The following is a 107,217-nucleotide window of genomic DNA, read 5'->3' as shown; positions in this document are numbered from 1 at the left end:
GTTCTGCTGTTAGAACTCAATCTGTACGAGTGCCCACACAGATGATTGCTTCATATTTTTAAAGAACAGTGCGATGAATCAGCGCTTGGCTTCATCTCGCTAGGGGTGTGCATTCTAAGCATTCCCACTTTTTTGTCAACACTTAATTTTAAGAATTTTTAAATTTAAGTTTTACTCGACGCTGACTCGTTGTTGCTTTGCTTATTCAGCGTAGCGCTCCGTGTCAGTGGGGTCGCATTATAGGGCGATCCTTTTTTTGATCAAGTGTTTTTTTTGAAAAATTTAGAAAAAAGACCTGTTCGCACAAAAAACAATCGAAAGCGCCATAAATGTTAACTTTTCTCTAATTTCGTATTTAAAAACGACAAAAAAGCCACCTAAATTAGGTGGCTTTTTACTGCGTAAACTAGTTAGCGTAAAGTTAGACTCTATATTTAGCTACTGCATCTCTTAAGACTTTAGCTTGTTCTGCAACTTCTTCACTGCTTTGAGCGTTCGCACTTGCATGATCAGATGCAACTTGTGCAATATCACGAATACGTACTACGTTTTTATTTACTTCACTGGCGACTTGGCTTTGCTCGTCAATTGCAGTGGCTATATGCGTGCTCATATCCATAATGGTCTGAACATCTTCAGTGATCATACCTAACAACTCGCCCGCTTTCTCTGCTTGTGACACACTTTCTCCGCCTTGTTCGCGGCATTGCTGCATAATATTAACTACCTCACGAGTCCTTTGCTGTAAGGTAGAAATAATACTTTCTATTTCTTGAGTAGAATCTTGCGTACGCTGTGCAAGTGATCTTACTTCATCGGCAACAACCGCAAAACCTCGCCCTTGCTCACCGGCCCTTGCAGCTTCAATAGCCGCATTTAACGCTAGTAAATTTGTTTGCTCAGCAATACCTCGAATAACGTCAAGTACAGATCCAATTGTTTCACCATCTTTTTCTAGCTGAGAGACCACATCGGATGCACCGCTTAATGACTCCGACAATGCAATAATATGTTTAATCGTTGCGTCGACCTCTGAACGCCCCTGTTGAGCATTGCCATTTGTCGACTCGGCTTTTTGTGAAGCTGCTTCTGTATTATGGGCAATATCTTGGATGGTCGCTTGCATTTCAGTAGCCGCCGTTGCAACCATATCTGCTTCGTGAAGCTGTTCACTAACGCCAGCACTTGTTTGTGCAGTTGACTCAGTTAAATGCTCAGTAGCATCATTAATTGTATTCAAAGCACTATTTACTTCTGTAATTAAAATTTTGAAGTCATTAATCAAGCTATTAAAGTCTCCGGTCATGATAGTTATTTCATCATTACCACTTTGCTCAATTTGCAAAGCTAAATTATTTTCTCTGCGAATACGCTCTATTGTTAGATAAACACGCTCTACGGGACGAATTATTGAGTTACTTGTAGAGAGTACTAACGCCATTACAATAATTGCCGCGATAATAAAAACAGCAAATGCTACATACTGGACATTGTCAGAGCTCTTTGAAATTTCTTTCCTCGTAGCGTCCACAACTTTTGCTACTAGTTCTTCACTTTTCTCAACACTACTTTTCATTTCTCCCAATGCACCATTGTCAAGGTTTAAACCTAATCTAACTTGAGCTTCGACTAGCGCCGTAAACTTTGACTGGTATTCTTGGAGCAGACGTAGTAGATCACTTTCATAACTGGTAGGGAACCCCGCAGATTTAATCTGGGTGGAAAACTTCGTTACTAATTCTGAAAATTTACTTTGGTACTTAGTATCTAAGCGCAGCATAAAGTCTTTTTCGGCACGGCGTAATTGCAGCATCATAGCTAGCAATTCATAATTTTCACGCTCCTTTAAAAGCGTTTCCACTTCGTGAACCGCTGCCCGTAGTTCGCCATAAAGCGCATCTTTGGGGTGTAAACCAATTGATTTTTGTAGCTCAACTACATTTTGGAAGTCTGAATTATATTGGCTTGCCAAATCGGCAAATTCATTAAGTCTATTGCTGCTAATGTCAAACTCATCAAACGTCTTTCTTAACTGGGATAATGTGTTCTGAAGGCGGCTATATTCACTGTCGAATTGTTTTAACGAATCTTCTTGTTTATAAAATAAAAAGTTTTTCTCATGCTTACGCATAATAAGCTGATGAATATTCAGCTCTTTTGAATATTGAATCGCATTATTAAGCTGAAGCATGGTTTTTGCTTCATAAATGATTACAACCAACATAACAATCAACGCAATGCCAACAACTAGCGCGTTTAATTGTAAGCGCCGCTTTATAGTAAAATTTTCTAATAAAGCCATACTGTTACCCAAAAAAATAAACTTAGGGATAGTATAGCCGAGAACTATATGTGCTGCTGTAGTTAACGTTGCAAAATACTGAATTTACCTAAAAAAGGATCTAAGAATCCTCGTTACGCTGCCTTCAGCATTTTATAATTTACAGATTGCCATAGTTGGTGATGTAACTTTTCAATATCAGACCATTGCCCATTGACTAGCCATTGTATAAGCGGAGTGGGATCTGATGGAAAATCTACCGCTTCAACCATAGGTAATTCTAAAAATTCTTCCAATGCATTTGAACTAAGATAGTGCATAACTTTAGCACGCCCCATGCGCTCTAGTGTCACAGCGTTACTTAATTGTTCAAACTGACCACTCAGTGGCTTTAACAGTAATTTTTTACCAAACTTCATCGCTTCGCTAGAAAGCTCAAAGCCTGCATTAGCAACTATACCACTGGTATTTGCTAGGTCTTTTAAAAAGCCATCTCGACTTGGTGTTCGAAGGTGTATGTTAGCCAAAGACTGATTCTGTGCATTTGGGTGATAGCAATAGAATTCTTTATCAGGAAAGTCTTGTAGCAGCTCAATAACTCTATCCAGTTCTTCAAAAGGTAAATAAACTAACACTTTATTGGCCACCGACTGGCATAATTTGTCAGGCAATTGATAGGGTATAAAAGGTGGAATAATATTTTTCGCGAACGGCTGCCAATGTACACCCAAATGGATGTTGGCCGGTGCAAAATTTTTCAATAGTGTACGCTTCAAAAAACCCGCACCTTCTACCGGCACTTCAGAAAATAAAAAGGATGCTTGATGGCTCATCGCAATAACAGGCACTTTTGCTAATTTACCAGCCCAAGCTGTTATCGGCTCAAAATCATTAAAAATTAAATCGTAACTAGAGACATCAAGATGGCGTATATCTTGATACAACTGGCTCAATTTAAGTTTTTTTAGCGTGTCTAATTTGTTTACTTGTCCGCTTTGTGTTGAAAAGCTCAAACCATCTCGACTTTGGTAATCGCCAAATATATCCATATCAAAGTATTTGTCTTTTGGCCTTCCCGAAAACAAATAATCGACTTCAACACCTAGCTGTGCAAAACAAGCCGCCATGATCCGCGCCCTTGTTGTATGACCATTTCCTGTTCCTTGTACTCCATACAGTATTTTCATAGCATTCCTACTAACCCTATTGCTAAACTTGCACAGCCAACTCCCATAAGGGCTCCGACAACCACATCCAATGGATAATGCACACCAACGACAACTCTTGATAACGATACACCCGAAGCCCAAATCAAAAGAGGTACTGACAAAATAGGAAGGTGCTCTGCTAAACACGTAGCATATAGCCATGCTCCTGCACTATGACCTGAGGGCAAACTGAATTTATCACCTGGCGTTAGCAGCGCTTTTTGTGAAAAGCAATCACACGGTCGCACCCGCGCAATACGCTTTTTTAGATAAAAATAAATTGGCCGCTCCAAAGCAAATGCTAATACCGCCGTTATTGCAAACGTCTGACCTAACTGCTCTAAGAAAATAGCGCAACCAATCGCTAATAGTACATACAAGCCACCATTACCGCTTTTGGACAAACCTAACGCAACCATACGCCACCAATGCTTTGGGCTAGGGGTAAAAACCGCAAAATATAAAGCTGTGTCAAGCTGTGCTAGTTTGCCTTTCATGATACTCAACTTACTTACTGTAGATAAATTCAGCATAGAAGAGCTAAATAACAAAACCGTGACAATTTTAAGACACTAATATGTAAGTTACTGTTTGCCATTGCTAAGGTGATATATGGGAGTATACTGACCCTGACTTATGTTATTTTCAGAGGATAATAGTTATGGATTACAGCACTTCGGATTTATGTGACCACTTTGCTGATGTTGTTGACGTACTCGAACCTATGTTCATTAACTTCGGAGGCCAAGCGTCATTCAGTGGCCGCATTACTACCATTAAATGTTTTGAAAATAACGAGCTTATTCAAAGTGTACTTGAGCAAGATGGAACTGAACGCATTCTATTAATAGATGGGGGTGGCTCTACACGACGTGCGCTGATTGATATCGATCTTGCTGAACTTGCGATGGAAAACAATTGGCAAGGGATAATCGTTTATGGTGCGGTTCGTCACGTCGATGAATTGGAAGAATGCGACATAGGTATTCAGGCGATAGCTTCGATTCCTGTTGCCGCAGATAGTGAAGGCTCAGGCGAACAAGGTATTCCTGTTAATTTTGCCGGTGTGTCATTTTTTGAAGATGATTTTTTGTATGCAGATAGCACCGGTATCATCATTTCTGCTGAAGAGTTACTTTTGGAACAAGAAGAACAAGCGTAACCTTTATGAGAGATTACTTACACGTCTATGGTGAGGCTGATGTGAACAGCCTCACAACCAGCAGAGACAATGAACTTCGCTACTGGCAATCTCTTTCCTTTTTGGATCCTAACGCTGATCTTGATGCTGCACTTAAGGATGCTGCCGCATTTGGTATCAAGTATGTGTTAGTTGGTATTAATGAAGATTTTGGGCCAAGAGCTAATTGTGGTAAAGGAGGCGCGACCTTAGGTTGGCAGGCATTTTTACAGCGCTTTTTAAATTTACCCTCTAACGACCTTTTAACCCCTAATAATGTACTACTGCTAGGCGAGATAGACTGTGCTGACTTACAAGCGCAAAGTACAAACCTGGATAACACAAAACCTGAACAATTAAGTTCACTAAGACAGCTATGTGAGCAGCTTGATGAACGAATAGCAAATGTACTAAGTAAGGTTTTTGCCGCTGGTTTAGAGCCCATTGTAATAGGCGGTGGGCATAATAATTGTTATGGTATATTGAAAGCTTTATCAGAAACATTTAACGAAGCCTGTCATGCGATTAATTTTGACCCTCACGCCGATTTTAGGGCGCTAGAGGGGCGTCATAGCGGAAATGGCTTTCATTATGCTCATCAGCATGGCTATCTTAGCGACTATCATGTTGTGGGATTACATGAGCAAAAAAATAATCAAGCTATATTAAACGCGCTACGTGAAGCCAAATATAGTTACGTTAGTTACCAAGATATTTTAGTCAGCCGCACATTCTCTTTAACGCAAGCATGTGAAGTTGGACTACAACGATTCACCGACAACGCGCCTTTAGGTGTAGAAGTGGATGTTGATAGCATTAGCTACATGCCAGTTAGTGCTTTTACTAACTGTGGCTTTAGTGTCAGTGATGCAGAGCATTTTGTTTATCTGAGCGCACAGCAAGCAAATGCTCGGTATTTACACCTCTGTGAGGCCGCCCCTGGTAATCATCCTCAAGGAGTTATGCAAGGGATGCTTGAAGCTGGGCAAGTTCTTAGTGGTTTAGTTTGTAGCTACCTAAGAGCTAAGAAGCAAAAAGTTTAATCATTATCTTTAGCTTGCCATTGCTGTAGCCAGCCCATGACACCTTTACTGCTCATGGGCTGTGCTAAATAATGCCCCTGCACAGCATCGCATTCAAGTTGTTTTGCAAATTCTAACTGCGCGTTACTTTCAATTCCCTCACAAATCACTTGTAGACCTCTTTGTTGCTGCATCGCAACAAGACTTTTGAAGATAGCTTGGGCACCATCGGGTTGCGGTTGCGCTGTGAGCTGCGCAGATAACTTAATAAAATCGACTTGTAACTCAGATAATCGATTTAGCTGAATAGGCGTTTGTCCAAACCCATCAATGCCAATATGGACCCCAAGCTGTCTTAACTGTTCAATACGAGACAACGTTTGCTGCTCAACATCGATAAACAATTGAGCTGGAAATTCTAATAAGATTTCTCCAGCTTGTAAGTAGTGCTCCAATAAAATGTGATCCATAAAGCTAAGAAAGTCTTGCTGCAGCATTTCTTGACCAAATATATTGATGTTTAAAGGCACTTGTAGCTCTTCCATTTTTAAAGCCATCGCTAATTCAGCTGCTCGCTCAATCACAAACCGTGCAACTGGTAACGCAAGCCCAGCTAAGCGAATATCTTCGATAAAGCTTTCAGCATTGAGTAATCCCAATTTTGGGTGCTGCCAACGTAGTAAAAGTTCTAAGTATGCAATTTTACCGCTTTGCTGTGAAAACGCAGGCTGGAAAAATATCTCTAACTCTTCTTCTATTTTTATATTTGCCAGCTCTCTTAATCTCGCCTGCAGTTCAACTTGACTTATTTGCATCTGCTGTTGATAAGCACACATAGATTGCTTTGGTAATTTATCAAGCGCTAAATAACCACAAGCTATCAGGCTATCAAACTGGCCCAACTCTTCGTCACAATTGACGTAACTCGCTCTGGCTGAAATTTCTAATGTACAACTACCCACATGGAATGGCTTGGCAATGCACAATAAAACATCGTCAATTAACTGTTCATGGAGATATTCAAAACGCCCTAAACGACATACAAAAGCAAAATGTAGCCCACCTAGATGAGCTAACCGACTAACCGAGTTGCCATTGGGAATTGGAAATATGTCTCTATTATTCAATTGTTGCTGGATTCTATTTGCAGACTCAGCCAACAGAGTGTCTCCAAATTCTCTCCCTAGGTGAATATTAACTTGCTCAATGCCCTCTAAAAATACAACAACAAGTATGGCGGGTCCTGGGTCTAGTCTTCTTTGCTCTTCATAGGCTAACCTCAAGCTTGCCCGATTGGGAATGCCAAGCTCATTACCAAATGATTTATTCTTAGTTGAATCTGCTTGCGGCTTCATTTGTGATTCAAGCCACGTGGCATACAGCAATCCAAAATAAATAGGAAATAGTCCAAGTGCTGCAAAATTTACCGGCCATTGAAACAATAAATAACCACTTAAAAAAATGACGTAAATACAAATACTTCCGGCGACTAATTTACTCACCCACGAGACAGAGACAGAAAATGAAAAAGAATAAGCAAGATAAATAGCAAAAACGATGGCTAGCATAAACATCGCCATTGGGACGTTTGAAAGTAGCAATAGACACGCAATAGTGCACAGAGTCGCATGCAGACCTTTTAACAATACTTCTTTGGTAACGATGCATAGCATCATACCTGCAGTTGCAATTCCGCCTATTGCGAGGGGATCAAACAACGACACGGAATGTGCCGTTGAAGATAAAAAAGAGGTAAACCATGTAGATGACTGTGCTAGCACCTGCTTACCATTTTAAGGTCTGTTAATACTGAATAAGTTTACCCGAGATCCATAAATTTGACAGGTCGCTCACACCAAATTGGTAACTTAATTGTGCCGGGTGCTCTATATCCCAAAGTGCTATATCAGCTCGCAGACCTTCTTTGAGCATGCCTCTGTCGTTTAATCCGAGCGCTTTTGCGGCATGAATTGTCACCCCTTGCAGCGCCTCAAGTGGCGTCATTCTAAATAGCGTACAAGCCATATTAAGCATTAAGCGAAGTGAGCATAACGGCGCAGTTCCTGGGTTGAAATCACTGGCTATCGCCATAGGAACTTGGTGTTTACGTAGCAACTCAATCGGCGGTAACTGCGTTTCTCTCAAAAAGTAAAATGCGCCAGGTAAAACTACAGCAGTTGTACCAGCTTTTGCCATGGCGATAACACCTTGTTCATCTAGGTATTCGATATGATCTGCCGATAAACCCGAAAATTCAGCAACTAATTCACTGCCATGTTGATTAGAGAGCTGCTCCGCATGGCATTTAATTTTGAGTCCTAATTGCTTCGCTTTGGTGAATACTTTTTTTGTTTGCTCATAACTGAAACCAACATTTTCGCAAAAGACATCGACAGCGACCGCTAAATTTTGCTCAGCGACTAAAGGCAACATTTGTTCGCAAACCAAGTCAATGTAATCATCAGCGCTATCTTTATACTCCGGTGGTAGAGCATGGGCACCAAGAAACGTGCTTTGAATATCAACGGGATGATGCTCATTAAGCAGCTTATTGACTTCCAGTAGTTTTATTTCATTTTCGCAATCTAATCCGTAACCCGACTTGCTTTCAACCGTAGTAACTCCCTCTCGCAGCAAACTATTAAGACGCGTTTTACCTGCAACAAATAAGCTTTCCATATCTGCTTGGCGGGTAGCCCTTACCGTACTGGCAATTCCGCCTCCATTTTGCGCAATCTGCTGATAAGAAACACCATTCAAACGCTGCTCAAATTCTGTAGCACGATTTCCAGCAAACAAAATATGTGTGTGACAATCAATCAACCCTGGTGTAACTAGTTGCCCTTTACCGTCATGTAGAGGGGTTGCTAAAGCATCAAATTGTGGCATGTCACTTTGTGGGCCCACCCAAACAATTTTACCGTTTTTTATCATAATGGCTCCCTGCTCCACCAAACCATACGGATTAGGTATCTCAGGGTTCATGGTGGCGAGCTTAACATTGGTGATAACTAAATCTACTTCAAGCATAACGGCCTCATCAAATAATAAAATTGCTACGAGTGTAGCAAGCTTGCTTGTATATACAAGATAGGTATGCCATGTTTATTAATATTGATTGCTAGCAGAGTAACTAACATGACTGATGCCGCTCCTAAATTTGCACAAATTAAACAGCACATCATCAATAATATCCGTGCAGGAATTTGGCTCGAAGATCAACGTGTTCCTTCTGAAAATGAATTAGCCGATCATTTTAACGTTAGTCGCATGACAGCACGCCGTGCACTAAGCGAACTCACCGATGCGGGAGTCTTAACTCGCAGTCAAGGATTAGGCACTTTCGTTGCCAGCTTTAAATCACAATCATCGCTACTAGAGATAAAAAGTATTGCCGATGAAGTTCGGCAACGAAATAATCTGTATTCATGTACTATTTTATCTCTTGAATCTATTGCCGCTTTAGCGCCCATAGCCATTGCTCTGGGTGTTGAAATCGATAGTCAAGTGTACCGAAGTGTACTGCTACATAATGAAAATGATGTGCCGCTTCAAGTCGAGGAACGATTTGTTAATCCAGCACTTGCGCCTGACTACCTACAGCAGGACTTCGATACCTTGACCCCTCACGACTATTTATCCAAAGTCGCTCCATTAACTGAAGCTAGGCATACCGTAGAAGCCATCATGCCTAATTCCGAAGTGTGCGAATGGCTGGGCTTATTTAATGAAGAGCCATGCTTGCAGGTGATCCGTCGAACTTGGTCGTCAATGGGGATCGTTAGTTTCGCGAGATTAATATCCCCAGGCAGTAAGTACCGCCTAGGTGGCCATCTAACATTCAAACGCACTTACTAAGTCGAGATTGATGCTAGTTGTAACTAAAATATCTGCACCTTATATATCAAACTGATAGCTAAAACCCAATTGACTAATACGGCTACCATCGATAATTCGCTCAGTTCGCTCATCACTTGCGAACATGGGCATTTGGCTGCCCCACTTGTCACATTTTTCCTGATAGTAACTTAACCGTGTTGGGTGCTCTGGATGACATACATTGTAAATATCTTCAGCTTGCAGCCAATTGTCGAAAATACAGAAAATTGCATTAAGCACATCTTGCTGATGCACCATGTTCACAAGGCCTTGTGACGAGCTGGAAAGTTGTTTACCAGCAACAAAGCGGCCTGGCTCTCTGTTTGGGCCAACCAATCCAGCCAAACGAAGTATCTTCCCCCCGTCAGACAGCACCTGTTTTTCGCCACTCACAAGGATATTTTGCCTAGTGCTCACATCCTTACTAAGAACATCAAACTGTTCTGTATACCTGCCATTTTCATTTGGATAAACCCCAGTACTGGAGCACAATAAAAAGCCCTTACGGTTCAACTTTTTGCTAAGCGATAGCGCTTCATTGAGGAGTGATAAGTAGTTACTATCTTTTTGTCTCGCACGTGGAGGAATTGCGCATACCCACCATGCATCTTCTAAAGAGACATTGCTGTGTAATTTATCGTTTGTAAGGCAAAAAACCCGCTCGTATCCTTCTTCATGAGCTGGCCGCGTCCGAGTGCCTTCTACTTGCCAACCTTTTTCTTTCGCCATTAGGCACAAAGGTTTACCAAGCCAACCAGCTCCCAATACTACTAGTTTGTTCATTTTATTTATTACCTGTCACGCGACTACGACTTATGTACTGGCAAGAAAACTTCCGCACAGAGGCCCCCTTCACGTCTATTTTTGAGCCTAACTTTACCGCCATGGGTCGTCACTATGCGCTTGATGATCGCCAAGCCTAAGCCACTGCCTTCACTACCACGCGCTTGATCACCTTGTTTAAATGGTTCAAACACACTTTCTAACTCATTTTCAGGAATGCCGGGCCCTCGATCTTTGACTTTAATGACAACATTTTTATCCTTGGGCTCGTAGTGTGTGCTAACTTCAATTTCATCGTCTGAATAGCGTATGGCATTTTCTATCATATTGGTCAAAACACGCTTTAAAGCTACAGCATTCATCAATACACTAGGGTCCTCTACCGCCGTTGAAAGGCGAATAGTGCGTTTATGCTTTTTCTCTGCTTGAACCACATCTTCAACCAGCGCATTTAAGTGCTCTGGAGACATCTCTGCACTGTTATGATGTCGAAGGTATTCAATGAACTGGTCAATAATAGCGTTCATATCTTCTATATCATCAATAATACCTTCTTTTAAATAATCCTCTTCATCTGCCATCATTTCTGTTGCTAGACGTATACGAGTCAGAGGCGTACGCAGATCATGAGACACCCCCGCCATCAGCAGCCTACGATCGTTCTCTAGTTCAGCAATTCCTTTTGACATTTGATTAAAAGCACGTGTTACTTCTATGACTTCTGTAGAACCTCGCTCTACTAAACGAGTAGAAAAGTCCCCCACGCCAACGCGCCCAGCTGCCATTTGCAACGCTTTCAAAGGCCTGTTTAGGTGGCGAGCAAACCACCATCCACCCAATACGCTTAAAAAGCCAATACTTGAGAGATAAAACACGAGAAACTCTAATTTGGTTTCACTTAGTCCTGTCAAAGGAACTCTAACCCAATAGCCTGGTGCCTGTGGCGCTTCTACCCAATAGACAACTGGATCACCTTGGCTAATGCGCACACGTGCGGAACCATTCAGTTGTTCCGACATACTTTTCGACAACAGACTGTACTCTTTCGCTCGGTCTAGTCCATTGATATATGCCTGCCGCTGTGTCATCACCTCAATGCCTGTTATTTCGAAAAACTTTTCCGACAATTCAGCATTGACCTCCCCCCCGTTTTCCCAATCAATGAAAACAGTCTTAACTTGCTTAGCTAGCATCAAGTTAACTTGTTCGAAGGTTGGCTTGAATACATAAAGTGTGACGGTAATGTAGGAGACTATCTGATTTAACAGCAGCAGTGCCCCGACAAAAAACACCGTTTGCCCAAAGGCACTTCTTGGAAATAAACTCATAAAAGCTAGCTATTTTTGACCATCAGGTACAAACACATATCCCAAGCCCCACACTGTTTGGATATAGCGCGGGTTAGCGGCGTCTTCTTCGATCATTCGTCTTAAGCGCGATACCTGTACATCAATGCTTCGTTCTAGAGCACTGTAATCACGTCCGCGCGCTAAATTCATTAACTTATCTCGACTTAGCGGCTCTCGAGGATGACTCACTAACGCTTTTAGAACGGCAAACTCTCCGCTGGTCAAAGACAAAACTTCCTCACCTTTGTGCATTTCTCTGGTTGCTAAATTTAGCTTGAAAATACCAAATGCAACTTCGTTTTCTTCTGCAGACGGAGCTCCTGGCACTTCTTTTGCCCTTCTGCGTAAAATGGCTTTTATTCGAGCGAGCAGCTCGCGAGGATTAAATGGTTTTGGAATATAATCATCAGCCCCTAGCTCTAAGCCAATGATACGATCTACCTCATCGCCTTTAGCTGTAAGCATAACAATGGGAATTTCATTTTCTTTTTGTCGTAATCGGCGACAAATAGACAAGCCATCTTCGCCAGGTAACATCAGATCAAGCACCATTAAATGAAAGTTTTCACGCTCCAACAAGCGATCCATCTGTTCGCTATTTGCCGCCGTACGCACAATAAACCCTTGCTCAACGAGGTAACGTTCAAGTAGGCTGCGCAAACGCATATCATCATCTACAACCAGTACCTTAGTGGTTTCATTTCCCATACTATGTTCTTCTTGTTATAAAACACTTTAACCTAATATAATTGAAAAACAGCAAACTAGACACCATACCTTGTAAGAACTTTTGTTACTGAAAGTTACAAATTTATGGTAATTGAACAAATTGAGAACAAACCCGCGGCTGTTTATTAGCATAAGCTGTAGAGCATTCAATCAAATCGACTAAATACATAGATATGAAGACCAACCTGATCACCCCTGAAGGGTACAGACAACTGCAACAAGAACACGACCACCTGTGGCATGAAAAGCGCCCAGAGGTAACCAAAATTGTGTCTTGGGCTGCAAGCTTAGGTGACCGCTCAGAAAATGCAGATTATACATTTAATAAGCGATTGCTTCGTCAAATAGATCGCCGAGTACGATACTTACGCAAGCGTTTGCCAGAATTGAAAATAGTAGAATACTCAGAACAGCAAGCGGGCAAAGTATACTTCGGCGCTTGGGTCGAAATCGAAAATGAACAGGGGGAAGTTAAATACTTTCGTATTGTTGGACCCGATGAAATTTATGAGCGTAAGGACTACATCTCAATTGATGCCCCTATGGCTAGGGCATTGTTAGGCAAACAAGTAGATGATGAATTTACCGTTCGCACACCAGAAGGTATCAAAACCTGGTTTGTGAATAGCATTGAATACAGCAGCTGAGGTTCTTCTTCATAGCTGCTATGATATCATTCAAATTATTTTCGCTCACCATGTAAAAAGAGCGTATATGACTGAACTTTATAAGGATTTTGCATGAGCAACATCTCGGCTCGTTTAGCCCAAGAGCTAAACGCCAAAGAGCAACAAGTAATAGCTGCTACAGCTTTGCTTGATGAAGGTGCAACAGTGCCGTTTATCGCACGTTATCGTAAGGAAGTAACCGGAGGCCTTGACGACACACAGTTACGTCTTCTTGAACAACGTCTAGGTTATTTACGAGAATTAGAAGAGCGCCGTGCTTTTATTTTAAATACCATTTCCGAGCAAGGTAAGTTGTCGGATAACTTAGCAGCTGATATTAACAATGCGCAAAGCAAAACCGAACTTGAAGATCTTTATCTGCCTTACAAACCAAAACGCAGAACCAAAGGCCAAATTGCTATTGAAGCAGGTTTAGAACCTCTAGCAGATGCACTATTTAATGATCACGAACTAGACCCCGAGCGTTATGCAACTGAGTTTGTCAATGCTGACAAAGGTGTTGAAGATGAAAAGGCGGCTTTAGATGGCGCCAAATTTATTCTCATGGAGCGCTTTGCAGAAGATGCAAAACTACTGGCTAAATTCCGTCGCCACATTCAACAAAATGGCCAGCTTGAAGCGAAAGTGATTTCAGGTAAAGAAGATGCTGGTAGCAAGTATCGTGATTACTTTGAACACAGTGAAAAACTAGCAAAAGTGCCCTCTCATCGAGCACTTGCAATGCTTAGAGCACGTAATGAAGGCGTCCTACAGCTGGCAATTAACCCAGAACCTGATGTCGAAGACCCACAACAATTTTGCGCACAACTGATCGCCGATCACTATCAGTTAAACATCAGCACTGCAAATGCCAGTAAATGGCTTATGAGTGTTGTGCAATGGGCCTGGAAAGTAAAACTTGCTTTGCATTTAGAAAATGAATTTTTAGGTACTCTGCGTGAACGCGCTGAAACAGATGCAATCGATGTGTTTGCAAAAAACCTTAAAGACTTGTTAATGGCTGCGCCAGCTGGACCTCGCATAACCATGGGGATCGACCCTGGCCTACGTACAGGTTGTAAAGTGGCAGTGGTTGACTCTACAGGCAAGCTGTTAGCAACAAATACGATTTATCCCCATGCGCCACAAAATCATTGGGACAAATCACTGCGCACCTTAGAACAAGTATGTCGCCAATACAAAGTAGAGCTGGTTGCAATTGGTAATGGCACAGCTTCTAGGGAAACAGATAAACTTGTTGCCGAATTACTCAAAGCAGCAAGTGAGTTAAAGCTTAATAAAATAATGGTCAGTGAAGCTGGGGCATCGGTTTACTCTGCATCTGAGTTTGCGGCCAATGAATTCCCTGATTTGGATGTTTCATTACGAGGTGCAGTGTCTATCGCTCGCCGTTTGCAAGATCCACTGGCTGAGCTGGTAAAAATTGAGCCTAAATCTATCGGTGTAGGCCAATATCAACATGATGTATCACAAAGCCAGTTAGGCCAAAGCCTTACCTCTGTAGTAGAGGACTGTGTAAACTCAGTTGGTGTAGATGTAAATACTGCGTCAGTTCCTTTGCTTACCAGAGTGTCAGGGTTAAACAAAACACTGGCAACAAACATCGTTAAATACCGTGATGAGCATGGCTCTTTCACTAATCGTGTTCAATTAAAGAAAGTAGAGCGACTAGGTCCTAAAGCATTTGAACAAGCTGCAGGCTTCTTGAGAATCATCAACGGTAAAGACCCGCTTGATAGCTCTGCTGTTCACCCTGAGGCTTACCCTGTTGTAAAACAGATATGCGAAGTGAAACAAATTTCAGTGTCGAGCCTTATTGGTAACACTGAGTTACTTAACAAGCTTGTTGCTAATGATTTTACCAGTGAGAAATTTGGTCTACCTACAGTCACTGACATTATTAAAGAACTAGATAAACCAGGCCGAGATCCTCGCCCTGAATTTAAAACAGCCACATTTAAAGCTGGTGTAGAAACCATAAACGACCTTAAAGTAGGCATGATTTTAGAGGGGGTTGTTTCTAACGTGGCTAATTTTGGTGCATTTGTCGATGTTGGTGTGCATCAAGATGGTTTAGTGCACATTTCAGCAATCACAAATAAGTTTATTTCTGATCCTAGAGAAATCGTAAAAGCGGGCGACATAGTTAAAGTTAAAGTGATTGAAGTGGATGCCGCTCGAAAACGTATTAGCTTCACAATGCGTTTAGATGATGAGATACATAGCGCACCAAAATCGCAACAACCTACATCAAATGTTCAAAAGTCTTCATCTTCAAAGGCTACCAATAAACCCAAACCCAAAAGGGATACCGGTAATGCTGCGATGGGTAACGCTTTTGCTGAAGCATTTGCCAAGTTGAAAAAGTAATAAAAAAGCCGCATCAACCGATGCGGCTTTTTTATCGCTTTGCGCTTTTGTTCTATCTATTAAGGGGTACTTTAAACACTTAATGATAACGAAGATGACTTGTTTGGTACCGCAATATGTTGATAAAAATCACTGATCCTAAGTGCTCTAGCTTGAATTTGCGGATCCCTTTCGATTGGCAATGCAACTGCATATGGATCAGCTTCGTCTTTCAAGCGCGCTCTCTCTCCCTGTACAACTTGCTCTTCGTCATCCTCTGAGTCTCTTAAACGGCGTGTTTGATAAGTACCTATACTCGATTTATTTTGCTCTTCATCGCCGCTAATTTGTTGCTGCGCTAACTCAGCCTGAGCCGCAGCGAGTTTTTGCGTCGCATCAGCTGCTATTGCTCTATCAGCCCCTGAGGGCTCAGCGGGCGCTAGCGCAGCAGCTCTTACTGTTTGCATTTTGTCGATAGTTTCTCGGGGATCACCTGGGACCTCCGCAACATCGATCATAACCTCTCCCCCAACAGCATAATTATTGCCATCAGGTCCTCTTTGATACTCATAACTCGGTGAGCCTGCATATTGCCCACCAACTCGCGCATGCGCTTGTTCATGTAATCGAACTTCTTGATCTCGCGCTTTGAGCTCTTGAACTTCTTGCTGTTGTGCTTTTTCTTCATTTTCAGAGCGAGTATCTTGCTCTTCACCGTCATTTTGTTGACCTTGCTGACGGCCTTCCTGATCTTTTTCCTCTATCGTTTTATTTTTGCTCGATTGTGCTGTAGAGCTGTATAGAGGTGAATCATCAGGGGAGTTTGCTTTGGTCTTATCACCCTCGTTTGCACTTTTAAGCTCAGTGAAGCTAGCTGCAGACGAAGGTGGCTTGGGAATAATTTCGCGCACCTGATTGTCTCGCCTAGCCGTTTCGGTGTAGACGTTTGCGGTGTTCAGATTCATCGCCGGTGGTGGCGTTACAATGTTCATAACATACTAAAACATTAAACTTTTATATCTATTAAAGTTCCCAAAACTTCGTCAGCAGTTCGAATTGTTTGTGTATTTGCCTTGGCGTTAAATTCTTCAACTTTTAAGTTCACCAAAGACTCATCAAGTCTCGCGGGCTGGGATACTGGTGCCGTTGATGCTTCATTAGAACCTGCAGCCGAAAGTTGACGCTGCTGGGCTTGTTGCTCGTCAGTTTGATTTTGCACTGTAGCGCGATTAATCTCAGCACTCGCACGCTCAACACCTTGGCTAGCTCTATTGAACCCTTCTAAGCCAGTGTTTAACACGTCACCTATAGGCATATAGTTCTCCCGATACAAATACACATGGTTAATTATTGCGCAAAAATCAGTAAAAATAAAGTATGAACCATTAAAAAAACCACCATCCTAAAGAGTTAGATTTAAAGTATTGATTTTAGGTAGGATAAAAATGACTGCCGATGAGAAATAAAAGGCGCATGGGATGCTTTTGCGATTATTTCATAACTGAAGAGTGGATTTAAATCAGCTAGCCGAGCAGGAACTTGCCTTGGGACTAACGTATCTAAACGTCCAAAAATGCCGTATATCGGTAATGACAAACGACTAAATAAAGTGCGTAAGTCCTGACTTTTCAAAAGCTCCAGACCAACACTTAGGGCATTTTCATTTGCTGCAGGCTGGGCTTTTAATAACGCACGTAAAGTTTTTATATCCTCTTTTGCACGTTCACTTCCCATCGCTTGTATCGCTAAAAAACGCTCTATCGTTTTTGTTGTATTATTTTGTAACTGCTCACTAAAGTCATTGAGCACTTGCTCATTAATTCCTTCCCAGTCCAGTGCTTCTACAAAACAAGGCGAAGAAGCCACAAGTACAATTTTAGATACTTTTGTGGGATAAAGCTCTGCTAACTTCAAAGCAAATAGTCCTGCTAGGGACCAAGCAACTATCGTACTATTGTCACTAATTTGCTCACCAAGCAATTGTGTTGCAGATGCTAAAGTATACTCACCATTTGGCACATTCGCCCCTCCAAAACCGGGTAGATTCACGCTTTTGATTGGTCCTTTATAGCTTTCTTTTAGTTCCTCAATACAAAGCTGCCAAACTGCTTTATTCATTCCCCATCCATGTAAAAAAACTAACTCACCTTGCATTATTATTACTCTCAACCAAAATTGTGGTAATGATAACGCCTTAAAACACGAAAGTAACGAATGGACTTGTGATGCTACTAGATTGGATCTTTACGCCAAGGTGTGCGTGTTGCCAAAATACGATTAATCATAAACTTAGTTTATGTGAATGCTGCTTAGTCACCTTTCCTTTTTTTTGCCCCAAACAAAGTAACTTGTTACATCGGCCTGACGTCACCAGAGTCATATCATTAAAATACTGTGATGGGCTTTTTGCCTGTGGTTGGTATCAGGGTTGGCTGCAATATTGGCTAAGCCAATATAAGTTTCATAAACAAACCTATATAAAGCGAATCCTAATGCAACTGATCAACTATCAAATGCAGCGCTTTTGGCAGTATGGCGGGTTTAATCCCGATCTCTATTTGTTTATCCCATTGTCGCAAACTCGATATGTGACACGAGGATACAACCAGGTTTCACAAACTTGGTCACCTGTACTAAAAAAACACAGCAATGTCAGCGAGGCATTGTTCAGAGTAAGAGCCACTAAGGCGCAAAGCACTCTTTCTAGGGCTCAACGAAAACGTAATTTAAAAGACGCTTTTAGCTTGTCACACTGTATTCAAGGAAAAAACATCGCCATTATCGACGATGTTATTACTACGGGTAGTACGATGGATGCCGCAGCGCAAACCTGCTTAGACGCTGGCGCTGCTAAAGTTTGGGCATTTGCAACCAGCTTAACGCCCTTGCTCGGTAAGTAGTGCACCAAAAAACAAAGCGTTATTTAGTACTTTACTCGTACCATACCAATATCCCCTAAATACAGGGTTATCGGTCATTGCAATGACACTTCCTTGACCATAGCGATGTGCTACTAAGCTCGCGTTTTCAGCTATTTTTGCCACATTTTCTGGTGCGCTATAGCCCGCCATCAGCGGATTTTTAGTATAGGTTGCAACTGTTATAAATGGCTTCTGGGTAGGTTTTAATAACCAAGTACTATTTTTAAATACTGGTAATAGTGAGCGCTGTAAGCCAAAACTCAATGGATGTGACAAATCAACTTGCGTCGCAAATATAGCACCTGCTATACGTTGCTTTGCCGATAACTTGTCACGATCCTGGTATGTCAAATTCGAAGTATCAAATTGCTCAGCCATCTCTTGCCTAGAGACACTGCTGGCTTTTAATAGTTGCTTATCTAGCAACCACTTTGCACCTCGTTTATGTCCCCAAATTACACCGCCATGCTTAACCCAGCTTTTAATTTTCGCTGTAAGTGAATCATTAAAATGATCATAGCGACCATCAACCATTATAATGTGCGTGTAATTCTCAAGCGTTACACTCGACAGCCTGCTTTGCTTCACTAAAGTAGGTGCTATGGCGAGGTGTCTATCTAAGTGGTACCACACCTCACCTACCTCATATTGGCTAACCCCTTCACCTCCCACAAGTAATATTTTCGGTGCTTTAAGAGGCCTCATAAAGCGAGACCCTAAGTCAATTCCTTGTGTAGTTAAACCACTTTGAATTGCTGCTACATCAATATCAAAATAATTCTTCGCATCATTTAATACTTGTAGCCATTGCGATTTACTCTGTGCGCCTGCTGGAATAACAATGCTGCCAGAGTCAAATTGCAACGTACCGGTTGTAGTTGTTGCTGTAAACTCACTTAACGCAACGCGTGCTTTTATACCTTGAGACAGCAAAAAATTAAGCATCTTTGGGGCGTTAAATTGATGCCAAGTAAAGCCATATGCATATGCAGACTCTAAGTTTTCACGCAGCTTGTTTTGTGATGGGCTCCAAATTTGGTTTGCCAACTTAAGATTACGCGTACTCGTGAGCTTTTCAAAAGGCAAGTTAAAAGCATGCGCCAAAGTCCAGCCTGAAACATCATAAAATGTATTGTCTTTGAACGTTGTTTGTTCTGAGAAAAGCGCTTTCAATAAACGATATTGCGGCTGTTCTAAAGGGATAAATACATCCCCTACTGTATATTCTTTATAATTATCCTGAAGTGGATAAGCTTCAATATGATGCTGCTTTAACACCTCCAAAAACGCAGAAAACTTCTGATAATCTCCATCAGCAGAAACGATATACCCCTTAAAGCCTTCATCTTTTGCTAACTTTTTAGCAGTTTGATAAAACTGACGCTGATAATTAAGCAATGCTTGCTTATTCCTTAACACCCCGTCAAAAGTAGATAAGCTGGTTGTCAGCTGATTCTTTATCGTTTGCGAAAAATCAAGCACCCCATTGATGGTGTTTTGAACATGCCCTCGACTACTTGCCTGCTCAAATAGTATACCAACCGCACCGTTGATATCTGGATACGTAGAGCCCTTTCCGTAATAAAAGTCATCAAAGCTCTCTTGCGTAAAATAGAGTTGCTTTTGATCATCTAGTGCTTGTGCATGAAACTTCGCCAGTTCATTTGTTAATTCGACGTTTTTGTTAGGCGTTAAAGGGTGTGTGCGAGAAGGGATCCCTGGCTGAAAGAAGTAAGTGCTATTAGGCCCCATTTCATGAAAATCGGTTAACACATTAGGCTTCCACTTGTGAAACTGTGCAACTCTCGCCCTTGATTCTGGATGTTGTAGTAATAACCAATCTCTATTTAAATCAAAATAGTAATGATTAGTGCGCCCCGATGGCCAAGTCTCAACATGCTCTCTGTGCATAGGATCTGGTGATAAAACAACACCTCGGTTACTATTCGCCCACTGTGCAAATCTTGCTAAACCATCTGGGTTGAGTGAGGGATCTAACAAAATAACCGTATTAGCAAGCAGGTTGTCTATTTTTTCTCCTTGAGCGGCTGCTAAATAGTAGGCCACCAACATCGCAGCGTTACTTCCTGACGACTCATTTCCATGTACGCTATATCCCATCCACACGATGGCAGGCCCAGATTTTCGTTGCTCTTTTGAATCAAGTCTATCGATATGCTCGTTACGTATCGCATTGATATTTTCTAACTGCTTTTTATTACTAATTGTCAATAACAATAAAGGTCGCTTCTCATGACTATATCCAATTGTTTCGATTTGAATGCGATCACTTTGTTTGGCCAATACATGCAAGTACTGCACAAGTTGATCATGTCTCACATGCCACTCACCCACTTCATAACCTAGCACCTCACTGGGTTTGGTTATATTGGGGTCGAACTTGAGAGTGTCAGAAAAATAATAATCTAACGGTTGCGCAGCAACCGCAAGCAAACTCTGTAATCCAACCAAAACAGCAATAAAAATAAAGCGCATAGTAAAGGCAACCTCGTTATAAATGATGAAGACACGCTAGCAGGGCTAAACCACCGTGCCAAATTTTTACGTTCAACACTAGCGACAATACGATGAGGGGAGTATCATAGGCTTTATCCGAGTAATTTAGTCAAGTATAGTCAGAATTATGATCACAATATCAGAATCAGCCCAAACGCATTTTGCAAAACTACTGTCAGATCAAGCTGCTGGTACCAACATTCGCGTATTTGTTGTAAATCCAGGCACATCACAAGCCGAATGTGGCGTCTCTTATTGTCCTGCGGATGCTGTTGAAGACACAGATATTCGTTTACCGTTTAATGGCTTTGACGCCGTAGTCGACAGCGAGAGTGCACCATTTTTAGAAGAAGCAGAGATTGATTTTGTAACAGATAAAATGGGCACTCAACTAACACTAAAGGCGCCAAACGCAAAAGCTAAGAAGCTTAGTGAGAATGCATCATTACACGAACAAGTAGAGCATATGCTGACCACTGAGGTTAACCCTCAGTTGGCTAACCACGGTGGCCAAGTAAGCCTTGTTGAAATTACAGCTGACGGTATTGCTGTTGTTCAATTCGGTGGTGGTTGTAATGGTTGCTCAATGATTGATGTCACGCTAAAAGAAGGCATCGAGAAAGAAATGATCGCTAAGTTTGACGAGATCACTGGTGTTAAAGACATTACAGAACACCAATCAGGTGAACATTCATATTACTAAGCGATGCTAAAACAGCTTATTTATAGATTAGGTCAACAGCCTAAATTAAGCCTCAAACGATTTTTGATTGGTTTGGGGCTTTTCATCGCAGCAGTCAGTGCCATTGGCTATGGCTATTATCAGCACCCTATGGCACAACTGTTCGGGCTAGTCTTACTTGTACCAGCCGTGTTTTTTGCTCTATGGGGCTATATAGGGATCTTTGCCAACCGCTTCGCGCAAATCATTGTAACAATGTCCCCTGACGACAAAGCTGACGATAACGATAGAATAAACTAATACCCCTGAGTGCCATAAAACAGGTCATCGCAAACCATAACCCATGGTTTTGCCATGCTGTTGCCAGTAGCAAGGGTAAAAAGAACCCAAAAGTGGTTGATAACAACATACTATTACGCATTTCTTTAGCACGCGTTAATCCGACAAAAACCCCGTCAAATAAAAAGCACCCCATCGCGATAATCGGTAATGCGATAAGCCAAGGTAAATAACTTTGAGCATGTGAGATAACTTCAGGGATATCGGTCAGTAACGTAATAATTTCATTACCAAAAGCTGCAAAAATCAAAGTATATAATAAAGCAAATGCGCCTCCCCAAAATAGACTAAGGTTCACCCAAAGTTGCACTTTTCTTTTATCTTGCTGCCCCTTAGCATGACCCACTTTTGCTTCTGCAGCATAAGCAATCCCATCCAGAGCAAAACTAACAAGCATCAAAAAGTTAAGTAGTACAGCGTTGGCCGCCAAAGTAAGTTCACCCAGTCGTGCCCCATAAAAAGTCATAAAACTAAAGCACAACTGCAGTAACAATGAACGCAAAAAAATGTCTCGATTCAAGGTGAGTAATTTGGATATTTCAGTGCTCTTAGGCGCATGCCATACCCAAGTAATTTGATTGACTATAAACAGCCTCTTTACCATATACAAAGCAAACGCCAAAGCACAATAGTCAGCTATCAACGATGCCCAAGCCGCGCCTGTTACTCCCCACTCTAGTCCTACAACAAACCAAATATCTAATACAATGTTTATCAGGTTTGTGACCAAAACTAGGTAGAAAGGCCCTTTCCCGTAATGCATTCCTAACATAAAACCAAGTAAGACAAGGTTACACACCGCGGCTGGAGCACTATAAATTCGTACCGAGAAATATAAGTGAGCTTGTGCAACGACTTGCGCTTTAGCGCCAGACAAATACTCTATCGCGCTGAGTAAAATTGGTTGTATTAGTATAATTATGAGGGAAAAGCCAAGCGCTAAAACGAGGCTGCTTTGCAACAGAAAAGTCAGCTTCTTACTGTCCTTACTGCCAAAGGCCTGGGCGATTACACCCGTTGTACTCATCCTTAAAAAGCTCGCAAGCCAAAATAACACTGAAATACTGCTCGCACCAAGCGCAATACCTGCTAAATAGTGTGCCGAAGACATATGTCCAATAACCGCTGTATCAACCAACCCTAGTAGTGGCACTGAGATATTTGATAAGATCATGGGTCCAGCCAATAACAATAGACTCAGGTGGTAAGATTTATAATGGCTAAAAAACTGCTTCATTTATTCACTCTGTTCTTTTTATTAAAGGTAACATTTGCGGATGCAGCCGTGATACTACAATATCATCATGTCAGCGAAAAGTTGCCTCCTGTCACTTCGATTAGTTCACAGCAGTTTACTGAGCATATGAGTTATTTAAAGGAAGGCAACTTTAATGTCATGGCTCTGGACAAAATGCTACAAGCATTGCAAGCGGGTCAAACTCTGCCTCCTAAAAGCGTCGCCATCACTTTTGATGATGGCTATGACAACAACATAGAACAAGCTGCGCCGATACTAGAGATGTTTGGATTTCCTTACACTATATTTGTTAACCCGAAACTCATTGATGAGAAGCAGCATTATCTGATGAGCTGGGAACAGCTAAGACGCTTAGCTAATAAAGGCGCGCTCATCGCAAACCACAGTGCGAAACATGATTACCTGCATTTGCACTTGGACAATGAAACTAAGGAGCAGTGGCATAAAAGAGTCGCACAAGATATCACTTGGTCAGAAGGACGAATTGCCTCAGAAATCGGTCACAACACCAAATTGTTAGCCTATCCTTATGGCGAATTTAGTACTGAACTGCAACAACTTGTTCGTTCTTTAGGCTTCATCGGCATTGGTCAACATTCTGGTGCGGTAGGTAAACATACAGACTTTACACGTGTGCCCCGCTTTCCCGCTTCAGGAGTTTACGCCGCACTGTCTACACTGAGTGTAAAGCTTCACGCTCATCCATTTGCAATAAAAAAGCTCAGCTATCAGAACTCAGTGACTACAAACCACCAGCCAGAGCTAACAATTGATTTTGAAAGTGTCGATTTTTCTCAACATCAGTTTACTTGCTATGTTTCAGGGCAAGGTGTCGCGAATACTAAATGGCTTGCGCTAAACACAGTCAGCATAAGAGCAAAAGAACAGCTTCCTACAGGGCGCTCTCGCTATAACTGTACTGCACCGTTAAAAACTGGAAAAAGTAAACAGTTTTACTGGTTTTCACAACCTTGGGTAGTGACTACCCCTTAGCCCTCTTATTTTTTACATGCAGTTAATAAGGTATTGGTCACCTCTTGTAAAGGAGCCACATCGCACGCAGCTTGTAATTCTATCGCTGCACGTGGCATCCCCCAAACAACTGATGTTTTCTCATCCTGAGCAACCGTATAAGCTCCTGCTTGGCGCAACCGCAACATCCCTTTAGCACCATCACTACCCATACCGGTGAGCAAAGCAGCATACACAGCACGACCCAACGGCAACAGTGAGTCGAACAATACATCTACCGCAGGCTTATGCCTGTTTACAGGCTCGGAGTCTGCCAACTCACAAAACAACTTCGTGCCTTTTTTTACAACAATTAGATGTTTGTCACCTGGGGCAATAAATACATGCCCAGATAAAAGTTCATCCCCCGTCTGAGCTTCTTTTACCTTGACGACACAACACCGATCCATTCTTAGTGCAAATGACGCACTAAAAATAGGAGGTATATGCTGAGTAACCACAACTGGTGGAGCGTTACTGGGTAGTCTTATCAATACTTCCTTGATTGCTTCTGTCCCACCGGTTGATGCACCAATAGCTAAAACAGAGCCACTTTTAAACTCTATATTTTTTATTTTAGTGGGACTAGACTGACTCGTTAGGACTTTGTATGAGCGTATTCGTGCTTTAGCTGCAATTCGCACTTTTTCATGTACAGATTGCGTATATCCTTTTAGCTGACCTGTGACATCTGAGGTAGGCTTAGCGATGAAATCGACAGCCCCAATTTCTAGCGCTTCAATGGTTGCAGGGGAACCTTGTTGAGTTAAAGTTGATATCATTACCACAGGCATCGGTCGCAACCGCATTAAGTTACGTAAAAAGCTAATCCCATCCATTTTAGGCATCTCTATATCTAACGTAAGCACGTCAGGGTTTAAAGACTTTATCATTTCTCTTGCTTGGTATGGATCAGCTGCCGCCCCAACGACTTTAATATCAGGTGCTTGATTCAATATTTCAGTAAGCAGCCCCCTTATCAGTGGAGAATCATCAACGATTAATACTTTGATCATGCTCACCCCTAAAACAACTCAATATCAGTTTTAGCATCTTGAGCCTCAATATCGTGTAAATAACGCACTTCACGTTTCTCGATAGTATCATTATGCATTTCTCTAAGTTTTTTTACTTGCGCTTTACCTGTTTGTGGATGAAACATCACCTTTCTGGGCCAAGGTCCCCCCACATCATGAGAAACTAAATTCAAACCTTCTTCTTGCACGTACGCATTGGCAAATCGGATGTTTCCAACGCCAATATCCGTCATACTACGTATAATCTTGCCTCCACCGAATAGCTTAATTTTTAAGTTTGCTCGCGCAGCTCCATTTTTTATCACCTCATTTATTAGATATTCCATTGCCCAATTTCCATAACGGCAATTCAGATCATCGGCATGAACATCTTTGATGTCTTTTGCACCGGGTAGCATAAAATGGTTCATCCCTCCAATCCCCCGAACCTCATCATAAATACACGCCGCTATGCACGAGCCTAAAACAGTCGAAATATATTCGTCATTTTTAGACACGTAAAACTCACCAGGTAAAACTTTAGCTATCACCGCTGAGCGACCAGAATCCCAAAATCGCTTTACATGTTCAAATCCTGCGATGACAGGTGCCAACTCCCTATTCATAAGACACCTTTTGATACATTGTTTTTCCTAAGTTTTTAAATTCAGTGTGCTCTTTACCCATCGTCTCTGAGTGGCCAATAAATAAGTGACCGCCTGGAGCTAATATTCTGTGATACCCTAAAAACAGTTTATCTTTTGTGTCTTTATCAAAGTAAATAAGCACATTTCGACAGAATATTAGGTCAAACGGGCCTTTCATGGGCCAGTTTTCAAGCAAATTAAGGCGCTTAAATGAGATCATAGATTGAAGTGCGGGCTTTACTTTATACGACTCACCACTTGCACTTTTTAAAAACCATTTCTTTAACCCCTGCTGCTCTAAGCCGGTTATGTTGCGGGCACTGTATACACCCTCTTGGGCCTTAGCAAGTACACTTGAGTCTAAATCTGTGGCAAGAATTTTAACATCCCACCCTCTAGGAAAGCGGTCTTGAATCGTCATTGCTATACTATAGGGTTCTTCCCCTGTGGAGCACCCAGCTGACCAAATGCGTATCCTTTTCGAATGTGCATTTTTTTGTATCAGCTGACCTATAAGCACATTAGACAAATACTCAAAATGATGTTTTTCTCTAAAAAAAGACGTTAAGTTTGTGGTTATTGCATTGATAAAGCTGCTAAATTCACCCGCTGAATCATCATCAATAAGCTCTATATACTGCTTAAAAGACGTCAGTTGATTCGCTCTAATTCGGCGCGCAATACGAGAATAGACCATTTCTTTTTTGTGGGGCCCTAATACAATTCCGCAAGCCTGATAAACACGCTCTGATAGCTGTGTAAAATCATCGTCAGTAAACAGGAACTCTCTCATACCATTCCCTTAAAGTGTCTATTAAGGGGCGGCTAAAAGCCGCCAACTAAAAGGGTTAGAACTCTTCCCACTCTTCGGAACTATCAGAAAATTTGTTACCAATAGACGCGGGCTTTGACTCTAGTTTATTCATTTGTGTAGTTTTAGCTTTAGCTAATTCAGGACTAGAATAGGCACCATTTTTAGACATCTGAGGTGACAACATCGTTTGCTCACTACCTTCATCAACGATGAAGAAATGCAACAATTTACGCATGTCATTTGCTTGCTCAGCCATAGACTCTCCGGCAGCTGATGCTTGTTCCACAAGTGCAGCATTTTGTTGAGTCATTTCGTCCATTTGCGCAACCGCTTTGTTCACCTGTTCAATACCTGAGCTTTGCTCAACAGACGCTTCTGCTATGTCAGATATCATTTCTGTCACACGTTTTACTGATGCAACAATATCCTTTAACGTCGAACCAGATTCATTAACCAGTAATGTGCCATCTTCTACTTTGCCAACACTGTCTCTAATTAAATCCTTGATCTCTTTCGCTGCGCCAGCTGAACGTTGCGCAAGGTTTCTTACCTCTCCGGCAACAACCGCAAAACCACGACCTTGCTCTCCCGCTCTCGCAGCTTCTACCGCCGCATTTAGCGCTAATAAGTTAGTTTGAAAGGCAATCTCATCAATAACACCAATAATATCTGCAATCTTCTTACTCGATTCATTGATAGCAGACATACTTTCAACAGCACGGCTTACCACTTCTCCACCAAGAATTGCCTTATCACATGTTTCTTCCGCCAAGCCATTTGCTACTTTTGCATTATCGGCATTCTGTTTAACAGTACTGGTCATTTGCTCCATACTTGATGCGGTTTCTTCAAGTGACGAAGCTTGCTCTTCAGTTCGCTGACTCAAATCTGCATTGCCTTGGGAAATTTCTTCAGCACCGCTGGCAACTAACCCAGCAGATGCGCTGATCTTATTGATCACTTCGGTGAGCTTATCTGCAGTGCTATTGGCATCTCGTTTTAATTTATCAAACGCCCCTTCATATTCACCTGTAATACGCTGGGTTAAATTACCATTCGCTAAAGCATCAAGCATCTGAGCAGTATCGGATACCGCATCGTCAACCATACTGACTAATTCATTAAGTCCCTTCGCCAATCGCAAGTAGAATCCGTCCTTACCTTGTTCGCTCAAGCGAGCACTTAAATTACCACCACCAGCTGAGGCAATTAAATCATTCAGCTCTTTTTCAATGGCAACTTCATTTGTTCTATCATTCCACTCAACAACAGTGCCAATTCTCTCTCCCTCATCATTGAGTATCGGATTTGCGATTAGGCCGAAGGTACGACCACCAACGACAATTTCAGTGCTGTATGTATTTGTTAGCTTCGCTAATAAGCCTCTTTGGTGAGCTGGGTTTTTATGGAAGACATCTATATTTGAGCCAATTAAGGCGCTTGCATCAAACTGAGGCAAATCTTTGCGCAAGTCACTTTCAGCATTTCGCATCATCTGTTGCACGGCATCGTTCATATAAACAATATTATGCTCATGGTTTGCAATCATGGTATTGGTAGCAACATTATCAAGCGCACGCTTCACGCGTAAGTTTTCATAAGCGGCTTCTCGCTCTTTACGCTCCTGCTCCAAACGTTCTGTTTTATCATCCCATTCAACCACGGTGCCTAAGCGATTATCTTGATCATCGAACACCGGGGTTGCAATCAAGCCAAATGTGAACCCCGCTACTTTAATATCCGTTTTATAAGTATCTGTTAGTCCATCAAGCAATTTGCGTTGATGGCTTGGGTTAACATGGAAAACATCAATGCACTCACCGATCAGTTTCTTAGCATCAAAGTTAGGCAATGCTTGGCGAAGCTGCGCTTGATTTTCACTTAACATTTCGAGCACGGAGTGATTTGCATACACAATATTACAATCTTCATCAGCCAACATGACATTGGCCTGACACACATCAAGTGCGCTTGTTATTCTAGCGTTGTTTGCGGCCAGCGCAGCTTGCTCTTGTTCAAAAGCGAGTTTTTCAGTGACATCTTTCCATTCAACCAAAGTCGCTGTACGTTCATTATCAGAATTAAACACAGGTGTAGCTATCAGATCAAAAGTCAAACCGGCCACATTAATTTGCGTGGTATACACTCGATTTAGTGTTGCCAACAAGCCTCTTTGATGTGCAGGGTTTTGATGAAATTCGTCAATATTGGTACCTATCAAAGTATCAACATTAAAATTAGGAAGGCTTTCCCTCAAACGAGTTTCGTTGGTTTTGAGCATTTTTTTAACTGATTCGTTTAGATATGTAATATTTAAGTTAGAATCAGCCATCATGATGTTAGCCTGGCAGGTGTGAAGTGCATTCAGTAAGCTTTCAATATGATTTTTATCTTCCCCCTCATTCCTGTTCTCTTCTACATATGCCACTCGCGCTAACTCTGGTAACGCACTGAGGTCTAACCTAGAAATCATATCTTTGTCAGTCAAGCGAAGATAAGGGATAGCTGCATTCAGGCAGACAAGCTTACGAGTTAAACCGTCAAGAAATTGCTTTAGGTACAATATGGTACCAAGCGTAACAATGACGGGGAAACCGATCACTAAGCCATTCTCAGCACTTATCACTACCCCCGATAACTGGAAAGCACCGATTATGGCAGCCACCAGTACTACTGCAATAATTAATAACTTATTATTGATTTCACTTTGCATGCTCTCACCTTTTCCTTTAATTTCAACCTTGTGCAACTTGCTTCACACTCAGGTCAAGCACTTTTGCTAAGTTAAGCAAAACCACCATTTTTTCGCCCACATTGACTAACCCATGTACATACTGCCCATTATCAGAATCTTGAAAGTCTGGAACATCTTTCGCCTTTTCTTCTGAAATACTGTAAACATCTGAAACAGCATCAACGACTAGACCCATTACCTTTTGCTGTTCTCTGATTTGTACTGATACAACGATAACCACGGTTAATGGCCCGTAACTAATACTGGCAATACCAAATCGAAGTCTTAGATCAATAATAGGCACAATTGTCCCGCGCAAATTAATTGCGCCTTTAACAAAATCTGGAGCATTTGGTATGGCCGTAACATCCTCCCACCCACGGATCTCCTGTACAGCTAGAATATCTAGGCCATATTCTTCACCAGCCATCATGAAAGTAAGGTACTGATTTTCATCCTGCTGCTTCCCCAGACTCAACTGTTGATTTAGTCCTATGTGTTCGCTCATTAAGCCACCTCATTTCCTTGCTGCTCTACCAACAACTCTTGAGTGCCTGGGCGTTTTAACCCGCTTAATTTAATTAACCCAGAGATATCAACGATCAAAGAAACTCTTCCATCTCCAAGTATTGTGGCACCTGAGATACCATCTACTTTTTGATAGTTAGCTTCTAAACTTTTAATCACAACCTGTTGCTGAGCCAAAAGATCATCAACAAGAATACCCACTTTATGATTGTCACTTTCAACAACCACGAGTAAGGTCTTGTCCAATTCTTCAATTGCACCGTGGTGATTAAAAATGTCGTAAAGGCGCAGAATTGGGATATATTCGTCTCTGAGCCTCAATACATCTAAGTCTTTCCCTACCCGACTTACTTTCGTTATGTCTATTTGCAACGATTCAACGATAGAGATCAGTGGGATAATATAGGTGTGCTCAGCGACTTGAACTAATTGCCCATCTAGAATCGCCAAAGTAAGCGGCAATCGAATTGTGAAGGTAGAGCCAGCACCTTTGGCTGAAGCAACTTCAACCGAGCCGTTTAGTGCCTGAATATTTCGTCTTACCACATCCATACCAACGCCTCTACCTGATATGTCACTGACCTCATCAGCTGTGGAAAACCCAGGCATAAAAATAAGCTCGTTAATTTCATCAGCAGATAGCTCGTCATGCTCTTGAACTAGCCCATTGGCGATGGCTTTTCTGCGAATTTTCTCAGTATTTAATCCCTGACCATCGTCCATTATTTCAATAACGATGTTACCGCCTTGGTGGAATGCGTTGAGTGTCACTGTCCCCACTGGATCTTTTCCGGCCGCGATTCTTTCTTCTGGCGTCTCCAAACCATGATCAAGTGAGTTTCTCACTAGGTGTACCATGGGATCAGAAATTTTTTCCATCACCGTTTTGTCTAACTCAGTTTGCTCACCAAGCAATTTAAGCTCAACTTGTTTATTAAGTTTTTGAGAGATATCTCTTACTAAACGAGGGAAGCGGCTAAACACAAAGCTGATTGGCAACATACGAATGCGCATTACATTCTCTTGTAAATCTCTTGTATTGTGTGCCAATTGAGCAAGCCCTTCTTGCAAGGCTGTTATAGTCGATTCAGTGACCTCTTGCTCGCCGATTTGACTTAACATAGCTTGAGTTATCACCAACTCACCAACCATATTGATTAATGAGTCAACCTTGTCGATGCCCACGCGGATTGAGGTAGACGTTTCGGTGTTTTTTTGCGCCTCGGCCTTTTTATTGCTTTCTTTACTAGGCACGGCTGGATTAGACAAAGCAGTAGATGTTGGTGAATCATTACTTTGTTTATCAGGTGACTCTACTTCCCCTTGCTGTTCATTGTTTTGTTTTTCTATAGAGCTTGATGCGCCATCAAATATCCCTCCACAAACACCAATGATGATTTCAGCGTCATCTTCAACCCACTCAAAGATCTCTTCAATGACTTTTTGATCTTTATGCGTCGTAAGAAAAAACCGCCAGCTTAAAAAGCATTCATCTGGATGCAGTTGCTCAATATCAGGCAAAGCATCATGAAAGGCTTGCGTCTCAAGGTCTCCCAGCTCTCCCAGCTCACCTATCATGTACAAGGGCTCATTGCCGGTTTTAAATAAGTGAGGCTTAGGTTTAAAATCAATTTGATATGTGCTTTCGGCCAAGTCTGTTGCGCTTTCACTTTCAGTAGTGGTCGCTGGCGCTTCAGCTATGCCCAATATTTCTTCAAACTTTTCACGTAGTTCATTGGCTTCAGCTAGATCTGGTTCTTGTTCAGCCTGTAATGCCCGTAATAATGTTCTCAAGCAATCCACTGACTTTAAGAGTAAGTTGACATGCTCAGTGGTCAAATTACGCTGTCCATCGCGAACTTGGTCAAGCAAGGTTTCAAGCACATGTGTGAAATCTGATACAGACGTAAAACCGAATGTGCCACTACCACCTTTAATCGAATGTGCAGCCCTAAATATGGTATTGATCGTTTCGCTATCCACTTTCCCTGGCTCTAAGTTAAGTAACTCAGATTCCATCGCATCAAGGCCTTCAAAGCTCTCTTCGAAAAATACCTCAAAAAACTGGCTAAGATCTATGCTCATAACCCAGCTCCTCAGATTAGCGAATTACTTTTTTCAACACCGCTAATAACTGCTCGGGATTAAAAGGCTTTACAATCCAACCTGTTGCACCTGCTGCCTTACCTTCAGTCTTTTTATCCAAACCTGATTCGGTGGTAAGCATCAGCAACGGTGTAAATTTATAGTTAGGTAAGTTACGTAGCTCTCTGATTAGCGTTATACCATCCATGACGGGCATATTCACATCGGAGATAACAGCGTCAAAGCCCTGTTGCTTTGCAATGCTAAGCGCTTCACTGCCGTCACGCGCTTCTGTCACATCAAAACCCGCTTTTTTGAGTGTAAAACCCACCATTTGTCTCATCGATGCAGAATCGTCCACAGCTAAAATCTTCTTCATACCAACCCCTTAGTTTCTACCATTGAGAGCTAAAAACTCCGTTAAACCAAGCTCTTCAACAGAATTTGAGAACGCTTGGCTGTGACCATGCCAGAGAATTTTATGGCTAACTGTGAGTAGATGTTTTTGTAATGCACAAAGTAACTGAATAGATGCAGTATCTACTCGGGTTACTTCAGATATATCAACACATACATCCTGCTCAACGGCTAACTCATGCAATACCTGCTGATGTAATTCCTCAACTTGGTTTATCGCTAACTCTGAAGGGAGCTTTAACATATATGGGCACAGTTTCTATTTATTAACTCATAAATTTAGCTTAGACGCAGATAGCAAAAAAGCCACAAAACTTGTTTGAAGAAAGACAAATTAATGAAGGTGTTAGGTATTATTAGAGGGTACCAGCATACCAACTCAAGTTAGTTGGCATACTGAGATACGATAATTTTAAAGTCTCGAACAATAGAATCGGCGTCAACTAAAGGGACTTCACTAGGCGAAAACTTAGCTTTGAATATTGCATTCAAGTTTCCTTTAGGGTCTATCAACGCAACAGACGCACTATGATCTACATAGTATTCGGGCTCATCTGAATTATTAATTGCGTAAATCAAACCCATATTTCTAACCAGAGGGAATAGCTGCGTATGCTCATTACTCAATCCTTTAAATTGGCTGTTAAAGTAATTGATATAAGCTTCACGTTTTTGTGCATTATCACGATTAGGGTCAACAGATATAAACCAAACATTCACGGGATAATCTGATTGTAATTGCTCATATACATTGCTCAATTTTGCCAACGTCATAGGACATATATCTGGACAACTGGTATAGCCTAAAAAAACAAAGGTCCACTTACCTAACAATGCTTGATTGGTCACGACATGTTGCTTTTGATCGTACAATTCAAAATTATTTAATTGTTTTGGAGCCTTATAGTGTAGTGTGTGCTCTGATAATTCTTGCTGCTTTGAACAAGACGCTAACGTTATCAGAGCTACGATCCACCAGATCCTCATCATAACCACCATTGATCGATAAATAGAGCAATGAATAATAACAATAAATAACTGATAGAAAAACGGAAAAGCGCCATAGCTTGCTGTTCGCATTGACTCCAATACAAACCAATGCTCTTGCCTATAAACAACACATTTAAGACACAGGCACACAATAAATATATCCACCCAGACATACCGATAAGATATGGCAATAAACACACAATCGCCAACAGGATGCTATAAGCAATAATACACAGCTTGGTAAATGAAACACCATGAGTCACAGGCAGCATAGGAATATTGGCTCTTTGATAATCATTTCTACGTGCAATAGCCAAAGCCCAAAAATGTGGTGGTGTCCATGTAAATATAATCATAACTAACAACCAAGGAGGAGCACTTAAGGCGCCTGTTTCACTCACCCAACCTAGCAATGGAGGCATCGCACCAGCAAGTCCACCTATCACAATATTTTGAGGCGTAGCGCGTTTTAAAAACAAAGTGTAAATCACTGCATAGCCAACCAACGCACCTAACGTCAGCAAAGTACACAAAATGTTACTCCATATGATCAACATTGCGCAGCCAATGATGGCTAATGTAAATGCAAACAACAATGCATTGGCGATGCTAAGTTGAGCACTGGCAATCGGTCTATGTCTTGTTCTTGCCATCTTTTTATCTATTTCTCTATCCACTATGTGATTGACAGCGGCTGCAGACGCCGACAGCAAACCAATCCCTAATAGGCTCATAACTTGTGCTAACCAACCTCTTTGCATATCTGGCGCCAAAGCAATACCAATCCATGCCGTCAGTACCAACATCAAAACGACTTTTATCTTGCAAATAGCTAAGCAATTTAGCAAAAACTGCTTGGTGCTTAGCTGCCACCTGTGAGAAACATGTAATATCGTCATATTGCAACTCCCTGTCTATTGGTTAATAAAAAGCATAATCTAACCATGGTAAGTAATAGCATAGCTGCCATTATGTTATGGAAAAGGGTTAGAAGTAGTGGAAACTGGAAGTGAACGATTAGAGCACCTAGTAATAACTGAGTAACCAATACCAAACAAACTAACTTTATTGCCCCGCGAATTTGCTCACTTTGCTCTTTGTTGTATAGCTTCCAGCTCACCCAAAAAATCGTAAGCGCAGTGACTAAAGCCCAAATTCGATGTAAAAAGTGAATAGACAGTCGAGTTTCAAAGGGTAATACGCCAAACTCATAATTACTTTGCCCAATAGGCAAATGGAATACACTCTCTATAGAAAATAACTCGATATTGCTGCAGATAGGTAACCCTGAACAGTGTGGCGCAGCATAGTTAGCAGCAACCCAACCACCCAAGGCTATTTGTATTACTAACACCCCAAGCGCAAAAGTCGCCATAAAAAAGGAACCATTATGCATAGCAAAATTTGCAGGAGTAGATCTGGCCTTAGTACGTAAATACAGTAATACCAACAATGAAAGAATTGTAAATCCGCCAAGTAGATGCCCCATTACCACAAAAGGCTGTAGATTCAATGTCACCGTCCACATACCAAGCATCCCCTGTAGCAACACTAGAGCGAGCAATATCACTGAGTGCTTAAATGGCAAGCTTTGCGTGTCGCTTTGTTTATTAAAGCGATGCTTTGAGGCAATAATACAGAGGATAACAATCAACAAGCCTAAAAAGGAGGCAAAATAGCGATGGATCATTTCTATCCAAGCTTTTGCTGGTTCAACTTGAGCATCAGGAAAATTTTGCTCAACTACCGACAGCTCATGGGTTTCATTAGGCACCGTCAAAAAACCATAGCACCCAGGCCAATCAGGACAACCAAGACCCGCGTTACTCAGACGAGTGTATGCACCTAACGACACTACGACTAAGGCTAATAGACAACTTGCTAAAATCAGCGATTTATATGCTTTTTTCATCTTCACTCCTTAGCTACTACGCGCATATTTCAATAGTTTTTTTAAATCACTCAAAAGACCCTTTTGCTCTGCACGGTTTTTCTCCTGCTCTGCGAAGTATTGATACTGCAATACCACCAAACCTGTATGATCAATCAGATATAAGCTAGCTGGAGGTAACTGTGCTTCTAAGTTATAGCTTTGATAATTTGCCAAAAGAGCTTTATTAGGTGCTCTATTAAGCACTGCCAGCGCAACATCCTTTTGATGCTTCCCAAGTGCAACGTACAAATTCTGTAAGGCTTGTAGCTGATTTTTACAGGGGGTTTCGCAACTATTGGGAGCATTGATTGCAATAGTCCAAAGAGGAGCACCTGTTGGTTGCCAGCTTGGGATACGCAGCTCAGATTTCAAAAATTGCCCATGATTTGTTGTATGCTCAGGCAACCAATCAAGCTTTATAGCTGTATACGCCAAAATGAGAGGAACCAAACAGCACACAATAAATATTCCTAAAGGTCGTTGTATCATGATTGTTTTCCTTTTTTTATCGCTACATACGCGATTACAGCCGCTGCAAATGCGATAAGTAACCACTGCAGTGCATAGGCTTTATGCTTATCCGCAGACATCACCACATGTTGATAATGAGGCTTTGCGAGTATTGGCTTTTCACCTTGCTGATAGGCCACTAATGGATAAATAGTCTCTTGTGAGGACTGGCTCAGAAACGCTAAATCTATATATTGTAATAATTGGGGCTGTTCTGAGTTCATGTTAGGTTGGGTTGCGAGGGTAAAGCCGACTAAATCTTGAGATTTAATAAGCACATCTAAGGACACTTGATGGGTCGGTAGTTTCACAATGGGAGTCTGCCGACCTTGTTTAGCAGCGATAAAACCTAGGTTAACCAACACTTGTTTGTCGGTGTCAGAGCTGAGCCTAAGCAAAGCTAATACATCAAAACCTATTTGACCATCAAGCACCTGATTATCTAAAAACCATACAAAAGGCTCGATAAATTGTCCTGTAATCGTAGTAGATAAGCCATTATTGCTCTGTGGTGGTAGTGTCAGAATTTGTTTTGAGTTTAATCCCAGTTGTTGCTGTTGTTGGTAAATAAGCTGTTGTTTATCAAGTGCTCTTTGCCATTGCCAAAGCGCGAGTATCAAGCAAACTAGAACCACCAGCGAAACTAACACTAAGGTAATAACTGAACTAGACTTGAGCTTAACTCTTTGTTGCATAAGGACTCACTATGCTGATTAAATTTATTATTGTTCTGTTACTGCTGTTTATTATTTTTAATTTATTTAGGGCGCTATTTTTAATGCTTAAAAACCCAAGTGATGGTAGGCCCATGTCTCATTACCTAGGTCGTCGGGTTATTTTCTCCGCAGTGGTTTTAATTATTATCATCGTTGCCGCAAAATTGGGTGCGATTAGCTTAAACCGCACCCCGAGCCTTACAGCACATACACAAAAACAAACAAACACAACCAAACAACATCTACAAAGTGCCAGTACCAAGCTGCAGCTTGAAAAGCAAAGTGTTGTTTAGAGTTCAAGTGACCTTTGAAAATACGCAGTAATACAATAAGTAGTAATATCGTTCCTAAGGTGACATGCATGCCATGAAACCCTGTGAGCATAAAGAAGGTATTACCGTAAATACCCGCTTGCAGTGTTAAGTCTAGATCTTTATAGGCATGCATGTACTCAACCACTTGCAGTGCTAAGAACACACTTCCCAACAGCACCGTAGCGCCTAAAAATAGCTTTATTTTTGCTCGCTGATCTTGTTCCATAGCAACATGCGCAAAATGAATAGTCACCGAAGAACTTAACAATATAAGCGTATTTATAAGTGGCAACCCCTGCCACCCCATAGCTTGCGTTGTTTCTCCTGCTGGTGTTGACAACAGCGGCCAAACAGCCTCAAAGGTTGGCCACAGCACCTCATTTGTCATCGCATTATTACCCGCGCCCCCCAACCAGGGTACCGATAGTATTCGAGCGTAAAATAAAGCACCAAAGAACGCACAAAAGAACATCACCTCAGAAAAGATGAACCAGCTCATACCCTGTCTAAATGAGCGATCCATTTGCGCCGAATATAAGCCTGTTTGAGATTCATGAATTACATTTTTAATCCAGCCAAAAAGCATATAAAACAAAATTGCAAAACCGGTATAAAGTACATATTGGCCATATCCAGCTTCGCTTGATAGCTGCATCACGGTAAGGCCTGCACCCATTGCTATCAAAAACATTGCCACGGCTCCTACGATGGGCCAATGACTTTGCTCGGGTACATAATAGTGTTCATATTTTTCCATAACTTCCTCCTAACCTGCCTTTTGCTTAGCCAATACCGTGTTGTTTGCTGTAGCTTCACTAATATCAAATACGGTATACGACAGGGTAAGCTCTTTAATTTCTTCGGGTAATTCAGTATCCACATAAAATACTAAAGTGAATTCAACTTCTTGATTAGCTGAAAATGACTGTTGATCAAAGCAAAAGCAGGCCATCTTATGTAAATATTTAGCCGCTTTGCCTGGGCTCACTGACGGCACAGCCTGCATAACTCTTGATTGAGCGCTGAGATTTTTAGCACTAAACTTTACCTCAGCCATTTCACCCGGCTGCACATTAACGCTGTACTGACGCGACTTCACCTCAAACGGCGCATTACGCTGACTGTGTGTTGTAAAGCTAACATCCACCGTCCTAGACGCCTCCACTTTTTCGCTTTTTGCAGCAACATCAAGTGAAGGCTTACCATTTAACCCTGTTACATCACAAAACACGTCATAAAGCGGCACCAGTGCAAAGGCAAAAGCAAACATGCCTACAACAATAAGGAGCAACTTTTTTAATAGACCTGAATGCGACATTACTTCACCTCAGGAGGTGTTGAGAAGGTATGATAAGGTGCAGGTGATGGTATATCCCATTCTAAACCTTCAGCGCCATCCCATACTTTACTCGGTGCTTGCTCGCCACCTTTGATGCATTTGTACACCACAGCAACAAATAGCAACTGTGACAAGCCAAAAGCAAAACCACCAATACTTATCAATGCGTTAAAGTCGGCAAACTGCAGTGCATAATCAGGGATCCTTCTTGGCATGCCTGCAAGACCTACAAAGTGCATAGGGAAAAACAACACATTGACACTGATTAACGATAACCAAAAATGCCATTTCGCCAATGCTTCGTTATACATATGCCCTGTCCACTTTGGTAACCAGTAATATGCAGCAGCCATGATAGAGAAAATAGCACCAGTCACGAGTACATAGTGAAAGTGCGCAACTACAAAGTAGGTATCATGATATTGAAAATCAGCTGGAGTAATGGCGAGCATCAACCCAGAAAACCCACCTAAGGTAAACAATACGATAAATGCAATTGCAAATAGCATTGGCACTTCAAAACTGATCGAGCCTCGCCACATTGTCGCAACCCAGTTAAATACTTTGACTCCTGTAGGGACCGATATCAGCATCGTTGCGTACATAAAGAATAACTCTCCAGCAAGCGGCATACCTGTCGTAAACATATGGTGTGCCCAAACGATGAATGACAATAACGCAATAGACGATGTGGCATATACCATTGACGCATAGCCAAATAATTTCTTACGAGAGAAGGTTGGAATGATAGTAGAAATGATACCAAATGCAGGTAAGATCATAATGTAAACTTCGGGGTGTCCAAAAAACCAAAAGATGTGCTGAAACATCACTGGATCCCCACCACCTGCAGCATCAAAAAAGCTGGTGCCAAAGTATTTATCAGTTAACACCATAGTCACCGCACCAGCAAGTACGGGCATTACAGCTATTAATAAGAATGCCGTGATTAACCAAGTCCAGACAAACAAGGGTAATTTCATCCAGGTCATGCCCGGTGCCCGCAAATTCACGATAGTAACGATGACATTGATTGCCCCCATAATGGAGCTGATGCCCATGATGTGAACCGCAAAAACAAACAGCGCGGTGTTGTCATTGCTGTACGTAGTGGACAATGGTGCATAGAAAGTCCAGCCAAAAGCGGGGCCGCCACCTTCCATAAACAACGAGAGCAATAAAATTGCAAAGGCAAATGGAAGTATCCAAAAGCTCCAGTTATTCATTCTTGGCAAAGCCATATCAGGCGCACCGATCATCATAGGTACCATCCAGTTTGCCAGCCCTGTAAATGCAGGCATAACCGCACCAAAAACCATGATTAGGCCATGGACTGTGGTCATTTGATTGAAAAAATGCGGGTCGACTAACTGTAACCCTGGTTGAAAGAGTTCCGCACGAATGACCATGGCCATCGCACCACCAATCAAAAACATGGTCAAAGAAAAGATTAAATACAAAGAACCTATATCTTTGTGGTTGGTTGTATATAACCAACGCTTGAATCCTTTAGCCGCATGATGCTCATGATGATTTTGTTCTGTTTGTGCTACAGTGCTCATTTGCCAGCCTCCTTATTTGCATCAATACGTGCTTGTACTTCGCTTGGTTGTACTATCTGGTCTAAGTCATTTCCCCAACTATTGCGCTTAAAGGTAACAACACCTGCAATCTCTTTTATAGATAACTGTTTGGCAAAGGCTTGCATTGCTGTGCCAGGCTTACCATGCAAAATAATATCAATATGATCTTTCACATCGCCAAGGACTATGGGACTGCCCTTAAGCGCTGGGAATACGCCAGGTAATCCCATTCCTGTGGGTTGATGGCAAGCCGCACAATAGGCCATATATACTTTTTCACCGGTCTTCATTAGCTCATCTTTGCTGAGCGTTTGGTCCAACAACGCTGCACTTGCGGCAGCAGCATCTAACTTATCTTGCTTAGCAGCACTGAGCCATTGTTCAAAGGCTTCTGGCGAACGAGCCTCCACCACCACAGGCATAAACCCATGATCTTTACCACACAACTCAGCACACTGACCTCGATAGACCCCTTCTTCGTTTACCCGAGTCCAAGCCTCGTTAATAAAGCCTGGATTTGCGTCTTTTTTAACTGCAAAATCAGGCACCCACCATGAGTGGATAACGTCGTCTGATGTCATTAAAAAACGCACTTTACGGTCTGTGGGGATCACTAAAGGCTTGTCTACTTCTAATAGATAGTTTTCAGATTTCTCTTCTAAGTCATCAATTTGTGATTTTGGTGTTGATAGCACCGAGTAAAAATCAACATCATGGCCCATATATTCATAATGCCACTTCCATTGCGAGCCTGTGATTTTTATGGTTAAGTCAGCCTTACTCACATCTTCCATGGCAATAAGGGTCTTAGTAGCCGGAACCGCCATCGCAACCAAAATTAAAAAAGGAATCGCTGTCCAGAGAATTTCAACCTTTGTACTTTCATGAAACTGGGCAGGCTTAACTCCCTTTGACTTGCGGTGATGGATCATCGCCCAAAACATGACAGCAAAAACAACCACCCCAATTGCACAGCAAATTAAGAATATGGTCATATGAAGCTGGTACACGTTTTGACTTATATCTGTGACACCTTCACGCATATTAAATGCACTGTTGCCATAGGTTACTAAAGGAGTAGTAAGCAAAAATACACTTACCATCGATAGGTATTTGTTCATTTGACGTCTCCTGCGTTATCCATTTGCTACCTGAGCCAAACGATGAATAACCATTATTATTATTTGGATGACTGTCTAAACATGTGAAACTGCTCACAAGTCAACTACACGACACTAAACAATTAGTCAATAAATGAGCAGATGGCAAGTTTTGGCTATTTTTGGAATAAAACTTTGGAAGTGATTGATTGCAAGAGAAACTAACTCAACGTTTATTACATCAATAAGTACACTATCGGCCGTAAGAAGGCAGTCTAACGCCTACTTTTGAGTTATTTAGGGGCTTTCCCAGTTGTAGAAGTAAGTTTATAGACTCATCCTATACTGTAATAGGGCTAGGAAAAAACAAAATGCAACAAAAAACAAACAAAGCCAAGCGACATTTAAACTATAATGGGGCTAATTAACGTCATTCACTTCACTTAATAAAAACAATAAAATTCAAATATTTAAAAACAAATACAAATTAAAGCTTTTAATTTCGTAAAGATATAAGAACAAAATCGCAAAATTCAGCCCCTCCCAAATAACATTTTATTTACAAACAATCTATCCTTACACTTCCTATTGGTCAAAAAGGATACAACATGAACACGATAACAACTTCATTAATAGTAAGTACATTAGTGCTATCGAGTAATGCGCTCGCGCAAGGACAACATAGCCATGTGAGTGACTTTAGCTTTGATGAGCATACTCTCAGCACTCTACCACTGCACTCAATACAAATAGTGAATGAGCAAGCATTCTTATTTAGCGATAACCTTCAGAATTTTGATCTGGAGAACTTTTTACTAAGCTACGCACCGCACTTGGTTGAAAAAAAAGAAGTGATTCTGCACTGGGCAGGTTACAGCAGCATCAACCCAAAGCTACTTCTTGCGATGATGGAGTCGCAAAGCCAAATTTTAAGCTCACCAGATAAGCAAAACTTGTTTATGCCTTTTGCGAGTCTTTCAACAAAAATTGGTTTTGATAACCAAGTCAAAGATATCTCGCTGTCTCTTAGCAAACGTTACTATGCTTACCAAAAATATCGCGAAGAAAATGAGTCAAGTAATCAACTCACAAGTAATGCAAGTACTGTTGCACTTCTTAGCCTATTCCAAAAGCAAAGTGCAGGGTTAAACGAGTTACTTGAACAATACGAGCGGTTGTTCGCTAACGAGAGCCTGAAGCTTACCGCAGATACCCAAGTTAAGCCGCAAAGCATTCAACCTCAAGCAAACTTTACTATGCAGCTTCCCTGGCCTTCAGGTTATGCTTGGTATAGTGGTGGCGCTCATTCAAATACCGGCTCTGGATATCCTTACTCGTCTTTAGATTTCAACAATGGCTCTGGTGGTTGGGGAAGCAACACGCCTTGGGTACAAGCATCGCATGGTGGCACCGTTACACGATATTCATCATGTAGTATTCGTGTCACTCATCCTAGCGGCTATGCAACTCAGTATTATCATATGGATAATCTACAGTATCGAAGTGGCGATGTGATCTCATCGGGGGCTTGGTTGGGTCGATATGCCAACAACAAAAATCAGGCTTTATGTCAAGGTGGCAGCTCTAGTGGACCACATGTTCACTTTTCATTGCTAAGTAATGGGCGCTTCATTTCTTTGCATAACTGGTATATCAGTGGCTATAGAGTTGACGTTGGCAACTGGAATTACGATGACAACTGTTGGAATTTCTATTTTGAGAAAAATGGCAATGTGACCTGTGCTTGGCAGCGCCTTTATAAGTAAACCTCACGCAACATCAAGGTAACCTCAAAAATTCGGCACACTTGTTACATGTTTCACAAGTGTGCTGTACCTATCAGAACGTGCTTAACCTGAGCCACATGCGCCTCAAGTGCAAGCATTTCTATTGGCTTGGATTGTTTGTTACCATCTTTTGGTCCTTGCTTCGCAGTAAGGGAAGATATGAACACAGGTTGCACCAACAGCTCTTTGAGGTGATAGCAGATCGGCTCGTTAAATTGTGGTAATGCGCTTTGTATAGATTCGTTAGAAAGTCGCATTTGTGAAGCACTTGTTTTGAACTGTTCAGATACAGGGAATAGTTTCGAAAAGTAGTCAGTGCACTTTGACTGCTGCTCAGAAAATAGTGCCAAAATGGTTTGTGCGGTCGCATATAATTCATTGCTATACAACAATATTACTTCTTTGCTCCGCCCACTATTAATAGCCAGTTGTACCTTGCTCAGCTGCTCATCATACGTCTGTATAAGCGACATTAAGGTAACTTGCGGAGCCGTTTTTATACTCTGCGTTTGTTCGGTGCAGGACAACACAAAGACACAGGCAAGTACCATGACCCATTTAAGATTCATTCAGGCATCCTTTTATGAAAGAGAACTCATAAAAAAAGCCGCAAAACGCGGCCTTTTTTATCACGGTTAAGCGCTAAGGCATAGCGTCAAGATCCGCGCCTTCTTTTTCAACTTCAACTGGGATCAAATCTTCTTTGCTGACACCCATCGCTACTGCAACAGAGCTGGCAACATAAACTGAAGAGTATGTACCAATAAAAACACCAAACAACAATGCAGTGGCAAAGCCATGAATGGTTTGGCCACCCCATACAAAGAGTGCAATCAATACCAAAATTGTGGTAATTGATGTTACTAATGTACGATTAAGCGTTTGTGTTAAAGAGATATTAATGATTTCTAGTGTGTCATCAATACGCACTTTTCTGAAGTTTTCACGGATCCTGTCAGATACAACAATAGTATCATTTAACGAGTAACCAATAACCGCCAATATGGCTGCCAAAATGGTTAAATCGAACTCAAGATCCAACAAAGAAAATAGCCCCATCGTTAAAATAACATCATGGAACAAAGCAACAACGGCACCAACGGCAAAACGCCATTCAAAGCGAAAGGCAACATACATCAAGATACAGATCAAAGCGGTTAGCATCGCCAAACCACCTTGTTCTTTCAAGTCTTCACCTACACTTGGGCCAACAAACTCAATACGGCGCATTTCTACGCTGCTATCGGCTTGCTTTAAAGCAGCAATAAGCTGGTTACCTATTACTTCAGCCTTTACGTCATCACCACGTGGTGCCAAGCGCACCAATACTTCTTGGCTGGTACCAAATAGTTGTACAGATGCATCTGCAAAACCATTGTCAGCGAGTACTTGACGGATCTTTTTTAGATCTGCCGGCTGAGAAAAGCCCACTTCAACCGCCGTACCACCTGTAAAATCCAAGCCAAAATTCAATCCGCGAATTGCCATTGAGGCAATCGATGCAACTATCAGCAAAGCAGAGAAAGCCATGGTGAGCTTTCTTGCCGACATAAAGCGGATAGTGCCTTTTAAGTTTAATAACTGCATACCCGTCTCCTAGATAGAAAGCTTATCAACACGTCTACCACCAATACAAAAATTGATCACCGCGCGGGTGCCAACGATGGCTGTAAACATTGAAGTGATAATACCAATTGCCAGCGTTACTGCGAATCCAGCAATTGGACCAGTACCGACTGAGAACAAAATAATTGCAGCGATTAACGTAGTGATATTGGCATCGAAAATAGTGCTAAATGCGCTGTCATAACCATGATGAACTGCCTGCTGTGGGCTGCGCCCATCAAGAAGCTCTTCGCGGATACGCTCAAAAATAAGTACGTTAGCATCCACCGCCATACCAACGGTCAATACAATACCAGCGATACCCGGCAAGGTTAATGTTGCCCCTGGGATCATTGACATCACCCCGACAATTAACACTAAGTTTGCAGCCAAAGCGATGTTCGCCACTAGGCCAAAACCTTTATAGTAAGCAAGCATAAAGGCCAGAACAAACGCAAAACCAAGTGCAACGGCTGTCATACCTGCATCAATGTTTTCTTGACCAAGGCTTGGACCAACGGTACGCTCTTCAACGATTTGAATTGGCGCAACCAATGCACCGGCACGTAGCAACAAGCTCAAGTTATGTGCTTCAGCAGGGTTATCAATACCTGTAATTCTAAATGAATTATTTAGACGAGCTTGGATTGTCGCTACGTTGATAACTTCTTCCACTTTGATAGGCGGCAGAGCTTTACCATTAGCGTCTTTTTTACCTGACGGCTTGTACTCAATAAATACCGTAGCCATGCGCTTACCGATAGCACGTTTAGTGAATGCATTCATTTTTGCACCCCCTTTGCTATCAAGGCTGATACTTACTTGTGGACGTTGGTATTCGTCCATTCCAGACTGAGCACCTGTAATATGACTTCCTTCAAGGATCACGCGCTTTTTCATTACCACAGGATAACCATCTTTATGGTTGATCACTTCAGTGCCTGGCGGTATGCGACCTTGCGCCGCGGCTCTAACATCAGCGTTCTCATCTACTTCACGGAATTCTAATGTTGCAGTAGCCCCTAAGATTTCTTTCGCTCTGGCCGTATCCTGTACACCCGGAAGTTGTACGATGATACGCTCAGCCCCTTGCCGTTGCACATTGGGCTCAGCAACACCTAACTGGTTAATACGGTTACGAATAATAGTTTCATTTTGCTTGATGGCGTAGTCACGAATTTCTTTAAACTTTTGATCGCTTAAACTGGCGTAAAACGCCACGTCATTACTACTGTCATCAATAAAGTTATACAGTGGATAACGGCTTTGTAAAAAACGCTCGGCTGCATCTTTATCGCTAGCATCGCGCATTGTCACCTGCAGTCTTTCACTGCCAGCTACACGGCGTACCGAACGATAGCGCAGCTTTTCTCCACGTAGGTCACTTTTAAAGTCCTGTTCCATGGTCTCTAGCGCATTATCAAGCGCAGTGACCATATCAACTTCCATCGTGAAGTGAACACCGCCACTCAAGTCCAAACCAAGTTTCATTGGGTTGCCGCCTAAATTCTTTAACCATTCAGGCTGCGCAGGACTCATATTAATTGCAGAAATGTAGTCTTCGCTTAAGCTCGCACGCAATAAATCTTGTGCTTTAAGTTGCTCTTCAACATTTTTAAAACGAACAAGTACTTGACCATTTTCAAGTGCTGAAGACTTTACTGTGATGTTGTTCTTTGCAAGTGTATTATTTACTTGGTCTAGTACGCTCAAGTCAGCACTGGCACCTTTGGTGCCAGAAACTTGTATGGCCGGATCTCGGCCATACAAGTTCGGAGTCGCATATAAAATGCCCACTGCCAACACAGCAAGTACCAGCAAGTATTTCCACATTGGATACTTATTTAACACTGGATTATCCCTTTGTTGTTGTTATTTTTCTTAAAGTGACTTCATTGTACCTTTAGGAAGAACTGCCGATACAGCTGATTTTTGTACTGTTACCTCTGCTTGATCATTAAGCGCAATAACAACAAAATCTTTATCATCTGCTACCTTCGTTATTTTACCTACTAGGCCACCTTGCGTAAGCACCTCATCACCTTTAGCAAGTGCGCTCATCAAGCTTTTGTGTTCTTTCACGCGCTTTGCTTGAGGACGGTAAATTAAGAAATAAAATACCAAACCAAAAATGGCCAACATGATCAACATTTCCATGCCACCACCAGCAGGAGCCGCACCAGCTGTACTGGCGTGTGCACTAGACATAAATAAACTCATAACACTTCCTCTTAAAATTTTATATTTAATCTTATTCAGTTTCAGCTAACGGCGGTACTGGTTGACCGCGGCGTGCATAAAAGTCTTCTACAAAGGCATCTAACTTGCCTTCGCTAATCGCATTTCGTAACCCTTCCATAACACGCTGATAGTAGCGAAGATTATGAATAGTGTTAAGACGCGCACCTAAAATCTCGTTACACTTATCTAAATGGTGTAAGTATGCACGCGAGTAATTCTCACATGTATGGCAATCACATTCAGGGTCTAATGGGCCAGTATCCGTTTTATGTACGGCATTACGGATTTTTACTATGCCTCCGGTGATAAACAAGTGACCATTTCGTGCATTTCGCGTTGGCATAACGCAATCAAACATGTCGATACCACGGCGAACCGCTTCAACTAAATCTTCAGGTTTGCCCACACCCATTAAGTAGCGCGGTTTGTCTTCTGGCATTTTATAAGCACAGTGATCCAAAATGCGGATCATATCTTCTTTGGGTTCACCCACAGATAAGCCGCCTAGCGCATAACCATCAAAACCGATTTCTTCTAACCCTTTTTGTGACTCTGCACGCAGCTCAGGATACATACCACCTTGGATAATGCCAAATAAAGCAGCAGGGTTATCACCGTGCCCTTCTTTTGAGCGCTTAGCCCAACGCAAAGATAGCTCCATTGAATCCTTCGCTTCTTTTTCAGTCGCAGGATAAGGCGTACACTCATCAAAAATCATTACAATATCAGAGCCAAGATCGCACTGTACTTGCATTGCTTTTTCAGGTGATAACATGATTTTTTCACCATTGACTGGTGACTTAAACAACACACCTTCTTCGGTAATTTTACGCATTGCCCCTAAACTGAATACTTGGAAACCACCTGAATCTGTCAGTATTGGTTTGTCCCAGTTCATGAAATCATGCAGATCGCCATGCTGTTTAATAATTTCTGTGCCGGGGCGCAGCATTAAATGGAATGTGTTACCTAGGCAGATCTGAGCACCTGTGCCTTTTAACTCGTCTGGCGTCATGCCTTTAACCGTGCCATATGTACCCACAGGCATAAAGGCCGGAGTTTCAACAACGCCTCTATCAAAAATCAAGCGGCCACGACGCGCTTTACCATCGGTGCAGTCTAATTCAAATTTCATTATTACCTCAAAGTCGGAAAAACAGTCCAACGTTAGTAGCTGCTAACAACAAGTATGTTAACAAACAGGTGAAAAAACCGCTCAATTCTACCTTGTTTAACGAAGCAATTCTAATTATTGGGCCGAAATTTCTGTTTTAAAGACATAGGGGAGTAAAACAAAGTAAACAAATAAAAAACCCAGCAATTGCTGGGCTTAAACATTATTGATTGGTTTGTTTTGTTAAAAACATCGCATCACCGTAACTAAAGAAGCGATATTTTTGTGCTATCGCGGTGCGATAAGCGTTCATAATATGTGTTTGTCCGCAGAATGCACTCACTAGCATAATCAAAGTCGATTCAGGTAAATGGAAGTTAGTCACCATGGCATCCACCACATTAAACTCATAGCCTGGATAGATAAAAATGTCGGTGTCGCCAGTAAATGCCTGCAACTGTCCACCATGCACTTTTGCTGCCGACTCCAGTGAGCGCACCGACGTCGTACCAACGGCAATAACTCGACCGCCTTTTGCTTTGGCCGCAGTAATAGCTGCAACAACGTGCTCAGGCACTTCTATATATTCAGAATGCATTACATGCTCATCGACAGATTCAACACGCACAGGTTGAAAGGTGCCAGCCCCAACATGTAACGTGATAAAAGCCATGTCTACACCTTTATCTTTGATCCGCTGAAGCAATTGCTCATCGAAGTGTAAACCTGCTGTTGGCGCTGCAACTGCACCAGGCTTTTCATTATAAACCGTTTGATAGCGCTGTTTATCTTCTTCTTCGTCAGGTCTATCGATGTATGGCGGTAGAGGCATGTGACCGATTTCTTCTAAAATCTCAAACACCCCTTGTTGCGCAGTGAACTGCAATTCGAATAGTTCACCATGGCGGCCAAGCATAATAGCTTCTGCTTTTCCTTCAAGAATTAAAGTTGCTCCTTCTTTTGGAGATTTGCTGGAGCGTACATGTGCCAACACCCGATGCTCATCTAATACACGCTCAACTAATACTTCAACCTTACCACCCGTTGATTTTTGCCCGAACATACGCGCAGGGATCACCTTGGTGTTATTAAAAATCATGATGTCATTAGGCTGCAAAAAATCTAAAATATCGGTAAAAACTTTATGGGAAATTTCGCCACTGTTACCATCAAGAGCGAGTAGACGACTACTTGAACGCTCTTTTTTGGGATGACGAGCAATTAATTCATCAGGAAGTTCAAAACTAAAATCAGCTACGCGCATGACAACATCTCATGTAAGGAAATTGGCGCCAAGTCTAGTGATCCTAGTGGGGTAAATCAAGTGCTTGTAACCTTGCGAAAATAGCATTAACCTAGCACCGTTGCAGTTATGCGTAAGTGTTCAGCTAACGGGCAACCATTTAAGCTCTATGCTATGTAACAATTGATAAATAAAATCAGATATTTAGAGCTATTTTTATTATTGAGGTGTCGCTTGTTGTTTGTTATCAAATTAGAGTTAGGGCGTTAAACGTGGCCAGACAATTAAACTTATTGATTGTAAACTCTAGTCAGCAAGAGCGAAACACAATAAAAAATACCCTTCAAAATCTGGATGTTTTTGCCTTTATAGAGTGTGAAGATAGTCAGATAGCTCTGCAGGTATTAAAAAAACAAGCTGTAGATGTTGTCATAACCGGCCTCGATGTTGGTAAAATAGATGGTTGGCGCTTTTCACGCATGGTGCGCTCAGGCTTACTAAAAACGCCAAAAAATACACCTATAGTACTCATTCCACCTATTTATTGTGAGCGTATCGCCGAAACAACGGCCAGAAGCTATAGCATTGATGCTGTGCTGCCATTTGAGCGTCATCGTCAGCTGCCTCATACATTAGCCAATGTGTTATCAACCCATTTAGAAAAAAGTAGCCGCCTCAACCTTTTGCTACTTGAACCTAATCAACAGCGAGCTGATGAGATTTGCCAACATTTATCGCTGAGTTTTGCGTGTACACACGTTAATACTACTAATGATGCTTTATCTCTTTTTAGACAAAACAGCTATGCCATTATTTTACTCGATGCAACGGCTACCCGAGCCAACGCAGCTAAAGAGCTGGTCGACAGTATTTTAAAGCACAATCCAAATCAAGCCATTGTGACCATTATTGATAGCAGAGACGCTGACTATGCCGAACAGCTACTGTTATTAGGCGTGACCGATTTTGTCCGAGAGCCTTACGATATCTCCATATTAAGCAAAGTATGCGATCATGCGGCGCGCCGAGAAGATTTTATGGTGAGCTACGCCGAGTTTGAAGAAAAGGTATCGCAACTGAGTCGCAGCGAGCAAAATTACAAAGATTTATTTTCGGCGCACCAACGCATTTTATTACACCTAAATACTGTTGTTATGGAGCTAGATCAGCAAGGCTTGATCCGCTTTATCAACCCAGCTTGGGAGGCGCTTTCTGGCTTTGGTATAAAGTCGAGTTTAGGCCAGCATTTGTGTCAATTTGTTTCGCAAGAGTATCAACAAGAGTTGCAAAATGTGCTTAGTCTAATCATTAGCGAACAGCAACAACAAGCGAAGATAGAGCTACAGCTTACTAACCAAAAAAATTGTCAGATATGGATAGAATGCCGCTTTCAATTAATTCGAAACAGCACCAGCAAAACGACAGTCACTGCCACACTAGACAATATCCATGAGCGAAAGCAAGCAGAGCTGCAATTACGCCATTTAGCCTTGCACGATACATTAACTGGTTTGCATAACAGATACTACTTTGATCAGCAATTACAAAATATATGTTCATCAGTCAAAGGGCGACATGATATTGAGCATGCGTTGTTATATATCGACTTAGACCATTTTAAGATTATCAATGACAGCAAAGGGCATCAGCAAGGTGACATTGTCTTAAAAGAAGTATCGCAGTTGTTTGGAGAGAATATCAGTGAAGAACATTTGATTTTCCGGATTGGCGGGGATGAATTTGCCATCATACTGAGCGACACCAATTTACTGGATGCACATATTGCTGCAGAAAGTATTTGTATGGCAATCGAAAAACATAAGTTCCATTCCGAGGAAAATAGTTACTCAATTAGCTGCTCCATTGGTTTGACGCAAATTACTTTAGAAAACCATGATGCCAACGAGTGCTTAAAGCAAGCTGATATTGCACTTTATGTGGCAAAAAGCTTAGGTCGAAATTTAGTGCACTGCTATAACAAAGAAGATGCTAATAATACTCTACAATCTGGCCTAGAGTGGGGTCACAGCGTACGTGAAGCACTTCAGAATAATCTAATAGAGCTTCACTATCAGCCTATTTGGGATATGAAGAATAACAACATTGCATACTTTGAGGCGCTGCTAAGGCTAGTTGTCAAAGACGAACTGATACATCCAAATCAATTTATACCCGCTCTGGAGTTACTCAATGATACATTTTTGATGGATCAGTGTGTTATAAGGCATGCTATCGCTGCTGTTGCAGAACATGATGAGCTAAATCAAATAGCGATAAACCTGTCTGCACAATCGTTTTTAGACGAAAGACTACTGCCACATATCCAAGCTTGCTTGGTTGAATATCAGGTAGCTGCAGAACATATTATTTTTGAAATTACAGAATCTGCCAGTATCAATAATCTCAGTGCTACTCAAGCGATGATTGCGAAGCTAAATCAGCTCGGCTGTCATTTTTCGATTGATGACTTTGGCACCGGATTCAGCACATTTAGTTATTTAAAGCAGCTGCCTGCCCAGCATGTGAAAATTGACGGCTCATTTGTACGCGACATGCTCAATGACCCTATAGATCTAGCACTTGTCAAAGCTGTACACGATATTAGTCATTCTTTAGATAAGCGCTCTGTTGCTGAATATGTTGAAAATATAGAAATATTTAAAGCACTGAAAGAAATCGGTGTTGATTACGCACAAGGCTTCTTTATCGCGCGTCCGATGCCTATTAAAGATCTAAAAAAAGCAATTCCAACTATTTTATCTAGCAAAACAATCCGATAACAAATTTATACAAAAGTCGACTTTTTCTTCCTGTAAATTCATCTATAATTACTCTAAACGAGGTTGTCCAGCTAAGTTGTTGATTTTTACATTTTCACTGGACATTCAATGGATTGAGTTACATCACCTTATGGACGTCTAGGAGTTTAATTATGAATCAACTAATGACTTTTATATTTGTGATCAATGCCTTAATCGCTGTGCAATGCTATCGCAGTGCAAAAAACAAAGGTTACCCTTGTAAGCTATTTACTGCTTTGGGGCTGATCCCTTATTTTAATTTGGTGGTGTGGGTGTACTTGTTGTTCCTTCCAGACCTAACCACAGCCAATAAATTTGAGCCCTCTTAATGGGCTCCTTGGTCCCTATTTTTGTATTTTTGGCGGCTCACATTGCTGCTTTACAAATTCCCCCACCTTTTCACTAAACAAGCGAAAATCGCGGATCCTGCCTGTTGTTTTACGCCACAATAGGCCTATTTCCCTATATGCGTCACCTAAAGTATCATTGGCGACCATCGGCTTGCCTTGCAAGATCCCCGCATTGAGTGCCATTTGCGGCAAAAAGGTGACACCATTTTGATACTCAACCATACTTAATAAAGTATGCAAGTTAGCTGCCTCAAAAGGGTTAATGCAGTCATTTCGGTTAAGGTGGCAGGCACTCAAAGCATGACCCGTCATACAATGCTCTCGCTCTAGTAAAAAAACACTCTTATCAGGTAAAAGGTTAAAGTCGCTTACTTCATCTGCGACATGATAATCTTGATGATGAACCAAAGAGAAATGATCTTTCGCTAAGACTTGTGTATGAAAACGCTCAGTATGGTACGGTAACGCCAACATGGCCATATCTATATGCCCATGTTCCAGTTTATCTAACAGTTTGTCACTGGTGTCTTCAACCAATATCAACTGTAACTGAGTAAACTCCTGCAAGCAAAACTGATAGAGTGGCGCTGCAATAAAACTGGCTACCGTTGGTATCAGTCCCAATGTCAATTTGCCTGATAAAGGATGCTTATAGCTTTTTGTAAGCTCTTTGACGCTCATCGCGTCATCGATAATTTTTTTTGCTCTTACGACGACTTCCTCGCCGATATCGGTAAACATCAGACTACGATTTTCACGTTCTATTAATTGGCAGCCCAAGGTCTCCTCTAGTGTTTGTATTGCACTGCTGAGTGTTGATTGACCAATGAAGCAGGCTTCGGCTGCTCTGCCAAAATGCTGATGCTGATGAACTGCGATTAAGTATTGAAGTTGCTTGATACTGGGCAGGTTATTCACTGTACTCTAATTATAAAAATAGATGATAAGCAACAGTATAACCTTGATAGTTTGGCAGGAAAACCTTATTGAACAGCGCCAAAAATAAAAAGACCCCAGTACTTACATACTGAGATCTTTTCAAGCTAAAAGTCTGTCTCTCTAAGTTAAACGCCGAACGCCGTTCTTAGAATGTAGAATATAACAATAGCAAGAGCTGCGCCGACTGGCAATGTAATCACCCAAGAAACTACAATGTTTCGAATTACACCCATATTTAATGCAGCAATACCACGTGCCATACCCACCCCTAATACAGCACCGACCAGTGTCTGTGTTGTTGAGATTGGTAAACCCGTGCCTGATGCGATAACAACCGTTGATGCTGCTGCAAGCTCGGCAGCAAAACCGCGACTTGGTGTTAAGTGGGTGATACCTTCACCGATGGTTTTGATTACTTTCTTACCTAAAATAGCAAGACCTGCAACAATACCTAACCCACCAAGAGGTAAAATCCACCAAGCAAGCGTGGCCTTTTTAGCTATCATACCGTCATTTTCAACAATGTTCACTACTGCCGCTAAAGGACCTATGGCATTAGCAACATCGTTGGAGCCATGAGCAAATGCCATACAACACGCAGTTAAAACCATTAATACAGCAAATACTTTTTCAACGTTATTAAATTGCATTTGCTTATCGGCTTTAGGGTCCATCTTAAGGCGCTCAATGGCTATTTTGCCAATCACACCAACGATGACCGCAATACCAATTGCTAATGCATAACCTTCAAAAGTCCCTAGGTTTATACCAATGTGCTTCAACCCTTTTTTGATAGTTACAAGCGCCATAACAAAACCAGCTAAAGCCATATAAACAGGTACATAACGCTTAGCATTTTGTAACGGTGCTGAGGTATCAAAAATCAGCTTCTGGGCACTCATAAAGATTAGGTAAGCGATAAAGCCCGAAATCGCGGGAGTTACTATCCAACTGCCTACAATCCCAGCAACCTTGCCCCATTGAATGGCTTCGCTGCCTACTGCTACTAACGCAAATCCAATAATTGCACCGATAATTGAGTGCGTTGTTGAAACCGGCCAACCCAGCAACGATGCGAGCAATAACCAAGCACCAGCTGCGAACAACGCGGAAATCATACCCAATACCATTAATTCTGGAATGTCCATAAATGGCGTTGCATCGATAATACCTTTACGAATTGTCGACGTTACCTCACCACCTGCAAGATAAGCACCTGCAAATTCAAAGATCATAGCAATTAAAATTGCTTGTTTAATGGTTAGCGCTTTTGAGCCAACCGACGTGCCCATCGCATTAGCAACGTCATTTGCGCCAATACCATAAGCCATAAAAAAACCAACTGCCGCTGCAATAAGCACCAGCATTGTGCCGTAGGATGCAATGATATCCATTGTAAAACCTTACTTTAAACTTCTTAATTTTTTAAATTAACGTGCGAGCATAAGCTCTAGTCGAGAGCCTACACGCTCTGCGATATCTGCAAGTTCACCAACCCATTCGATGATTTTGTATAGAAACATCACATCAACCGGGTTTAGTTCAGCTTCAACAGCACGTAATTCTTGGCGGATTTTGATTTGCATGTCATCCGTATCTTGCTCGATCGCATCCAATTCGACCAACATGTTCTCTACCAAAGTTACTTCGCGACCACGAAAGCCAGTTTCTAACAGCTCATCAAGTTCATTGATTGCTTTAGAAGCTTGCTTTGTTGCGTCAACGCAGCGTTTTAGATAGACCAAGAAGTCCTCTTGAATAGATTCTGGGATCGCCATTTCACGGCCTACAACGCGACCAGCGATATCCTTAGCTTTATTAGCGATTTTATCTTGATGAGTAATTAGTTCTAGTAGATCGGTTCGTTCTACTGGCATGAATAAGCCACGAGGCAATTGTAAACGAACTTCTCGTTTCAATTTATCTGCATCGCGCTCTAAATTTCGGATCTGAACACGTAGCGCTTCGGCTTCGGTCCATTCTCCTTTGAAGACGTGATTAAAAAACGGAATTAAGGCCTTACTGGCTTTGTGAACGATTTTAATGTGTTCTTCTACAGGCTTAATAGGAGATTTTGCAAAAACTCCTAAAAACGCATTAGTCGGCATAACTGACCCTTAAATCATATTTATATGCTAAGCGGGGGTAATTTTACAGCATTGAACAGCTTTGTGAACGCTTTTTATCAATAAGATAAATTAAGTTGACCTTAACCTCTTTAGTCAAGGTCAACTTATCTGACATAAGCTATAAAGACTTTTCTATATCTTCTTGAGATGTATGACGAATATCTTTGCCATTAACAAAATAAATCACATATTCTGCAATATTCTGACAACGGTCTCCAATCCGCTCTAGAGAACGAACAGACCAGATCAAGTCCATAATTTTTGGAATTGAACGTGGGTCTTCCATCATGTAAGTCATAATTTGACGTGTTAACGCTTCGTACTCTCTATCCACTTTAGCGTCTTCTTTATGCACTTCAAAAGCACGTTGGGCGTCCATTCGCGCAAATGCGTCTAGCACGTCATGTAACATTTTAGATACTTGCCGACCCATGTTTTCAATGTTTACGAGCAAATCTTGTTGATCTTTGGTGAACGAATCTAGAGCGACACGTGCAATTCGCTCGGCTTCATCACCAATACGTTCTAAGTCAGCAATTGTTTTAGCTATTGCAACAACCAAGCGCAGATCACTCGCGGCAGGCTGTCGTTTGGCAATAATGCGTGTACACTCTTCGTCAATGTTAACTTCCATGGCGTTAACCTGGTAATCATTTTCACTCACTTTACGTGCTTTTTCTGCATCACCTTCATTAACAGCATCTAATGCCAAATTAAGCTGTTGCTCAACGAGTCCCCCCATGCTCAACACATGGTTGCGAACATTCTCAAGTTCTTCATTGAAGCGACCTGAAATGTGTTTATTTAAATTATGTTCCATATTAAATCCCCTTCAATCAGCCACTTAACCGTAACGACCGGTTATATAGTCTTCTGTTTTCTTTTTTGATGGGGTAGTAAATAGCGTGTTAGTATCCGCATATTCGATAAGTTCACCCATGTACATGAACGCGGTCTGATCTGAAACACGAGCAGCCTGCTGCATATTGTGTGTCACAATAACAACTGTGTACTTATTCTTTAAATCGTTAATAAGCTCTTCAATAACTAATGTAGAGATTGGATCAAGTGCCGAGGTTGGCTCATCCAATAGCAATACTTCAGGTTCAATCGCAATGGAACGAGCAATAACCAAACGTTGCTGCTGACCACCTGAGAGACCAAATGCACTGTCATGAAGTCTATCTTTTACTTCATCCCATAACGCTGCACCACGTAACGACTTTTCAACTACCTCATCCAACTTACGTTTATCTTTTATCCCTTGTAAGCGTAAACCATAAACCACATTTTCGTATATCGATTTTGGAAAAGGATTTGGGCGCTGAAACACCATACCGACACTACGGCGCAATGCAGCAACATCAACACGCTTATCATAAATATTCTGACCGTGCAGAATGATCTCACCCTCTATGCGGCAAGTATCAACCAAGTCGTTCATACGATTGATACAGCGTAACAAGGTCGATTTACCACACCCTGATGGGCCGATAAATGCTGTTACCTGCCCTTTAGGGATTAACATATTTACGTTGCTCAGAGCCTGTTTATCCGCATAGTAAAGATCTAGGTCTTTGATCTGCAGAGACGTTTGCTCTGGAGTCAAGTTTGCAAGATCTAGCTTTTTTTGGCCGTTGGCCTGATTAACTTCTGGAGCTATTGTAATCATTACTTTCTACCTACTTAAAATCTTTACTATTAATGTTCTAGTGATCTGAATTTTTCACGTAAATGGTTACGAATACCAATGGCTGTAATATTTAACGCGATGATCACGGTCACTAACAAGAATGCGGTTGCATATACCAAAGGCCTTGCAGCTTCTACATTCGGGCTTTGAAAACCGACATCGTATATGTGGAAGCCTAAGTGCATAAATTTGCGGTCGAGGTGGATATAAGGAAAGTTTCCATCGAGTGGCAGCGTTGGTGCCATTTTTACTACACCTACTAACATCAGTGGAGCAACCTCACCCGCCGCACGTGCTACAGCTAAAATAAGTCCTGTCATGATGGCTGGACTTGCCATTGGCACAATAATTCTCCATAGCGTTTCAGCTTGTGTTGCACCTAATGCAAGCGAGCCATGTCGTACTGAGCTAGGAATACGAGATAAACCTTCTTCAGTCGAAACGATAACAACCGGTAGAGTCAAAATGGCCAGCGTCAACGCAGACCAGATAACACCAGGGGTTCCAAAAACGGGGCTAGGCGCAGCTTCACGATAGAATAATTCATCAATTGAGCCGCCTAACATATAAACAAAGAAACCTAAACCAAATACACCATACACAATTGAAGGAACACCTGCTAAGTTGATTACCGCGATACGGATCATTTTTGTTACTGCATTCTTCGCAGCGTACTCATGTAAGTAAATTGCTGCAACAACGCCAAAAGGCGTCACTATCACAGCCATCAGCATAACCATGAAAACAGTACCAAATATCGCAGGAAATACCCCACCTTCGGTATTAGCTTCACGAGGGTCATCACTGATGAACTTACCAATTTGTGTAAAATAATGACCGACTTTAGCAAAATATCCCATATCATTAGGGAACCAAACGTCCAACACTTGGTAGATTGGCAACGTAACTAACTCACCACGCATGTCACGGACCACAACTTGGTCACGTTTAGCTTTTTTACGTAACTCAAATAAGCGCTTTTCAAGGACCTTATAATCTTCACGTAACTGCACACGCTTTGACTGCAACTCAGCAACTCGCTCGTCAGTTAACGCATTATCCAGTACATAGCCTTTTTCTTGCAGACGTAAACGCTCAAGCTCATAGTTAATATGACCTATATCACCATTTTGTAAATCTAAGGCTTCTTCGTTTAAGTCAACCGCACGCTCAACTAATTCATATAGGCGCTCAGTTGCATTGTGAGTAACAACATTACCATCTTCAATAACCTGCTCTACATAACCATAGAAGTTGCCATTTTTACTTCGTTCAAAAACAGCTAAGCTTGCAGGTGTTGATTGCTTTTTGATATCCGTTGAAAGTACCCAGCGAAAATCAAGTTCCACATACTCACGGTTACCAGTTTTTACCAATAATCGCTCAATAAACTCTTCATCATATGCCGATAAATCAAATCCTGCAGCCTCTAAACGAGATTTAGGCACTTGCTCTCTGTCATAGATTTCACCAATCACAATCTGCTCATTTACCGAGCCTTGAAGGTGCAGTTCCACAACTTGTGAAGGCCAGAAAAAAGATAATCCTTTCCAAGCTATCATCGCTAATAGACCTAGTACCGAGATTAAACTAATACTAACGGCACCACCTGTCATCCAGATCCAAGGAGACCCTGACTTAAACCACTGTCTTACCATGTCATGAACTCCAATAATTACATTGAACTGTATTTTTCACGTAGCTGCTGACGAACAAATTCAGCCACCGTGTTAAATACAAAGGTGAAAATAAATAACACAAATGCAGCCAAGAAGAGGATTCGATAATGAGAACTACCTACTTCAGACTCTGGCATTTCTACCGCGATGTTAGCGGCTAATGTGCGCATACCCTGGAAAATACTCCAATCCATAATTGGCGTATTACCCGTTGCCATCAGTACGATCATTGTTTCACCTACTGCTCGGCCCAAGCCCATCATTACCGCAGAGAAAATACCCGGGCTTGCTGTTAGCAACACAACTCTTACCAATGTTTGCCATTGCGTTGCCCCCAAAGCCAAAGACCCATTGGATAGGTGTTTTGGCACACTGAATACGGCATCTTCAGCGATAGAGAAGATCGTTGGGATTACCGCAAACCCCATTGCAATACCAACGACCAGTGAGTTACGTTGGTCAAATGTCAGACCCAGTTCATTGGTGAGATATTGACGAACATTGCCTCCGAACATCCACTCTTCCACACCACCACTTATCGTAAAAGATAACCAGCCAACAAAAAGTACAACCGGAATAAGCAACATCGAATGCCAACCATCTGGCACTTTGTGGCGGATATTCTCAGGTAGTTTGGTCCAGAAAAACGCAGTTGCTATCACGGCCAAAGGCAATAGTACTAGCAAGGCGACAATTGCAGGTAAATGCGTTTCAATCAATGGGGCTAACCAAAGACCCGCTAAGAACCCTAGAATAACGGTTGGCAAAGCTTCCATTATTTCTACTGTTGGCTTGACCACACGGCGTAACTCACTCGACATAAAGTAAGCGGTATATACAGCAGCAGACAATGCGATTGGTACAGCAAATAGCATCGCATACATGGCCGCTTTAATTGTGCCGAATGAAATTGGTACGAGTGAAAACTTAGATTCAAAATCATCTGAAGCTGACGTAGACTGCCAAGTGTATGCGGGCTCAGGATAACCTTCATACCAAACCTCTTGCCATAACGCAGACCAAGTCACTTCAGGGTGTTCATTATGAACATCAAATACTGAGAGTTTGTTATCTGCCACTACCAATACAGCATTTGATCGAGGTGAAACAGCAAACGACTCAATTGCGCCTTCACTTACTTTACCTTGCCACAAATGGGCTTGGCTGGTGGTGTAGTAAATTCCCAAATCACCGCTACTATTAGTGGTAAAAAAAGTGCGTCGGTAATATTCGCTATAAATATCTACATTGCTGTTTTTAGGCGTTTCGAATGATCTGATCTTTTGAAAGTGACGGCCAGAGTCTGAGTTTACTTCAAACCATTGAGATACTTCGCCATTATCGTTCGCCAACATCAGTGAGTTAGCACCCGCTAATAGCGTAGTCCCCACTAAATTAGCATTCTCTTCATTAGCGGCAAGTATTTGTAGTTGCTCAACTTCACTAGGATAACGGGTATCAAAAATATAAATTTGGTTCGCTGAACGAACAAAAGTGCGAGTCGTATCAGGACTCATTAGCAGCTCATCTATACGACCATCTATCTCTAACTCAGTACGTTCAACAACCCACTCAACTTCACCGCTAAACATATTCTCTTCAGCTACAAACGATGCAAAAATAACGCGCTTATCTGCTGTAAGTGCTACGACCGCGGTTTTATCTTCGTAGTGACTAAACGCAAATCGTTTAATCGCCTTACCCTGCTCATCAACAAGCAGCTGTTTGCCATCAAGGGGATAGCTTAAACGAGGAGAAATTACGCGCTCGTTACCAGGAAAGGTGACTAGGAAAGAGGGTTTGACTAAGGTTACTTGTCCATTATCTAGACCGTAAGCATATTGACCTAAAAATGGTGCACTTTTCGCAACACTGGTTACTTGTCCATCTAGGTTGACTGACAGACGTTCAATCAATCCACCTGCTTGCTTTCCTTTTACTTGGTAAAAGTCCACATGCCCTGTGCGACTCAGAAGGTAAGCTATCTCAGTTTGTTCTTCAACACCAACGCCAACATATTGCTGTGCATTACTCAATGTAACATCAACGCGTTTTTCAACTTTGGCTGATTCGAATATAGGCTGAACAACATAGAGCAGGTAGAAGAAGATCAACAACAATGCGATCAACACCATAACCCCACCAGCAGATATACCAAACTGTGCAAACCGGTCTTTGAATAGACGGCTTCTATCCGTTTTAAAAGACGGTTGCTGCGGATTTGAAGACATCAAAACACCCTTTCATTCTAAAGTTGGCGGGCATTATATTTCATCAAGATGACAGTTATGTTACAACGCAATCCATAAAGTATTATTATATTGAGTCCAATTTATGACACTGTTATTACCTTTTTTTATTTGGTACAAATTGTTTTCATTTCTTTACAAACTAACACTCGATTCTATTGGACATCAAAATTTGGTGAACTAATCTTAGAGCGCGGTATCTACCTTTGTAGGCTATGTATAAGGATTATACCCTCATTTGCTTAAACCGTTTTTTTCCACCGCTATGTTTTTTTATAGCAAAAATAATTAAGAGACACGCATTATGAAGCAGTTAGTTTTAACAATAATAGGAAAGGACCGACCAGGTCTGGTAGAAGAAATATCTTCAGCGGTACTCGCACATCATGGAAACTGGCTTACCAGTAATCTTAGCCATCTGGCTGGACAGTTTGCCGGAATAATCCAAGTAGAAGTTGCCGAAGAGCATTTACAACAACTTCAAGATGGACTTTGCGCACTCCCAGGTCTAGATGTAAGAATGGAAACGGGAGATATGCTAGCTGAGGAGCATACGCCAGAAACCATTAACCTCGTTATCACGGGTAACGATAGACCTGGAATAGTGCAAGAACTTGCAAGTGTGATACGTCATAAGGGCGCCAATATCACTCATCTAAACTCTCGCCAACAAAGTGCGCCTAATTGGGGGGTGCCTATTTTCAGTGCGTTTGCGACTGTTACGCTACCAATTGGTATGAATAAAGATAATGTAATTGATGCATTAGAATCTATTACCAGCGATCTAATTGTTGATATTGAAACAGAATAATCCCCACTCAACAACAGGCCGATATTCAACCTCCTTGCCACGAATACACACGTATGACAAGTTGTCACTTTACAAGACACTTGTCATACCTACGTCACAAACTGGACCTATATTTGACGCAGCGTATTTCTCGTGGACATCAAAATGCAAGCACTGCCTTCTCAGCCAAAAACGGTTAGCTATTTTGCCAAAGAACTAAGCTGGCTGTCTTTTAACGAACGTGTACTTCAAGAAGCTAAGGACGATAGCAATCCAATTATTGAACGTATCCGATTTTTAGGCATATTCTCCAATAACTTAGATGAGTTCTTCCAAGTCAGGGTTGCCGATGTTAAACGTCGTATCTTGTTAAATAACTTGCCAAATACTAATTTTGATGAAGATGAGGCACTGCTGAGTCAAATCAATCAAAAAGTCCTCCAGCTTGGTAAAAAGTTCAATTATATTTATCAGCAAATTTTGACAGACTTAACGAAATACAATATTCATATCAGTCAACCACAAACTCTGTCTGAGTTTCACCAATCATGGTTAAAGCATTACTTTGAAGACCAAGTATTGCCTAATATGGCACCTATGTTACTGAGTGAAAATAAAGACTACTCAGATAATATGAATGACACCATGACCTATTTCTTTGTACACATGAATGGTGAAAAGCAACACTATGCCTTACTAGAAATTCCAACGGATAGACTTGCTCGATTTGTACAATTGCCTCCTGAACGCTCTCGTCGCCAAAAACACATTGTCATGCTCGATGATATCGTGCAGTTTTTCTTGGCAGATGTATTTAAGAGCTTTTTTAACTTTGACAATATCGAAGGCTATTCCATTAAATTAACGAGAGATGCACAGTACAACCTCGATGATGAGATTGAGGAAGGCTTGCTAGATAAGATGTCTAAAGGTTTAAAGCAACGTCTGTACGCTGAGCCTGTAAGGCTAGTCTATGATGAATCAATGCCCGAAGAGATGCTGAAGGTTATGAAGAAGCGTTTGGGTGTAACCGATCAAGATGCATTGATCCCCGGTGGTCGCTATCGCAACTTTAGAGATTTCATCGCTTTTCCAAACGTTGGCCGACGCCACCTAGAGAATAAACCCCTGCCTCCTTTACAAAGCCAAGCGTTCAAAAAGGATGCCTGCGTATTCAATGCCATCTCTGAGCAGGATATTTTACTTTATTATCCTTATCATACATTTAACCATATGCTCGAATACGTTCGCCAAGCGGCGTTTGATCCCAATGTAACACAAATCAAAGTTAACATTTATCGTGTAGCACGCCATTCACGACTGATCGCGTCATTAATCAGTGCAGCAAAAAATGGCAAACACGTCACCGTAATGGTGGAGCTTAAAGCGAGATTTGATGAACAAAATAACATTGAATGGGCAAAACGGTTAAGCGAGTCAGGTATTAAAGTGATGGTGGGGATCCCAGCTTTAAAAGTGCACAGCAAACTGTGTGTCATTCATCGTAAAGAAAAAGGCAAAATAGTAAAGTATGCCCATATAGGCACTGGTAATTTTCACGAAAAAACCGCGAAAATTTATACCGATTTTAGCCTATTTACTCGTCACTGTGATATTTGTGAAGAATGTGACAATGTATTCCGCTTTATTGAAAGTAGCTATCGGCCATTTCATTTTGAACACCTCTTGATTTCACCTGTAAATGCAAGAGACCGCATATTGGATCTAATCGACCAGGAAGTAAAACATGCAGAGCAAGGGAAGAATGCAAAAATAACCATAAAAATAAACAATTTAGTAGACAAGCAATTGGTAGACAAGCTCTATTTTGCTGCCCGCTACGGGGTTAAAGTTCGCATCATTGTTCGTGGCATGTGTGCACTCGTTGCTGGCTTACCTCGCTTCAGTGAAAATATTAAAGTGATCAGTATTGTAGACCGCTTTTTGGAACACCCTCGTGTAATGGTATTCGAGAACAACGGCGAGCCATTAGTGTATATTTCATCTGCCGATTGGATGACGCGAAATTTAGACCACAGGGTTGAAGTTGGTGTCCCCATCTATAACGAAGAGCTAAAACAACTCATTATCGACATTTTAGAACTACAGTTTCGCGACCGAACAAAAGCAAGAATAATAGACGCAGAGCAAAAGAACAGTTATGTAAGACGTGGTAATCGAAAGAAAATTCGCTCTCAAATTGCCATTTATGATCACTTAAAGAAATGGGAAAACAGCAAGAGTAGCCTATGACAGAATATCCTTCCATTGCCGCCGTAGATTTAGGCTCAAACAGCTTTCACTTACTCGTCGCTCGTGAAATTGACGGTAGCTTTCAAGTACTACATAAAGAAAAGCAGCAAGTAGACTTAGCTGCAGGGCTGAATTCAGACATGATTCTATCCAACGAGGCGATGGACAGAGCACTTGCAGTTTTGAAGCAATTTTCTACAACATTGCAGAACTTCCCTCACAGTAATGTGCAGGTTGTTGCAACCTACACATTGCGAAACTGTAAAAACATAAAGCAATTTCTGACCAGAGCAAGGCAATGTTTTGGATTTAAAATCAATGTGATTTCAGGACAAGAGGAAGCGAGACTAATCTACCAAGGCGTTGCCAATTACGAACACAGTGAAGGAAATAGACTCGTCGTTGACATTGGTGGAGGAAGTACCGAACTGATCATAGGAGAACATTTCACACATAAACAGTTAGCCAGCAGAAATATGGGCTGTGTAAATATCACAAAACAGTTTTTTGCTAACGGAAAACTTTCTGAAAGGCGTTTTGCAAGGGCACAAATAAAAGCAGAGCAGTTATTAGAGCCGATTACCGTCAGTTATAAAAGGCTCGGTTGGCAAAGCTGTTATGGCACTTCAGGCACTATCAAAGCGCTGGTAAGCATAGCCCAAATTCACTTCAACACATCAGAACTTACATACCCTATTTTACTAAAAATAAAGGCCCTCATTTTAGAGTTTGAAGATTTCCATAAACTCACTGTGGAAGGGTTGCCCGATGAACGCAAAGGCACCATTTCTGGTGGTCTCGCGGTGCTTCTCGCTGTGTTTGAACAATTAGGTATCAAACGATTACAATATAGCGATCATGCACTGAGAGATGGTTTGCTGCATGAAACATCGACTAATCGAGAGTTTGATATTCGTACTCGCACCATTTTGACTCTCAGTGAACACTATAATGTTGATAGGCAACACAGCGAGCAAATTTGTCGTACTCTAGCGCTTTTTTATCAACAACTTGCAACGAGTTGGTCCTTACAAGAAGCAGATCTACAAATGCTAAGTTGGGCTGCTAAATTACATGAGGTTGGGTTAGTTATTAATTCGTCTGGATTACATAAGCATAGTGCTTACATAGTTCGTAATAGCCAGCTGCCAGGTTTTACCCAAGAGCAGCAACAGTTTTTGAGTAACCTAATTCGTTTTTACCGCAAAAAAATTAAATTAGCCGAATTGCAGCTAGGCAGTTCAATCGAATTAAGTCACTTCTTAAAGTTGCTCAGCCTGTTCAGACTTGCAGTAATACTTAATGCCAAAAGACAAGATAGCCTCTGCCCCGAGGTTAAACTAACGAGTTATGCAGATTCATTATTGCTTGAATTCGAACCACGTTGGCTAGCTGAACATACACTCATGGCGGCCGATCTTGAGCAAGAACAAAACTACCTTAAAAAACTAAATATTTCTCTAATATTTCTCTAATATTTAGCTAGTTTTTACCACTGAGAATACATCGTCGGCGTATTCTCTACTTTCCATCGCGAAGTTATAAAGCACCTGTGTTTTTGTTGCTGGACGAATGGCTTTTAGAATCATTTGTGCCGCCTGCCAATCATTCTTCTCCACTTGCAATGTAAGTTGCAGCGCACCGCCTAACAACCCCTTATAACTTAACAAAGCACTGCTTAAGGTACTATCAAGTGAAAACTCAGCAACGATGACAGATAACTCCACTTCAAGTACTGCATCTAACACCGACATCAAACCAATTAAGTAACCCTGTTCAGCCATTTCATCGCCTCCAGGGGCCAAAAATAGCTCCATAAACTTGGCTCTCATAAGACCCATTTTTGTTAATTCAGCAGGTTTGTCTACTCCCAACTCACTTAAAGCTAATACTCGTACAAACTGACGTATTGCATCTTCACCAAGATATACAACGGCTTGAGATATAGATTTCATCTCAATTTTATTTTCACCCGCTTTTGCGTTGGCAAGTTTCAGCACACGAGCCGTTAAACTGAGATCTTTTGCCACTCTTTGCTGTACTTCTTTAAAGCAAATATCTTTTTTAGCAGTGCAACGTAACAGATCAAAAACAATAAACTTAGATGGTTCAACATTTCCATGGTTAAGCATTTCAGGGCGCGCAAAATAAAAACCTTGAAAGTAATCTGCTCCGGCATTTTTTACATATGTATAATGTTCTTGAGTTTCGATCCGTTCTACAATAATGCTGACATCGGGATGACTGCGCTTAAGCTTTTTGATCATCATCGTGGTTTTTATGATGGGCTCTTCTATCTCTAGCTTAATGTAATCCATGTGCTCTATGAGAGGTCCCCACTTAGCATCACCATCATAGTCATCCAGCGCAAAATGATAACCTCGCTTTTTAAGTGTCACGACCGACTGAACCAACTTGGGAATATTTTTCGAGCGCTCGACAATTTCCACGACTAAGTTGTGGGGTTTTAGTAGGTTTGGGAGTTCTTGTAATAAGGATTCATCTGATAAGTTAATAAACGCACGATGTCCCGCAGTTAACCTTTCAACACCAACGAATATTAAAGAGTTAAAAAACATTCTGCCAGTTGCTTGGCCGTCAGAGACCCCCATTGGGAAAGCATTGTTGTTAGAGTCTCTATACAACAATTCATACGCATACAGGTTTTGCTCTTTATCAAGGATAGCCTGACGAGCTATATATTGTACTGCCGTGTTTTTCACTTTAGCAACAGTGCCACTCATTAACATCCAGATCCTTTTTAGCAAATCAATAGTCGATGTCTTATTTGAGAATACGTGAACCACGCAGGTCGAGCAAATAAAACTTTATCTTTGTTGTGTAATTAAACTTGTCTATGTCACTGCCACTTACAATTGCCTAATTTGAAAGTGATAGGCTAGTATAACCTTATGAGAACTTTATTAATCATAGTCGCTATTTGTATTTGTGGCGCATTAAAAGCCAACCCACAACTCACTTACAGTGTAAGCGGTTCAGGTAACTATTACCCCTATTATACCCATGATCCAAAACATCCAGGTATTTTACCTGAAATTGTCAGCACTATATTAACTAAAGCCAGCATCACAGGAGAAAACCTATTATTACCAGCCAAGCGCACAGTCCTATATCTTGAGCAAGGCAAAATAGACTTTGATTTGATAAGCCCAAGCTGGCTAAATGAGCAACAGCGTAAAGACACTCGATTTGTTTATTCCGACGCTATTTTATCTGTGGATGAATACCTCGTTTCAACGCATCAATTTGACAAGCCCATCACACTTAACAGTAAAGAAGTAGGCACCGTGCGCGGTTACTATTATCATGATGATTCCGACTTCAAGCGTATTGATTTTAATTCTGAAAAGGAGCTACTACAGGCTCTACATCGCGGCAGAATCGAACTGGCTATTATAGGGGATTTACCTGCTATTTACTGGTCTCAAAAACTCGGTGTACCGATTTTTTTTAATACTTTGCACTCGCAAGGTAATATGCATATGCGTATGCAAGCTAAGCATCGAGCACTACTCACTCGTATTAATAAAGCTATCAACGAATTGCATCAGCAAGGTCAGTTTCAAAAAATCATTCAACACTATGTGCAAAGTATTCCCATTACTGGCGCACAGCCTAACTGAGCAGTATAATGCTGGTTTTGACGACGGAAGTAAGTTATGAGTATCGAGGCTACCCTCCAAACACGCAGCGCTGGAAAATGTGAGTTATGTACAAGTTCTGACGCATTATCTGTATATGAAGTTCCCCCTGTCGCAGAAGCCCATTCCGATAAATGTGTTTACTTATGCCAAAATTGTAAATCACAAGTAGAAGGAAGTAGTGATTTAGAAACAAATCACTGGCACTGTTTAAATGACAGTATGTGGAGCCAAGTGCCTGCTGTGCAAGTAGTTGCCTACCGTATGTTGAAGCGTTTAGCGCCAGATAACGGCTGGGCACAAGATGCACTTGATATGCTTTATCTAGAAGAGGAGACTCGCAGCTGGGCCGAACAAGCTTTAGCTCAAGTAGAAGAAGTGGTTCATTTAGACAGTAACGGGGCGCGCTTAAACGCAGGCGACACGGTTGTGTTAATCAAAGATTTAGACGTAAAAGGCAGCTCACTTGTCGCGAAACGTGGCACTGCTGTTCGAAATATTGGACTGACGTCAAATCCAGAACACATTGAGGGCCGTGTTGAAGGTCAACGTATTGTTATACTGACCAAATTTGTTAAAAAATAAATACTCTACAAATTTATTAAAAAATAAATACTCTAAATATACCGTAGAAGCCCCTTTTCTGGGGCTTGTATTATTGTCCGACTCTGGGACTTAGTCCTATTCAGCAACTAGCTGTTCGCTTCTATAAAAGCCCGAATCCTGCGCTAATATTTCCACCAGTTCTGGCAATACTTCATCCATGGTTTTTTTCAAAGTCCAAGGTGGATTGATAACTATCATACCCGATGCCGTCATACCATGTTGTTCTGTGTCTTGCTCTGTCGCAAGCTCAAACAACTGGATATTTCTCATACCGGCGCTTTTTAATGATTGCTCCATGGCGTCAATGCGCTGGCGAGACACGACCGGATACCAAATCATGTATGTCCCAGAAGAAAAACGTTTATACGCTTTGCTGATCATCACTACCGCTTGCTCATAGTCAGTTTTTATTTCATATGGGGGATCCATCAAAACACACGCTCGTCTCGATGCTGGTGGCACCAAACCTAGTAGACCTTTAAAACCATCCTCACCTCTAACCCGCAGCGATTTTTTACCCTGCATATTTTGCTCGAGAAGCTGTAAATCTTTAGGGTGCAATTCAAAAAACCAACCTTTGTCTTGGCGGCGCAAATAGTGCTCTGCAATTTTTGGCGAGCCAGGATAAAAGGCTAACGACTCAGTATTAAAGGATTTTATCAAATCAATATAGTCTAGCAGCGCCTCGTTATTGCCCTGATAGTGCCAAAATTTGGCAATTCCTTCTAAATACTCTTGTGTCTTTTGCGCATCTGCACTACTTAACTCAAATAGTCCAGCACCTGAGTGAGTATCAATGTAGTCAAATCCAGAGTCTTTACGTGTCATATATCCGAGTACGTTTGACAGTACTAGGTGCTTGAGGACGTCAGCTGGGTTACCTGCGTGAAACGAGTGTCGATAGCTAAGCATAATCTTGCCTATTTAATAAAACGGCACCATTTAGCTGAACCGTTTCTTAATAAAATTGTGTGTTAGCGCTATTATCGCTCAAAGTCACATAAAAATCAGTATAAAGCCGTGTATTTACTAGCATCCTAAGTCACTTTGTTTTACATTTGCATGACAAAACACTGTGATAAGAGCGCATTTATGAATAACGATACACTTCCCCAACTCGAACAGCTAATCAATCAACTAATCGCCCAAAATGAGCGATTAAATAATGAGCTTTCTGAGCTTAAAGAACTAAACTCAAAATTAGTCGATGAAAATGAAACTTTGCAACTTGAAGTGCTTGAAAGTGAAGAGAAGCAAAAAGACACTAGCAACACATTAGCAGGCTTATTAGAAAAGCTACAAAGTGCGACTCAGGCTAGCTAATGACTGAAAAAAGCAACCAAGTTGAGGTCTCCTTGTTAGGTAAGACACATCAATTTGCCTGTACCGAGGGGCAAGAGCAAGTGCTCCTCGACGCTGTTGCTTTGCTAAATCAAAGAGTTGAAGATATGAAGCAAAGGTCAACAGTGAGAAATGAACAAAATGCATTACTCCTTGCAGCATTGCATTTATGTCATGATTTACAAGCGCTTCAACAATCCAAAGAATCCCAACAAAATCAGCAACAAGCCCTCATTAAAAAGCTAAAAGACCATCTGGGGGAGTAATTAGTTACTTCCCAAAAAATGCATTATCGGTTAAATTATCACCTCTTTTGTTGTAACTCATGGGCGATTATGCGTTTTATCTTTGCTGCCATTATCAGCCTGCTATGTAGTGTAACCTATGCTAATCAATGGCATAGTATTGATGCTAGCACTTGGCTAGTATCACCATCAAAATCGGCACGCTATATTCAGGAAAATCAAGCGATTATTGTAGGCAAACACTGTGCTGCAATTATCAATGCTCATGGTGATTTTGTGGCACTTGAAAACATGATCAATACCGCTAAGCAAAAGTTACAAATCCCCGTTTGTTATCTTGTAAGCACCTCTGCAGATACCCAGCAAGTGATTGGGATGGCTATGTTACAAAGGGCCTTTCCAAGTGCAAAATGGTATGTAGGGCAAGCTGTTTTCGATAACTTTTCATTATATCAGCAAGCTTTAGAAGACAAACTTGCGCTACATCGAAAAAGCCTGACATTAAGTACCAAACGACTATCTCAAGTCGACGACAAACAACAAATTCAAAAGCATATTGATATCGCCAAACAACGACTCGATGATTGGCAAAACTTGGGCCTTAGCACCCCCCAAATATTACCTAAACAAACACAAACGGCTCTAGAACTAGGCGCCCAGAGTGTTATTTTAAGTGCTGTAGAAGCATTTAGTTCGGCAGATATATTCGTGTTTAACCCCGCCAATGGCGCACTCATCGGTGGTAACAGTGTAGACCCGTTACCTGAGGTTAGGCACGAACATATATCGCATTGGCTCGAACACCTAAACACCTTAAAAACAGATAGTAAAGTAAGTTGGTTGTTACCCGCTCATGGCAAGCCATATAAGAAACAAGCACTTGAGCTACCGATTACATTTTTTGAAGCGTTAAATAAAGGCCTATCAACTAAGGAAGTAAAACAGCGCTTATCCAGTAAGTACGGCGAATATGATGCGCAAACAAAACGACGACTTATACACTATTACCAGCTTGCTCAGCGTCGAATAGCAACCAAAGCACAGGACACTGATGATGTTGTGCTGTAATCTAAGCCCGCTGTTTAAGCAATTAACAATCTATTGCTGTATTGGCACTTTCACATTGACTCTGAGCGCTTGTCAGTCAACTCAGAGTGAAATTACAGATAAACAAGATGTGGTTGCCATTAGCGATTCGTTAGCTCTGTCCATACCTCAAAAGGCGCTACAAGAAAGCAAACCTAGCCCAGTCAAGAAAGCGGCGATTAGACCAGATATTAAGAAAGATAAAAAGCCAGTGATAACCGATCTTTGGCAGCGTATCAGTACGCAACTGAGCTTTGCTATTGAGCCTAACGAGCGGCTAGAAAAGCGTATCAACTGGTATTTATCTCAACCTTATTACCTTGTTTCAGTCTCAAAGCGGGCTAAACCCTATCTATACCATATAGTACGAGAGGTCGAGCGTAGACGCCTGCCTATGGAACTTGCTTTATTGCCCTTCGTAGAGAGTGACTTTAGACCCAAAGTAACGTCTTCACAGCAAGCTGTTGGTGCTTGGCAATTAGTTAATTCAACCGCATATCACTTCGGCATTACAACAGATCAATGGTACGATGGGCGCAAAGATGTGCTAGCGTCAACGGACGCTGCTCTAGATTATTTGAGCTACCTGTACAAGCGTTTTAATGGTAATTGGCTGCATGCATTAGCCGCATATAATAGCGGTGAGGGGCGAGTAAAAAGTGCAATCAAAAGAAATAGGCGCCGAGGTAAAAGCACCCACTTTTGGCATCTCTCTTTACCAAAAGAAACCGCTGATTATGTACCTAAATTAATTGCGTTAAGCTATTTATTGCAAACTGAACACCCAAAGTTTAAACGCCCTAAACTGCCAAATTACGCACTAACAAGCCCTCTGGACATTGGTCAACAATTCGATTTTTCGATTTTAGCATCACTAACAGGGATTGAAAAAGCTCAGTTACACCAACTAAACCCAGGCTATCTGCGCCATCAAAGCTCTCCCAACGGACCACATACTGTTTTATTACCTATGACAGAGAAAGCTTTGTATAAAAGTGACTTTTACCATCGTTACTTTAGCCAAACTTATGTTGTACAAAAAAACGACACATTATATCGACTGGCCAAGCGATTCAATACGACTGTTAAGGCCGTTAAGTTATTAAATAACAAAGGCAATGATATGATTCGAGTCGGTGAAGTATTAAAGGTAAGTCAAGCCCAAGCATTTGATAGCTTGCTTGTGGATTATGAGATCAGTCCATATGTAGCACAGGTTCAACTTCCCAAACCGCTAACAATGGAGTTTCATCACACAATCAGTGAAGGAGACTCGTTATGGAAAATTAGCAAGCATTATAAAGTGTCGGTAAAAGATCTATTGGTATGGAATAAACTTAAGAGCAACCAAGTATTAAAGCCAGGAAAAGTGCTTGTTCTACACCTACCAAAAGGCAATGAAACGCCAAAACAACCAACAAAGAATGTATTCCTGTCAGATTTAGAACAGCTAGTCAAACCAGAAACTCGCTCTAATCGCTAGCTCTAAGCGCTTTGCTCACGTAAAATGGCGCCAAAATAGATAGAAAATGAGATAGCTATGCAAATCGCAAAAGATACCGCCGTTGAATTTCACTACACGTTAAGTGAAGGCGCAGAACAAATCGAAACAAGCACCACTGGTGAGCCTCTTACCTATTTACATGGCAATGATAGCATGCTGCCAGGTCTAGAAAACGCACTTGAGGGCAAAACTGCAGGCGACAAATTCAGTGTGACTTTAGACCCTGAAGATGCCTATGGAGAATACAAAGAGGGCTTAGTCCAACGTATCCCGATTAAACATTTACAAGGTCTTGGCGACAATAAAGTGTGGAAACCTGGCATGTCGGCAATTGTTGAATCAAATCAAGGTCGCCATCAAGTGAGCATCGTAAAAGTAGGTCGCTTCAACGCTGATTGCGATCTTAACCACCCATTTGCAGGCAAAACGCTAACATTTGATGTTGAAGTTGTATCTGTTCGCGAAGCAACAGCTGAAGAACTTGCACATGGTCACGTGCACAGTGACGGTGGCTGTGGCCACTAAGGAATAAGTCAAATGAATAAAGTTGCCATTGTGACTGGTGGCAGCTTTGGCATTGGCTTGGCCATTGTTCAAAAGCTGCTGTCACAAAACTTCGAGGTTTTCAATTTAGATATAAACCCATCCACGGTAGGTCGGTATATTGAATGCGATGTCAGCAAAGTGACTGAAGTACAAACCGCTATAGAGCAAGTTATCGCTCAAACCGGCCGAGTTGATGTATTGGTATCTAACGCAGGAAAACACCTCAGTGCCAATATCGAAAATACTGATGAACAAACGCTAGACAACTTATTTGCATTGAATGTTAAAGGCGCGTATGCCGCCACAAAAGCGGTGCTACCTATTATGAAAAGCCAGCATAATGGGGCAATTGTCTTTATATCTTCTGATCAAGCTATTATAGGTAAAACAAACTCTTTCGCTTATAACATGACAAAGTCTGCTTTAGCGTCAATGGCACGCACCACAGCACTAGATTACGCCCCATTCAACATCCGTGCTAACGCCGTATGCCCAGGAACAATTGAGACTCCATTATTCCATAGCGCAATCGATAACTACTGCGCAAAAAGTGGCGCCAACAAGGCGGATATTGTCGCTGATGAAGCTCAATTACAACCTCTTGGTCGCCTTGGGCAAGCCGAGGAAGTGGCTGCGCTTGTAGCATTCTTGGTCAGTGACGATGCCAGTTTCATTACTGGTAGCTTGCAAAGCATTGACGGGGGTTATACCGCTCAATGATGCCTATTATTGACCCTCATTTACACTTCTTTGATTTGTCGCAGGGTCAATACCGCTGGCTTACTGGTCCAACACCACCTGCTTGGCCTAACCTAGATAAAATCATCCGTGACCATGGTCCTGAAGACTTGCAACTTGATGACGCGTTTTTTCTTGCCGGCTGTGTCCATATCGAAGCTGGTTTTGATAATAATAGTCCTGATGCAGAATTAAACTGGCTGGCAAAGCGAGTTACAACTCTTCCTTACCAAGCTATCGCTTATCTAGATATCACTCAAGCACCAGCCTTATTTTCTCAAAAGATAAAAATGCTTCAAAACCAGCCTAGATTTATAGGGATCCGCGATATTACTGAAGGCACTGACGTCGATAAGCTAAGTTATCCAAATACACAGCATAACCTTGCTCACTTAGCTCGAAATCAGCTTATTTTTGAAGCGCAATTTGAGTTAAAGCATGAAGGTGCCGCTGAACAGTTTTCACTGCTATGCCAAAAGCTAGATACGCTGCAAGTCGTTATCAATCATAGTGGTTTTATAGAGCACAATGGTCAATGGCAGAAAGGGTTAGAACATATGGCTAAGTGTAAAAATGTCGCCATCAAGTATTCTGGTCAAGAGCATGTTGCCAAACCACTTGGTAAAAAAGAGCAACTTACTCACCTGTTGGATGCATTCACTGACGAACGGGTGATGTTTGCATCTAATTATCCGGTTTGTATGATGAGAGCCGATTATGCAACGCTCTGGCGGCAATATTACCAGCTAGTAGATGATCCTCAACAGTGGACAAAACTCAGTTACGCTAATGCAAAACGCATTTATCAATTTTAAGAGCGGATCTGAACCAAGTCGTATGCCGCAAGGCTTGGCACTATTGTTTGCAAGCGTGTCTCAGTTTTGTCGAGTGTGTTAAGGCATTCGCAGTATTCTTCTGCCTTTTCTTCTAACTGCAGCGCCTTTTTCTGCAACGATTTATCAATTTCTTTAGAGATAATATCCATACGCTGCCCCATATCTGTGATTCGATCTTCTATGTTGCCTTCTCTTGATTTAAAAGCATCACCTAAAGATACTAAGATAGCCCCTAGTGAACCATGTACCGCAGAGTGGATTTTTTTACTGATTTCTTTTGTGAAGAAGTCATCAATTTTAGAAAGTGACTGAGGTGCAATAAAGAAAAAGTCATCACCACGCTTAAACTTATCCATCAGTGCGCGTTCAACATACTGCAGTTGGGTCTTTAGCACCTCAGGCTCTTTATCAGACATGCCTTCAACCACTTGTTCGATGGCACTTAAACCTAAGTTAACCCCGTCAGTCGCTAAACTCACTAGCTCAGGAACTGTGTCTCGAATACCCATTGCATAGTCGCGTAATACGATTGTATCTTGTTCAGATAATTCAACCCAATAACCTCTGATCAACAGTTGGTTATCGTTGTTAATTTGCACGCGTGTTTGGCCATTATCAACAATACGAATTTCACTATCGGTAATGATCAGCCCATGGCTGAGCTCTACATCGCACTTATTTTTTGCCAATGTAGAGAAAGAGCTCAACAATATGAATGTGGATAAGCAGGCTAGGCGAAACAAAGTAATACGACTCCTCGTAAGAAAACGAAACCAAGAGTAGCAAACTTTTATCTAATGCCAAAGTTATTTGGCATACCTAACTAAGCGTAAAAAAATGTCTGAAGTTTTAGCTTTTAAATTATTTTTGCCATCAGCAAATTGGTAAGCCCAAGCATGATCAATTTGAGAGACCGCAGTTGTGCTTGTCCAATAATTATCATTTTGCGTTGAGACAAACACTGCTAGATTAATTGCAGGTTCCACACAGCTGTGCTCGAGAATACTCGCAAGCTCTTTAATATTCGGCACATGCCAATCGCTAAACCCTGCATAATCGCTATTCTTCGCTGCGATAAGAGCTTGCTGCCAGTTAAGTTGTAAAGCAGTACTAGTGCAAGTACCACTAACAACATCATAATTTTGTCCAAAATCACATACCTGCCACATTAGACCCGTTTCATTATCCAAAGCTGTGCCATTGGAGTTGATGGTATAGCGATCGGTTGGTGTTGTGCTGGGGGCCGATGGCAACTGCACACAAGTTTGTTCAGCAAAAGCCGAAAAGGAGGAAAAGACAATGCTAAAAAATGCTAAGTAAATGCTTTTATTCACGGTGTTCTCACTAGTCGCACATAAGCAGTATTTGATTTTGGATAAGCAAGATCATTGCCTGTTTGCATATCTAAAATAAAGGCTTGAGATAAGCTACGGCCATCTAAACTCGTTTGAGTAGTCCAGTAGTACAAATGCCCTAATTGAGATAGTGCAGGGACATTGGGAAAAAGCTCGGGGTCGAGTAAATGTTGCCCATCTGCTCTGCCAAAATCAATCAGGCTGAGTAATTCGATATAGGTGGGTAACCGCCAATTACTGCCACCACAAAAGTTACTACTGTTAACCGTATCAATATACGTTTGAATACCGCAGTCGATATTGCTAGGGCATGTTGAATTAGCCGCGCCAATCACTCCGCCTGAAGGCGAGCCACCACTATCAAGATACCATGTGTAGTGGTTCTTACCATCTCTGGCATTGGTATTAGGCACCGTACCAGTACCAGCTAACTTTACTTCCCAGATAAGGCCATTGATATTATCTCTTATACAGCTAAAGTTAGCTGCGGTATCAGGCAACTCGTCAGCAAATTCATTTAATTTAGTGTAATCAAATGACGCTCTCCCTTGCCCCGCTTTATCTAATAGATCAGCAACACTGTCTCTGCCTATATCAGCGTCTTGACGAGGATACTCACTATTGTCACAGCTAATTTTTGTACTATCGTCATAACAATCTCGAAGACCGGTATCTTGAATTAACCCTAATGCTTTTGGCTGTAATGAAATACTCGTCGTGTCTGAATCAATATAGCCATTTGGGTCGGTCACAGTGACACGAAAAGAAATCGACGTCGCCACATCAACATCAGGGGCAACAAACTGCGCAATACATTGGTTGGGGTTAGTGATTTCAACGGCTGTTTCAGTTCCTGATAGCTCTATTTGTTCCCAAACACAGCTAAAGCTCCCAGATGCCGTTTTACTATCCGAAGCATTCAGCGTAACTGAATCAAATTCTGTGACGGTTTGCTCCTGACCTGCATCAGCAATGACTGGTTTTTCAGCTTTAAGTAAAGTAATAGTAAACTCAGTACTTGCGCTACCACCTTCATCATCAGTCACAGTGACAAGAAACTTCGCTACATCGTTACTTACTAATAACGGGTGAATAAAGCGCAATTTTTGCTCTGTTTTTGTATCCACAGTAAGTACTGGACCCGAAAGTTGCTGCCAAGTGTAACCCACCACCTGGCCATTTTCATCAGGATCTACCGAGTCAGCTGCACTAAACTCCATAACATCTAGGTACTTAGCTTGTCCATCTTCTGGCAATGTCTGGGTAATTACAGGGATAGGAAGTTGATTTTGAGAGGTGAACGAAACTTGTATTGTATCTGAAGATGACTGACCATCTGGGGCTATATAATCAGCTCGAAACTGAGCAACAGTGTCAGATTTTACATCAGGGGCCGTCACAGAAACTTCAGCGCCTTCTTGCGGAAACCCTTCGATATTAGGACCACTGACCAACTGCCAACTTACGGTGCCACCAGGAGGAGAAACCTGCGCTGTAAGTGTAAACTCAGCCTTTTCCAAAACAGTAAAATCATCACCCGCATTAATGCTGGCGTTTTCTGTGTTCGAGCCTGGATCTGAGCTCCCGCCTCCACATCCAGTAAGCAGTAAGCTTACTAGTAAAGGAATAACCTTAGTGACGTGCATTAAATCTCCTTTGCCAGGCATTACAAGTAGCTGTCTTGGTGTATTCTCACGAACAGTTTAGTACCGATTTTTGAGTAATCTACTTTATACTCACGCCCATCTAAAGCCTGAATAAACAACAAGCGTTTTACTTCACCAAATACATCTACACTCGAAATATGTACTACTTCAAGATATCGCTCTTTTGCTTCCCTTCGATTTCTAGGTAACTCTTCTTTGAATGGCACAAGGCCCATAGGAGTTACTTTTATCTTAGGGTGTGCCTCGCCATTCACAATAACTAAATCGAGCTTTTTCTCTTTATGTATAATGGTGTTGCGGCCACTCTTAATAAAGGCTCTTTCTGTGCTCATGGATTGTTCCTGTTACTTCTTTCGTTATGGTTGTTTGCTCTCCAGCAACAACGCAACCACCTCATCTGGATTTAACTTCCAGCGATTTAATAATGTCGAAAAATGCCATATATCCCTATCTAAAACGGTTGCAGGTAAAAGTAAATCATAGCCCGTCAACGTTTTAAGATTATGCATTCTATTTGCAAACATCGCTATCAAACCTGTGTACTGGGCACCGGATGGTGAGCGATAATCATTCGGCTCAACTAACCATTCTGATGGGCAGTTGCCGTTTTTGCAATGTATTTTAACAGCTTGTAAAAAAATATACCGCTGTTCTATCAACAATTTTCCTGCCAGCCTTGGACTCAAACCGTTTAGAAATACGTCAATATCTTTAAGTTTAATACCAACCGCATTTAACTCAAGAATTTCAAGCCCCTGTGATACCGAAGGTACCCCCGCACTGCGAAAATTATCATGTTGAACGTACCACATTCCAAACCGATGTATATAGCATATTTCTTTACTATCAATAGCTAAGCTGTAATAAGGCTGCTGACTTTTCAAAAAACCTAACAATATTGCCAATAAGGCTGCAGCGCTCAATAATATTTCAACTATGCTAATGGGAGTGCTTCTTAACGCAACAAATAGCATGATCACACTCAAACTAATGGCACCAACTAACATAAACTCTACACTATGTCGATTTGCCAATGCGCGTATTTTTGCTCGTTTATTTATCATAGAAACCAAAATAAAAAATAAACATCAACAATGCCCACAGAACCGTATATCTTATTGTTATACATGCACTACACCGTGCTCGTTTAGGCTCAACTTTTTTCACTGATGGGTTAGATTGTTTTGAAACTGTCAATTTTTCGGCCAACTCACAAAATTTTGAGATACCTAACTATATGTATATGAGCCGTATTTTGTACACTACTAGTATCTTTTTTGGCGGTATATTTTTATGTTCACACAACAATCTGGCAAAGCACTATTTCCATTTATCATTTTCCTGCTCATTGCCATCACCGGTTATCTTTACTTACCCAGTAGTCAGGGGCAAATGAATCGAGGTGCTAACACAGCCACAACCGTTAGTGCTCAAGTCGCAACAATACAAGACAAAACACTATCCATTTCTGCGGTTGGTAGTGCCCGAGCGAACCAAGCAATCCATATATCAAGCGCTCAAAGCGATTATATTACAAAGATTTACTTTAATGATGGCGATACCGTAAAGCAAGGCGAACGATTAGTTCAGTTACAAAATCAGCAAGAGCGCTTAGCTGTCAAAGAGCTTAAAATTAATCTCAAAGAACAGCAAAGACAACTGAAACGACTGGAAGATTTAGCAAAAAGTCAGTCTGCAGCTCGTTCTCAGCTCGAAACTCAACGCTCTATTGTTGAAGCATTGCAGGCAAACTTACAGCTGGAGCAAACAAGACTCAATGAATTGTTAATTAGTGCCCCTTTTTCAGGTGTATTAGGTAAGCGGTTAGTGTCTGTCGGCAGCTTTGTGAGTTCAAACACGCCAATCACAACATTAGATGACATCAGTATTATCAAAGTCGATTTTCAAGTACCTGAAAAACACTTGGGTGTACTTAAGCTGGGTATGGAAGTCATTGGCAAAAGTGATGCGTATTCACAGCAGTCTTTTACAGGCAAAGTGACTCATATTGATCCCCGTATAGACAGTGATACGCGCACTATTCAGGTAACCGCGAGCTTTGCCAATGCAAATGCAATGCTAAGACCAGGTATGTTGATGCATATTGAGCTGCAGTTAAAATCATTGCATGCAATTATGTTGCCCGAGAAAAGCGTGATCCCCCGTCAAGATAATCACTATGTATTTGTTATTGATAAAGAAAACAAAGCACAGCAAGTTCAAGTTGATGTTCTAGCACGATTTAATGGTTGGGTTGCAATTTCCTCTGGTGTTGAGCAGGGGCAACGAGTGATCACTGAGGGGGTAATAAAAATCCGTTCTGGCAGCACTGTTATGGTAAAAGGTTAGGAGTCGCCCGTGAGGATCACTGATACCGCCGTAAAACGGCCCGTTTTTGCCATTGTTATCAATCTGCTATTACTAACATTTGGTATTGTGGCATTTAGTATGTTGCCACTTCGCGAGTACCCCGATATTGAAACTCCTATCGTCAGTGTAAGTACCAACTATACCGGTGCGTCTAGCGAAGTTGTTGAAGCTAAAATCACTCAAGTACTCGAAAATAGAATATCGGGCATTGAAGGGATAAAAAGTATCAACTCATCAAGCCGCAATGGTCGCTCAAATATCACCATAGAGTTTAACATCGACAGAGACATCGATGCGGCCGCCAATGATGTTCGAGAACGTGTATCCAGAGCATTGGATAGCCTACCTGAGCAAGTACGTCCTCCAGAAGTATCTAAATCCAATTCTGATGAAAGCCCTATCGCTTGGTTTGTACTTAATAGTGAAACAATGAATACTTTACAGCTTTCTGACTATGCTCAGCGATTTATTGTTGACCGTATCGCGGTGGTAGATGGCGTTTCCAATGTGCGAATTGGCGGTGAGCGTCAATATGCAATGAAAATTTGGCTAGATAGAAGAGCTATGGCGGCTCGTGGAGTGACTAGCAGCGACATAGAGCAAGTATTAAGACGCGAAAATGTGGAACTTCCGGCAGGGGAGATAGAATCAATTGATAGAGATTTCGCCGTTCGTATTACGCGTAGCTACAAAACACAAAATGACTTTGCCAACTTGATCATCAAACGCGGTGAGCAAGGTTATTTGGTCAGGCTCAAAGAAGTCGCAGATGTAAGCCTAGAAGCCGTCGATGATGAAAGCACCTTTCGGGGTAATGGCAAGAATATGATTGGTCTAGGCATTGTTAAACAAGCTAAAGCTAATACGCTAGACGTTGTTGATAACGCAAAAAAAGAACTGGAAAAAATCAAACGAAACCTGCCCTCTGGCACCACCATAGAAGACAGCTATGATTCATCTGTATTTATCCGTGAATCGATTACAGAGGTCTACAGAACGCTGGCGATTGCAATGGCCCTCGTGGTCGCTGTGATATTCTTATTTTTAGGTAATATCAGAGCAACACTTATTCCCGCGCTGACGGTACCTGTAGCCCTTATTGCTACATTTATGTTTTTGCTTGCAATGGGCTATTCAATAAACTTACTCACCTTACTCGCGTTAGTACTCGCCATTGGTCTTGTTGTTGATGACACAATCGTCATGCTAGAAAATATTCACCGCCGTATAGAGCTGGGTGAACCACCTCTGCTTGCAGCATACAGGGGTGCGCGACAAGTCGGTTTTGCGATCGTGGCAACAACATTGGTATTAATTGCTGTATTTGTTCCTCTTGTATTTATGGATGGCAGAATAGGAGCGCTTTTTACCGAGTTCGCCATGGCGGTTAGTGCAGCTGTATTATTTTCAAGTGTTACAGCACTGACTCTCTCTCCTGCTCTATGTTCAAAAGTACTTAAGCCCAGTGAAAAAGAAAACCACTTTACACAGTGGATGGAAAAGCATCTAACTCGCTTAGAGCAAGGGTATCGAAAAGTACTGCAAGATAACCTTGCCCGTCGTTACAGCTTAATCATCACGCTCGTACTTGCTGGCGTTGCAAGCTATGCTTTATTTCAGCAAATACCTTCTGAGCTCACACCAAAAGAAGATCGAGGTACCTTCTTTATCATGATGAATGGCCCTGAAGGAGCGAGTTATGAAAATAACTTAGCCAATATGGAACAAATAGAACAACGTTTACTACCATACGTCGACAAGGGAGAGTTGAGTAGAGTATTAGTGCGTGTGCCTGGCTGGGGTGGTCAAGGCGGGGTTGCCATTGTTGGCATGCCTGATTGGGATGAACGCAAACGCTCTTCATGGGAAGTTATGGCCGAAATAAGCGCCACCATGCACGAAGTGACCGATGTTCGAGCGTTTGCGATTATGCGTCGCGGCATTGGCGGTGGCGGCCAATCTCGACCTGTAGAATTTGTGCTTCAAGGCAATGATTATAATGAGTTGGTACAATGGCGAGACAAAATTATTGCCCGTGCGCAACAAAACCCAGGGTTAGTAAGAATTGATCATGATTACAAAGAAACTTTCCCGCAATTTTTGATCAGTATAGACAAAACCAAGGCAGCCGATCTAGGTGTCTCTATCAGTGATATCGGGCGCACTTTAGAGACCATGTTGGGCCAACGCCGTGTTACTACCTTTATTGACCGTGGGGAAGAGTATGATGTTATTTTAAAAGGCATTAAATCTGATTTTAGTGCTCCTAATGATATTCATAACATCTTTGTTAAATCTCGTACCGATGAACTCGTACCATTAGATAGTTTGATAAGCATACGTGAAGAAGCAACAGCGGCGCGCCTTAATCGCTACAACCGTATGCGTGCCATAACTATTACTGCCAACTTAGCCGACAACTACACCCTCGCTGAGGCGTTAGCATTTTTAAATGAGATGGCGGCACAAACAAATGATGTCGATGGCGCAATTGATTACAAAGGTGAATCACAGCTGTATTACGAAGGTGCGTCTGCGATGACTTACGTATTCGTACTAGCGCTCACCGTTACCTTCTTGGTACTAGCCGCACAATTCGAAAGCTTTGTGCACCCCATGGTGATCATGTTAACCGTACCACTGGGGTTAGTTGGTGCTTTATATGGACTTTATTTAACGGGTAACAGCCTGAATATATACAGCCAGATTGGGATTGTAATGCTCATTGGTTTGAGCGCAAAAAATGGTATTTTAATCGTTGAATTTGCCAACCAACTTCGCGATCAAGGTGTGCCATTCGAACAAGCCATATTGGATGCGTCGGTGCAAAGACTACGCCCAATCATTATGACTTCATTGACCACGGTGATGAGTGCCATTCCATTAGTTTTGGCAACAGGCCCTGGAGCAGAAAGCCGCATGGTAATAGGTGTAGTGGTATTTGCAGGAGTCAGTGTTGCCACCATATTAACGCTATTTATCATCCCCTGTGCATATAACCTGCTGGCTAAGCATACTCAGTCTCCTGAGTTTATTAGTCAGAAATTGGCTGCGCAAGCAAAGGAACACAAGGACTTAAAACATGACTAATGTACAAAAAGCGACTTTTGGTGGCGGGTGTTTTTGGTGTATTGATGCCGCATTCAGACAAGTAAACGGTGTAATTGAGGTACGATCTGGGTATTGCGGTGGGCACACAGAGCAACCAACTTATCAACAAATTTGCCAAGGTGATACAGGTCATGCGGAAGTGGTCGAGATCCAATTCGATCCACAAATTATTAGCTATGCGCAATTACTCAAGATGTTTTTTGCGCTGCATGATCCAACACAATTGAATCGCCAAGGTAATGATGTTGGTACACAGTACCGAAGCGTGATTTTTTATCATGATGAGCTACAACATAGACAGGCGAATGATGAGGTCGCCTTACAACAAAGTTACCACAGCGACAAGATTGTTACCGAGGTTGCCGCAGTAACAACCTTTTATAGTGCTGAGTCTTATCATCAAGATTACTACTCTAATAACCCAAACCAGGGCTATTGTAGTATCTTAATAGCCCCCAAATTGGAGAAGTTCAAACAGCTATTTAGTGAACTATTAAACTAGGGCTTGATTACCATTCCTAGTATGTTGCCCCACATGGAGGTGGGGCAAGGTGGCTTTGCAGGAGCACAAAATCTTTATCGCCTGACTGACATAGAGTAACTATGCTGCACAGGCTCTGCCTTGCCAAAACACCCGAATGACTGCTGTAAAAACACACAGCAAAGATCAACACGCCCTAATAATAAAAGCCAGTTGTAAGCAACTGGCTTTTATTTAGCAACAACGCTGATTAAAATTGCACCGTCACCCCCATATAGGCTTGCCTATCATGGGGTATATATCCCAACGTGTCACCATTTTCTGCGATGCCAGTAGCTGCAACTATGTACTCTTTGTCGGTCAGGTTTTCCAACCTAGCGTTAAGTTTTATATTGTCAAACAGTGCATAATTTGCCGCGAAGTTAAATACCGTATAAGCACTTAGTGAGCGTTCAGAGGCATTAAACTGGCTGTCATATAAAGTTATACTTGGTCTCGATGAACGATATTGCATGGTTACATTAACATCCAATTGACCCCACGATTTTGACAGGCTGTAATTAAACGCAGTATCAGGTCTACGCACTAACTTTTTGCCTGTACTGTTATCTTTAGCATCCAACAACGTTAAATTGACTCGGTGCTCAACGCCCCAAATAGATGCAAGAGCCGACAGTTCCACACCTTTCATACTCGCTTTGTCAACGTTACTGGCAACATACTTACCTGTTTCGTTAGGCAAGCTGACAATCATTTTATCGATTTTATTGTTAAATACCGCAACATCATATTGTACCCACTGTGTTTCTAGCGATACGCCTATTTCACTATTGGTCGCTTCTTCAGGCTTAATGTTTGGGTTAGGTAAATACCAAGGGCTGTTCTTTACATAGGCATGAGTTAAGGTAGGTGCTCTAAAAGCAGTACCATGATTGACTCTGAATGTAACCGTATCGTTGGGTTTAAATCCAAATCCAGCGGTATAAGTATTCGCTCGACCATGAAAATCATAGTCATCAGAACGTGCAACTATATTTGCCAGCCATGGACCTTGCTCATAAAATCCCCCAACAAACACCGCTTTATTGGTACGTTCTGAGTGAGAAAATTCGGCCGATGCTTGTGATAAATCTTCATTTAAGTGATTGATGCCTGCGCTCAACTGTAGCGTGTCTGACCAACTATATAATGCGCGATATTCAAACTCTGTCCGTTCGGTACTATAAACATCGTGATTAGGCGTGCCAATTTGAGTGTTTTGTTCTTGCGAGGTGCTCACACTGGCATAATGCTCAACTGCATCATATCGCTTGTCCCAGCCAAATTTAGCGGTGTAGTTTTCAAACTCATAGGCATCATTACCCCAAGAGCTGTCATACTCACTATCTCCTTCACTATATTGGGCTAACACAGATAGCTTACCTAGCAGGTCATTGTCATAAGCTAGATTAACGCCGAAGTTTTTATTCGTATAACCATCACTATCATGGTTTTTACCATGCGGCATATCAGAGGTTTTTGCCGTTACATCATAGCCATCTGTCTCTTCATAGCCGAGGTTAAAGTTTAGCGATAATGTGTCTGATGAGAAATGCCCAGCTTGCTGATAAGCCACATAATTATGACTCCCAGAAGTGAGACTAATTTGCTGCTGCTGCGCTTGGCGGGTAATGATATTGATAACACCGGCTAGTGCATCTGAACCATAAATGGCCGCTCGCGCGCCTTTTACAACTTCAATACGTTCAATGCTATTTAAAGGGATATTAGTAAACGACACACTCCCAGAGTTTGCATCACTAATGCGTACACCATCGACTAATACCAGTACATGCTTGGTTGCGGCACCGCGCAAAAATACGCTGGTTTGTTGGCCTAAGCCACCATTTTTCACAACATCAACACCTGCAACAGTATTAAGCAGTGAAGGTAAATCAAGAATATTACTTTGTTCTATTTGCGCGCGTTCAATGATATTAACGGTCGCCAGCGTATTGTTGATGGCTTGCTCAAACTTATTAGCAGTAACAGTTATTGTTTCGATCTGTTGTTCTGTTGCTTGTGCACAAGCACCCGAAGATACAGCAGCTAAAATAGCCACTGTCAAAATAGATTTGTTTTGCATGATATCCCCAAACTTGCGCCCACCGCACAAGTAATACAAGTAAGTTGAATTTAAGGCCGGTCTCCGGACTTAGCCCTTTGCAGGCCTCACCGTTGCGGGGGCAGTGTTGGATTACAATCATTCCTTTAACTTTCACCAACTTCCCGATTATCTTAGCAATTTACCTGATAGTTTCACTATCACGACGATGTGATACATCGCCAAGCCAAGCACCTTAAATAGAGGCGCTATTGTGCGAACTTTAGAAAGGATTGTCAATGGACGTCTAGAAATCTAAAGCAAGCTAATTCCCGCTTGCTTTAGTCAATTTGAAACGCTAGTCCCAATCAAACGGTTGCTTGGTAACTATTAGTCACGGAAGTTTTTAAATTGAAAAGGCTGGCCAAGTTCTGCACCACGGATAAGCTGCATAACTTCTTGCAAATCATCACGCTTTTTACCTGTAACACGTACTTCTTCACCTTGAATAGCTGCTTGAACTTTGACTTTTGAGTCTTTGATCAATTTAACTAATTTCTTCGCCATTTCTTTTTCGATGCCTTGCTTTAAGCTGACCTTGCGCGAAACGTACTTACCTGTACGTTCGATGTCTTTGAGCTCAAGGCTCGCCACATCAAGGCCTCGCTTTGATGCTTTATTAGCAAGGATATCAAATAATTGCATTACTTGTGGATCAGCCTCAGCTTTAAGCGTGATCACGTCATTGGTAAGTTCTATTGAAGCATCAACACCACGAAAGTCGTATCTTGTTTCTAGCTCTCGCTTAGCATTATCCACTGCATTTTTTGCTTCTGTCATTTCGATTTCAGACACAATGTCAAAAGAAGGCATGTTATTCTCCTAAAATATGAATAGCTCAATTATATCAACCTAAATAAGAATGTGGGTAAAAAAGTGATATTCACCCACCAGCCAGTTTTAGATGGTATACTGAGCGCAAAATCGGTGGCTATTAATATGTAGGAAGTTTTGTGACCAGGCGGGTTTATCAAGTTTTACTTTTAATTACTTTGGCTGTGTGTACCTATTTATTTGCTAGGGAGTTTAAGCACTCAGGTATTCAATTTGAACATGCAGATAAAGTCGTACATTTTGCTATCTTTTTTGTCCTAGCGTTTATTATGCACCATGCTTTTAAATGGCCCATGATAGCGCAGCTTATCATATTAGCAGGCTATGGAATTGGTGTTGAGGTTATGCAAGATTCCTTACCTTATCGGCAGGCTTCTCTTGGTGATTTTGTCGCTGACTTTTTTGGCGCACTAAGCTACTATCTTGGTTATTTGGCCTTACGCTTCTGGCAAGAAAAAAGGCATGTCTAAAGTACATATTCTCGGAGCAGGAGCAATCGGTTTAACGTTTGCGCACGCGCTCAGTAAACAGCATGACATTACAATTCTCTCGCGTAATCAAAAATGCCGTGAGTGGCTTTATACTGAACAACAGACCTCTGTAATTAAGGCTAAAACGCTTTCAATAGCGCAAGCACACTCAACGAACGAAAAAATAGATAACTGCTTTGTGTGTGTAAAATCGTACCAACTAACACAAGCGTTGACGGATGTGCTCCCCTTGTTGTCCGACACTGCCAACCTGATTATTAGCCATAATGGCATGCAAGATCTGACAAAGTTGACTAAGCAACTGAAAGTTCACCAAGCTCTTTATTTTGTTAGTACTGCAAAAGGCGCATTAAAGCTCAGCGACCATCATGCCAAAGCATCGGGCTTAGGAGACACCTTTTTAGGTGCTTGTAACCTATCTGCCAAAGCTAAGATTGAGCAGGTATACCAAGCGTTCTTTGCCACTTTGCTACCACCGAGCTTTATACATAACGATATAAACCAGCTACGCTGGCAAAAACTGGCCGTTAATATCGCAATTAACCCTTTAAGTGCCATGCATCAAGTGCCCAACGGCCAACTTAGGCAGCCTCGTTATGCCAGTACAATTCTATCATTACTTAATGAGGCTTGCGCGGTTGCTAAATGTGAAGATATCGACCTACCACTGTCGAATGCGCTGCAAAGTGCGTATCAAGTTATGACCCGAACCCAAAACAATTTTTCATCAATGGCACAAGACGTTAAACTCGGCCGCAAAACGGAGATTGACGCAATTTGTGGCTATATCGTTGAGCTTGGTAAAAAGCACCACATTGCAACACCTGCAAATATGGCAATGCTTCAAACTATCCGCGACAAGCATTAAAAAAGCCGAGCAAGCTCGGCTTTTTTAACTGGCTAAGTTTATTCTGGCTTATACACTTTTACGTTCATAAAGCCATTTTCGTGTAAGATCAGCGCCTGCAGTTGGCTCATCACGCCTTTAGAGCAATACAAGTAGTACTCTTTATCTTGTGGCAAATCAGCAAATTTTGTAGCAAGGCGGAAAAATGGCAGGTGCACCACTTCAACACCTTCAATTTCAAGTGGGCTAGCATCTTCTTCATCGGGAGAACGAATATCTAATACGACCCCATTTTCTGGTAGCTCACTGGCGGTCTCAGCTTCTTTAACTTCTTCTTTTGCTTCGGCTTCAATATCACGAATATCTTTCACAACCGCGTTATTGACCACAGTATCAAGTACATCAAAATCAAACTTTTGCTCTTCGGCTAAAATCGTCTCTAGTTTCGCTTTTACTGTTGGCTTATTAGAGATAACACCGCAATACTCCGGCATTGCCTCAGCCATTTCAATGGTGCCAATTTCTCGCGCGATTTTTATGATGTCAGCTTTGTCATATTGAATGAGTGGACGAACAATCAAAGTTTCGGTTACACGATCAATTACGTTGAGATTTGCTAGAGTTTGGCTCGACACCTGACCAATACTTTCGCCAGTCACTAATGCTGGTATATTAAATCGCTCAGCTACCTGGCTACCGGCGCGCATCATCATACGTTTAAGTACAACACCCATCTGGCCGTTTTCGACATTTTCTAAAATCTCAGCAACGACCGGCTCAAAATCAACGGTGATAAATTTAACTCGGTGTGTTGAGCTATATCTTTTCCATAAATAGTGGCTTACCTGTTTAACCCCAATTTCATGCGCTGCACCGCCTAGATTAAAGAACAAAAAGTGCGTACGGGCACCTTTGCGGATCATTTGATATGTTGCAACCCCAGAATCAAATCCGCCAGAAATAAGCGATAACACGTCTTCTTGACTAGGAAGAGGAAAACCGCCAATACCGTAGTGTGTATGGGTCACAATGTAAGCAAGATCATCTTTTATCTCAATTTTAACGGTCACATCTGGTTTGCTGAGTTTAACTTTAGCACCTGATACATGTTGATTTAAGCCCCCACCGACGTAACGCTCCACATCACTGGAGGTGAAGTCATGCTTACCATTACGCTTTACGCGCACGCAAAACGTTTTATTCTCAATCGTGTGACCCGCGAGTTCGAGTGTTCGCTGGTAGATATCGTCAAGCGTCTCAAAAGTTGTTTCCTGTACTTCAATAAACTGCACAATTCCAGGCACACGCTTTAAATTATCAACAAGTGCATCACGCGTTTTGCTATCTGTGCTGTCACTAATGACGGCGATATTATCCCAGTTATTTTTTACTTTGATATGTTCGTCAACGCGACTCAGCAGGATCTTGATATTCTTCTCTAACAGTTTAGTGAAGCGTTTTCGAACTGATTTGCTTTTTATAGCAATTTCAGGGTGCAGTTTGACGATAAATTTAAACATAGAAATAACTCTTTTGCAGGGCGAATGCGCGCCGGGATATCGGGCGCGCGATTATAGCAAATTTCTATGCGTCTAGGAAATAAACAAACCAATTAAAGCGATTTGTTACGCTATGCTAGGTAACGACTCATCAGCAAGACGCTGATATTGCGATTGAAGACTTTGAATTTTATCTTCACTCAAATCGGTGCAATATGGCTTAAACAGCATAAGTACTTTAACAATACCGTTGTAGATATCTTGTTGCTCCAGTACTCCAGTCATTCTGCGCGCTTTGACATATGGTGTCCAAAAGCTCACTGTCATCTTCAGCATATGTGCAAGTTCTTTTGCATCATCATCTGTAATATCAATGACCTTACTCTTTCTTAAGCCTATAACGACTGAAAGAACTTGTTCTAACAAGTCAGTTTGAAACTCAATATATTGCTTTTTAAGCACACCATCTCTTGCCAAAATATCGGTAAGATTGTCGTAGAAGAAATGATAACGCCACATTAAATCAAATAGAGAATCCAGATACTTAGTTAGCTGCTCAAGTGGCTCGAACTCTGTATCTAAAGGCTTAAAGTGGGTGCTCAAGTGTTCTCGATATAATGAGAATATATTGCGAATAATGTCTTCTTTATTTTTAAAATGGTAGTACAAATTGCCAGGGCTAATGCCCAAATTTGAGGCAATATGATTCGTAGTAATCGCTCTTTCACCATGTAGGTTAAAAAGGGCGATACTGGTACGAATTATTTTTTCCTTGGTATTCATATCCTGATCTCTTTGACACGCGATTAATTATAGGATGTGTTTCACTAACTGGGTCAGTATAGTCAATTAGCTACTCTGAAAATAGCACTAAAGGGTATATGATATAAGTGTACATAGTGCAAAGCAGACCAGTGAAATATACTCAAAACATTGCTACCATAAGGCAAATTTTTTTGTCGATACAATGTTATGAAAGTTACAGCTCTATACCCAGGTACCTTCGATCCGCTCACTAATGGTCATGCAGATTTGATTAAACGTGCTGCAAAAATGTTTGATGTTGTGTTGTTGGCAATTGCACATAACCCAAATAAACAACCTTGCTTTTCACTAGAAGAACGGGTGTCACTTGCTGAACAGATACTCGCAGAGTATAAAAACGTTAAAGTAATTGGTTTTTCTGGGCTTTTGGTAGACTTAGCCAAACAACAAAAGGCGAACGTACTGATCCGAGGGATCCGTGCTGTCTCAGACTTTGACTATGAGTTTCAACTTGCAAACATGAACCGTCGCCTACACCCTGATTTAGAAAGCGTTTTTCTCACGCCCTCTGAGCGCAACTCTTTCATTTCTTCAACTTTAGTAAAAGAGGTTGCACTACACAAAGGTGATGTGAGCGAATTTGTTCACCCTCTGGTAGCCCAAGCTTTAAAGGAAAAATTACACGGATGAAGTTAACTTATTTAAGTGCCATACTTGCACTCACTTTAAGCCAGTGTGCAGTTGCCAGCCCATGGATAAATAGTGATGATAATGAGCTAAAACACTCAATTGATTTGCTTGTTAGTCATGGGCTAATTAGTCGTCCAGTCAATCAATACCCTCTATTGTGGCAAGGTATAGTGCAAGACCTAACTCAGATTGATGATGAAAATGTCCCCCAAAGCGCTGAATTTGCGCTTGCTCATGTTAGACATGCCCTGCAACAAGCAAAGCGCCAACGATATTCTAGTGTCAAAGCACACTTTGATGATGCCTCTAAATTACAAGATGGCATAGGTCAACGCCAAGCTTCTCGATCGGGTATATCGAGTTATGGGATGATCACCAACAACTATGTTAGTGCAAAAGTGCAAGTTAACTACACGGATAAAGCGCTAGATGGTAAACAAATAAACCATTATGGCAGCCACCTTGCCATTCTTTATGGCAACTGGGCTGTGAGTGCTGAAAGGCTCAATTATTGGTGGGGCCCAGCCAACGAAAACGCACTGATGCTGTCAAATAATGCCGCCCCGATGAAAGCGTTGCGACTAAGCCGTACCAACAGTGACTACACTGGGCCATCGCTTTTTTCGTTTGTCGGGCCTTGGCAAGTTACCGCCATTACTGCAAAACAAAAACCAAGCTTGTTAGATAATCGCAGTGGTGACTTTTGGGGATTAAGGCTCTCTAGCTCCCCCTTAAGCGGGTTAGAGATCGCATTTAGTACCACTTCAAGTGATTTTGTACTAGAGCAACCGCTGTTGGACACAAAGCCAGCTGTAAGGCAACGCTTAACGAGTCTTGATGTGAAGTTTTCTGGCTCGCTATTTAATCAAGCCTGGGCGGCATATGCAGAAGTTGCAGGTAATAATGACACAGGAATCCTGCCAAGTGAAAATATGCTCACTATGGGTATTGAGCACTACACGGGTAATGCGCAATATCGCCTAAAAAGCTATTTGGAATATAGTGATAGTACGACAGACTGTCGGGCGAAACAGGCAAGTTTTCAGTGTAATTTTGATGTTGCCTCAGGCGGCTCTGAATATACCCAGCGCCAACAATGGCTTGGCGCAGCCATTGGTCCGCAAGCAAAAAGTGTCACCCTAGCTTCTGATTATCATGCACTAGCTGGATTTGGTGGCTTTGCCAAATTAAAGTTTATCGATTTTGAGAACCTAAAAGTGGAGCGTACGTTACTAGAGCTAGGCTATCAGCAAGGCCTATTTAGTGGACTGCTTAAAACGGGTATCTCTGTTTGGCAAGATAAACAAGAGCATGAAGATAACGACACACACAGTGCTGTTAAACTGAGTTGGGAGTACCAGTTTTAACTGTATCGTAAAAGATAACAAAAAGGCGCTATTGCGCGCCTTCTTCTCGTTTTAATTCTTTGCGTTCATTTAGGCGTATAACTATTTTTACCCACAGGGCTCTTAGGTTTAAGAAGTCTTTATTGGTACACAGCCCAATCATGATACCTAAATAAATGAATTTTCCGACAATCGCATAAACGTGCCATAACCACCAAACCTCTGCTCGACCTAGCCATGCGAGATCAATGTACATTACTGAAGAGCATATACAGTTTATGGCTGAAAAAACTAAAATATATATATAGGCATTAGAGGCTTGCAGCTTCAAAAACCGATGCAGAGCCCACAGTAACAGTATGAGCTGCATATCGTAAATTACGATCAACAAATATGTATTAATTGTGTTACCGAAGAAGTCCCAATTAAAAGAGTAAGCACTAAAGCTGTATGAAACCAGCGTAAGAAATAAAGTAAGTAATAGTGATGTCGGGACTTTCTTTTTAAAGAAATGGCTCACTAAGTAAAAAACAAGTGTAGCTGCCATGATAGCTGGTGTTGCCGAGTCCACAGCTTTAGGAATAACGACAAACATTAATTCAGAGTAGGTCATGTGAGTAATCCGTTAGGGGTATTTCGCCGTTCAAGTTTGTAGCTTTTCCATTAAATCAGCATAGAGCTGGACGACATTAACTAAGGACAAGTAGATTAGAGTTAGCATCATCAACAAGTCAATAACGTCACGAATTATGCGTCAATCTACATGACTTTAAAGAATTCATTTGTAGTTTTGTACGCTTAATTGCAAGCCCTAATTTTAGGTAGTCTTGATTCATACAAAGTCCAATAACCATTAGAATATCAAGTAGCTTTGCGACTACGCTATAGAAGTACCAGAACCACCATACCTCCCTTTGACCAAACAGATATCTATGTATAGTACCAAGTTAAGAGTTGATTGAAGCGCTGTAAACCCAATCAAATAAAGAAAAGCGACACTATAGTCAAGTTTCAAAACTTTATGCAAAACCCATAACAAAAGAATCAATTCTGCGTCATATATGATTGCAAGTAGTTGCGGGTTTACTACTAATGAGAAGATTCGCCAATCATTTGTGAAATATAGAAATGCATAAGATAGCAAGGTAAGACCGAGAGTCATGATACTCGATACATTCCCATTTTTTTAGTCCATGAAGTTAAACATCGATGGAAAAATGTAATTATCATCAGAACAATGTAGGTATTTTGAATTAATTTAGGCGATTCCACAAACAAGAACTTATCGAAAGACGTTACATTCTCACCAACAATAATTTCGTTTTTTAAAACAAACTCTAACTTCAATCTCGTAGAGCAACCTGTTTTCTAAACCCTTTTTTTATCTTGTTAGATAACTTCAAAAATAACAGAAAATCTCTATTAAGGATCAGCGCTGCAACCATCATTAAGTCAAATACATTGATCAATATGCTATAGGTTGTCCAAAACCACCAATGCTGCCTATTCACTAATAAGCTAATATCCATATGCATCAATAGAAATAAGACACTATTTATTGATAAACCAAGAAAAACATAAATACTGGCTGTTGAAAACCGCAGTTTCAGCACTTTGTGCGGTAACCATATAAGTAATATTGTTACCAAATCAAAAGCTAGCCATATTAAATACTGAAAGCTAGTGTCTAGAATTATGTCAAAGAAATGGTTACTCAAAAAATAAGAAGCAGCCATAACACAAGATGAAAATACAAGAGAACTATTTTGACTTAACTTAAGTAAAAAGAAACTTAAATTAAAAATGAATGCAAGGATAAAGCCTAACACAACAATCGTTTCAAAATGCAGGCTCAGTTCACCAAACAAAATAGTCCCCTTTCAATTCTAAATATTAAAAACTAGTACTTTTAGGAGGGTTAGGAGGGTAATAGCCACCACCACGAGCACCACCAACTTGAGCTAATAACTCTTTATTTGATAGCACTTTAGCAGAAAGTTCAAGGCTTTGACTAGCCCCTAGATTTGCTGTTTGTTGTTTTTTTGTCGCTTTAATCGCTTTTAGTAGTTTCATATTAACCTCATTTAGTAAATTAAAATAATGAAAAGTTATTAACTTTACAGTTACAAATTTGAGACATTTAAAAGCAAAAGGTGGGCCACATTTTTTTGACGCAAAGAAAGCTGAGGTGAATAAACAAAAAAGTAAGTTAGTCTTCAAAATAAAAAGAGCGCTTGGGATCAGCCAAGCGCCTTTTGTCGTCTTCAGGGAGTTCAGGCCACAAATTTACACGGGATCACCGTACTCCTTGCCGCCTTTAGAATAAATTCCATTGCCACTTCATCACAGTTTTCTTTTCGCAGACACAAGTCGCAATCTTTCATCACCTTTTCGGGTAAAGTATCTTTTGTACAATAACTAAACCCTTGCTTAGTGAAGAATCCAGGTACTCGAGTTAACACAATAATGCGATTTAGCGCCAACTTGCGCGCTTTTGATAGCAAATGAGTAACTAATTGCATACCTTGGCCTTTAACAGGCGTTTGTGGGTCAACGCCTAAAGAGCGGATCTCAGCAAGCCCCGTATCGTAAATATACAGCGATGCGCATCCCGTTACTTTGCCATCGACAACGGTTACGGCAAACTCATTAATCGAGTGGATCATGTCACTTTTAGCACGCGGCAAATTTTCGCCGACTTTAGCCCAATGCTGGATCAATTCAGCAATCGCATCAACATCATCAAGTGTCGCGTCTCTGACTAAGATCTGTTGTTTTTTTTTCGCCACACGGACCGCATTTTCAACTTGCGTGACAGATGTACCACCAAGTGCTTGGCGCGCTGCAATACCAGCATCGAGCTCTAACACTGGGTATACACCTTCATCAATCACATCGCAGACACTTTTAAAGGTGTCTAAGCTCAACTCTTCGAGGCTTTTCCCTTGCGCAATGGCTATCTGTACAAGTTGGCCAACAATATGGTGTCCTTCTCTAAACGGGATCCCTTTGGCTACTAAATAATCGGCAAGTTCTGTCGCATTGGCATGGCCACCTTTTGCCGCTTCGCGGGTTTTTTCACCATTGACTTTAAGGCCTTCGATACACGCTTGTGCCATATGGATACACGCAAGCCATGTTGGCATCGCATCAAACAAGCCTTCTTTGTCTTCTTGCATATCTTTATTGTAAGCAAGAGGCAATGCTTTAAGCGTCATCATCATGGCACTAAATGCGCCAAACACTCGCCCTGTTTTTCCTCGGATCAATTCCAACGCATCTGGGTTTTTCTTCTGTGGCATCAACGAAGAACCCGAGGTAACGTTATCAGCAAGCTCAATAAACCCTGCCTCACCTGAGTTGTAAAAAATTAAGTCTTCTGCAAAGCGAGACAAGTGAATCATTGAAATACTGGCACAACTGAGTAGCTCTACCACAAAGTCTCTATCAGAAACGGCATCTAAACTATTGCGACATGCATGGCTAAAACCTAAATTGGTTGCTAGCGTTTCTCTATCAATGGGGTATGCAGTACCAGCCAGCGCGCCACTGCCAAGCGGGCACACATTCAAACGCATTAACGCATCTTGCAGGCGCGATTCATCGCGCTCTAGCATTTCGACATACGCCATACACCAGTGACTAAACAGCACGGGCTGCGCACGCTGCAAATGCGTATAACCTGGTAATATTGTGCCAAGCTCACGCTCTGCAAGTTGTACAAACGCCGACTTTAACGAACCTAAAGCCGCCAGCAGCTGCTCAGCACTTTGGCGACTCCAAAGCCGAAAATCTGTAGCAACTTGGTCATTACGACTACGCCCAGTGTGTAGCTTTTTAGCCAAGTCACCTACTTGCTCAATGAGCTTAGCTTCAACATAAGAGTGAATATCCTCATACCCAGCACAGGCGACCGCACTCAAATCTTGCTGAACTTGCTCTAACAATTGATTGAGCGCTGCCACTAACTCTTGATGCTCTTGCTCGTTAAGCACGTTCACTTGTGCCAACGCGCCAGCCCACGCAATAGAACCCACAATGTCCTGCTCTGCCAATTGGTAATCAAATGGCAAAGAGTCATTAAACTGCTTGAATGCCGCATCCGGACCCGATGAAAAACGCCCGCCCCATAACGCCATAATATTTCTCCTAACGCTCTGAATTACGACTTTTTATTCAAAGCCGCAATCCGACTAGAAAGCGAAAATAAACGAATAAATCCTTCGGCATGTGATTGATCATAAACATCATCTTCGCCGAACGTTGCAAAGTCTTCACTGTATAAACTATTGATCGACTGCTTTTGTACCGCACTAACTTGGCCCTTGTAGAGTTTTAACACCACCTCTCCCGTTGCCACCTCAGATAGCGCTTGCGCACCTGCCAAAATTGAATCTTTTAAAGGCGTAAACCAACGACCGTCATACACTAAGTGGGCAAATTCACCGCCTAGGGTTTCTTTCCACTTACGACTCGATTTATCTAATACCAATTCATCAATTGCCTGCAGCGCAGCCATGATCACGGTTCCTCCCGGTGTTTCATAGCAGCCACGAGATTTCATACCAACCAGACGGTTCTCTACGATATCTACGCGCCCTACACCGTGCGCCGCAGCAATGTTATTAAGCTGTACTAAGCATTGATATGGGCTATAGCGCTCACCATTTACCGCGACCACTTCACCTTGTTCGACTATAACACTCACAAACTCAGGTTTATCTGGCGCTTGCTCTGGCGATACAGTCATCGTCCAAACTTGCTCACTCGGTTGATTCCAAGGGTTTTCAAGCTCTCCCCCTTCATGGGAAATATGCCAAGCATTCGCATCACGGCTATAAATCTTTGTCGCCGACGCTGAACAAGGGATATTACGCTCAGCTAAATAATCTAAAAGCGATTCACGACTCGATAAACTCCACTCACGCCACGGTGCGATCACCTTAAGATCTGGAGCAAGCGCAGCAAAACAAGACTCAAAACGCACCTGATCATTCCCCTTGCCCGTACAACCGTGAGAAAGCGCATCAGCGCCGACTTTACGTGCAATTTCAACTTGTGCTTTGGCAATGATAGGACGGGCCATTGAAGTCCCAAGTAAATAGGTGCCTTCATAAATTGCGCCGGTTTTCAAAGTCGGATAAATGTAATCACTGACCATCTGCTCTTTAAGATCGACGATGTGACACTCTGATGCACCAGATGCAATGGCTTTTTCTTCCACGCCAGCGAGTTCCTCTTCGCCCTGTCCCACATCAGCTACAAACGCAACAACTTCACAGTCATAGTTTTCTTTTAACCAAGGAACAATTGCTGATGTATCCAAGCCACCAGAATAGGCCAATACTACTTTTTTAATTTCGCTCATTTTGCTTTACATCCTTACACATAATTTGGATTTAACAGTGACACCAGCAAAGCATTCTGGGCATGCATGCGGTTTTGTGCTTGTTGAATTATTTTGGAATTATTACCATCCATCACCTCTGAGGTGATCTCATACTCACGGTGAGCTGGCTGGCAGTGCAGTACTGTACTTGCGCCTGTCTGCTGTACCAGCGCTGCATTAATTTGATATGGCATAAAGGTCTGCTTTACTTGCTCTAGACAAGCATCGTTCCCCATAGACACCCATGTATCTGCATAGAGCGCATTGGCACCTACTGCAGCTTCTACACGGTCACTTATTAGTACTGACGCACCATTCGCCGCCGCTATCTGCTCTGCTTGTTTCACTATTTGCGCATCAGGTGAATGTCCTTTTGGGCAAACAGCAACAAAATCAGTCCCCAATGTGGCTGCTAATAGCATCAGTGAATGAGTCACATTGTTGCCTTCACCTAAATAGGCCAATTTCAATTGGCTCACATCACCATGCACTTCTTGCAGTGTTAAAAAGTCAGCCAATGCTTGGCAAGGGTGATATAAATCGCAGAGGCTATTGACCACAGGGATAGAGGCATGCTCAGCCAGTGTATTCAAAGTGCTGTGGTGATTAACCCGAGCAACAAGGCCGTCGGCCCATGCCGAGATATTAAGCGCAAAGTCTTTTACTGACTCACGATCACCCATTGCCCCATTTTGCTGATCAAGGTAAACAGCATGGCCTCCGAGCTTATTAATGCCAATGTCAAAAGATAAGCGAGTACGTAAGCTAGGCTTTTCATACAATGTCACTATCGACTTACCAGTCAGCGCATTTGAATACTCTTGTGGCTGATTTTTAATGTTTTGTGCAAGCTTAAGTAGCTTTAATATCTTTGCTTGGTCTAACTCAAGACCGGTTAAAAAGTGCTGTAACATATTCTTTCCTATGGTGTGATCTGTGTACCAACATGTGCGCCATTGAGTAACGCAACAAGATTCTCAGGCTTTTGCCAACTAGAGATATACACACCACGTCGTAAGTGTTGGGCTGCGCGAAGGCTGGTCTTTACTTTGACCTCCATTCCGCCCACTATCACTCCTGTATCAATAAGTTGCTCAATTTGCGCTTGATTGAGCTGATGAAGAGGCTGTTTATTGCCATCTAACACCGCTTCAACATCCGTCATAAAAATAAGTTCAGCATTGAGCAGACTTGCAATGGCTGCCGCTGCCTCATCTGCGTTAACATTGAATAACTGGCCATCATCTCCAAGGCCTACTGAACTGACTAAGGGAATACGACCCAATGCCAACATAGCAGGCAGTAAACCCGAACTTCCTTCAACACACTCGCCAACTTGACCGAGTGCTTTTAGTTTTTGTGTTGCAAGCAAGCCTGCTTCATATAAGCAACAGCCTATCGGCTGTAACCCAGCAGTGATTGCCTGCGCCATCAACTGTTTATTGGCACATCCAGCTAACGCACCAACAATATATGGCATCTGTTCTTTGGGACTTATCCGCAAGCCTTGATGTTTTGCCGTAGCAAACCCAGCATCATTCAACCAACGATCAACCAGCGCTCCGCCGCCATGCACCACCACAAATTGCTGTGCTTTATCTTGCTCACTCACCTGAGCCAGATGCTTAAATAATGCATGTGCTGCGTCTTCAGTATCTAGTACCGCACCACCTACTTTTATCACCCAAGTTTGCATTACCACGCTCCCTTTAAACCTAATTCTGGCTGTAACTGGCTAGATAAATTCATGCACTGTAGTGCTTGACCCGCCGCGCCTTTTAGAAGGTTATCAATCGCAACCACCACAATAAGCTGGCTGCCTTGTTGTTGCCAACCAATATCTACATAAGGCAACCCTGCTACGCCTTTGATAGAAGGCAGCTGTGCGCCTTTTAATCTGATCAACGGTTCATCTGCTAACACTTGATATGCAGCTTCTATCTGATTGCTGGTCACCTGAGGTTTTAACGACACATAAATAGTCTCTAAAATACCGCGTGCGAAATTGCCCAAATGTGGAGTAAATAGCACCTCATGATCAAGGTACTGTTTTATCTCTGGTGTATGACGATGATTAAACAAGCCGTAGGGTGCCAAAGAGACTTCACAAAAGTGAGTATTGATACTGGCTTTTCTACCCGCACCGGTAACGCCTGAAACAGCATTGATAATGATTTTTTCGTCTGCGATTAAACCCGCCTGTTTAAGCGGTTTCAGAGCATTAAGGGCTGCAGTTGGATAGCACCCAGCAACGGCAATCAATTGTGCAGCAGCTATCGCTTGTGCATTCCACTCAGCAAGCCCATATTCTGCTTGCTTTAGCCATTGTTCATAAGGGTGACTAAAGCCGTAATACTGCTCATAATCTTGGCTGGTGGCTAAACGATATCCACCAGATAAGTCAAAAACCTTTTTTCCCATTTCAAGAAACTTTGGGGCAAGTTCCACACTCACTTTGTGGTCGGTACACAAGCACACGTAATCCGCTTGAGCTTGAATGTCAGCAAAAGCACTTGCTGACAAGGGGAGTAACGGCGTGTCGAGCAAATTTCCATGCTCTGGATATAACTGACTCAATAATGTGTTCTTATCCAAGCTTTGCTCTGACACGTAACAACCTGACAGGGAGAAGTTAGGGTGTTTGGCTATTAAACTGGCAAGTTCTGCACCGCTATATCCGCTGGCGCCAACAACTGCGATGTTCTTTGTTACATTCATCATTTTTTATGGTGCTCTCTAATTTGTATTGCGTTTTCTAGTCAAAATGAAATTAAATGGTGAATGAGTATCGTCGCATGCCAGCCTCTAAATATATTTATGCTAAAAAAGTGAATTGATATTCATACTAAACACCTTTAAATTGTTATGCAAACACTTTGGATAAATATTTTGGATTTTTTATGAGCAACCCCACCTTTTTAGCTATGTACCAACAATTAATCGCTAACCCTTCGGTCAGTGCTTTGGACGATTCTTTAAACATGAGTAACCGCCCCGTCATTGATTTACTTGCAAGCTGGTGCGAAAACTTAGGCTTTAACGTAGAGATCACCGAACTTGAAAATGCGCCAGGAAAATTCAACTTACTGGCTAAGCGCGGTCAAGGCCATGGTGGTTTAATGTTGGCAGGACATACTGATACTGTGCCCTTTGATGACAGTCGATGGAACTTCAACCCCTTCAAGTTAGAGCAGCATGATAATCGCTTATATGGGCTTGGTTCGATTGATATGAAAGGCTTTTTTGCTTTTGCTTTAGATGCGATCAAAGCTCTCGATGAACAAGGTGCTGTACAGACACAGCCACTACTCATTCTGGCCACCGCTGACGAAGAAACCACCATGGCAGGTGCGCAACAGGTGGCAAAACACAGTAATTTAAAACCTGCGCGCTGTATTATCGGAGAACCCACAGATATGACGCCGGTTTATACCCATAAAGGGCATATGAGCAGCGCCATTAGAGTGATTGGACGCTCCGGTCATAGCTCTGATCCTGAGCGTGGCCTTAACGCCATCGAAATCATGCACAAGGTAATTGCAAAACTATTACACCTAAAAGAAGAGTTAAAGAATAAATATTCACTTAGCGATTTTGCAATTCCTTATCCTACATTAAACTTGGGGCATATCCATGGCGGCGACAATGCCAATCGTATTTGCGGCTGCTGTGAGCTCCATATTGATTTGCGCCCACTACCAGGGTTGAGCATAAAAGAGTTGCAAGCTTTGTTATTAGATGCAGTGGCACCGCTTAACGCTCAATACCCAAATAGTGTCTGTGTGATTGACTTGCACGACCCTATTCCAGCATTTAGTGGCAAAACGGATAGCGCCTTAGTTAAACTGGCCGAGCAGATATCTCAAAGCAAAGCCGTTGCTGTAAATTATTGTACTGAAGCGCCATTTATACAGCAGCTTGGCTGCGAAACCATCGTGATGGGACCTGGCAGCATAGAGCAAGCACATCAACCTGATGAATACTTAGCGATAGAGAAGATTGCCCCTGCGCAACAACAAATTCGCCAGTTAATAAATGAGCTGTGTTTTAGTTAGTGCTTTAAGTAAGCATCTATGCTGATGTAAACTAGAAAAAAACCAAATAGCCGGATGCAAATGACAGGAAAGAAGTGGACCCTAAAAAGTATTGCTGCACATCTTGGTGTATCCAATGCAACTGTATCAAATGCTTTTAATCGACCTGATCAGTTATCAAAACAAAAAAGGGAAGAGATCTTATCTGCATGTCATGAACTTGGCTACTTTGGACCGAATAAAGCTGCCCGTTCTCTTAGAAAGGGCACCTTCAATATTGTCGCGCTGGTCTTACCCGATAGTGTTGAATATATGGTGTCTGATCCTGTGGCAAGTAGCTTTATGCGCGGTGTTGCAAACGTGCTTGAACCCCAGGGCATTAATTTACTACTATTTTCGGGCAATGCTGACAATGTCAGCAACGTTGTTGACTTTGTTGATGGTTTTATTTGTTATGGCAGACCAAGAAATACTAAACTCATTGCCCATCTTGCTGTACTCAATAAAGAAGTAGTTGCTGTAGACTTTGAACTTAATGGGCAAGCCAGTGTGAACATTAACAATCACCAAGCTGCATACGAAGTTGCAAATCAAGCGCTCAGGGCTTTTACCGACGCCTCAAAAGAAGCCAACGTTGCCATTTTAGGTTTGCGACTGTTAGACACTGAACTCATTTGCCGCGTGTATGATCATCACCTGCCAAAACTCAATACCTCTATTGCACACCAACGTTTAGCAGGGTTTAGACAAGCACTACAAGAATCCAATGTCTCAATGTCTGACGATAGAACTTGGAATATCCCCGAGAGTAGTGAACGTTGGGCCCGCATCGCCGCAAAAGAAGCATTAAACGTGCAACCACGTCCAAATGTATTGTTATGCATGAGCGACTTAATTGCACTCGCCGCAGCAAGAGAAGCACAAGAACAGGGGCTCAAAGTGCCTCAAGAATTGAAAATTGTTGGCTTTGACGGTATTGATGAAGCCCAGCTATTTAACCCAGCGATCACCACTATACATCAAAATAGTGAGGCTAAAGGGCAACATGCAGCTGAGTTATTTATCAATAAACAAAAACAACAAGTGATCTTGCCGTTTGAGTTGCGAATGGGCCAATCTACTTAGCCCATTTGATAGTTCGCTTAATTAAGCAAATCTACTAAGTTAATTACTGTATTTTGCTTGGCATTACTAAAACTAAGCTGTGCTGTTCCTGCCATCAAGTCTACTTTTAGACTGGCAAGCTCATGTTGATTCTGCCACTCCATACTCAGTGTACTGTTACTGCCATGAACCAAAAAGTCTCCATTGAACGCATCACTGTCATTGCGTAGTTTAATAAGCTTGCGCAACCCTTTCACAACGGGTTTATCTAAATGCTTTTCAACTTGCTCTAACGATAAATAACTGCGATTAATATCTCTGCCTACCTGAGTTTTTTCCAGTAATGCCACGTCATTGTGTAACGCCAGCAAACCACCGTAATACACTTGCGGTACACCCGGTGCAAAAAACTGTATCGCACGCGCGGTTAGATATGCCAAATCGTCTTTCCCCAGCGCATCGTAGTAAGTGCAATTTACCTGATAAAGGTCAACATTGCTCGCTGCAGCCCCTGTGGCTTTCAAGCTTTCACCTTGACTATTTATATGAATTTGTTGCACCAAATCATCAATTTCGTTCGCATTTAACAGCCCTGCTTTATCCCCCTCAGGCCCCGCATCAACAATGCCGATACCATCATGTGTATCCAGTACGGTTAAACAGTTACGAGGGGCGATTGTTAACCAATACAGCAAAGCATCCACATTTTTACTAAACAAGGTATGCAATATGAGTGGTGGCAGTGCAAAGTCGTAAACTCTATCGACTTTTTTTGCTACGGCAATTTGCGTTTTGTAATGACTGTGGATCTCTGCGATGGTTTCCATACCTAAATTATGGGCTTGTTCAGCTAACTGCTTTATAAATGCAAAGGTCTCGTCTGTCATAAAACAGCTCGTTCCCGCACGCTTAATAGCAAACCCAGCAGCATCAAGACGAATGATCTTTACGCCATTTGTAGCAAATAAGTTAAGCACTTTATCGAGATACCGTTTACCTGAGTCAGTCTCAACATTTATATCGATTTGATTGTCGGTAAAAGTAGTCCAAAAGTTGACGAGCTCCCCGCTCGCCAACTTTTTGGGTGAAAAACAGCTCGTCGGTCTAGGTCTAAAAATGGCATTAGCTTGAGCTTGAGTAATACCACTTGGGAACACATCTGTTTCTTTTAAAAACATCGACCAATAGGGTGATTGATGACCCTGTTCCAACACATCTTGAAATTCATGAGACTGAGCGGAAACGTGATTAACGATTAAATCAGCCATCACTTCATAATGCTGACCAATCTCGGATAGTGCTTGCCAAGTGCCTAGGCGACTATCAACTTGGGCATGATCTATGGGATCAAACCCTGCGTCACTGCCATCTATCGGGTAATAAAACGGCAAAATATGCACGCCAGAAAACAAGCCTGCAAACGATTCATCAAGAAGTTGCTTTAACTGTGTAAGGCCATTGCCAGTCAGACGATCTGCATAGGTGATCAATTGCACTTGGTTTTTCATAATTCCGCTCTATATTCTAAAGTTGATTCTTAATCGATTAAGATATATCTTTATTCAACCCCTAACTATATTCAAGCATTATTTACAATAAAATTGGCTGATACCCCAGATATACACACTAGACTTATTACAGATCAGCCAGTTAACCGTTGAGGCAAGTACTATGACAACCAGCAACTTAACAACGCTTCGCTGGCTCACGTATATGATGTTCTTTATGTTTGCAATGACATCGGACGCAGTGGGCGTGATCATTCCTGAATTGATCGAACAGTATAATTTAAGTATGACTCAGGCCAGTGCATTTCATTATGCTCCCATGATTTGGATAGCAATCAGTGGGTTGTGCCTCGGCTTTCTGGCCGATAAAATTGGCCATAAAGCAACCATCTTAATTGGCTTTACACTATTTGCCTTAGCATGCTTTGCTTTTGCTATTAGCAATAACTTCATTATATTTGTGGTGTTGTTAAGCGTCATAGGCGTTGCGATTGGTTTATTCAAAACTGCAGCGCTGGCGTTACTTGGTGATCTGAGCCCAACCAACCACGCACATACCAAAACCATGAATACAGTAGAGGGCTTTTTTGCCATCGGCGCTATTGTAGGCCCCGCTCTTGTGAGCTACCTGATAACGGCAGGTGTTAGCTGGGTATATCTTTATGTTTTAGCCGGTGTATTATGTGTAATGCTTAGTTTAGCAACGCTTAAAGTACGCTTTGTTACCAAACCAAAACCGCTATCTCAGCAGGCACCCAGTTTTAAACATACCTTACTGATGTTCAAAGATTTACATGCACTGGGCTTTTCTGCGGCAATTGCCTTGTATGTTGCAACCGAAGTCGCCATTTATGTGTGGATGCCTACCTTACTAAAGACCTATCAAGGAGATTGGACCTTGCTGGCTACCTATGCGTTAACTATTTTCTTTATCTTAAGGGCATTAGGACGTTTTATGGCCACTTGGTTATTAAATGTATTTAGCTGGCAAGTGGTTATGCTTGTACTAAGCACTGCGATTTTTTTCTGTTATTTAGCCACTTACATTTTTGGCGTAAACGCCGCGGTAGTTAGCTTACCACTAAGCGGGCTGTTTATGTCGATGATCTACCCTACCCTTAACTCCAAAGGTATATCTTGTTTTGCTAAACATCAGCATGGTTCCGTAGCGGGTGTTATCTTATTTTTTACCGCTTTGTCAGCTGCACTTGCACCGCTACTTATGGGGGTAGTTAGTGACTATTTTGGTCATATCCGCTATGGCTTTGCTCTTGCCACTGCCTTTGCCGCCTTGCTGATGTTAGCCATGTTTTATAACTGGTGGCGCAACCCCGCACAAATTCGCCTAGCAGCGACCTAGGTTTGTCACAAAAGTGTTCAACGACGCACCAAGATTGAACACTTTTTTATAATAAAAAACAGCCAGTTAAAAAACAATGCACAATTATCGCGCAAATTATCATTGCAAAACACTTTATTTTTGCTAACTTACTTAATCGATTAAGTATGTAACTTCAGTTGAGTGTTCCATACTGCAAATTGACAACAACGAGGCACATTATGAGAAGAACAACTCCAACTTGGTTTGCGCTAAGTGCAATTACACTTGCTATAGGATCGAACGCATGGGCACAAGAGCCAATACACAATAACGCTAAGCAAAAAAATGAACTTGAAAAAATCATCGTTACTGGCGTGCCACAAAAACGCACCGTAATGGCTTCTAGTGTCTCGGTTAGCAGCATTTCTGCTGAACAAATTAATGTTTCAACTCCCAGAACCACCGCTGAAGCATTTAGAATTTTGCCCGGAGTTCGTTCTGAATCAACGGGTGGTGAGGGCAATGCCAATATCGCAGTTAGAGGTTTACCCGTGGCCTCTGGTGGCGCAAAGTTTTTGCAATTGCAAGAAGATGGCTTACCAATTTTACAATTTGGCGATATCGCTTTTGGTAATGCTGATATTTTTATGCGCCTCGATAACACGGTACAAACTGTTGAGTCTATTCGTGGCGGCTCAGCCTCGACTGCAACAAGCAATGCACCGGGTGGCATTATCAACTTTATCTCGAAAACGGGTGAGAGTGAGTCTGGCAGTATCGCCACCACGTTCGGTTTAGATTACGACGAGTTTAGAACTGACTTTGAGTTCGGCAGTTACCTGTCTGATTCTGTGCGCTTTCATATCGGTGGATTTGTGCGCCAAGGTGAAGGCGTTAGAGACACAGGCTACACGGGTAACAAAGGCGGTCAAATCAAAGCAAACCTTACAAAAGAATTTGATAGCGGCTATGTACGCCTCTATTTTAAACACCTAGATGACAAAAGCACAGGCTACTTACCCATGCCTATGCGTGCCAACGGCGACTCCTTAAGTGGATTTGATGCGCTCAATGAGACCCCTCACTCTGCTTATTTTGTCAAAACACAAGGTTTAGGCGCGAACAATGAAAATCGCCAAGGCGATATGCGCGATGGTATGCATCCACAAGTTAACAGTGTTGGGGTAGAGGCAAGCTTTGATTTAGACAACAATTGGAAGATAGAAAATCGCTTACGTATTTCTAGTGTCAAAGGCACCTTTAACGCGCCATTTCCTGCTGAAGTAGGTGATGCGCAAAGTATCGCAACAAGTATTGCCGGTGACAATGCTAGCTTAAAATATGCCAATGGCCCACAAGCGGGTATGGCTGTAAGCGATCAAAATATCATGCGCATTCATACTTTTGATGTGCAAATGCAGGATTTTGGTTCGCTCGTCAATGATATTAAACTAACGAAAACTCTGATGGATGACACGGCCATCACTTTAGGCTTTTACGCATCAGAGCAAAGCATTGCCATGTCTTGGTTGTGGAACTCTTATCTGATGGAGCTAAAGGGTGACAATGCAGCCCTGATAGATGTATTCGCCGCCGATGGTACACCGTACTCAGACAATGGTCTTTATGCGTACGGCACACCCGCTTGGGGCAACTGCTGCCAACGCAATTACGATACCGATTATTCAACTAGAGCGCCGTATATTGCGGTTTCTAGCCAGCTTGGTGATATTACCCTTGATGCCAGTGTGCGCTATGATAAAGGGGAAGCAACAGGCACTTACGCAGGAGCCGTGGTATCTGAGCGAGACATTAACGGTGATGGCGCTATTTCCAAACCAGAAGAACAAGTCGCGGGCATTAATTTAGCTAACCCGAGTGTGGTTAACTACGATTGGCATT

The 107,217-nt window shown here is 41.9% G+C and carries 99 protein-coding genes and 1 riboswitch (1 of these 100 cut by a window edge); of the genes, 36 read left to right on the top strand and 63 right to left on the bottom strand.

Going from position 1 to position 107,217, the window contains the following annotated elements; all coding sequences use genetic code 11:
* Positions 1-421 precede the first annotated feature (421 nt).
* From HG263_RS19945 to HG263_RS19935, 3 genes are all read right to left on the bottom strand, one after another.
* Complete coding sequence (locus tag HG263_RS19945; RefSeq protein ID WP_171627834.1) at positions 422-2,302, bottom strand: methyl-accepting chemotaxis protein; 1,881 nt, start codon at positions 2,300-2,302, stop codon at positions 422-424.
* Between the two features lie 113 nt (positions 2,303-2,415).
* Positions 2,416-3,468 carry an MJ1255/VC2487 family glycosyltransferase gene (locus tag HG263_RS19940; RefSeq protein ID WP_171627833.1) on the bottom strand — a complete coding sequence of 351 codons (1,053 nt, stop codon included), beginning with the start codon at positions 3,466-3,468 and terminating at the stop codon, positions 2,416-2,418.
* Positions 3,465-3,986 carry a phosphatase PAP2 family protein gene (locus tag HG263_RS19935; RefSeq protein ID WP_216628513.1) on the bottom strand — a complete coding sequence of 174 codons (522 nt, stop codon included), beginning with the start codon at positions 3,984-3,986 and terminating at the stop codon, positions 3,465-3,467. The genes HG263_RS19940 and HG263_RS19935 overlap by 4 nt, the downstream gene beginning before the upstream one ends.
* A 164-nt stretch (positions 3,987-4,150) precedes the next feature.
* Here HG263_RS19935 and rraA point away from each other — a divergent pair, with 164 nt between their 5' ends.
* Both rraA and HG263_RS19925 read left to right on the top strand, forming a co-directional pair.
* Entirely contained in the window at positions 4,151-4,651 is a 501-nt protein-coding gene (gene rraA / locus HG263_RS19930; RefSeq protein ID WP_171627832.1) for a ribonuclease E activity regulator RraA, read from the top strand.
* A gap of 5 nt (positions 4,652-4,656) precedes the next feature.
* Positions 4,657-5,712 carry a formimidoylglutamase gene (locus HG263_RS19925; protein WP_171627831.1) on the top strand — a complete coding sequence of 352 codons (1,056 nt, stop codon included), beginning with the start codon at positions 4,657-4,659 and terminating at the stop codon, positions 5,710-5,712.
* On the opposite strand, the gene HG263_RS22730 is transcribed toward HG263_RS19925, so the two are convergent.
* Together HG263_RS22730 and hutI are read right to left on the bottom strand one after the other, a co-directional pair.
* Positions 5,709-7,472, bottom strand: coding sequence for an EAL domain-containing protein (locus HG263_RS22730; protein ID WP_171627830.1), 1,764 nt, complete (start codon positions 7,470-7,472; stop codon positions 5,709-5,711). The two genes, HG263_RS19925 and HG263_RS22730, sit on opposite strands and share 4 nt — an antisense overlap.
* Before the next feature lie 22 nt (positions 7,473-7,494).
* Entirely contained in the window at positions 7,495-8,721 is a 1,227-nt protein-coding gene (gene hutI, locus HG263_RS19915) for an imidazolonepropionase (protein ID WP_171627829.1), read from the bottom strand.
* Between the two features lie 108 nt (positions 8,722-8,829).
* On the opposite strand from hutI, the gene hutC reads away from it, so the two are divergent.
* Positions 8,830-9,549 carry a histidine utilization transcriptional repressor HutC gene (gene hutC, locus HG263_RS19910; protein ID WP_171627828.1) on the top strand — a complete coding sequence of 240 codons (720 nt, stop codon included), beginning with the start codon at positions 8,830-8,832 and terminating at the stop codon, positions 9,547-9,549.
* A 39-nt stretch (positions 9,550-9,588) separates the two neighbouring features.
* Here the strand turns inward: hutC and HG263_RS19905 are convergent, their stop codons facing one another.
* The 3 genes from HG263_RS19905 to ompR are packed head-to-tail and all read right to left on the bottom strand — an operon-like array spanning position 9,589 to position 12,410.
* Entirely contained in the window at positions 9,589-10,353 is a 765-nt protein-coding gene (locus HG263_RS19905) for a Rossmann-fold NAD(P)-binding domain-containing protein (RefSeq protein ID WP_171627827.1), read from the bottom strand.
* Positions 10,354-10,376: 23 nt separating this feature from the next.
* Entirely contained in the window at positions 10,377-11,681 is a 1,305-nt protein-coding gene (gene envZ, locus HG263_RS19900) for a two-component system sensor histidine kinase EnvZ (RefSeq protein ID WP_171627826.1), read from the bottom strand.
* 9 nt (positions 11,682-11,690) lie between these two features.
* The gene (ompR, locus tag HG263_RS19895) at positions 11,691-12,410 is read right to left on the bottom strand and encodes an osmolarity response regulator transcription factor OmpR (RefSeq protein WP_171627825.1); all 720 of its coding nucleotides are present in this window, start codon (positions 12,408-12,410) and stop codon (positions 11,691-11,693) included.
* A 194-nt stretch (positions 12,411-12,604) separates the two neighbouring features.
* Between ompR and greB the strand changes: the two genes are divergently transcribed.
* The gene (gene greB, locus HG263_RS19890; RefSeq protein ID WP_171627824.1) at positions 12,605-13,078 is read left to right on the top strand and encodes a transcription elongation factor GreB; all 474 of its coding nucleotides are present in this window, start codon (positions 12,605-12,607) and stop codon (positions 13,076-13,078) included.
* Positions 13,079-13,171: 93 nt separating this feature from the next.
* On the top strand, positions 13,172-15,490 hold the full coding sequence (locus HG263_RS19885) for a Tex family protein (RefSeq protein WP_171627823.1): 2,319 nt from the start codon (positions 13,172-13,174) through the stop codon (positions 15,488-15,490).
* 71 nt (positions 15,491-15,561) lie between these two features.
* Here HG263_RS19885 and HG263_RS19880 read toward each other — a convergent pair whose 3' ends face one another.
* The 3 genes from HG263_RS19880 to bioH form a co-directional block, all read right to left on the bottom strand.
* Positions 15,562-16,461, bottom strand: coding sequence for a putative metalloprotease CJM1_0395 family protein (locus tag HG263_RS19880; protein WP_171627822.1), 900 nt, complete (start codon positions 16,459-16,461; stop codon positions 15,562-15,564).
* A 14-nt stretch (positions 16,462-16,475) separates the two neighbouring features.
* Positions 16,476-16,784, bottom strand: a complete 309-nt coding sequence (locus HG263_RS19875; RefSeq protein ID WP_171627821.1) for a hypothetical protein — start codon at positions 16,782-16,784, stop codon at positions 16,476-16,478.
* A 101-nt stretch (positions 16,785-16,885) separates the two neighbouring features.
* Entirely contained in the window at positions 16,886-17,623 is a 738-nt protein-coding gene (gene bioH, locus HG263_RS19870; protein ID WP_171627820.1) for a pimeloyl-ACP methyl ester esterase BioH, read from the bottom strand.
* A gap of 338 nt (positions 17,624-17,961) precedes the next feature.
* Here bioH and HG263_RS19865 point away from each other — a divergent pair, with 338 nt between their 5' ends.
* Complete coding sequence (locus tag HG263_RS19865) at positions 17,962-18,369, top strand: ComF family protein (RefSeq protein ID WP_171627819.1); 408 nt, start codon at positions 17,962-17,964, stop codon at positions 18,367-18,369.
* On the opposite strand, the gene HG263_RS19860 is transcribed toward HG263_RS19865, so the two are convergent.
* The gene (locus tag HG263_RS19860; RefSeq protein WP_171627818.1) at positions 18,346-20,886 is read right to left on the bottom strand and encodes a M14 metallopeptidase family protein; all 2,541 of its coding nucleotides are present in this window, start codon (positions 20,884-20,886) and stop codon (positions 18,346-18,348) included. The two genes, HG263_RS19865 and HG263_RS19860, sit on opposite strands and share 24 nt — an antisense overlap.
* Positions 20,887-21,034: 148 nt before the next feature.
* Here HG263_RS19860 and nfuA point away from each other — a divergent pair, with 148 nt between their 5' ends.
* Both nfuA and HG263_RS22485 read left to right on the top strand, forming a co-directional pair.
* Positions 21,035-21,610 carry a Fe-S biogenesis protein NfuA gene (gene nfuA / locus HG263_RS19855; protein ID WP_171627817.1) on the top strand — a complete coding sequence of 192 codons (576 nt, stop codon included), beginning with the start codon at positions 21,035-21,037 and terminating at the stop codon, positions 21,608-21,610.
* A gap of 3 nt (positions 21,611-21,613) precedes the next feature.
* Entirely contained in the window at positions 21,614-21,889 is a 276-nt protein-coding gene (locus HG263_RS22485; RefSeq protein WP_246240041.1) for a hypothetical protein, read from the top strand.
* On the opposite strand, the gene dinF is transcribed toward HG263_RS22485, so the two are convergent.
* Positions 21,834-23,102 (bottom strand): MATE family efflux transporter DinF, encoded by a 1,269-nt coding sequence (gene dinF / locus HG263_RS19850; RefSeq protein WP_246240040.1) that lies wholly within the window; start codon positions 23,100-23,102, stop codon positions 21,834-21,836. The genes HG263_RS22485 and dinF overlap by 56 nt on opposite strands.
* Positions 23,103-23,144: 42 nt before the next feature.
* Here dinF and HG263_RS19845 point away from each other — a divergent pair, with 42 nt between their 5' ends.
* On the top strand, positions 23,145-24,179 hold the full coding sequence (locus HG263_RS19845) for a polysaccharide deacetylase family protein (protein ID WP_171627815.1): 1,035 nt from the start codon (positions 23,145-23,147) through the stop codon (positions 24,177-24,179).
* A gap of 5 nt (positions 24,180-24,184) precedes the next feature.
* Here HG263_RS19845 and HG263_RS19840 read toward each other — a convergent pair whose 3' ends face one another.
* From HG263_RS19840 to HG263_RS19780, 13 genes are all read right to left on the bottom strand, one after another.
* On the bottom strand, positions 24,185-25,213 hold the full coding sequence (locus HG263_RS19840) for a protein-glutamate methylesterase/protein-glutamine glutaminase (RefSeq protein WP_171627814.1): 1,029 nt from the start codon (positions 25,211-25,213) through the stop codon (positions 24,185-24,187).
* Between the two features lie 8 nt (positions 25,214-25,221).
* On the bottom strand, positions 25,222-25,839 hold the full coding sequence (cheD, locus tag HG263_RS19835; protein ID WP_171627813.1) for a chemoreceptor glutamine deamidase CheD: 618 nt from the start codon (positions 25,837-25,839) through the stop codon (positions 25,222-25,224).
* A complete protein-coding gene (locus tag HG263_RS19830) occupies positions 25,832-26,653 on the bottom strand; it encodes a CheR family methyltransferase (RefSeq protein WP_171627812.1) in 822 nt (273 codons plus the stop codon). The genes cheD and HG263_RS19830 overlap by 8 nt, the downstream gene beginning before the upstream one ends.
* A gap of 55 nt (positions 26,654-26,708) precedes the next feature.
* A complete protein-coding gene (locus HG263_RS19825) occupies positions 26,709-29,387 on the bottom strand; it encodes a methyl-accepting chemotaxis protein (protein ID WP_171627811.1) in 2,679 nt (892 codons plus the stop codon).
* A 22-nt stretch (positions 29,388-29,409) separates the two neighbouring features.
* On the bottom strand, positions 29,410-29,916 hold the full coding sequence (locus tag HG263_RS19820; RefSeq protein ID WP_171627810.1) for a chemotaxis protein CheW: 507 nt from the start codon (positions 29,914-29,916) through the stop codon (positions 29,410-29,412).
* Positions 29,916-32,021 carry a chemotaxis protein CheA gene (locus tag HG263_RS19815; RefSeq protein ID WP_171627809.1) on the bottom strand — a complete coding sequence of 702 codons (2,106 nt, stop codon included), beginning with the start codon at positions 32,019-32,021 and terminating at the stop codon, positions 29,916-29,918. Before HG263_RS19815 ends, HG263_RS19820 begins: the two co-directional genes overlap by 1 nt.
* A 16-nt stretch (positions 32,022-32,037) precedes the next feature.
* Positions 32,038-32,400: a response regulator gene (locus tag HG263_RS19810; RefSeq protein WP_070990989.1), complete on the bottom strand. Its 363-nt coding sequence runs from the start codon at positions 32,398-32,400 to the stop codon at positions 32,038-32,040.
* A gap of 9 nt (positions 32,401-32,409) precedes the next feature.
* The gene (locus tag HG263_RS19805; protein ID WP_171627808.1) at positions 32,410-32,682 is read right to left on the bottom strand and encodes an STAS domain-containing protein; all 273 of its coding nucleotides are present in this window, start codon (positions 32,680-32,682) and stop codon (positions 32,410-32,412) included.
* Positions 32,683-32,822: 140 nt separating this feature from the next.
* Complete coding sequence (locus HG263_RS19800; RefSeq protein ID WP_171627807.1) at positions 32,823-33,428, bottom strand: SCO family protein; 606 nt, start codon at positions 33,426-33,428, stop codon at positions 32,823-32,825.
* On the bottom strand, positions 33,425-34,327 hold the full coding sequence (gene cyoE / locus HG263_RS19795; RefSeq protein ID WP_171627806.1) for a heme o synthase: 903 nt from the start codon (positions 34,325-34,327) through the stop codon (positions 33,425-33,427). Before cyoE ends, HG263_RS19800 begins: the two co-directional genes overlap by 4 nt.
* On the bottom strand, positions 34,324-35,340 hold the full coding sequence (locus HG263_RS19790; protein ID WP_171627805.1) for a COX15/CtaA family protein: 1,017 nt from the start codon (positions 35,338-35,340) through the stop codon (positions 34,324-34,326). Before HG263_RS19790 ends, cyoE begins: the two co-directional genes overlap by 4 nt.
* 9 nt (positions 35,341-35,349) lie before the next feature.
* Entirely contained in the window at positions 35,350-35,850 is a 501-nt protein-coding gene (locus HG263_RS19785) for a redox-active disulfide-containing membrane protein (RefSeq protein WP_171627804.1), read from the bottom strand.
* Positions 35,847-36,566: an SURF1 family protein gene (locus HG263_RS19780; RefSeq protein WP_171627803.1), complete on the bottom strand. Its 720-nt coding sequence runs from the start codon at positions 36,564-36,566 to the stop codon at positions 35,847-35,849. Before HG263_RS19780 ends, HG263_RS19785 begins: the two co-directional genes overlap by 4 nt.
* Before the next feature lie 11 nt (positions 36,567-36,577).
* Here HG263_RS19780 and HG263_RS19775 point away from each other — a divergent pair, with 11 nt between their 5' ends.
* Complete coding sequence (locus tag HG263_RS19775; protein ID WP_171627802.1) at positions 36,578-36,880, top strand: DUF2909 family protein; 303 nt, start codon at positions 36,578-36,580, stop codon at positions 36,878-36,880.
* On the opposite strand, the gene HG263_RS19770 is transcribed toward HG263_RS19775, so the two are convergent.
* Genes HG263_RS19770 through coxB form a run of 4 tightly spaced genes read right to left on the bottom strand, consistent with a single transcriptional unit; the run spans position 36,786 to position 40,926 of the window.
* On the bottom strand, positions 36,786-37,658 hold the full coding sequence (locus HG263_RS19770) for a cytochrome c oxidase subunit 3 (protein ID WP_171627801.1): 873 nt from the start codon (positions 37,656-37,658) through the stop codon (positions 36,786-36,788). The two genes, HG263_RS19775 and HG263_RS19770, sit on opposite strands and share 95 nt — an antisense overlap.
* A 9-nt stretch (positions 37,659-37,667) precedes the next feature.
* A complete protein-coding gene (locus HG263_RS19765) occupies positions 37,668-38,219 on the bottom strand; it encodes a cytochrome c oxidase assembly protein (RefSeq protein WP_171627800.1) in 552 nt (183 codons plus the stop codon).
* Positions 38,219-39,802, bottom strand: coding sequence for a cytochrome c oxidase subunit I (gene ctaD, locus HG263_RS19760; RefSeq protein WP_171627799.1), 1,584 nt, complete (start codon positions 39,800-39,802; stop codon positions 38,219-38,221). Before ctaD ends, HG263_RS19765 begins: the two co-directional genes overlap by 1 nt.
* Positions 39,799-40,926, bottom strand: a complete 1,128-nt coding sequence (coxB, locus tag HG263_RS19755; RefSeq protein ID WP_246240044.1) for a cytochrome c oxidase subunit II — start codon at positions 40,924-40,926, stop codon at positions 39,799-39,801. The genes ctaD and coxB overlap by 4 nt, the downstream gene beginning before the upstream one ends.
* Before the next feature lie 605 nt (positions 40,927-41,531).
* On the opposite strand from coxB, the gene HG263_RS19750 reads away from it, so the two are divergent.
* Entirely contained in the window at positions 41,532-42,689 is a 1,158-nt protein-coding gene (locus HG263_RS19750) for a M23 family metallopeptidase (RefSeq protein ID WP_171627797.1), read from the top strand.
* 53 nt (positions 42,690-42,742) lie between these two features.
* Here HG263_RS19750 and HG263_RS19745 read toward each other — a convergent pair whose 3' ends face one another.
* From HG263_RS19745 to queA, 6 genes are all read right to left on the bottom strand, one after another.
* Positions 42,743-43,279: a hypothetical protein gene (locus tag HG263_RS19745; protein WP_171627796.1), complete on the bottom strand. Its 537-nt coding sequence runs from the start codon at positions 43,277-43,279 to the stop codon at positions 42,743-42,745.
* A gap of 73 nt (positions 43,280-43,352) precedes the next feature.
* On the bottom strand, positions 43,353-44,297 hold the full coding sequence (gene secF / locus HG263_RS19740; RefSeq protein WP_171627795.1) for a protein translocase subunit SecF: 945 nt from the start codon (positions 44,295-44,297) through the stop codon (positions 43,353-43,355).
* 9 nt (positions 44,298-44,306) lie between these two features.
* Positions 44,307-46,166 (bottom strand): protein translocase subunit SecD, encoded by a 1,860-nt coding sequence (secD, locus tag HG263_RS19735; protein ID WP_171627794.1) that lies wholly within the window; start codon positions 46,164-46,166, stop codon positions 44,307-44,309.
* Between the two features lie 30 nt (positions 46,167-46,196).
* Positions 46,197-46,535, bottom strand: coding sequence for a preprotein translocase subunit YajC (gene yajC / locus HG263_RS19730; RefSeq protein WP_171627793.1), 339 nt, complete (start codon positions 46,533-46,535; stop codon positions 46,197-46,199).
* A 31-nt stretch (positions 46,536-46,566) separates the two neighbouring features.
* A complete protein-coding gene (gene tgt / locus HG263_RS19725) occupies positions 46,567-47,691 on the bottom strand; it encodes a tRNA guanosine(34) transglycosylase Tgt (protein ID WP_171627792.1) in 1,125 nt (374 codons plus the stop codon).
* Positions 47,692-47,893: 202 nt separating this feature from the next.
* The gene (gene queA, locus HG263_RS19720) at positions 47,894-48,934 is read right to left on the bottom strand and encodes a tRNA preQ1(34) S-adenosylmethionine ribosyltransferase-isomerase QueA (protein ID WP_171627791.1); all 1,041 of its coding nucleotides are present in this window, start codon (positions 48,932-48,934) and stop codon (positions 47,894-47,896) included.
* A 251-nt stretch (positions 48,935-49,185) separates the two neighbouring features.
* Between queA and HG263_RS19715 the strand changes: the two genes are divergently transcribed.
* A complete protein-coding gene (locus tag HG263_RS19715) occupies positions 49,186-51,693 on the top strand; it encodes an EAL domain-containing protein (protein ID WP_171627790.1) in 2,508 nt (835 codons plus the stop codon).
* 152 nt (positions 51,694-51,845) lie between these two features.
* Positions 51,846-52,043 carry a hypothetical protein gene (locus tag HG263_RS19710; protein WP_171627789.1) on the top strand — a complete coding sequence of 66 codons (198 nt, stop codon included), beginning with the start codon at positions 51,846-51,848 and terminating at the stop codon, positions 52,041-52,043.
* Between the two features lie 15 nt (positions 52,044-52,058).
* Here the strand turns inward: HG263_RS19710 and HG263_RS19705 are convergent, their stop codons facing one another.
* The 7 genes from HG263_RS19705 to HG263_RS19675 all read right to left on the bottom strand — a co-directional run bounded on the left by HG263_RS19705 (position 52,059) and on the right by HG263_RS19675 (position 60,735).
* The gene (locus tag HG263_RS19705; RefSeq protein ID WP_171627788.1) at positions 52,059-52,982 is read right to left on the bottom strand and encodes a LysR substrate-binding domain-containing protein; all 924 of its coding nucleotides are present in this window, start codon (positions 52,980-52,982) and stop codon (positions 52,059-52,061) included.
* 146 nt (positions 52,983-53,128) lie between these two features.
* Positions 53,129-54,397, bottom strand: a complete 1,269-nt coding sequence (locus tag HG263_RS19700) for an inorganic phosphate transporter (RefSeq protein ID WP_171627787.1) — start codon at positions 54,395-54,397, stop codon at positions 53,129-53,131.
* Between the two features lie 36 nt (positions 54,398-54,433).
* Positions 54,434-55,111: a TIGR00153 family protein gene (locus tag HG263_RS19695; RefSeq protein ID WP_171627786.1), complete on the bottom strand. Its 678-nt coding sequence runs from the start codon at positions 55,109-55,111 to the stop codon at positions 54,434-54,436.
* A 139-nt stretch (positions 55,112-55,250) separates the two neighbouring features.
* Positions 55,251-55,952: a phosphate signaling complex protein PhoU gene (gene phoU / locus HG263_RS19690; protein ID WP_171627785.1), complete on the bottom strand. Its 702-nt coding sequence runs from the start codon at positions 55,950-55,952 to the stop codon at positions 55,251-55,253.
* A gap of 24 nt (positions 55,953-55,976) precedes the next feature.
* Positions 55,977-56,804, bottom strand: a complete 828-nt coding sequence (pstB, locus tag HG263_RS19685; protein ID WP_171627784.1) for a phosphate ABC transporter ATP-binding protein PstB — start codon at positions 56,802-56,804, stop codon at positions 55,977-55,979.
* A 29-nt stretch (positions 56,805-56,833) separates the two neighbouring features.
* Positions 56,834-58,483, bottom strand: coding sequence for a phosphate ABC transporter permease PstA (gene pstA / locus HG263_RS19680; protein WP_171627783.1), 1,650 nt, complete (start codon positions 58,481-58,483; stop codon positions 56,834-56,836).
* Between the two features lie 17 nt (positions 58,484-58,500).
* Positions 58,501-60,735: an ABC transporter permease subunit gene (locus tag HG263_RS19675; RefSeq protein WP_171627782.1), complete on the bottom strand. Its 2,235-nt coding sequence runs from the start codon at positions 60,733-60,735 to the stop codon at positions 58,501-58,503.
* Positions 60,736-61,057: 322 nt separating this feature from the next.
* On the opposite strand from HG263_RS19675, the gene HG263_RS19670 reads away from it, so the two are divergent.
* The 3 genes from HG263_RS19670 to HG263_RS19660 all read left to right on the top strand — a co-directional run bounded on the left by HG263_RS19670 (position 61,058) and on the right by HG263_RS19660 (position 65,271).
* Positions 61,058-61,564 carry a glycine cleavage system transcriptional repressor gene (locus HG263_RS19670; protein ID WP_171627781.1) on the top strand — a complete coding sequence of 169 codons (507 nt, stop codon included), beginning with the start codon at positions 61,058-61,060 and terminating at the stop codon, positions 61,562-61,564.
* Positions 61,565-61,708: 144 nt separating this feature from the next.
* The gene (ppk1, locus tag HG263_RS19665; protein ID WP_171627780.1) at positions 61,709-63,796 is read left to right on the top strand and encodes a polyphosphate kinase 1; all 2,088 of its coding nucleotides are present in this window, start codon (positions 61,709-61,711) and stop codon (positions 63,794-63,796) included.
* Complete coding sequence (locus HG263_RS19660; RefSeq protein ID WP_171627779.1) at positions 63,793-65,271, top strand: Ppx/GppA phosphatase family protein; 1,479 nt, start codon at positions 63,793-63,795, stop codon at positions 65,269-65,271. The genes ppk1 and HG263_RS19660 overlap by 4 nt, the downstream gene beginning before the upstream one ends.
* 3 nt (positions 65,272-65,274) lie before the next feature.
* On the opposite strand, the gene HG263_RS19655 is transcribed toward HG263_RS19660, so the two are convergent.
* Positions 65,275-66,546, bottom strand: coding sequence for an EAL and HDOD domain-containing protein (locus HG263_RS19655; RefSeq protein ID WP_171627778.1), 1,272 nt, complete (start codon positions 66,544-66,546; stop codon positions 65,275-65,277).
* Between the two features lie 162 nt (positions 66,547-66,708).
* Between HG263_RS19655 and HG263_RS19650 the strand changes: the two genes are divergently transcribed.
* Together HG263_RS19650 and HG263_RS19645 are read left to right on the top strand one after the other, a co-directional pair.
* Positions 66,709-67,440, top strand: coding sequence for a substrate-binding periplasmic protein (locus HG263_RS19650; protein WP_171627777.1), 732 nt, complete (start codon positions 66,709-66,711; stop codon positions 67,438-67,440).
* A 36-nt stretch (positions 67,441-67,476) separates the two neighbouring features.
* Positions 67,477-68,043 (top strand): PhnA domain-containing protein, encoded by a 567-nt coding sequence (locus HG263_RS19645; protein WP_171627776.1) that lies wholly within the window; start codon positions 67,477-67,479, stop codon positions 68,041-68,043.
* 96 nt (positions 68,044-68,139) lie between these two features.
* Here the strand turns inward: HG263_RS19645 and HG263_RS19640 are convergent, their stop codons facing one another.
* Positions 68,140-68,976 (bottom strand): 23S rRNA (adenine(2030)-N(6))-methyltransferase RlmJ, encoded by an 837-nt coding sequence (locus HG263_RS19640; protein WP_171627775.1) that lies wholly within the window; start codon positions 68,974-68,976, stop codon positions 68,140-68,142.
* Between the two features lie 180 nt (positions 68,977-69,156).
* Between HG263_RS19640 and HG263_RS19635 the strand changes: the two genes are divergently transcribed.
* The 7 genes from HG263_RS19635 (at position 69,157) to HG263_RS19605 (ending at position 74,339) form a co-directional block, all read left to right on the top strand.
* On the top strand, positions 69,157-69,387 hold the full coding sequence (locus tag HG263_RS19635) for a cell division protein ZapB (RefSeq protein WP_171627774.1): 231 nt from the start codon (positions 69,157-69,159) through the stop codon (positions 69,385-69,387).
* Positions 69,387-69,671, top strand: a complete 285-nt coding sequence (locus tag HG263_RS19630; RefSeq protein ID WP_171627773.1) for a cell division protein ZapA — start codon at positions 69,387-69,389, stop codon at positions 69,669-69,671. Before HG263_RS19635 ends, HG263_RS19630 begins: the two co-directional genes overlap by 1 nt.
* 69 nt (positions 69,672-69,740) lie before the next feature.
* Positions 69,741-70,718, top strand: coding sequence for a hypothetical protein (locus tag HG263_RS19625; RefSeq protein WP_171627772.1), 978 nt, complete (start codon positions 69,741-69,743; stop codon positions 70,716-70,718).
* Complete coding sequence (locus tag HG263_RS19620) at positions 70,702-72,219, top strand: LysM peptidoglycan-binding domain-containing protein (RefSeq protein WP_246240039.1); 1,518 nt, start codon at positions 70,702-70,704, stop codon at positions 72,217-72,219. The genes HG263_RS19625 and HG263_RS19620 overlap by 17 nt, the downstream gene beginning before the upstream one ends.
* 57 nt (positions 72,220-72,276) lie before the next feature.
* Complete coding sequence (locus HG263_RS19615; RefSeq protein WP_171627771.1) at positions 72,277-72,765, top strand: FKBP-type peptidyl-prolyl cis-trans isomerase; 489 nt, start codon at positions 72,277-72,279, stop codon at positions 72,763-72,765.
* A 12-nt stretch (positions 72,766-72,777) separates the two neighbouring features.
* Complete coding sequence (locus HG263_RS19610) at positions 72,778-73,506, top strand: SDR family NAD(P)-dependent oxidoreductase (RefSeq protein WP_171627770.1); 729 nt, start codon at positions 72,778-72,780, stop codon at positions 73,504-73,506.
* A complete protein-coding gene (locus HG263_RS19605) occupies positions 73,503-74,339 on the top strand; it encodes an amidohydrolase family protein (RefSeq protein WP_171627769.1) in 837 nt (278 codons plus the stop codon). The genes HG263_RS19610 and HG263_RS19605 overlap by 4 nt, the downstream gene beginning before the upstream one ends.
* Here the strand turns inward: HG263_RS19605 and HG263_RS19600 are convergent.
* The 5 genes from HG263_RS19600 to HG263_RS19580 form a co-directional block, all read right to left on the bottom strand.
* Positions 74,336-75,103 (bottom strand): YggN family protein, encoded by a 768-nt coding sequence (locus HG263_RS19600; protein WP_171627768.1) that lies wholly within the window; start codon positions 75,101-75,103, stop codon positions 74,336-74,338. The two genes, HG263_RS19605 and HG263_RS19600, sit on opposite strands and share 4 nt — an antisense overlap.
* 63 nt (positions 75,104-75,166) lie before the next feature.
* The gene (locus HG263_RS19595) at positions 75,167-75,682 is read right to left on the bottom strand and encodes an Lcl C-terminal domain-containing protein (protein WP_171627842.1); all 516 of its coding nucleotides are present in this window, start codon (positions 75,680-75,682) and stop codon (positions 75,167-75,169) included.
* An 8-nt stretch (positions 75,683-75,690) separates the two neighbouring features.
* The gene (locus tag HG263_RS19590) at positions 75,691-77,361 is read right to left on the bottom strand and encodes an Lcl C-terminal domain-containing protein (RefSeq protein ID WP_171627767.1); all 1,671 of its coding nucleotides are present in this window, start codon (positions 77,359-77,361) and stop codon (positions 75,691-75,693) included.
* A gap of 20 nt (positions 77,362-77,381) precedes the next feature.
* Entirely contained in the window at positions 77,382-77,714 is a 333-nt protein-coding gene (locus HG263_RS19585; protein ID WP_171627766.1) for a hypothetical protein, read from the bottom strand.
* 24 nt (positions 77,715-77,738) lie between these two features.
* A complete protein-coding gene (locus HG263_RS19580; RefSeq protein WP_171627765.1) occupies positions 77,739-78,446 on the bottom strand; it encodes a DUF2982 domain-containing protein in 708 nt (235 codons plus the stop codon).
* A 229-nt stretch (positions 78,447-78,675) separates the two neighbouring features.
* Here HG263_RS19580 and HG263_RS19575 point away from each other — a divergent pair, with 229 nt between their 5' ends.
* From HG263_RS19575 to msrA, 3 genes are read left to right on the top strand one after another with little or no spacing between them, the layout of a single operon-like run.
* Positions 78,676-79,731 carry an efflux RND transporter periplasmic adaptor subunit gene (locus HG263_RS19575; protein ID WP_171627764.1) on the top strand — a complete coding sequence of 352 codons (1,056 nt, stop codon included), beginning with the start codon at positions 78,676-78,678 and terminating at the stop codon, positions 79,729-79,731.
* A gap of 9 nt (positions 79,732-79,740) precedes the next feature.
* Entirely contained in the window at positions 79,741-82,842 is a 3,102-nt protein-coding gene (locus tag HG263_RS19570; protein WP_171627763.1) for an efflux RND transporter permease subunit, read from the top strand.
* Positions 82,835-83,365: a peptide-methionine (S)-S-oxide reductase MsrA gene (msrA, locus tag HG263_RS19565; protein ID WP_171627762.1), complete on the top strand. Its 531-nt coding sequence runs from the start codon at positions 82,835-82,837 to the stop codon at positions 83,363-83,365. The genes HG263_RS19570 and msrA overlap by 8 nt, the downstream gene beginning before the upstream one ends.
* Before the next feature lie 229 nt (positions 83,366-83,594).
* On the opposite strand, the gene HG263_RS19560 is transcribed toward msrA, so the two are convergent.
* Positions 83,595-85,469 carry a TonB-dependent receptor domain-containing protein gene (locus HG263_RS19560; protein WP_171627761.1) on the bottom strand — a complete coding sequence of 625 codons (1,875 nt, stop codon included), beginning with the start codon at positions 85,467-85,469 and terminating at the stop codon, positions 83,595-83,597.
* 37 nt (positions 85,470-85,506) lie between these two features.
* A riboswitch (cobalamin riboswitch) is annotated at positions 85,507-85,652 on the bottom strand.
* A gap of 165 nt (positions 85,653-85,817) precedes the next feature.
* Positions 85,818-86,300 (bottom strand): YajQ family cyclic di-GMP-binding protein, encoded by a 483-nt coding sequence (locus HG263_RS19555; protein WP_171627760.1) that lies wholly within the window; start codon positions 86,298-86,300, stop codon positions 85,818-85,820.
* 140 nt (positions 86,301-86,440) lie between these two features.
* On the opposite strand from HG263_RS19555, the gene HG263_RS19550 reads away from it, so the two are divergent.
* On the top strand, positions 86,441-86,791 hold the full coding sequence (locus HG263_RS19550; RefSeq protein WP_171627759.1) for a VanZ family protein: 351 nt from the start codon (positions 86,441-86,443) through the stop codon (positions 86,789-86,791).
* Positions 86,784-87,680 (top strand): ketopantoate reductase family protein, encoded by an 897-nt coding sequence (locus HG263_RS19545; RefSeq protein WP_171627758.1) that lies wholly within the window; start codon positions 86,784-86,786, stop codon positions 87,678-87,680. Before HG263_RS19550 ends, HG263_RS19545 begins: the two co-directional genes overlap by 8 nt.
* A 38-nt stretch (positions 87,681-87,718) precedes the next feature.
* Here the strand turns inward: HG263_RS19545 and thiI are convergent, their stop codons facing one another.
* Together thiI and HG263_RS19535 are read right to left on the bottom strand one after the other, a co-directional pair.
* Complete coding sequence (gene thiI, locus HG263_RS19540; RefSeq protein ID WP_171627757.1) at positions 87,719-89,179, bottom strand: tRNA uracil 4-sulfurtransferase ThiI; 1,461 nt, start codon at positions 89,177-89,179, stop codon at positions 87,719-87,721.
* A 105-nt stretch (positions 89,180-89,284) separates the two neighbouring features.
* Entirely contained in the window at positions 89,285-89,941 is a 657-nt protein-coding gene (locus HG263_RS19535; RefSeq protein ID WP_171627756.1) for a TetR/AcrR family transcriptional regulator, read from the bottom strand.
* Positions 89,942-90,130: 189 nt separating this feature from the next.
* On the opposite strand from HG263_RS19535, the gene coaD reads away from it, so the two are divergent.
* Positions 90,131-90,613 (top strand): pantetheine-phosphate adenylyltransferase, encoded by a 483-nt coding sequence (gene coaD / locus HG263_RS19530; RefSeq protein ID WP_171627755.1) that lies wholly within the window; start codon positions 90,131-90,133, stop codon positions 90,611-90,613.
* On the top strand, positions 90,610-91,980 hold the full coding sequence (locus HG263_RS19525) for a capsule assembly Wzi family protein (RefSeq protein WP_171627754.1): 1,371 nt from the start codon (positions 90,610-90,612) through the stop codon (positions 91,978-91,980). The genes coaD and HG263_RS19525 overlap by 4 nt, the downstream gene beginning before the upstream one ends.
* A gap of 28 nt (positions 91,981-92,008) precedes the next feature.
* On the opposite strand, the gene HG263_RS19520 is transcribed toward HG263_RS19525, so the two are convergent.
* The 8 genes from HG263_RS19520 to argC form a co-directional block, all read right to left on the bottom strand.
* Positions 92,009-92,572 carry a hypothetical protein gene (locus tag HG263_RS19520; RefSeq protein WP_171627753.1) on the bottom strand — a complete coding sequence of 188 codons (564 nt, stop codon included), beginning with the start codon at positions 92,570-92,572 and terminating at the stop codon, positions 92,009-92,011.
* Positions 92,573-93,302: 730 nt separating this feature from the next.
* Positions 93,303-93,827, bottom strand: coding sequence for a hypothetical protein (locus HG263_RS19515; RefSeq protein WP_171627752.1), 525 nt, complete (start codon positions 93,825-93,827; stop codon positions 93,303-93,305).
* Between the two features lie 25 nt (positions 93,828-93,852).
* Positions 93,853-94,032 carry a hypothetical protein gene (locus tag HG263_RS19510; protein WP_171627751.1) on the bottom strand — a complete coding sequence of 60 codons (180 nt, stop codon included), beginning with the start codon at positions 94,030-94,032 and terminating at the stop codon, positions 93,853-93,855.
* 200 nt (positions 94,033-94,232) lie between these two features.
* Positions 94,233-96,098: an argininosuccinate lyase gene (argH, locus tag HG263_RS19505; RefSeq protein ID WP_171627750.1), complete on the bottom strand. Its 1,866-nt coding sequence runs from the start codon at positions 96,096-96,098 to the stop codon at positions 94,233-94,235.
* 23 nt (positions 96,099-96,121) lie between these two features.
* Positions 96,122-97,327, bottom strand: coding sequence for an argininosuccinate synthase (locus tag HG263_RS19500; RefSeq protein WP_171627749.1), 1,206 nt, complete (start codon positions 97,325-97,327; stop codon positions 96,122-96,124).
* A gap of 14 nt (positions 97,328-97,341) precedes the next feature.
* Positions 97,342-98,262 carry an ornithine carbamoyltransferase gene (locus tag HG263_RS19495; RefSeq protein ID WP_171627748.1) on the bottom strand — a complete coding sequence of 307 codons (921 nt, stop codon included), beginning with the start codon at positions 98,260-98,262 and terminating at the stop codon, positions 97,342-97,344.
* An 8-nt stretch (positions 98,263-98,270) separates the two neighbouring features.
* Complete coding sequence (gene argB / locus HG263_RS19490; RefSeq protein ID WP_171627747.1) at positions 98,271-99,050, bottom strand: acetylglutamate kinase; 780 nt, start codon at positions 99,048-99,050, stop codon at positions 98,271-98,273.
* The gene (gene argC / locus HG263_RS19485) at positions 99,044-100,066 is read right to left on the bottom strand and encodes an N-acetyl-gamma-glutamyl-phosphate reductase (RefSeq protein WP_171627841.1); all 1,023 of its coding nucleotides are present in this window, start codon (positions 100,064-100,066) and stop codon (positions 99,044-99,046) included. The genes argB and argC overlap by 7 nt, the downstream gene beginning before the upstream one ends.
* A 182-nt stretch (positions 100,067-100,248) precedes the next feature.
* On the opposite strand from argC, the gene argE reads away from it, so the two are divergent.
* Together argE and HG263_RS19475 are read left to right on the top strand one after the other, a co-directional pair.
* Positions 100,249-101,403 carry an acetylornithine deacetylase gene (gene argE / locus HG263_RS19480; RefSeq protein ID WP_171627746.1) on the top strand — a complete coding sequence of 385 codons (1,155 nt, stop codon included), beginning with the start codon at positions 100,249-100,251 and terminating at the stop codon, positions 101,401-101,403.
* 60 nt (positions 101,404-101,463) lie between these two features.
* Entirely contained in the window at positions 101,464-102,507 is a 1,044-nt protein-coding gene (locus HG263_RS19475) for a LacI family DNA-binding transcriptional regulator (RefSeq protein ID WP_171627745.1), read from the top strand.
* Positions 102,508-102,524: 17 nt separating this feature from the next.
* Here the strand turns inward: HG263_RS19475 and gtfA are convergent, their stop codons facing one another.
* On the bottom strand, positions 102,525-103,994 hold the full coding sequence (gene gtfA / locus HG263_RS19470) for a sucrose phosphorylase (RefSeq protein ID WP_171627744.1): 1,470 nt from the start codon (positions 103,992-103,994) through the stop codon (positions 102,525-102,527).
* Positions 103,995-104,157: 163 nt separating this feature from the next.
* Between gtfA and HG263_RS19465 the strand changes: the two genes are divergently transcribed.
* Both HG263_RS19465 and HG263_RS19460 read left to right on the top strand, forming a co-directional pair.
* Positions 104,158-105,354: an MFS transporter gene (locus tag HG263_RS19465; protein WP_246240038.1), complete on the top strand. Its 1,197-nt coding sequence runs from the start codon at positions 104,158-104,160 to the stop codon at positions 105,352-105,354.
* A 200-nt stretch (positions 105,355-105,554) separates the two neighbouring features.
* On the top strand, positions 105,555-107,217 hold the 5' portion of the coding sequence (locus tag HG263_RS19460) for a TonB-dependent receptor domain-containing protein (protein WP_171627743.1). 734 nt of this gene lie beyond the right edge of the window; only the first 1,663 of its 2,397 coding nucleotides appear in the window; its start codon is at positions 105,555-105,557; its stop codon lies off the right edge, out of view.

This window comes from Pseudoalteromonas caenipelagi (assembly GCF_013140855.1).
Taxonomy (GTDB): Bacteria; Pseudomonadota; Gammaproteobacteria; order Enterobacterales; family Alteromonadaceae; genus Pseudoalteromonas; species Pseudoalteromonas caenipelagi.
Note: the sequence above shows the minus strand (reverse complement) of the source record. Positions and strands in the feature narration are given on the sequence as shown.

Coding starts and splice junctions, on each gene's coding strand:
- HG263_RS19945 (WP_171627834.1), bottom strand. CDS start 2,302: ATGGCTTTATTAGAAAATTTTACTATAAAGCGGCGCTTACAATTAAAC.
- HG263_RS19940 (WP_171627833.1), bottom strand. CDS start 3,468: ATGAAAATACTGTATGGAGTACAAGGAACAGGAAATGGTCATACAACA.
- HG263_RS19935 (WP_216628513.1), bottom strand. CDS start 3,986: ATGAAAGGCAAACTAGCACAGCTTGACACAGCTTTATATTTTGCGGTT.
- rraA (WP_171627832.1), top strand. CDS start 4,151: ATGGATTACAGCACTTCGGATTTATGTGACCACTTTGCTGATGTTGTT.
- HG263_RS19925 (WP_171627831.1), top strand. CDS start 4,657: ATGAGAGATTACTTACACGTCTATGGTGAGGCTGATGTGAACAGCCTC.
- hutI (WP_171627829.1), bottom strand. CDS start 8,721: ATGCTTGAAGTAGATTTAGTTATCACCAATGTTAAGCTCGCCACCATG.
- hutC (WP_171627828.1), top strand. CDS start 8,830: ATGACTGATGCCGCTCCTAAATTTGCACAAATTAAACAGCACATCATC.
- HG263_RS19905 (WP_171627827.1), bottom strand. CDS start 10,353: ATGAACAAACTAGTAGTATTGGGAGCTGGTTGGCTTGGTAAACCTTTG.
- envZ (WP_171627826.1), bottom strand. CDS start 11,681: ATGAGTTTATTTCCAAGAAGTGCCTTTGGGCAAACGGTGTTTTTTGTC.
- ompR (WP_171627825.1), bottom strand. CDS start 12,410: ATGGGAAATGAAACCACTAAGGTACTGGTTGTAGATGATGATATGCGT.
- greB (WP_171627824.1), top strand. CDS start 12,605: ATGAAGACCAACCTGATCACCCCTGAAGGGTACAGACAACTGCAACAA.
- HG263_RS19885 (WP_171627823.1), top strand. CDS start 13,172: ATGAGCAACATCTCGGCTCGTTTAGCCCAAGAGCTAAACGCCAAAGAG.
- HG263_RS19880 (WP_171627822.1), bottom strand. CDS start 16,461: ATGAACATTGTAACGCCACCACCGGCGATGAATCTGAACACCGCAAAC.
- HG263_RS19875 (WP_171627821.1), bottom strand. CDS start 16,784: ATGCCTATAGGTGACGTGTTAAACACTGGCTTAGAAGGGTTCAATAGA.
- bioH (WP_171627820.1), bottom strand. CDS start 17,623: ATGCAAGGTGAGTTAGTTTTTTTACATGGATGGGGAATGAATAAAGCA.
- HG263_RS19865 (WP_171627819.1), top strand. CDS start 17,962: ATGCAACTGATCAACTATCAAATGCAGCGCTTTTGGCAGTATGGCGGG.
- HG263_RS19860 (WP_171627818.1), bottom strand. CDS start 20,886: ATGCGCTTTATTTTTATTGCTGTTTTGGTTGGATTACAGAGTTTGCTT.
- nfuA (WP_171627817.1), top strand. CDS start 21,035: ATGATCACAATATCAGAATCAGCCCAAACGCATTTTGCAAAACTACTG.
- HG263_RS22485 (WP_246240041.1), top strand. CDS start 21,614: ATGCTAAAACAGCTTATTTATAGATTAGGTCAACAGCCTAAATTAAGC.
- dinF (WP_246240040.1), bottom strand. CDS start 23,102: ATGATCTTATCAAATATCTCAGTGCCACTACTAGGGTTGGTTGATACA.
- HG263_RS19845 (WP_171627815.1), top strand. CDS start 23,145: ATGGCTAAAAAACTGCTTCATTTATTCACTCTGTTCTTTTTATTAAAG.
- HG263_RS19840 (WP_171627814.1), bottom strand. CDS start 25,213: ATGATCAAAGTATTAATCGTTGATGATTCTCCACTGATAAGGGGGCTG.
- cheD (WP_171627813.1), bottom strand. CDS start 25,839: ATGAATAGGGAGTTGGCACCTGTCATCGCAGGATTTGAACATGTAAAG.
- HG263_RS19830 (WP_171627812.1), bottom strand. CDS start 26,653: ATGAGAGAGTTCCTGTTTACTGACGATGATTTTACACAGCTATCAGAG.
- HG263_RS19825 (WP_171627811.1), bottom strand. CDS start 29,387: ATGCAAAGTGAAATCAATAATAAGTTATTAATTATTGCAGTAGTACTG.
- HG263_RS19820 (WP_171627810.1), bottom strand. CDS start 29,916: ATGAGCGAACACATAGGACTAAATCAACAGTTGAGTCTGGGGAAGCAG.
- HG263_RS19815 (WP_171627809.1), bottom strand. CDS start 32,021: ATGAGCATAGATCTTAGCCAGTTTTTTGAGGTATTTTTCGAAGAGAGC.
- HG263_RS19810 (WP_070990989.1), bottom strand. CDS start 32,400: ATGAAGAAGATTTTAGCTGTGGACGATTCTGCATCGATGAGACAAATG.
- HG263_RS19805 (WP_171627808.1), bottom strand. CDS start 32,682: ATGTTAAAGCTCCCTTCAGAGTTAGCGATAAACCAAGTTGAGGAATTA.
- HG263_RS19800 (WP_171627807.1), bottom strand. CDS start 33,428: ATGATGAGGATCTGGTGGATCGTAGCTCTGATAACGTTAGCGTCTTGT.
- cyoE (WP_171627806.1), bottom strand. CDS start 34,327: ATGACGATATTACATGTTTCTCACAGGTGGCAGCTAAGCACCAAGCAG.
- HG263_RS19790 (WP_171627805.1), bottom strand. CDS start 35,340: ATGAAAAAAGCATATAAATCGCTGATTTTAGCAAGTTGTCTATTAGCC.
- HG263_RS19785 (WP_171627804.1), bottom strand. CDS start 35,850: ATGATACAACGACCTTTAGGAATATTTATTGTGTGCTGTTTGGTTCCT.
- HG263_RS19780 (WP_171627803.1), bottom strand. CDS start 36,566: ATGCAACAAAGAGTTAAGCTCAAGTCTAGTTCAGTTATTACCTTAGTG.
- HG263_RS19775 (WP_171627802.1), top strand. CDS start 36,578: ATGCTGATTAAATTTATTATTGTTCTGTTACTGCTGTTTATTATTTTT.
- HG263_RS19770 (WP_171627801.1), bottom strand. CDS start 37,658: ATGGAAAAATATGAACACTATTATGTACCCGAGCAAAGTCATTGGCCC.
- HG263_RS19765 (WP_171627800.1), bottom strand. CDS start 38,219: ATGTCGCATTCAGGTCTATTAAAAAAGTTGCTCCTTATTGTTGTAGGC.
- ctaD (WP_171627799.1), bottom strand. CDS start 39,802: ATGAGCACTGTAGCACAAACAGAACAAAATCATCATGAGCATCATGCG.
- coxB (WP_246240044.1), bottom strand. CDS start 40,926: ATGGTAAGTGTATTTTTGCTTACTACTCCTTTAGTAACCTATGGCAAC.
- HG263_RS19750 (WP_171627797.1), top strand. CDS start 41,532: ATGAACACGATAACAACTTCATTAATAGTAAGTACATTAGTGCTATCG.
- HG263_RS19745 (WP_171627796.1), bottom strand. CDS start 43,279: ATGAATCTTAAATGGGTCATGGTACTTGCCTGTGTCTTTGTGTTGTCC.
- secF (WP_171627795.1), bottom strand. CDS start 44,297: ATGCAGTTATTAAACTTAAAAGGCACTATCCGCTTTATGTCGGCAAGA.
- yajC (WP_171627793.1), bottom strand. CDS start 46,535: ATGAGTTTATTTATGTCTAGTGCACACGCCAGTACAGCTGGTGCGGCT.
- tgt (WP_171627792.1), bottom strand. CDS start 47,691: ATGAAATTTGAATTAGACTGCACCGATGGTAAAGCGCGTCGTGGCCGC.
- queA (WP_171627791.1), bottom strand. CDS start 48,934: ATGCGCGTAGCTGATTTTAGTTTTGAACTTCCTGATGAATTAATTGCT.
- HG263_RS19710 (WP_171627789.1), top strand. CDS start 51,846: ATGAATCAACTAATGACTTTTATATTTGTGATCAATGCCTTAATCGCT.
- HG263_RS19700 (WP_171627787.1), bottom strand. CDS start 54,397: ATGGATATCATTGCATCCTACGGCACAATGCTGGTGCTTATTGCAGCG.
- HG263_RS19695 (WP_171627786.1), bottom strand. CDS start 55,111: ATGCCGACTAATGCGTTTTTAGGAGTTTTTGCAAAATCTCCTATTAAG.
- phoU (WP_171627785.1), bottom strand. CDS start 55,952: ATGGAACATAATTTAAATAAACACATTTCAGGTCGCTTCAATGAAGAA.
- pstB (WP_171627784.1), bottom strand. CDS start 56,804: ATGATTACAATAGCTCCAGAAGTTAATCAGGCCAACGGCCAAAAAAAG.
- pstA (WP_171627783.1), bottom strand. CDS start 58,483: ATGGTAAGACAGTGGTTTAAGTCAGGGTCTCCTTGGATCTGGATGACA.
- HG263_RS19675 (WP_171627782.1), bottom strand. CDS start 60,735: ATGTCTTCAAATCCGCAGCAACCGTCTTTTAAAACGGATAGAAGCCGT.
- HG263_RS19670 (WP_171627781.1), top strand. CDS start 61,058: ATGAAGCAGTTAGTTTTAACAATAATAGGAAAGGACCGACCAGGTCTG.
- ppk1 (WP_171627780.1), top strand. CDS start 61,709: ATGCAAGCACTGCCTTCTCAGCCAAAAACGGTTAGCTATTTTGCCAAA.
- HG263_RS19660 (WP_171627779.1), top strand. CDS start 63,793: ATGACAGAATATCCTTCCATTGCCGCCGTAGATTTAGGCTCAAACAGC.
- HG263_RS19655 (WP_171627778.1), bottom strand. CDS start 66,546: ATGTTAATGAGTGGCACTGTTGCTAAAGTGAAAAACACGGCAGTACAA.
- HG263_RS19650 (WP_171627777.1), top strand. CDS start 66,709: ATGAGAACTTTATTAATCATAGTCGCTATTTGTATTTGTGGCGCATTA.
- HG263_RS19645 (WP_171627776.1), top strand. CDS start 67,477: ATGAGTATCGAGGCTACCCTCCAAACACGCAGCGCTGGAAAATGTGAG.
- HG263_RS19640 (WP_171627775.1), bottom strand. CDS start 68,976: ATGCTTAGCTATCGACACTCGTTTCACGCAGGTAACCCAGCTGACGTC.
- HG263_RS19635 (WP_171627774.1), top strand. CDS start 69,157: ATGAATAACGATACACTTCCCCAACTCGAACAGCTAATCAATCAACTA.
- HG263_RS19630 (WP_171627773.1), top strand. CDS start 69,387: ATGACTGAAAAAAGCAACCAAGTTGAGGTCTCCTTGTTAGGTAAGACA.
- HG263_RS19625 (WP_171627772.1), top strand. CDS start 69,741: ATGCGTTTTATCTTTGCTGCCATTATCAGCCTGCTATGTAGTGTAACC.
- HG263_RS19620 (WP_246240039.1), top strand. CDS start 70,702: ATGATGTTGTGCTGTAATCTAAGCCCGCTGTTTAAGCAATTAACAATC.
- HG263_RS19615 (WP_171627771.1), top strand. CDS start 72,277: ATGCAAATCGCAAAAGATACCGCCGTTGAATTTCACTACACGTTAAGT.
- HG263_RS19610 (WP_171627770.1), top strand. CDS start 72,778: ATGAATAAAGTTGCCATTGTGACTGGTGGCAGCTTTGGCATTGGCTTG.
- HG263_RS19605 (WP_171627769.1), top strand. CDS start 73,503: ATGATGCCTATTATTGACCCTCATTTACACTTCTTTGATTTGTCGCAG.
- HG263_RS19590 (WP_171627767.1), bottom strand. CDS start 77,361: ATGCACGTCACTAAGGTTATTCCTTTACTAGTAAGCTTACTGCTTACT.
- HG263_RS19585 (WP_171627766.1), bottom strand. CDS start 77,714: ATGAGCACAGAAAGAGCCTTTATTAAGAGTGGCCGCAACACCATTATA.
- HG263_RS19580 (WP_171627765.1), bottom strand. CDS start 78,446: ATGATAAATAAACGAGCAAAAATACGCGCATTGGCAAATCGACATAGT.
- HG263_RS19575 (WP_171627764.1), top strand. CDS start 78,676: ATGTTCACACAACAATCTGGCAAAGCACTATTTCCATTTATCATTTTC.
- msrA (WP_171627762.1), top strand. CDS start 82,835: ATGACTAATGTACAAAAAGCGACTTTTGGTGGCGGGTGTTTTTGGTGT.
- HG263_RS19560 (WP_171627761.1), bottom strand. CDS start 85,469: ATGCAAAACAAATCTATTTTGACAGTGGCTATTTTAGCTGCTGTATCT.
- HG263_RS19555 (WP_171627760.1), bottom strand. CDS start 86,300: ATGCCTTCTTTTGACATTGTGTCTGAAATCGAAATGACAGAAGCAAAA.
- HG263_RS19545 (WP_171627758.1), top strand. CDS start 86,784: ATGTCTAAAGTACATATTCTCGGAGCAGGAGCAATCGGTTTAACGTTT.
- thiI (WP_171627757.1), bottom strand. CDS start 89,179: ATGTTTAAATTTATCGTCAAACTGCACCCTGAAATTGCTATAAAAAGC.
- HG263_RS19535 (WP_171627756.1), bottom strand. CDS start 89,941: ATGAATACCAAGGAAAAAATAATTCGTACCAGTATCGCCCTTTTTAAC.
- coaD (WP_171627755.1), top strand. CDS start 90,131: ATGAAAGTTACAGCTCTATACCCAGGTACCTTCGATCCGCTCACTAAT.
- HG263_RS19525 (WP_171627754.1), top strand. CDS start 90,610: ATGAAGTTAACTTATTTAAGTGCCATACTTGCACTCACTTTAAGCCAG.
- HG263_RS19520 (WP_171627753.1), bottom strand. CDS start 92,572: ATGACCTACTCTGAATTAATGTTTGTCGTTATTCCTAAAGCTGTGGAC.
- HG263_RS19510 (WP_171627751.1), bottom strand. CDS start 94,032: ATGAAACTACTAAAAGCGATTAAAGCGACAAAAAAACAACAAACAGCA.
- argH (WP_171627750.1), bottom strand. CDS start 96,098: ATGGCGTTATGGGGCGGGCGTTTTTCATCGGGTCCGGATGCGGCATTC.
- HG263_RS19500 (WP_171627749.1), bottom strand. CDS start 97,327: ATGAGCGAAATTAAAAAAGTAGTATTGGCCTATTCTGGTGGCTTGGAT.
- HG263_RS19495 (WP_171627748.1), bottom strand. CDS start 98,262: ATGTTACAGCACTTTTTAACCGGTCTTGAGTTAGACCAAGCAAAGATA.
- argC (WP_171627841.1), bottom strand. CDS start 100,066: ATGAATGTAACAAAGAACATCGCAGTTGTTGGCGCCAGCGGATATAGC.
- argE (WP_171627746.1), top strand. CDS start 100,249: ATGAGCAACCCCACCTTTTTAGCTATGTACCAACAATTAATCGCTAAC.
- HG263_RS19475 (WP_171627745.1), top strand. CDS start 101,464: ATGACAGGAAAGAAGTGGACCCTAAAAAGTATTGCTGCACATCTTGGT.
- gtfA (WP_171627744.1), bottom strand. CDS start 103,994: ATGAAAAACCAAGTGCAATTGATCACCTATGCAGATCGTCTGACTGGC.
- HG263_RS19465 (WP_246240038.1), top strand. CDS start 104,158: ATGACAACCAGCAACTTAACAACGCTTCGCTGGCTCACGTATATGATG.